This window comes from Vibrio sp. J502 (assembly GCF_025397955.1).
Taxonomy (GTDB): Bacteria; Pseudomonadota; Gammaproteobacteria; order Enterobacterales; family Vibrionaceae; genus Vibrio; species Vibrio anguillarum.
On sequence record NZ_CP104555.1, the window covers coordinates 980,418 to 1,095,760 of the forward strand.

General features: G+C 44.6%; 76 protein-coding genes and 9 pseudogenes (2 of these 85 cut by a window edge). 31 read left to right on the forward strand and 54 right to left on the reverse strand.

Translation table 11 applies throughout. The features are described from left to right. From N5E84_RS20420 to N5E84_RS20435, 4 genes are all read right to left on the reverse strand, one after another. A protein-coding gene (locus tag N5E84_RS20420) for a S1 family peptidase (RefSeq protein WP_176212337.1) crosses the window boundary here: on the reverse strand, positions 1-530 show its 5' portion. Its footprint begins 565 nt before the window's first position; only the first 530 of its 1,095 coding nucleotides appear in the window; its start codon is at positions 528-530; the stop codon falls past the left edge of the window. Positions 531-658: 128 nt separating this feature from the next. Beyond that, positions 659-1,648 (reverse strand): trypsin-like serine protease, encoded by a 990-nt coding sequence (locus N5E84_RS20425; RefSeq protein WP_019282410.1) that lies wholly within the window; start codon positions 1,646-1,648, stop codon positions 659-661. Between the two features lie 77 nt (positions 1,649-1,725). Further along, the gene (gene gcvT, locus N5E84_RS20430; protein ID WP_029388266.1) at positions 1,726-2,859 is read right to left on the reverse strand and encodes a glycine cleavage system aminomethyltransferase GcvT; all 1,134 of its coding nucleotides are present in this window, start codon (positions 2,857-2,859) and stop codon (positions 1,726-1,728) included. A 291-nt stretch (positions 2,860-3,150) separates the two neighbouring features. Continuing rightward, positions 3,151-3,774 carry a helix-turn-helix domain-containing protein gene (locus tag N5E84_RS20435; RefSeq protein WP_019282412.1) on the reverse strand — a complete coding sequence of 208 codons (624 nt, stop codon included), beginning with the start codon at positions 3,772-3,774 and terminating at the stop codon, positions 3,151-3,153. A 395-nt stretch (positions 3,775-4,169) separates the two neighbouring features. Between N5E84_RS20435 and N5E84_RS20440 the strand changes: the two genes are divergently transcribed. From N5E84_RS20440 to gcvP, 3 genes are all read left to right on the forward strand, one after another. Next, positions 4,170-5,477 carry a serine hydroxymethyltransferase gene (locus N5E84_RS20440; protein WP_017043957.1) on the forward strand — a complete coding sequence of 436 codons (1,308 nt, stop codon included), beginning with the start codon at positions 4,170-4,172 and terminating at the stop codon, positions 5,475-5,477. Between the two features lie 57 nt (positions 5,478-5,534). Then, positions 5,535-5,915: a glycine cleavage system protein GcvH gene (gene gcvH / locus N5E84_RS20445; protein ID WP_013868476.1), complete on the forward strand. Its 381-nt coding sequence runs from the start codon at positions 5,535-5,537 to the stop codon at positions 5,913-5,915. Positions 5,916-5,996: 81 nt separating this feature from the next. Beyond that, positions 5,997-8,876 carry an aminomethyl-transferring glycine dehydrogenase gene (gene gcvP / locus N5E84_RS20450; protein ID WP_029388267.1) on the forward strand — a complete coding sequence of 960 codons (2,880 nt, stop codon included), beginning with the start codon at positions 5,997-5,999 and terminating at the stop codon, positions 8,874-8,876. Between the two features lie 186 nt (positions 8,877-9,062). Here gcvP and N5E84_RS20455 read toward each other — a convergent pair. From N5E84_RS20455 to N5E84_RS20470, 4 genes and pseudogenes are all read right to left on the reverse strand, one after another. Further along, positions 9,063-9,308 (reverse strand): annotated as a pseudogene (locus N5E84_RS20455) (transposase); the annotation flags it as partial. A 15-nt stretch (positions 9,309-9,323) separates the two neighbouring features. Further along, entirely contained in the window at positions 9,324-10,292 is a 969-nt protein-coding gene (locus tag N5E84_RS20460) for an IS30 family transposase (RefSeq protein ID WP_095661356.1), read from the reverse strand. A gap of 92 nt (positions 10,293-10,384) precedes the next feature. Next, positions 10,385-10,612: pseudogene (tnpA, locus tag N5E84_RS20465) on the reverse strand (IS200/IS605 family transposase); the annotation flags it as partial. A 556-nt stretch (positions 10,613-11,168) separates the two neighbouring features. Next, a complete protein-coding gene (locus N5E84_RS20470) occupies positions 11,169-12,062 on the reverse strand; it encodes a DMT family transporter (protein ID WP_019283169.1) in 894 nt (297 codons plus the stop codon). Positions 12,063-12,175: 113 nt separating this feature from the next. Here N5E84_RS20470 and N5E84_RS20475 point away from each other — a divergent pair, with 113 nt between their 5' ends. The 3 genes from N5E84_RS20475 (at position 12,176) to N5E84_RS20485 (ending at position 14,970) form a co-directional block, all read left to right on the forward strand. Beyond that, positions 12,176-12,667 carry a MarR family winged helix-turn-helix transcriptional regulator gene (locus tag N5E84_RS20475; protein WP_019283170.1) on the forward strand — a complete coding sequence of 164 codons (492 nt, stop codon included), beginning with the start codon at positions 12,176-12,178 and terminating at the stop codon, positions 12,665-12,667. Positions 12,668-13,150: 483 nt separating this feature from the next. Then, complete coding sequence (locus tag N5E84_RS20480; RefSeq protein WP_019283285.1) at positions 13,151-13,873, forward strand: ParB-like protein; 723 nt, start codon at positions 13,151-13,153, stop codon at positions 13,871-13,873. Between the two features lie 266 nt (positions 13,874-14,139). After that, positions 14,140-14,970, forward strand: a complete 831-nt coding sequence (locus N5E84_RS20485) for a TerC family protein (RefSeq protein WP_069212156.1) — start codon at positions 14,140-14,142, stop codon at positions 14,968-14,970. 67 nt (positions 14,971-15,037) lie between these two features. Here the strand turns inward: N5E84_RS20485 and N5E84_RS20490 are convergent, their stop codons facing one another. The 3 genes from N5E84_RS20490 to N5E84_RS20500 form a co-directional block, all read right to left on the reverse strand. Continuing rightward, a complete protein-coding gene (locus N5E84_RS20490; RefSeq protein WP_019283284.1) occupies positions 15,038-16,738 on the reverse strand; it encodes a methyl-accepting chemotaxis protein in 1,701 nt (566 codons plus the stop codon). Positions 16,739-17,040: 302 nt separating this feature from the next. Continuing rightward, positions 17,041-18,210 (reverse strand): ISL3-like element ISVa10 family transposase, encoded by a 1,170-nt coding sequence (locus N5E84_RS20495; protein ID WP_076611988.1) that lies wholly within the window; start codon positions 18,208-18,210, stop codon positions 17,041-17,043. Positions 18,211-18,659: 449 nt separating this feature from the next. Beyond that, a complete protein-coding gene (locus tag N5E84_RS20500; protein WP_019282654.1) occupies positions 18,660-19,529 on the reverse strand; it encodes a LysR family transcriptional regulator in 870 nt (289 codons plus the stop codon). Positions 19,530-19,671: 142 nt separating this feature from the next. Between N5E84_RS20500 and ampC the strand changes: the two genes are divergently transcribed. The 4 genes from ampC to ltrA all read left to right on the forward strand — a co-directional run bounded on the left by ampC (position 19,672) and on the right by ltrA (position 25,420). Continuing rightward, positions 19,672-20,829: a class C beta-lactamase gene (gene ampC / locus N5E84_RS20505; RefSeq protein ID WP_029388315.1), complete on the forward strand. Its 1,158-nt coding sequence runs from the start codon at positions 19,672-19,674 to the stop codon at positions 20,827-20,829. A gap of 277 nt (positions 20,830-21,106) precedes the next feature. Further along, positions 21,107-22,315, forward strand: a complete 1,209-nt coding sequence (locus N5E84_RS20510) for an MFS transporter (RefSeq protein ID WP_019282656.1) — start codon at positions 21,107-21,109, stop codon at positions 22,313-22,315. Then, positions 22,290-23,246 (forward strand): HTH-type transcriptional regulator YidZ, encoded by a 957-nt coding sequence (gene yidZ, locus N5E84_RS20515; protein WP_019282657.1) that lies wholly within the window; start codon positions 22,290-22,292, stop codon positions 23,244-23,246. The genes N5E84_RS20510 and yidZ overlap by 26 nt, the downstream gene beginning before the upstream one ends. A 701-nt stretch (positions 23,247-23,947) precedes the next feature. Beyond that, positions 23,948-25,420, forward strand: a complete 1,473-nt coding sequence (gene ltrA / locus N5E84_RS20520) for a group II intron reverse transcriptase/maturase (protein WP_019282658.1) — start codon at positions 23,948-23,950, stop codon at positions 25,418-25,420. A 287-nt stretch (positions 25,421-25,707) separates the two neighbouring features. On the opposite strand, the gene N5E84_RS20525 is transcribed toward ltrA, so the two are convergent. From N5E84_RS20525 to N5E84_RS20560, 8 genes are all read right to left on the reverse strand, one after another. Beyond that, on the reverse strand, positions 25,708-26,901 hold the full coding sequence (locus N5E84_RS20525; protein ID WP_029388316.1) for an acetate/propionate family kinase: 1,194 nt from the start codon (positions 26,899-26,901) through the stop codon (positions 25,708-25,710). Positions 26,902-27,230: 329 nt separating this feature from the next. Further along, on the reverse strand, positions 27,231-27,992 hold the full coding sequence (gene vctC, locus N5E84_RS20530; protein ID WP_013868453.1) for an iron chelate ABC transporter ATP-binding protein VctC: 762 nt from the start codon (positions 27,990-27,992) through the stop codon (positions 27,231-27,233). A 6-nt stretch (positions 27,993-27,998) separates the two neighbouring features. Further along, entirely contained in the window at positions 27,999-28,949 is a 951-nt protein-coding gene (gene vctG / locus N5E84_RS20535) for an iron chelate uptake ABC transporter permease subunit VctG (protein ID WP_029388317.1), read from the reverse strand. 22 nt (positions 28,950-28,971) lie between these two features. After that, on the reverse strand, positions 28,972-29,907 hold the full coding sequence (gene vctD, locus N5E84_RS20540; protein WP_026027432.1) for an iron chelate uptake ABC transporter permease subunit VctD: 936 nt from the start codon (positions 29,905-29,907) through the stop codon (positions 28,972-28,974). Positions 29,908-29,934: 27 nt separating this feature from the next. Then, positions 29,935-30,846: a siderophore ABC transporter substrate-binding protein gene (locus tag N5E84_RS20545; protein WP_069212134.1), complete on the reverse strand. Its 912-nt coding sequence runs from the start codon at positions 30,844-30,846 to the stop codon at positions 29,935-29,937. Between the two features lie 199 nt (positions 30,847-31,045). Further along, a complete protein-coding gene (locus N5E84_RS20550) occupies positions 31,046-32,227 on the reverse strand; it encodes a DUF3103 domain-containing protein (RefSeq protein WP_017045107.1) in 1,182 nt (393 codons plus the stop codon). 239 nt (positions 32,228-32,466) lie between these two features. After that, positions 32,467-34,911 carry a M9 family metallopeptidase gene (locus N5E84_RS20555; protein ID WP_050934241.1) on the reverse strand — a complete coding sequence of 815 codons (2,445 nt, stop codon included), beginning with the start codon at positions 34,909-34,911 and terminating at the stop codon, positions 32,467-32,469. Between the two features lie 187 nt (positions 34,912-35,098). Further along, complete coding sequence (locus N5E84_RS20560; RefSeq protein WP_019282661.1) at positions 35,099-35,860, reverse strand: class II glutamine amidotransferase; 762 nt, start codon at positions 35,858-35,860, stop codon at positions 35,099-35,101. 506 nt (positions 35,861-36,366) lie between these two features. Between N5E84_RS20560 and N5E84_RS20565 the strand changes: the two genes are divergently transcribed. Together N5E84_RS20565 and N5E84_RS20570 are read left to right on the forward strand one after the other, a co-directional pair. Further along, on the forward strand, positions 36,367-36,612 hold the full coding sequence (locus tag N5E84_RS20565; protein ID WP_017043657.1) for a hypothetical protein: 246 nt from the start codon (positions 36,367-36,369) through the stop codon (positions 36,610-36,612). 195 nt (positions 36,613-36,807) lie between these two features. Next, a complete protein-coding gene (locus tag N5E84_RS20570; protein ID WP_019282662.1) occupies positions 36,808-39,564 on the forward strand; it encodes an immune inhibitor A domain-containing protein in 2,757 nt (918 codons plus the stop codon). A gap of 73 nt (positions 39,565-39,637) precedes the next feature. On the opposite strand, the gene N5E84_RS20575 is transcribed toward N5E84_RS20570, so the two are convergent. From N5E84_RS20575 to N5E84_RS20585, 3 genes are all read right to left on the reverse strand, one after another. Then, positions 39,638-40,498, reverse strand: a complete 861-nt coding sequence (locus tag N5E84_RS20575; protein WP_069212133.1) for a lipase secretion chaperone — start codon at positions 40,496-40,498, stop codon at positions 39,638-39,640. Between the two features lie 84 nt (positions 40,499-40,582). Further along, entirely contained in the window at positions 40,583-41,524 is a 942-nt protein-coding gene (locus N5E84_RS20580) for a lipase family alpha/beta hydrolase (RefSeq protein ID WP_019282663.1), read from the reverse strand. A gap of 265 nt (positions 41,525-41,789) precedes the next feature. Further along, positions 41,790-44,012, reverse strand: coding sequence for a leukocidin family pore-forming toxin (locus tag N5E84_RS20585; protein WP_019282664.1), 2,223 nt, complete (start codon positions 44,010-44,012; stop codon positions 41,790-41,792). 506 nt (positions 44,013-44,518) lie between these two features. On the opposite strand from N5E84_RS20585, the gene N5E84_RS20590 reads away from it, so the two are divergent. Further along, a complete protein-coding gene (locus N5E84_RS20590) occupies positions 44,519-45,769 on the forward strand; it encodes an SGNH/GDSL hydrolase family protein (protein WP_019282665.1) in 1,251 nt (416 codons plus the stop codon). A gap of 39 nt (positions 45,770-45,808) precedes the next feature. Here the strand turns inward: N5E84_RS20590 and N5E84_RS20595 are convergent, their stop codons facing one another. Continuing rightward, positions 45,809-46,264: an Lrp/AsnC family transcriptional regulator gene (locus N5E84_RS20595; protein ID WP_029388319.1), complete on the reverse strand. Its 456-nt coding sequence runs from the start codon at positions 46,262-46,264 to the stop codon at positions 45,809-45,811. A 149-nt stretch (positions 46,265-46,413) separates the two neighbouring features. Here N5E84_RS20595 and N5E84_RS20600 point away from each other — a divergent pair. Continuing rightward, positions 46,414-47,362, forward strand: a pseudogene (locus tag N5E84_RS20600) (DMT family transporter). Here N5E84_RS20600 and yegD read toward each other — a convergent pair. After that, positions 47,353-48,705, reverse strand: a pseudogene (gene yegD / locus N5E84_RS20605) (molecular chaperone). The pseudogenes N5E84_RS20600 and yegD sit on opposite strands and share 10 nt — an antisense overlap. 107 nt (positions 48,706-48,812) lie before the next feature. Beyond that, entirely contained in the window at positions 48,813-49,070 is a 258-nt protein-coding gene (locus N5E84_RS20610; protein WP_019282667.1) for a hypothetical protein, read from the reverse strand. 345 nt (positions 49,071-49,415) lie between these two features. Here N5E84_RS20610 and N5E84_RS20615 point away from each other — a divergent pair. Beyond that, positions 49,416-49,919, forward strand: a pseudogene (locus N5E84_RS20615) (MFS transporter); the annotation flags it as partial. A gap of 13 nt (positions 49,920-49,932) precedes the next feature. Here N5E84_RS20615 and N5E84_RS20620 read toward each other — a convergent pair. Next, positions 49,933-51,102 (reverse strand): ISL3-like element ISVa10 family transposase, encoded by a 1,170-nt coding sequence (locus N5E84_RS20620; protein WP_076611988.1) that lies wholly within the window; start codon positions 51,100-51,102, stop codon positions 49,933-49,935. 167 nt (positions 51,103-51,269) lie between these two features. Here N5E84_RS20620 and N5E84_RS20625 point away from each other — a divergent pair. Next, positions 51,270-51,977: pseudogene (locus N5E84_RS20625) on the forward strand (Bcr/CflA family drug resistance efflux transporter); the annotation flags it as partial. A gap of 99 nt (positions 51,978-52,076) precedes the next feature. Here N5E84_RS20625 and N5E84_RS20630 read toward each other — a convergent pair. Further along, a complete protein-coding gene (locus N5E84_RS20630; protein ID WP_019282669.1) occupies positions 52,077-53,045 on the reverse strand; it encodes an ABC transporter substrate-binding protein in 969 nt (322 codons plus the stop codon). Positions 53,046-53,157: 112 nt separating this feature from the next. Between N5E84_RS20630 and N5E84_RS20635 the strand changes: the two genes are divergently transcribed. Next, the gene (locus N5E84_RS20635; RefSeq protein ID WP_214650784.1) at positions 53,158-55,128 is read left to right on the forward strand and encodes an ATP-binding protein; all 1,971 of its coding nucleotides are present in this window, start codon (positions 53,158-53,160) and stop codon (positions 55,126-55,128) included. A gap of 22 nt (positions 55,129-55,150) precedes the next feature. Here N5E84_RS20635 and N5E84_RS20640 read toward each other — a convergent pair whose 3' ends face one another. The 3 genes from N5E84_RS20640 to N5E84_RS20650 all read right to left on the reverse strand — a co-directional run bounded on the left by N5E84_RS20640 (position 55,151) and on the right by N5E84_RS20650 (position 58,601). Continuing rightward, positions 55,151-55,924, reverse strand: a complete 774-nt coding sequence (locus N5E84_RS20640) for a transporter substrate-binding domain-containing protein (RefSeq protein ID WP_017045093.1) — start codon at positions 55,922-55,924, stop codon at positions 55,151-55,153. A gap of 50 nt (positions 55,925-55,974) precedes the next feature. After that, positions 55,975-57,522, reverse strand: a complete 1,548-nt coding sequence (locus N5E84_RS20645; RefSeq protein WP_017048193.1) for a DUF3369 domain-containing protein — start codon at positions 57,520-57,522, stop codon at positions 55,975-55,977. Between the two features lie 236 nt (positions 57,523-57,758). Continuing rightward, a complete protein-coding gene (locus tag N5E84_RS20650; RefSeq protein WP_029388320.1) occupies positions 57,759-58,601 on the reverse strand; it encodes an AraC family transcriptional regulator in 843 nt (280 codons plus the stop codon). Between the two features lie 94 nt (positions 58,602-58,695). On the opposite strand from N5E84_RS20650, the gene N5E84_RS20655 reads away from it, so the two are divergent. Beyond that, positions 58,696-60,090: an MATE family efflux transporter gene (locus N5E84_RS20655; RefSeq protein ID WP_019282672.1), complete on the forward strand. Its 1,395-nt coding sequence runs from the start codon at positions 58,696-58,698 to the stop codon at positions 60,088-60,090. A gap of 76 nt (positions 60,091-60,166) precedes the next feature. Here the strand turns inward: N5E84_RS20655 and N5E84_RS20660 are convergent, their stop codons facing one another. The 3 genes from N5E84_RS20660 to phhA all read right to left on the reverse strand — a co-directional run bounded on the left by N5E84_RS20660 (position 60,167) and on the right by phhA (position 63,920). Continuing rightward, a complete protein-coding gene (locus N5E84_RS20660; RefSeq protein ID WP_019282673.1) occupies positions 60,167-62,491 on the reverse strand; it encodes a methyl-accepting chemotaxis protein in 2,325 nt (774 codons plus the stop codon). A 312-nt stretch (positions 62,492-62,803) separates the two neighbouring features. Beyond that, positions 62,804-63,136 (reverse strand): 4a-hydroxytetrahydrobiopterin dehydratase, encoded by a 333-nt coding sequence (locus tag N5E84_RS20665; RefSeq protein ID WP_019282675.1) that lies wholly within the window; start codon positions 63,134-63,136, stop codon positions 62,804-62,806. Beyond that, positions 63,129-63,920: a phenylalanine 4-monooxygenase gene (gene phhA, locus N5E84_RS20670; RefSeq protein WP_019282676.1), complete on the reverse strand. Its 792-nt coding sequence runs from the start codon at positions 63,918-63,920 to the stop codon at positions 63,129-63,131. Before phhA ends, N5E84_RS20665 begins: the two co-directional genes overlap by 8 nt. 262 nt (positions 63,921-64,182) lie before the next feature. Between phhA and N5E84_RS20675 the strand changes: the two genes are divergently transcribed. Both N5E84_RS20675 and N5E84_RS20680 read left to right on the forward strand, forming a co-directional pair. Further along, on the forward strand, positions 64,183-66,156 hold the full coding sequence (locus tag N5E84_RS20675; RefSeq protein ID WP_069212191.1) for an acetoacetate--CoA ligase: 1,974 nt from the start codon (positions 64,183-64,185) through the stop codon (positions 66,154-66,156). A gap of 153 nt (positions 66,157-66,309) precedes the next feature. Then, positions 66,310-67,224, forward strand: a complete 915-nt coding sequence (locus tag N5E84_RS20680; RefSeq protein ID WP_029388321.1) for a LysR family transcriptional regulator — start codon at positions 66,310-66,312, stop codon at positions 67,222-67,224. Between the two features lie 296 nt (positions 67,225-67,520). On the opposite strand, the gene N5E84_RS20685 is transcribed toward N5E84_RS20680, so the two are convergent. Continuing rightward, positions 67,521-68,102: a class I SAM-dependent DNA methyltransferase gene (locus tag N5E84_RS20685; RefSeq protein WP_049785471.1), complete on the reverse strand. Its 582-nt coding sequence runs from the start codon at positions 68,100-68,102 to the stop codon at positions 67,521-67,523. 213 nt (positions 68,103-68,315) lie between these two features. Between N5E84_RS20685 and N5E84_RS20690 the strand changes: the two genes are divergently transcribed. Together N5E84_RS20690 and N5E84_RS20695 are read left to right on the forward strand one after the other, a co-directional pair. Continuing rightward, positions 68,316-69,194 (forward strand): LysR family transcriptional regulator, encoded by an 879-nt coding sequence (locus tag N5E84_RS20690; RefSeq protein WP_010319645.1) that lies wholly within the window; start codon positions 68,316-68,318, stop codon positions 69,192-69,194. Positions 69,195-69,433: 239 nt separating this feature from the next. Continuing rightward, entirely contained in the window at positions 69,434-70,330 is an 897-nt protein-coding gene (locus tag N5E84_RS20695; protein ID WP_019282678.1) for a cation diffusion facilitator family transporter, read from the forward strand. A gap of 77 nt (positions 70,331-70,407) precedes the next feature. Here the strand turns inward: N5E84_RS20695 and yddG are convergent, their stop codons facing one another. The 4 genes from yddG to N5E84_RS20715 form a co-directional block, all read right to left on the reverse strand. Beyond that, the gene (yddG, locus tag N5E84_RS20700; RefSeq protein WP_019282679.1) at positions 70,408-71,322 is read right to left on the reverse strand and encodes an aromatic amino acid DMT transporter YddG; all 915 of its coding nucleotides are present in this window, start codon (positions 71,320-71,322) and stop codon (positions 70,408-70,410) included. After that, a complete protein-coding gene (locus tag N5E84_RS20705; protein WP_026027405.1) occupies positions 71,319-71,918 on the reverse strand; it encodes a sugar O-acetyltransferase in 600 nt (199 codons plus the stop codon). Before N5E84_RS20705 ends, yddG begins: the two co-directional genes overlap by 4 nt. Positions 71,919-72,089: 171 nt before the next feature. Next, complete coding sequence (locus N5E84_RS20710; RefSeq protein ID WP_029388322.1) at positions 72,090-72,488, reverse strand: OsmC family protein; 399 nt, start codon at positions 72,486-72,488, stop codon at positions 72,090-72,092. Positions 72,489-72,518: 30 nt separating this feature from the next. Further along, positions 72,519-73,499, reverse strand: a complete 981-nt coding sequence (locus N5E84_RS20715) for a Gfo/Idh/MocA family protein (RefSeq protein WP_069212189.1) — start codon at positions 73,497-73,499, stop codon at positions 72,519-72,521. 854 nt (positions 73,500-74,353) lie between these two features. Between N5E84_RS20715 and N5E84_RS20720 the strand changes: the two genes are divergently transcribed. Then, positions 74,354-74,797: a dCMP deaminase family protein gene (locus tag N5E84_RS20720; protein WP_010319355.1), complete on the forward strand. Its 444-nt coding sequence runs from the start codon at positions 74,354-74,356 to the stop codon at positions 74,795-74,797. Between the two features lie 61 nt (positions 74,798-74,858). Here N5E84_RS20720 and N5E84_RS20725 read toward each other — a convergent pair whose 3' ends face one another. Genes N5E84_RS20725 through N5E84_RS20735 form a run of 3 tightly spaced genes read right to left on the reverse strand, consistent with a single transcriptional unit; the run spans position 74,859 to position 76,910 of the window. Continuing rightward, the gene (locus tag N5E84_RS20725; RefSeq protein ID WP_019282681.1) at positions 74,859-76,115 is read right to left on the reverse strand and encodes a PTS ascorbate transporter subunit IIC; all 1,257 of its coding nucleotides are present in this window, start codon (positions 76,113-76,115) and stop codon (positions 74,859-74,861) included. An 8-nt stretch (positions 76,116-76,123) separates the two neighbouring features. Beyond that, positions 76,124-76,411 carry a PTS sugar transporter subunit IIB gene (locus N5E84_RS20730; RefSeq protein WP_069212190.1) on the reverse strand — a complete coding sequence of 96 codons (288 nt, stop codon included), beginning with the start codon at positions 76,409-76,411 and terminating at the stop codon, positions 76,124-76,126. 55 nt (positions 76,412-76,466) lie between these two features. After that, positions 76,467-76,910 carry a PTS sugar transporter subunit IIA gene (locus N5E84_RS20735; RefSeq protein WP_017048182.1) on the reverse strand — a complete coding sequence of 148 codons (444 nt, stop codon included), beginning with the start codon at positions 76,908-76,910 and terminating at the stop codon, positions 76,467-76,469. A gap of 244 nt (positions 76,911-77,154) precedes the next feature. On the opposite strand from N5E84_RS20735, the gene N5E84_RS20740 reads away from it, so the two are divergent. After that, entirely contained in the window at positions 77,155-78,186 is a 1,032-nt protein-coding gene (locus N5E84_RS20740; protein WP_019282684.1) for a LacI family DNA-binding transcriptional regulator, read from the forward strand. A gap of 35 nt (positions 78,187-78,221) precedes the next feature. On the opposite strand, the gene N5E84_RS20745 is transcribed toward N5E84_RS20740, so the two are convergent. The 6 genes and pseudogenes from N5E84_RS20745 to N5E84_RS21290 all read right to left on the reverse strand — a co-directional run bounded on the left by N5E84_RS20745 (position 78,222) and on the right by N5E84_RS21290 (position 88,161). Beyond that, a complete protein-coding gene (locus N5E84_RS20745; protein ID WP_175418699.1) occupies positions 78,222-78,731 on the reverse strand; it encodes a cupredoxin family protein in 510 nt (169 codons plus the stop codon). Between the two features lie 76 nt (positions 78,732-78,807). Then, positions 78,808-81,936, reverse strand: a complete 3,129-nt coding sequence (locus N5E84_RS20750) for an efflux RND transporter permease subunit (protein WP_095661355.1) — start codon at positions 81,934-81,936, stop codon at positions 78,808-78,810. Continuing rightward, positions 81,933-83,435: an efflux RND transporter periplasmic adaptor subunit gene (locus tag N5E84_RS20755; protein WP_019282624.1), complete on the reverse strand. Its 1,503-nt coding sequence runs from the start codon at positions 83,433-83,435 to the stop codon at positions 81,933-81,935. The genes N5E84_RS20750 and N5E84_RS20755 overlap by 4 nt, the downstream gene beginning before the upstream one ends. Positions 83,436-83,444: 9 nt before the next feature. Then, complete coding sequence (locus N5E84_RS20760; protein WP_019282625.1) at positions 83,445-84,884, reverse strand: TolC family protein; 1,440 nt, start codon at positions 84,882-84,884, stop codon at positions 83,445-83,447. A gap of 81 nt (positions 84,885-84,965) precedes the next feature. Next, entirely contained in the window at positions 84,966-85,382 is a 417-nt protein-coding gene (locus tag N5E84_RS20765; protein ID WP_019282626.1) for a hypothetical protein, read from the reverse strand. A gap of 112 nt (positions 85,383-85,494) precedes the next feature. Then, positions 85,495-88,161: pseudogene (locus N5E84_RS21290) on the reverse strand (ATP-binding protein). A 515-nt stretch (positions 88,162-88,676) separates the two neighbouring features. Here N5E84_RS21290 and N5E84_RS20780 point away from each other — a divergent pair. Continuing rightward, positions 88,677-90,119, forward strand: coding sequence for a glyceraldehyde-3-phosphate dehydrogenase (locus N5E84_RS20780; protein WP_019282627.1), 1,443 nt, complete (start codon positions 88,677-88,679; stop codon positions 90,117-90,119). A 225-nt stretch (positions 90,120-90,344) separates the two neighbouring features. On the opposite strand, the pseudogene N5E84_RS21525 reads toward N5E84_RS20780, so the two are convergent. Then, positions 90,345-90,488 (reverse strand): annotated as a pseudogene (locus N5E84_RS21525) (hydroxylamine reductase); the annotation flags it as partial. Positions 90,489-90,650: 162 nt separating this feature from the next. Here N5E84_RS21525 and N5E84_RS20790 point away from each other — a divergent pair. Beyond that, the gene (locus N5E84_RS20790; RefSeq protein WP_019282630.1) at positions 90,651-90,857 is read left to right on the forward strand and encodes a hypothetical protein; all 207 of its coding nucleotides are present in this window, start codon (positions 90,651-90,653) and stop codon (positions 90,855-90,857) included. A gap of 85 nt (positions 90,858-90,942) precedes the next feature. On the opposite strand, the gene N5E84_RS20795 is transcribed toward N5E84_RS20790, so the two are convergent. Next, complete coding sequence (locus tag N5E84_RS20795; RefSeq protein WP_013868407.1) at positions 90,943-91,557, reverse strand: LysE family translocator; 615 nt, start codon at positions 91,555-91,557, stop codon at positions 90,943-90,945. 191 nt (positions 91,558-91,748) lie between these two features. Here N5E84_RS20795 and yjeH point away from each other — a divergent pair, with 191 nt between their 5' ends. Further along, entirely contained in the window at positions 91,749-93,026 is a 1,278-nt protein-coding gene (gene yjeH, locus N5E84_RS20800; RefSeq protein WP_019282631.1) for an L-methionine/branched-chain amino acid transporter, read from the forward strand. A 128-nt stretch (positions 93,027-93,154) separates the two neighbouring features. Here the strand turns inward: yjeH and N5E84_RS20805 are convergent. Next, positions 93,155-94,891: pseudogene (locus N5E84_RS20805) on the reverse strand (methyl-accepting chemotaxis protein). Between the two features lie 144 nt (positions 94,892-95,035). After that, positions 95,036-98,998, reverse strand: coding sequence for a response regulator (locus N5E84_RS20810; RefSeq protein ID WP_019282632.1), 3,963 nt, complete (start codon positions 98,996-98,998; stop codon positions 95,036-95,038). A 123-nt stretch (positions 98,999-99,121) separates the two neighbouring features. On the opposite strand from N5E84_RS20810, the gene N5E84_RS20815 reads away from it, so the two are divergent. The 3 genes from N5E84_RS20815 (at position 99,122) to N5E84_RS20825 (ending at position 102,317) form a co-directional block, all read left to right on the forward strand. After that, positions 99,122-100,216, forward strand: a complete 1,095-nt coding sequence (locus N5E84_RS20815) for a two-component system response regulator (RefSeq protein ID WP_019282633.1) — start codon at positions 99,122-99,124, stop codon at positions 100,214-100,216. Positions 100,217-100,258: 42 nt separating this feature from the next. Then, positions 100,259-100,708 (forward strand): GNAT family N-acetyltransferase, encoded by a 450-nt coding sequence (locus N5E84_RS20820; RefSeq protein WP_017042187.1) that lies wholly within the window; start codon positions 100,259-100,261, stop codon positions 100,706-100,708. A gap of 280 nt (positions 100,709-100,988) precedes the next feature. Continuing rightward, entirely contained in the window at positions 100,989-102,317 is a 1,329-nt protein-coding gene (locus N5E84_RS20825) for an anaerobic C4-dicarboxylate transporter (protein WP_019282634.1), read from the forward strand. A gap of 126 nt (positions 102,318-102,443) precedes the next feature. On the opposite strand, the gene N5E84_RS20830 is transcribed toward N5E84_RS20825, so the two are convergent. Further along, positions 102,444-111,878, reverse strand: coding sequence for a retention module-containing protein (locus N5E84_RS20830; protein ID WP_019282635.1), 9,435 nt, complete (start codon positions 111,876-111,878; stop codon positions 102,444-102,446). Between the two features lie 477 nt (positions 111,879-112,355). Between N5E84_RS20830 and N5E84_RS20835 the strand changes: the two genes are divergently transcribed. Further along, the gene (locus N5E84_RS20835) at positions 112,356-113,837 is read left to right on the forward strand and encodes an EAL domain-containing protein (RefSeq protein WP_232513708.1); all 1,482 of its coding nucleotides are present in this window, start codon (positions 112,356-112,358) and stop codon (positions 113,835-113,837) included. Positions 113,838-113,871: 34 nt separating this feature from the next. Here N5E84_RS20835 and N5E84_RS20840 read toward each other — a convergent pair whose 3' ends face one another. Beyond that, positions 113,872-114,660, reverse strand: coding sequence for a LytR/AlgR family response regulator transcription factor (locus N5E84_RS20840; RefSeq protein ID WP_019282637.1), 789 nt, complete (start codon positions 114,658-114,660; stop codon positions 113,872-113,874). Then, on the reverse strand, positions 114,657-115,343 hold the 3' portion of the coding sequence (locus N5E84_RS20845) for a sensor histidine kinase (protein WP_017042182.1). It continues 366 nt past the right edge of the window; the window shows 687 of its 1,053 coding nt (coding positions 367-1,053); its start codon lies off the right edge, out of view — the gene reads right to left on this strand; its stop codon occupies positions 114,657-114,659. The genes N5E84_RS20840 and N5E84_RS20845 overlap by 4 nt, the downstream gene beginning before the upstream one ends.

The following is a 115,343-nucleotide window of genomic DNA, read 5'->3' on the forward strand; positions in this document are numbered from 1 at the left end:
TGCAACTGCTTATTAGCATTCGGGACATTACCCGCCACGTAGCCATGCCCAATCGCTTTGTAATTATTGCCAGCAGGGTAATCATTATTTAACTGAGTATTGAGTAGCGCAGAATAGTCCGCCACATTGAGCGGTGTTTCGAGCTTGATAATCGCAATGTCATCACGCCAGAGTGCGCTGGACGAATTGATGTAAGTACTGGGGTAATAAAAAGCCGCCGCGCGCGATATCTGAATATTCCCGTAGGGGAAATCGACCACATTATCCAACTGAGGCACTACCACTGTGTAAAGCATGGTATCTTTTTTACCGTAGATACAATGAGCTGCCGTCAAAATAAACTGTGAATTGATAATACTCGCCCCACAAAAACTGTTGGTACTATACTGAGCGCTGCTTTGATATAAAAGGCTAGCAAAAGAAGGGTAAGTGGCACTGCTGGTATCCGAACCATTCACAATGTAAGGCTGGAAATCAACCGCATAAGCATTTGCTGATAGCATCGCACTGAACAGTATCCATTTGTACATCCATCACCTCGTCACTCATCTAGAAAGATACGCGTGTATCACTTTCAAGTTTAGCGCCCTAAGTGGAACCTGCTCAAAAAAGGCAATAAAAAAGCGACCTAAACAGGTCGCTCGAGATCAATAAGGGTTCAACGTCTACGAATGAAGGGGATAAACATCAGCAGTAAAGACCACCAGCCGAATGAACCGCCACTGTCAGAAGGTGGGTTTAAATAAGCTTGGCGTTTCGCTTCTGTTGCGACAAATTTTGGTGGTTCAGAGCCAAGCAGAACACTCTCTATCCAAGTAGAATAGTCAAGGATTTCCGTAAATACCGATGGAGCAGTAACCAGCGGGTCTCCACACTTGGTATTTGGCCCGAAGCTGGTTATACCAACTTGGATATAGTTACCGCCATTATGCCAAAATAACGGGCCCCCAGAATCTCCTTGGCACGTTGCATTTTTTAGCGATGTAAGTGCATTTATCGAACCGCTCATACATAAATTAGTATCGGGCACAGCAGTAGAACCATAAATACAAGAACTATTAGCCACATAGGTTAAATCGGTTTGTTGTAGAGACGTTTTAGTATCGAGGTTAGAAGAGGTATTACCATGCCCAACCGCAATAAAATTTGCTATTGATGAGCGATAAGTGCTATCCGAATTGGCGGTAGGCCGCGTTAAGTAGTCAGCAGACGACACCATTGTCAAAGGCGTTTCAAGCTTGAGCATCGCAATATCATCCAAAAAGGTAGTGCTGTTATAGGTCGATGGATAATAAATTTCTGCCACTCGCGCTTTTTCTAATATGTTATATGGGAAATCTGTTTCAATTTGCAGCTTAGGTACAACAGAGGTAAAAAGCTGATTTGCACTATTACCATAAACGCAGTGCGCAGCCGTCAATACATATTGGTTATTGAGCAACGAAGCACCACAATAACTTCCTTTTCCATATGAACCGTTATAAGCAATTTGATCAAAAAACAAGCTCGCTATAGAAGGAAACTCCGTCACGCTTGCATCCGTACCGTTTACTATGTAGGGCTGAGCATCAACGGCGAACACATTACCAGAGACGGCGAGCGAAGATAAAAGTACTACCCATTTGTTCATCATGTCATTCCTTATCACTTTGAACCCAGATAGTACTTAATCCATTATCGATATGAAACATCTTTAAATGCGCTTTTATTACATTTTATGATGCTTTAGCCGCGATAATAACGCTGAGCCACAAACGGCATTTTCTCAACCACCATTGGCAGCATTTTTCCGCGCACATCAGCAAAAAATTCTGTGCCTATCGCTGATAAATCAGCTCGGATATAGGCCATAGACACGGGCTTGCCAGCCGTCGGTCCCGCTGTACCACTGGTCACTACACCTATATGCTGGCCATCGGCATCAAATAGCTCAGTGCCTTCACGTACTGGCGCTTTAGTTACCCCCACTAAACCTACACGTTTACGTGCAACATCTTTGCTTTCGATCTGCCCAAGAATGATGTCTGCACCCGGGAAACCACCCGCACGCTCACCTTCAGCACGACGCACTTTGCTTATCGCCCATAACAAGCTCGCTTCAACTGGCGTTGTGGTGGTATCAAGATCATGCCCGTAAAGGCACAAACCGCACTCTAAACGCAGTGAATCGCGCGCGCCCAGACCAATCCATTCCACTTCTTCATAAGCGGTCAGTTTACGCGCCAATGCTTCGGCCTGCTCTGCCGGTACAGAAATTTCATAACCATCTTCACCGGTATAACCACTTCGGCTGACAATGCACTGGGCTCCATCGATGTCCATTAGCTGAATATCCATAAAGTGCATCGTCATCACTTGTGGTTGCAGGCGAGCTAACACTTCAGCGGCTTTTGGCCCTTGCAGCGCTAACAGCGCGCGATCGTCAATGACTTCGAGCTCAACACCTTGTGGCAAATGTGCTTGTAGATGAGCAATATCTTGTGCTTTACAAGCCGCATTAACCACAACAAACAGATGATCATCAAGGTTAGCAACCATCAAGTCATCCATGATGCCACCTTGTGCATTGGTGAAAAAGGCGTAACGCTGCTTGCCTGCTGGTAAGTCAATAATGTCGACCGGAACCAATGACTCCAATGCTTGCGCAGCATTGGCTCCATGCAAACGAAGTTGGCCCATATGCGAAACATCAAACAAACCAGCCGCCTCGCGAGTATGCAAATGCTCTTTCTTTACCCCTAATGGGTACTGAACGGGCATGTCATAGCCAGCAAATGGCACCATTTTCGCTCCAACTTCGATGTGCAGCGCATGTAAAGGAGTAGTGAGTAATGTTTGATTTGCATGTTCTTGAGTCATTTTTATCTCCATTTCAGCCGACCCAGCAGGGAATTCACCACCAAATTTTGGCTATTATGTCCAAAGAAGAGGAAACCATGTTTCCAATAGTGAACAAGAATGCGCCCGTTCGGGCGGATTAACAAGTTCAAAACAAGATGAATTGTCAAAATTAACAACCCAATCACAATTAAAAGTCGCGAGATGCTTACCATCGCCTGAGCTAAAAGTGATTAAAAGCACACTACAGAGGGCAAAGCCAACAAATGGCAAACGATTGCTGTCACTATAAGAAACTTCGCGTTTTCACACTCATTTTGCCGTAACCCACAAAATCAATGCATCCTCTTCGCTGACAGAGACCAGCATGTGCCCCATGTTAGCGTCGTAATAAACGCTATCACCTTCCGCCAATCGAACCGGTTCATAAAATTCGCTATAGAACAAAACTTCACCCGTGAGGATCAACAAAAACTCCTCACCATCGTGACGAATCCAGTCACTGTACTCTTCAAATGCACGAGCTCGCACTCGGCTTTTAAACGGCATCATTTTCTTATTAGAGAGCTGCGTGGCGAGTAATTCATGCTCGTAAGTTGGGGTGGGATGCGGCTTTCCCTGACCAATACGAGAAATATCCCTACGACCTGTTGCCACAATTTTCTTTGGTGGCTCAAATAGTTGAGGCATATCTATCTGCAATCCATGAGCGAGTTTTTGCATCGCTTGGTAGGTTGGAGAAATCTGTTCGTTTTCGATTTTACTCAATGTAGATCGAGCTAATCCTGTCCGCTGGCTCGCCTCTTCTAGCGTAATCCCAAGCTTAGAGCGGATCTCTTTAATACGTTGCCCAAGCTTAAGCGGTTCGATCGTTTGTTCACCAGTTTCCTTGGCCAAAGTCAACGATGGGTACTCATCATAAATGTCTTCAGACATGCTTTCCCTCGATTGTTATCTTCCTGATTTCGGCCATCATTGTGGCATAAAGCCAACGCAAGGTTAAAGAGGCTGCACGTAAATAAAGCGTGCTCTTGCTTACAAAAAAAGAAACCATGTTTCCTATAGGAAATTTTTGATTGATTGTTTATAAGCCAAAGAGTATGTTACTGACTTGTTAGATAAAGAGATGCAGTTTACCACTTATTGCGGTTAGGGATTTAACAAGGTTTAAGTGGCTTTTCACCCCGTGTTGTTGGGGTTGCAATCCAGTTTAAGGATAACTGACACTCTGCTTTTTTGTTGTCGCCTAACGGCTTAACGATAAGGCAGCCACTAAAAAGGAATGACGGAATGTTTAGCCAATCCGTCGGATTATTGGAAGGTCATCTACCATGAATGCCAACGTGAACAAAAGTTACCCCAACCACTGCCTTGAGAGCTTTTTCTCAACCAACCTTGCTGCCACTGATGATGCTGTCTTTGCGGGTATTCAAGCCGAATACGTGCGCCAAAATGAACAAATTGAGCTGATCGCCTCAGAAAACATCGTTTCAAAAGCCGTTATGCAAGCGCAAGGTACTTGTCTCACCAATAAATATGCAGAAGGCTACCCCGGCCGTCGCTATTACGGTGGTTGCGAACACGTTGATACCGTCGAAACCATTGCGATTGAACGTGCAAAATCCCTATTCCATTGTCAATACGCCAACGTGCAGCCGCATTCAGGCGCACAAGCTAATGGCGCGGTGATGCTGGCTTTACTGCAACCGGGTGACACGATTTTAGGTATGTCTCTGGATGCCGGAGGCCACCTCACTCATGGCGCTCGGCCTGCCCTCTCTGGTAAGTGGTTTAATGCTATCCAATATGGTGTCGATAGCACGACCTTAGAAATCAATTATGATGATGTACGCAGCCTCGCGTTAGAGCATCAACCAAAAATGATCATTGCGGGCGGCTCTGCCATTCCTCGCGTGATTGATTTTGCCAAATTCCGAGCCATTGCTGATGAAGTGGGCGCGCTCTTAATGGTCGATATGGCGCATATTGCCGGATTAGTCGCCACTGGTGCTCACCCAAGCCCATTGCCGCATGCCCACGTTGTCACGACCACCACACATAAAACCTTGCGCGGCCCACGAGGCGGTATGGTTTTGACCAACAGCGAAGAGATCAGCAAAAAAATTAACTCGGCAGTTTTTCCCGGCCTACAAGGTGGCCCGTTAATGCACGTAATTGCAGCCAAAGCGGTAGCACTAGGCGAAGCGCTGGGCCCTGAGTTTCATCGTTATATTGATTCGGTGATCGATAACGCAAAAGTTCTCGCCGAAGTATTGCAAACTCGCGGTTGTGACATTGTGACTGGCGGGACTGACACTCATCTCATGCTTGTTGATCTTCGCCCTAAAGGGCTGAAGGGGAATATCGCCGAACAAGCATTAGAGCGTGCAGGAATCACATGTAACAAAAATGGCATCCCATTTGATACCGAGAAGCCTATGATTACTTCGGGTATTCGTTTAGGTACGCCAGCTGGAACCAGCCGTGGTTTTGGTCGTGAAGAATTCAAACTCATCGGTGAGTGGATTGGCGATGTTCTCGATGGCCTTGTTGTGAGCCCAGAAGGAAACAGTGATGTTGAGCAACGTGTGCGCAAACAAGTTAAAGCGCTGTGCCAACGCTTCCCACTCTACCAATAGCCTTTTTAAATTAAACACAAGTTCAAATCAATACGATACTTTTTTGGAGATAAAGCAATGGACAATACACTGAAGTTTGCAGATAGCCACGAGTGGGTGCGCGACAACGGTGACGGCACAGTGACCATCGGTATTTCTGAGCATGCGCAAGAGATGCTTGGTGACGTCGTGTTTGTTGACCTACCTGAAGTAGATACAGAAATTGATGCTGGAGACAGTTTTTCTCTAGTTGAATCTGTCAAAGCCGCTTCAGATATTTACGCACCGATTACAGGTGTCATCGTTGAAATCAACGAAGAGTTAGAAGATAGCCCAGAACTCATCAACGAAGAACCGTATGAAGGTGGCTGGATTGTGAAAGTGAAGATGTCTGATGCTTCTGAACTCGACAATCTAAAAAATGCAGAAGAGTACCAAAACTCTATCGAAGAAGATTAATTAGCCCATCACGGATCAAAGCTGCCCAGCATGGGCGGCTTTTTTTTAAGGTCGCACACGATCTTTGAAAAGGTAAAGGAAATGACTGAATTACTTCACAGCCCACTGCTTAGCCAGTTAAGTACTGAAAATGAGTTTGTTGCACGCCACAACGGACCCAACCCAGCCGATCAACAAAAAATGCTCAACGCGATTAACGCCGAAAGCTTAGCCGCGTTAATCGAACAAACCGTTCCTGCGCAAATTCGTTTAGAAAGCCCAATGTCCCTTGCTGCGCCTAAAAGCGAAGCCGATATGCTCAGCGCGATGAAAGTATTTGCCAATCAAAACCAGATTAAACGCACGTTCATTGGTCAAGGTTACTACAACACCTTCACGCCGAACGTCATTTTGCGTAACGTACTGGAAAATCCCGGTTGGTATACGGCTTACACGCCCTACCAGCCAGAAATCTCTCAAGGTCGTTTGGAGTCGCTGCTTAACTACCAACAAATGGTGATGGATTTAACAGCGATGGATATTGCCAACGCGTCGCTGCTCGATGAAGCAACCGCCGCTGGCGAAGCAATGACACTGTGTAAACGCGCAGGGAAAAGCAAAAGTAACGTCTTTTTTGTGGCGGACGATGTTCATCCACAAACCATTGAAGTGGTAAAAACTCGCGCTGAATTTATCGGTTTTGAGGTACAAATCGGCGCACTCGACTCATTGCCTGAACAAGATGTGTTTGGCGCGCTGCTGCAATACCCAAGCACCACAGGTGAAGTGCGTGATTTAAGCGATATAATTGCTAAAGCGCAAGCCAATAAAATCTTGGTTACTGTTGCCACGGATTTACTGGCCAGCACCTTGCTGAAACCAGCAGGTGAAATGGGCGCGGATGTCGTGATTGGCTCAGCTCAACGTTTCGGTGTCCCTATGGGTTACGGCGGCCCACACGCCGCCTTTATGGCCACGCGTGAAGCGCACAAACGCACTATGCCCGGCCGCGTGATCGGAGTGTCGATTGACGCCAAAGGTAACCCAGCACTGCGCATGGCAATGCAAACTCGCGAGCAGCACATTCGCCGCGAAAAAGCGACCTCGAACATCTGTACCGCGCAAGCCTTGCTGGCTAATATGGCCTCGTTTTATGCTGTCTATCATGGCGCAGAAGGGTTGCGCACCATTGCGCGCCGTACTCATCATATGACAGCAATTCTAGCGGCAGGCTTAACTCAAGCGGGTTACGAATTGGTGCATAACAGCTTCTTTGACACGATTACCTTAAAGAGTGCCGCTCAAACTCAAGCTCTGTACGCAAAAGCGCAGCAAGCCGACATCAACTTACGCCGATTTGATGACCAATTAGGCATCAGTTTGGATGAAACCACCACCACCGCTGATCTTGAAACCCTGTTTGCGGTTTTCGATATTAAGCAATCGGTAAGCGCGCTGTCGGCAGAAATTGCCGCCAACGAATTTGCAGCGATTCCAGAACACTGCCGTCGTCAATCTCGCTTCCTAACGCATCCTGTGTTCAACACCTATCACAGTGAAACGCAAATGATGCGTTATTTGAAAAAACTTGAGAATAAAGATTTTTCATTAACTCACGGCATGATCCCGCTTGGCAGTTGCACCATGAAACTGAACGCCGCAGCCGAGATGATCCCTGTCACTTGGCCAGAATTTGGTTCAATCCACCCATTTGCACCGAAAGAGCAAGCCGCAGGTTACGCCGCTCTCGCTAAAAATTTAAAAGAAAAGCTCTGTGAAATCACAGGCTATGATGCCTTCTCGCTACAACCAAATTCCGGTGCTTCTGGCGAATATGCAGGGCTTGTGGCGATTCAGCGCTACCACAAAAGCCGTGGTGAAGGGCACCGTAACGTCTGCTTAATTCCGAGCTCAGCACACGGCACCAACCCTGCAACCGCTTCAATGGTTTCGATGAAGGTGGTGGTCGTGAAATGTGATAATAACGGTAACGTTGATATCGCAGACCTCGCAGACAAAATTGAGAAGCATAAAGAGCACCTCTCTAGCATCATGATCACTTATCCTTCAACGCACGGCGTTTACGAAGAACAAGTTAAAGAAGTGTGTAACATGGTTCACGCCGCGGGCGGCCAAGTTTACCTTGATGGCGCCAACATGAACGCGCAAGTTGGTTTAACCAATCCGGGCTTTATTGGCTCTGATGTTTCTCACCTCAATCTGCACAAAACATTCTGTATTCCTCATGGCGGTGGCGGCCCAGGTATGGGGCCGATTGGTGTAAAATCTCACCTAGCGCCTTTCCTACCGGGACATATTGAAGGAGGAGTTGAAGGCAGCGATCACGCCGTATCTGCGGCCGATTTAGGCAGCGCTTCTATTTTACCTATCTCATGGGCTTATATTGCCATGATGGGTGCAGAAGGCTTAACCACGGCTACTCAAGTCGCTATTCTAAATGCCAACTACGTGATGGAAAGACTGCGCCCACACTACCCTATTCTTTACCGTGGTAGTAACGGCCGCGTAGCGCACGAATGCATTATTGACATTCGTCCGCTTAAAGAAGCGACAGGTATCAGCGAAGAAGACATTGCTAAACGTTTGATGGATTACGGTTTCCACGCACCGACGATGTCATTCCCTGTTGCTGGCACCTTGATGATTGAACCAACCGAATCGGAAGACTTAGCCGAATTGGATCGCTTCTGCGAGGCGATGATTGCGATTCGCGCCGAAATGGAGAAAGTTCAATCAGGCGAATGGCCATTAGCCGACAACCCGTTAGTGAATGCGCCGCATACACAATCGGATCTCGCGAGTGAAGCATGGGCTCACCCATATTCTCGTGAAACGGCTTGCTTCCCATCCGCTCATACTAAGGCATCAAAATACTGGCCAACCGTGAGCCGCGTCGATAACGTTTACGGCGACCGTAACCTTGTCTGCTCATGCCCAAGTATCGATAACTACCAAGAGTAGGTGCTAACGTTGATAGCTCGTCGTCACAACTTATGATCATCTTTTTGGTTGTGACTGACTTTGTTATCAATATTCAAAAAAGTATCCACCGGCATAGCCGGTGGTTTTTCATATGCGCCTATAAGGCTTTCCTACTGGCAGCGCCCTAGCTGGCGCGTAGTGATCTGACATTTGCATATGACTATTCCTGCGGCCCGTAAACGGGCTACCTGAGTACGGGATCGATAATTGCTCTCCCATTTTACCCTGCTCTAGTTGATGCTTTATGTAACTTTGTATTTTGCCGGTATTTTTTCCTACCGTATCGACATAATACCCTCGACACCAAAATTCCCGATTCCTGTACTTAAACTTCAAATCACCAAATCGCTCATAGAGCATCAGGCTACTTTTTCCTTTCAAATACCCCATAAAGGACTTAGTATCAAGTTTGAAGTGCGACACTTTCTACAGATGCGCATGAATATACTCCGTTGGTGTTCTATACCCAAGCCTTTTGCGTGGGCGTGTATTTAATTTATATGCAATTTCATTACACAGCTTCTGTGTCACGTGTGACATGGAGGTTCGTTTTGGTAAGTATTGTCGTATCAAACCATTGGTGTTTTCATTAGTGCCTCGTTCCCATGAATGGTATGGATTTGCAAAGTAAAACAGGCAGTTATGATGTTTTTCTAGTTGTGCATAACCATGAAATTCAGTGCCGTTATCTGATGTTATCGTTTTAAAAGGTAAGTCAGAGCGGGTCATGATTTTGCTCATTCTTACGTTGAGTGACTCGCTTGTTCTATCGTCCATTTGACCGATAAAAGTGTAGCCAGTCATTCTGTCGACTAAAGTGACGATACAGTGCTTGGTTCCGCGACCCACGACGGTATCAATTTCCCAGTGGCCAGGCTCTTTTCGATGCTCAGCGTCTGCAGGTCTTTCGGCAATATGACGCTTATTTGCCAGCCGTCCTCGACTGTCTTTTGAGTTGTACCTTTTACGCCTTTTCTTGGTGGATTGGCGTAGGTGTTTCCATAACGTTCCACCGAGAGTTTTATCGTTCCAAACGTGCTGATAAATGAGCTCGTGGCTCATTGTTGGATAGCCTCTCATTCTTAGGTATCCGACGATTTGGTCAGGGCTCCAATCCAGTCGTAGCAATGCTTCAGGTAGTCTGAAGTCAAGTTCGGTATAGCGTTTATTTCGCCGTGAACGACTAAGCCGGTTGCGCGCCATTTGCTGTGCTCGCTCTGGTTGATAAGAGTATCTATCGAAGAACTTGTTGTAACGACAATTACGTTCAATTTCTCGATAGATAGTGGCTTTGTGACGCCCCAGTTGTTTAGCTATTTTTGCGGTACTGATCCCTTGCTTTCTGAGCGCAGAAATCATATACCTTTCAATCTCAGTGAGGTGTGTGTATTTCATGTTTTTTACTTCTTGGCGGGAGCAAACTTCATGATTATCGCACCTTACTGTTTTTATGTTCAGAGGTGTCGCACTTCGTACTTGAATCCAAGGGATGAAACACTCATCTTAGGTGGTATCTCTAAAAGCATATGAATATGATCTGCGCAGCATTCCGCTTCAATAATATTCACGTTTTTCCATTCACATAGCTTTCTAAGTATCTCGCCTACTGCCCTTCGTTTCTCACCATAGAACACCTGTCTTCGATACTTAGGTGCAAAAACCACATGATATTTACAGTTCCATCGCGTATGCGCTAAGCTCTTTTCGTCCCCCATTGGGACCCCCTTTCAATTCTTAATTAACTCTTGCAGTTGCCAGACCACAAGACGTTTTTATCAAATTGAAAGGGGTTATATAACTGACTTATAGCTGTAAGCTTTACGGAACCCCCAGCCTAGCTGGGGGTTTTCTCGATACAATAAAGGCGAACTGAGAAGTTCGCCTTTTTGTTAGGCTGTAAAACGATTTTTGGACAATTGTGAGTTACGAAGTGCCCACAGTGAAGGTTCTGGACAAAACTGTTTTAGCAAACTTCATCCATTATCATAAATGACATACACCCAACGCTCACGAAACTAATTCCCTCTTATCGTGGAGAACCACACTTAATACGACTTCAGGTCGTACGGACATAAATGGGGTTACCGACACGAACTATTTCCACTAAATTCGCATAATTTAAACTATAAAGAATATAGGAAATAGCTTCGACCTCGAGAGGTTCACCTAATGATCTTCTTGAAGTTGGCTATTGAAAACAAATTATTCAGAAAATATTTAGTCCAAAGCGAGTTTGCACGCTGGCTGCCAGATACAATTGTAATCTTCATATTAGTTCCTTTTTAAAAGTAAATTATTAGATGACGAATTTGTACGAGGGGCTGCCAAAGCGATAGCAACTAGGACAAACATTGCCCCTAATAATTGAAGCCAAGTTAAGGTTTGATCGAGAATGAGATAACCCAACACACATGCAGATACGCTACTGAGAAAACCGAGAAAAGAAACGGTAACCGGTGGCAGCTTTTCTATTCCTCGAAACCATAAGGAGTAGCCTAAAATTGCGCCTATTACACTCAGATACAGATATCCAATATAATTTGACAAACTTAAATGTTCAGGAAGCCCTTCAACCCATAAGGCCACTGGCAGCAGCATGAACCCACCAAAAAGCAGTTGCCAACCGGTGAAACTCAGTAAAGTTATCTCTCTAGGTCTTTCCCATTTTTTTGTTAATACAACCCCAGAAGCCATACTTAATGTACCAATAGAAGCAACAACAACTCCTAATAAATTGATCTGTACAGCACTGTTGATGACCAGCAAGACAATACCTGAGATTCCAACCACACTAGCCCAAATTTGACGCGATGATAGCTCTGATTTTAGCCACTTCCAGCTTAGTAGGAGTACGAACATAGGCTGGATAGACATCACTATCGACGCCATCCCCCCAGGTAGATAAGTTGCAGCAAAGAATAGACAGTAGAAAAACAAGCCAATATTTAAAAAGCCAAGTAACGCAAGACGGCTCAGCCACTTGCTATCAGGTAACGTCTTGCTAATTAAGACTAGAAACAAACCTGCCGGCAAAGCTCGAATTGTTGATGCAAGCAACGGTGACTCAGCTGGCAACAACTCAGTGGTAACAATATAAGTACTTCCCCAGACAATCGGCGCTATAGCGGTCAAACCGATTGTCCTTATCTGATGTAATCCTTTCATAATGATTCCTTCAAATTAAAAATATCTCTTGTAAAAGATACTTTCTTTAAAGTAATGGATATTTAACTTATGATCAAGTATCTTTTTAGTAAGATATTTATAGGAGAGATAAAATGTCATTGGATAATGTCGATTCCATTTTGATTCAGTGGAAAAGTGTCAGACCCGATCTGGATTGTTCTTCTATGGGAGTCATTGGACGTTTACGTCGAACCAGTAATGTCTGGAAGAGTAAAATGGATAAGGTGTTTAAAGAACATGGGTTAAGCAGCATCGAATTCGATATTTTAGCAACGATGCGTCGAAGCGATCCTTCCGGTATTACACCAACAGAGTTATATAAGACACTCATGCTTTCTTCAGGCGCTGTAAGTACGCGTTTAGATCAGTTAGTAAAAAAAGGATTGGTAGGGCGTATTTATAGCGAACACGACCGGCGAAGCTGCAAAGTCACTTTGACCTCAAAAGGTGTTAAGTGTGTTGATACTGCGTTAAACGATCATGTTGAAAACATGGATAAAATGCTGAATGTATTGACTAAAAAAGAACAAGATCAACTTGCTGATTTACTACGCAAGGTATTGATTTATGATGAAAACGAATAAAGAGAATTTTGAGGGTTGTAGTGGATATAACATGTTTCAGCAAACTATATCGCTCATCATAAATAGCATACTCTCAACGCTCACGAAACTAATTCCCTCCCCTTCAAAGGGAGTGGTGTTTCTTGGTTGCTAGCAGCACCCCCTCCTAACCTCCCCCTGAAAGGGGGAGGAACATAACGGGGCAAAAGTGTGTTGGCGGCTCGCTAATCACTCTACTCTGAAACACACTCAAAATGATAAACTTTAATGAATTCATTCAAAGTTACAACTTCACACCATAACTGTAACTCTATGATTTTTATTAAAATATATACCGATTGATAAATTCTCCAATACCTTATCGATGTTTTCTGTACCGTTAGGCTTCAAACTCCTACAATGCAAGGCAGAGGGTCGGTGAAGGCTAAACTTTCACTTTTACATATTGAATACTCAACAACGCATTTGATTGCATTGGTACCGTCATCATTCAAAAGGAATAGTATGTTGAGCAAAGGATGGATATTGCTTGCCGCCGCAATCATCAATCAGGAAGCATGGGCACTCGCTCCTTGCGGGACAGACAGTGGCATCGGGGACTGGTGCAACCTAGATATTAATCAGCTACACCCCACTCAGGCCGGGGTTGGTCAACAACAAGTTGATAAAACACAAGCCAAACTGGCGACAAAAAGCCCAGCACAACTTAAGAAGTACATGAAAAAGAAAAAGATCCCGGTAATCGTAGATGCTGATGGCCAATATTGGTTGGTTGACCGACATCATCTAACCAAGGCGCTTTGGCAGCAAGGTGTGAAAGAGGTGACCGTCCACATCCTTGCTCACCTCGACAACAAGGAGAGCTTTTGGCAAGACATGCAAGGCAACCACTGGACATGGCTGCGCGATGAAAAAGGAGCCCCGCTAACTCCCGATCAATTACCTGTACACATAAGTAAGCTACCCGACTACCCCTACCGCTCTTTGGCAGGTGAACTACAAGATGCCGGTTATTACAGCAAGCATGAACAGGTTTATTTTGTTGAGTTTGCTTGGGCTAGCTGGCTTGGGGAGCAAATGAATTGGGTGCCGGTCAATGCGAGTACGCTCCCAGAACGACTCGAACAAGCTGCACAACTGGCATGTAGCTCAGCCGCTAAGGCTCTGCCTGGTTACCCCGGAGAGCAGTGTTCAACTATGCACCACCTCATCAACACGGCAAACTAAGGTTCTATCGCAAAGCGTGATTTAAATAAGACTCATCATTTTGAAGATACAATTAGCCTGCGAGCAAACAAATAGCTCGTAGGGCGTTGTTCGATAAGATGAATATGTATTTTGTTACAAATCGCCCTCTTGTCTTGTGGTTCAGTCAATGATTTACTGTCGCTTCCCTAGCAACAGAGGCTTTTATTGACAATGGACGACCCCTTCAGGCGACCAATATTTACTGATTCCCCCCTTTACCGTGCCCCCTTACTTAAGGAGGCCACATGTTAGAACTCTTCCTACTACCCGAAACTTGGGCAATATTTGCCACACTGCTTGCTTTAGAAGTGGTTCTTGGCGTTGATAATGTAGTGTTCATTTCCGTCTTATGTGAACGGCTCCCCGTTCAGCAGCGGCCGCTTGCGCGTAACTTAGGCATTTTGTTAGCGGTTACCGCTCGGATTGGTTTGGTTTTTTCTATCAGTTGGCTGATGTCGTTAACTGCACCGATAGTCGTTTGGTTTAGCAACGAATTATCTGGACGAGATTTTATCCTCATCTTCGGCGGTGCTTTTCTGTTATTCAAAGCAGCAAAAGAGTTGTGGAACTGGATAATGCCTGATGAGCATTCACATACGACGACAGTAAGTGCTGGCCTTGCGGTCGTATTACTGCAAATTGTCGCGGTTGACGCGGTATTTTCCATGGATTCGGTAATCACTGCGGTGGGTCTAACTAACGATATTCCTATCATGGTCGCGGCCATTTTAGCGTCTGCGGTGATCATGATATTAACCGCAGCGCGCATTAACGCCTTAGTCACCCGTTATCCGGGTTTTAAAACGCTGGCATTACTGTTTTTAATGATGCTGGGCGGTTTGTTAATCGCGGAAGGTGTTGAGCTGCACATCAATAAAGGCTACGTCTATTTTGCGATGGCGTTTGGTTTGGCAATGGAGATTTGTCATATTCAATGGGCGAAGAAACAAGCAATCCAGATTAAGCAGCTACGTCCGTTAAAGCTATATACGTCTACATCAAAGCTACATACGTCAAAACCATATTCGTTAAAAAGACCCATGCCTTTACTAAGGTCAAAGTCCTCAGCACATTGAAGAGATAATTAATATCAGAAGGGCGAACAGCAACGTCGCCCTTTCTTCTATCCGAATACTATTGACGTTAAGCTAATTTACGCACACTAAATTGGCTCATTAACGCTTTTAAATCATTGGCTTGCTGTGATAAATCATTACTAGCGTTAGCGGTTTCTTCCGTGCTCACTAATACTTTGTCGCCTGAATCACGAATACCTAACAAATTTTGGCTGACTTCTTCAGCACTCACGGCTTGTTGCTCGCTGGCGGAGGCGACTTGCAAGTTAGATTGCATCAGTTCGTCTAACGCTCCCGCTATCGAATAGAGCTGAGCTTTTGCACTATCGACGAGTGTTGATGATTCGCTGATCTGCTGGTCATTATCTTCTATCGATTTTGCAGCAATTTGAGCTTTATTCACCAACACTTGGATCAAACTGCTGATTTCATGAGTCGCTTCTTGGCTGCGAGAAGCCAAAGCGCGCACTTCATCAGCCACAACCGCAAATCCTCTTCCTTGCTCACCCGCCCTTGCCGCTTCAATTGCAGCGTTGAGTGCCAACAAGTTGGTTTGCTCTGAAATCGAATCAACCACTGAAACGAAATTCTGAATTTTATGTGTGCTGTCTTGTAACTCTAAGATCATTTTCTGTGAGTTAGCCGCGTTAATCACCAATTGATGGGAGATTTTTTGTGTCACATCTGTCGTTTCACAAGCCGCTTTAACGCTGTTATCTGCACGAGTAGTCGACTCCGCGGCACCTTCAGCATTACTCGCCACTTCTGTAATCGTTGATGCCATTTGCTCCATTGCAGCCGCAACTTGCTGAGTGCTCTCTTGCTGTACAAGCATCGCTTTACGGTTATTCTCTGCCAACACATTTAATTCCGTCACCAGCCCTGCAATGCTGTTTGCTCTTTGAATCACCTCACCAACGGTTTTACTCAACGAGTCCGCCATGGTGTTCATACTTTGCGTCAACTGGCCGATCTCATCTTTTGACTCTGGCACAATGTGCTGATCAAAATGACCATTTGCCATTTTAGCCGCTATATTTCTCACTTTTAGCACAGAGCGAACAATTTGACGGCTGAGTAACGTCCCCATAACAAGGCCAAGAATTATCGAAACGACAGCTAATGTTATTGTGCCCTGCAATGCTCTGTGTTCTTCATCCTCAGTAATGAGAATAGAGGTTGCTGTTTTTTGCTCTAAATCGCGTAGAAAATGTTCAATTTCGGTATTAAATGACTTTTGCATATTTTCTAGTGCGAGTGCTTGCGGCGCAAGTTGTTCTACTGGCTCATTACTATTTAAGCGCTTGAGTAATTGAAATAAAGCCACCTCATACTGGTGATAAGAACGTTCTAACGCTTCAAATGTTTGGTATCGGTTTTGGCTCTCTTGATCAACACCCTTCGCTTGACGATGCTTCTTTGCATCACTAAGTATTTGCTTCGCTTGTGTCAATTCAGACTCCAACACTTTTGCGATGTTTTCTGTCTTCTGAGTAAGGTCTTTCAGCGCTTGTGAGTTGCCTTCGACAGGGATTTTAGTCAGTCGAAAAGCCTTTTCTAACACGATCGAGCTTTCCAACTGTTTGATGGTGATATCCGACGTCAACCGGATTAAAGGAATACTTTCATCCGCGATTTCTTCAATTTCGAGCGCAATACGATTCATTTTTAAAGCGCTAAAGCTTGCAACACCAACAATTAGGCACAGCATTAGCGTAATTAGCGAAATCATTTTTTGGGTAATCGATAAGTCTTTAATCCACTGCATAAATGCGCTCTCCAAACACAATCATTAAAGCCATTCGTTTATATGAATATTGTTATGCTGTTAAAGATAGTTGAGTAAAACCTAAAGCACACTATTTCTAATACTAAGTAACTAGAGGTCATATCTGTTCAAGCGAGTAGAAAACTCTGCTTTTACTTATCAGTCAGTGTGTTAAAGAAAAAGCCCGAACGCTTGGGTTCGGGCTTTAAGATAGGGAACAAGGCTTACTGCGTTAGATGCGCTCTACACATTCACGAGAAATTACCAGCTCTCAATAAATTAGTAGATGGGCTCTTCTCCGCTTAGGTGAGCTTGATATTTGGGTAAAAAGTTGAGTGTGTATCGGGAACCGATGTTTGTCTGATCTTCAATTTGAAATAGTCTGTATCTCTCACCCCTCTTGCCCTTCGTCTGAGTAAGCCAATCGAGACATTACCTGCTTCTACCCGAGCGTTAGTCAGTTTGTATTTTCCGTAGTTACAAATACCCACTTTTCTTTCCAATAAAGCATCGGCAAAATTAATTAAGGAAAGTATTCTGGTCGATTTGGCAAGACGACACCAAGCTTCTAGAGCTGCCACCATTGTTTCGTAATCGGGTTCATCCCATATGGCTTGTAGCTGCTCTTTGAGCATGTAAACAACGCACAAAGTCTTGTTGCTCTCAAGTAAGTCATCAAGTCTGTCAGACTGTCTATCATCCAATTTGTGAGCGTTTTTCAGTAGGAGGAAGAGCGTTCCTTTCAACATTTTTTTTTCGTCGTGAGAGCCATTTCTAAAAGCTTTTGCTCTCTCTTTTTTGATTAAGATGCAGTAGTTCTGCATGACATGAAATCGGTCAAAAACAATATCAGCATTGGGAAGCATTTTCCTGACCGCCGACTGGTAAGACTGGCCCATATCCATTGATACTGCTTTGATTCCTGATTTGGTTTCTTCTGATAGTTGCTCAAAGAAGGAGATCAGAACTTCTGCTTTTCGGCCATGTTCAACCCAAATTAAATGCCCAGAGACGAGGTCATAAACAACCGTCATATAATCGTGTCTCTTGGCTCTGGCAACTTCATCGACGCCAATATGAACCAAGTTATTCAGTTTCTCGGGGTCTAATGCTGGTAAGCTTGAACGCAAGTATTCCCTATCGATATTTTTTACTGTTTCCCAACGGATTCCTAAATGTTGAGAGACGGCATGTATGCTCATATGGCGACATAACCCACTGATGAACTTGCAAAAGCGAGCGGTATAACGACCACCTTTAGCCACATATTCAGTCTCTTCGATCAACCGTCGTCCTTCTTTGTCTCTAGTTTTAGCCAGCTCAACCTCAATCGTACAAGGTCGCCCACTCACAGGTAAATCTTGAAGACGTCTTTTAACGTAGTGATCGACGGTGCAGGAAGTCCCTGATATTGGCTCTTTGACTTTATACCTACGATCTCGACGACAGCGAACGAGTACGCCTTGGGACATTTCTTCTATTGAACAAGATTCAACACACTGGCCTTTAAAGCTAAATAACGAGGAAGACAAAGACGACAAAATAGACTACTGACTTATTTTTAAAATAAGCATTATAAATCATGTGATTATGATGAATGAGCCTGTGCATACAGACTCATGAAAGCGGAGAAGAGCCGTAGATGTATGGCAAACAACCTCTATTTGAGATAGCCAACTATTCTCATTCACTAAAGTCAAGCAGTTTGGTCTAGGGAGTTACGAACATGGAGGCAAGTGCATTAGCTTTAAGCACTGTAATCCATGCGGTTGCGTCACGCGCTATACCACAACTGAAGCGTGGGATAGTGATCTTCGGGCAGTGAACTCTCGGATGTTTGATCCCATAGGTGGCTAACATCGATGTCCGCTATTTTGATGGCCTGACAGCTGGACGTTTCAGAATTAATACCCGTTCACCATCAGCAACACTCCAGGATCCACTGCTTGAATAGAGTCTGCGCTTTGGTCTCAGTTTGACTTTGGAGTCTTGTTAGCCAGTAGGATCCGCTGTCGAGAAAGATATCGAAGGGTTGAATGAGCTTCTCTTCAATGAGTGCCTTTTCAAACATAACGGGAGGCGCTAATGCAATCCCTAGTCCCTGAATTGCTGCTTCAATCATCGAAATGGATGAGTCAAAGGTAATGCTATTGAGCCTGGACTTAGGTAGCGATATACGGGCTTGTTGAAACCACAACGACCACTCCTCAGGATTATATGAACGGAGCAAAGTGTAGCCCAGAATGTCCTGCGGTTTCTCTAAGTGATGGCCGATCGTTTTATTGCAAAGCACGGTTAAAGGGGCAGGAAACAAATGCTCTGCTTCGGTCGCATGCCATCTGCCTTTGCCATAACGAATAAAGAAGTCCAGCCCTTCGGACACGGGATCAGCCACGTTGTTGTTGGTCGAGATTCTGACATCGATATAAGGAAAACGTTCATTAAAGTCTTTAATTCTTGGGAGCAACCAGTTCAGAGCGAAGGTGCCCACAACACCAACACTGACCACTTCTCGGTGAATTCCTTGTTCAAGCATCTCTAGCGTATCGGTCATACTGTCAAACGCATTTTTAACCACCGGCAATAACATCATTCCTTCATCGGTCAGCGCTAATCCCCGCGGAAGACGGTAAAACAGCGCTCCCCCCAATTGCTGCTCCAACATCTTAACCTGCTGACTGATCGCCGCCTGCGTGACACAGAGCTCGATAGCTGCTTTTGTGAAGTTTAAATGCTTAGCAGAGATAAGAAATGCCCTCAGTGCATTCAGCGGTAAATGTGTGATGTTCATGATTAGATCTTAGTTAAACTTATGGCTGGATTTAGTTTTAACACATTGTTCTCTTATAAATCTATTTTTATGATTAGCGTGTCCTATGGTGATATATATTAAAAACAATAAGTAAAACTTATAAATGGAGAGATTAACTTCAATGTGTGTAAGAAGACTAACCATCAATACAATAGCTCTGGCTATGTTGTTTGCGCCTAACGTTCGCGCGGCTGGGGTGGGAGAAAAATTAAAAAACGAGGTCGATAAACAGGCTCAAGCATTGATGCAGAACTATCATATTCCGGGTATGGCGTTTGGTGTTGTCGTTGAGGGGAAGACGTATTTTTACAATTACGGTGTGGCTGATACAGCGCAAAACCAGCCTGTGTCTGAAGCGACGATTTTTGAGTTGGGTTCTGTCAGTAAAACATTCGCAGCCACATTGGCGAGCTACGCGCAGGTGAAGGGGCAACTGTCGTTAACGGATACTGCGGAGCAACACATGCCAGAACTAAAAGGCAGCACCATCGGTGCACGAACCTTGCAAGAGTTAGGAACGTACATCGCAGGCGGGTTGCCGTTGCAGTTTCCAGATACGGTGAAAAACAATCAGGATATGGTTCAGTACTATCGAAATTGGGACGAAGTGTACCCAAGCAACACTAAAAGAGTCTATTCGAACCCCAGTATCGGTTTGTTTGGCTATATAGCCGCATTAAGCCTGAAAGAGGACTACGTGTCTGCTATGGAAAAAAATGTGTTCCCAGCACTGAGTATGTCCAATACCTACATCCATGTGCCGGATAACAAAATGAAAGAGTATGCGTTTGGCTATAACGCGAACGGCGAAGCCGTGAGAGTGAATCCGGGCGTACTGGATGCAGAGGCGTATGGAGTCAAGTCCACCAGTTCGGACATGGTACAGTACATCAAAGCTAATCTGGGGTTGGCCGTAGTCGCAACCGATATGCAACAAGCACTGGTCAATAACAGGACTGGCTTCTATCAGTCCAGTACTTTTATGCAAGGTTTGGCGTGGGAGATGTACCCGTATCCCAGTCAGCTCAGTGCCCTTTTAGAAGGCAATTCGACGGACGTAATCATTAAGCCTCAAACAATCCAGATAAACACGCCGCCGACACCACCAACGAACGGAGTATGGGTCAACAAAACAGGCTCGACCAGTGGGTTTGGTGCTTACGTGGTCTACATTCCAAGCAAAGAATCGGGTATCGTGATTCTTGCCAATAAAAACTACCCAAATCAGGAACGAGTGAAAGCGGCATTCCGTATTCTGCAGGCAGGACTAGAACAGTAAGCGCAACTAGGTTATATAAAGTCTGAACATTCATGTTCGCGGTTGGTGAGCATGAATGTTTGTTTATTGAACCAATATATAGAAAAGGCGTAGTAGCTCAAGGAAAAATCAAGCATGTATGAAAAACAGGGGGCCTTACTAACGTAAATCCCTGACATACCGATACATTTAATTTACTAATGTAGTAAATGGAAATACCTGTTGTCATAAAGGTAACGCGCCAAGTTCAGAGATGTCTCATATTATCCTCGTAAACCCAACCACTTACGAGACCACCATGAAACCAGCGGCTAATGTATCCCGATATCTGCTATGCAGCTTTGCCTTTGTGCTGCTCTATCCCACTGCCATCGATCTCTATTTGGTTGCCTTGCCACAAATTGCCAACGATCTTTCTGCAAGTGAATCCCAACTTCATATCGCCTTTTCTGTTTATCTTGCGGGTATGGCTTCTACTATGGTGTTTGTAGGACGAGCTGCTGACCGTTTTGGCCGTAAACCTGTCGCCATGTGTGGGGCAGTGATCTTCTCGCTTGCTTCGACGTTGGCGGGTTCAGCGGAAACCAGTGATAGCTTCCTAGTTATGCGTTTCTTCCAAGGCGTTGGAGCGGCATGTTGCTACGTTGTAGCCTTCGCTATTTTGCGTGATACCTTAGATGACCAAATGCGGGCTAAAGTGCTTTCAATGCTTAATGGCATCACTTGTTCGATTCCCGTGCTAGCACCTGTTATCGGTAATCTGATCATGATTAAGTTTCCATGGACTGTGCTGTTCACTGCCATGGCACTGATGGGGGTAGCCATAGGTTTGATAGCTTGCTTTGTATTGAAGGAAACCTTACCTAAAAATGAGCGTCACTGTATCACTGCGAATGACGGCTCAAATGAGTCACTGTTTAACCGTTTCTTTATCTCGCGCGTTGTTTACACATCCTTGGGTGTGACTGCGATTCTTTCTTATGTGAATACCTCACCGATGATTGTTATGGATATTCTTGGCCTTACAAGAGGTGAGTATTCTACTGCTATGGCACTGCTTGCCATGGTGGGTATGGTAACGTCATTTTCAGCGCCTGTGGCCCTCTCTTACTTCAAACAAACGACATTAATGTTTTCAGCTCAGGTAACCATTTTGCTGTCGGTTATCGTCATTCTTGCGGCTCACTTGAATGGCGATAACTCGACACTCTATATGGCTGGATTCGCCTTAATCAGCATGGGCTTTTCAATGGGGTTTGGTGTGGCAATGAGTCAAGCACTCAGTTTGTTCTCTCGCAAAGCTGGGTTAGCAAGCTCCATGCTTGGTATTGCTCAGGTATCGTGTTCGGCAATATTTATCTGGTTGATGGCGCTTTTAGGCCTCTCGGTAGTGATGATATTAATCATTGCCTTGGTCGCGAGTGGCGTAATTGGCCTCTCTCTAATAGTATTGTTTCCATATCATAATGTTAGTGAAAGCCATGAAGAAATCTCTTGCCCGACTTGATCTCAATTTATTGCTCACTCTGCAGTTGCTCTTGCAAGAGCAGAGTGTCACGAAAACGGCGAAAAAGCTGAATGTAACACCCTCATCGGTGAGTAAGTCACTGGCTAAATTACGTGATTGGTTTGACGACCCTTTATTTGTGAACACGCCGCTGGGACTTAAACCAACAACACTTGCGACGAGCATGCAAGAAAGCTTGTCAGACTGGATGCAAATCGGTAATCAGATTGCATCACGACGAGGTGATGATGCGCCGAGTGGTGTGAAGTTTCACCTTGGCGTCGAGTCGCCATTGTCACTCATTATGGTGGATGAGCTGACTAAACGAATTCATGACACGTATCCCGATTCTAAAGTGAAGTACCACAATTGGGATTACGATTCATTAGAAGCGATTACGCGCGGTGAAGTGGATATCGGTTTTACGGGGCGAGAGAGCCACCCTCGCTCTAAGGAGTCGCTAGAACTGCTGCCATATTTCATCAATTTTGAAGTTCTATTTTCCGACCTGCCTATGGTGTATATCCGAAAAGACCACCCAGCGATTGAGCAGGAATGGAACTTGGAGACCTTCTTAAGCTACGCCCATATCAATGTTACATGGGAGAAGAACGACAGCTGGGCGTTGGATGAGATTTTGGCTGAGCAGGGACATACGCGCAATGTTAGCCTAACAATGGCAAGCTTCGAACAAGCGCTGTTTGTAGCAGAGAAGCCCAGCCATCTAATGTTAACCACGGCACCCAAGTATTGTCAGCGATATTGTGAACAACTGCACCCTAACTTGGTATCGCTACCCATTCCAATTTCGCAAGAATATCAGCATAAGCTACTGATTCCATTTACGATGATCTGGCATAAGCGCAATAATCAGAATCCTAAAATCGTATGGTTAAGGGAGACAATAAAAAGCTTGTATAGCATAAATTGAATGTTCAGGTGACATATGAACAGCTCCCGCTAAATCATTGAGGTTAGGTAGGGACTCCCATTAGTTTTGGTACCACCAATTTAGAACGCTTCCCTCTACTCTGATAGCGCTTTCAACTCATTATGGGGCGTGCGACGTGAGGTCGTATGAAGCGCTGTTCACCGCTTAATGTGTGAACCATCTGTATCACCAGATGAACCTAGGACTCTGAATAAAGTAGCGAGTCTGACAATGTAACGAAGGCTGGTCATGCACCAGTCGGGATCTAAATCGCGAGAGAACGATCCTCCTGATAACCACAATCGGGTGAGTGCTAGGTAGTCAGCATGATGAACATAAGTGAATCCGCATAAGGTGCGTTATATGATGAATCAGCGGAAGTGGTTAATACGCTGTGGCCAAAAGGCATGAGAGTCGGAAAGAGATTGCCCCGTGCTCTTTCGTGATCGTTGAACTCTCCGCACTATAGCGGGCATCTACACTGACTTTGCGCGACATACGGAACACGGTAAGCCTGTATCACTCCCTCTGGGAAAGCCTTCGTGGCCGATAGTGATGCAGGTATAGGAGGTTGGAAAAAGCGAAGGCTGCATTGTAACGATGCAGATACAGATTCATATCTGATCACGAAAGTGGGCTGACTTCCGACTGGTCTTCCGTTGCAAGAGAATTTGAAGAACTTTATTCAAGGAGAAACGCAAATGATGATTTCAAAAGAGATTAGTGCCTCTCCTGACAGTGCTCAATGGCAATCCACCAATTGGAAAGACGTTGAATCTCATGTTTTAAAGCTTCAGATGCGTATTGCAAAGGCAACACGAGAAGGTAAACACAGCAAAGCGAAAGCGTTGCAGTGGATACTGACTCACTCGCGATCAGCAAAACTTCTTGCTGTTAAGCGGGTATCTCAAAATAAAGGCAGTAAAACGCCTGGAATTGATGGCGTTATCTGGAATACAGATACGCGCCGCATGAAAGCAGTCAATCAATTGAGCAGAAAAGCTTATCAAGCCAAACCGCTCAAGCGTATCTACATCCCCAAGAAAAATGGCAAGCTCAGACCACTGGGTATCCCCTGCATGGCCGATAGAGCGCAGCAAGCGCTTCATCTTCTTGCTCTGGAGCCTGTATCAGAAACACTTGCCGACCCTAACAGCTATGGATTTAGACCAAACCGCAGCACTGCCGATGCAGTCGCACAGTGCTTCAAGTGTCTGGCATTAAAGAAATCAGCTCAATGGGTTCTTGAGGGAGACATCAAAGCCTGTTTCGACAAGATCGGACATCAATGGCTTATGGACAACATTGCCGTAGATAAACGTATGTTGGAACAATGGCTAAAGTCTGGTTTTATAGACAAAGGGTTGTTCTATCGCACTGACGAGGGAACACCACAAGGTGGGGTCATATCTCCGACCTTGATGCTTATGACTCTTGCAGGGCTTGAGCAACGCATAAAGTCTACTGCACTAAAAAAGGGTGCTAGAGCCAACTTTATTGGATACGCCGACGATTTCGTCGTCACCTGTGCTTCAAAGGAAGTGCTGGAGAACGATATTAAACCGTTGATTGCTGATTTCTTAGCAGAAAGAGGCTTAACACTCTCCGAAGAGAAAACGCACATTACCCATATCAGCCGTGGTTTTGACTTCCTAGGTTTTAATCATAGGAAGTACAAAGGAAAACTGCTCATTAAACCGAGTAAATCCAACACTTTGATGCTCTTGAGTAACTTGCGCGAACTCATCAAAAAGCACGCAACCATCCCCGTTAACGATTTAATCAAGTTGATAAATCCGAAACTCAGGGGTTGGTCGAATTACTATCGACACTGCGTTGCAAAACAGGTATTCGGATTTGTAGGTCACAAGCTATTCCATACGTTATGGCACTGGGCTAAAAGGCGTCATCCAACAAAATCTAGAACTTGGATCGCCCTTAAATACTTCATCAACCGTCAAGGTCAATGGCAATTTCACGGTTGGCAGAAGATCATGAATATGGATTGTCAGTTCAATCTGTTCCAAATAGCTAAGGTGCCAATAGAGAGACATGTGAAAATCAGGAGTGCCGCTACGCCTTTTGATCCTCAATACCAAGAATACTTGGCTAAGAGAAAATCAAAGAAGCCATGCCGTAACTCTTGGCATGAGCCTGCTCTCGCTGCTTTATAAGTTGCTGGGTGCCATCAGGTGCCTTTGTGAAGGCTTGAGCCTAGTGCGGTGAAAGTTGCACGCTGGGTTCTTAGAGGGACGACACTTGGTAACAGGTGTCGTCTACTCGACATCAACAACCCAGTACTAACCTCGCTAACTTAGATGCAAAAAAATGAATTGTAGAAGTCAATAGAGCTAGTAATGGGGGGGTCGCCATGCACATCCTTAGCGATGGTCTATCCAACATATGAGTACAAAAAAAGCGAGCACTAAGCTCGCTTTTATCTATTTGATTTTAAATGTAATTATAGCAACTCAACCGACTGTTGAGCGATCACGAATTCTTCGTTAGTTGGTACCACAAGCGCTACTGCATTTAGCATGTCTGATTTTGCGATAATGCCAGCATTACCGAATCGAGCTTGCTCGTTACCTTGCTCATCTTCCACAAAACCAAGAATTTTCAGGTTGCGTAGAATTTCACGACGAATAGGTAATGCGTTTTCGCCAATACCACCGGTAAAAATAATACCGTCGAGCGAATCAAGCGCTGCAAGGTATGATGCGATGTATTTCGCCACACGGTAGGTGAAGACTTGGAAGGCCAATGTAGCGCCTTCATGACCTTGCTCCATGGCTTCTAGAATGCCACGTGCATCGCTGGTTAAACCAGAAACACCCAAGAAACCAGAGGCTTTGTTCAATGAATTAAACACTTGTTCTTGCGTCCAACCCTTCTTCAATAGAAATTCAATGATACCGGGGTCAAGGTCACCACAGCGAGTGCCCATCATCAAACCGGAAAGCGGTGTAAAACCCATACTGGTATCGACACTCTGGCCATCTTTAATTGCGCACACTGACGCACCATTACCAAGGTGAACAGAAATAAAGCTGCTTTCTTCAACTGGCTTGTTGATCATTTTTGCCGCTTCACGGCTCACAAAATAATGGCTGGTTCCGTGGAAACCATAGCGGCGAATACCAAACTCAGTGTATAGCTCTTTTGCAATCGCACCTGTGTAGGCTTTTGCTGGCATGGTTTGGTGGAAAGCGGTATCAAAAACAGCAAACTGCGGTAACTCAGGAAACGCTAGCATTGCCGCGCGCATACCAATCGCGTGTGCTTTATTGTGTAGCGGTGCTAAATCACTAAGCGCTTCAACTTCGTTGACGATTTTTTCGTCTAACTTAACGGTCTTAGTAAACTTCTCGCCACCATGTACTACGCGGTGCCCAACCGCAACGACGTCATCAATCAAGCCGTAGCTTTTCACAAGCTCAACCAGTTTTGCAACCGCCAACAGGTGGTGATTCGCTTCACCTTGAATCGCACAATTGGCTTTTTCTCCGTTAAACTTCCAGCTCATACGGGCATCATCAAGCCCAAAGCATTCACCTAGACCACTCAGTACGGCATCCCCCGTATTTGAATCAATCACCGCAAACTTCAGTGATGAGCTGCCAGAGTTAATAACCAAAACAAACGAGTTCGACATGGGGTAAGTTTCCTGTTTTAGACTAAGTGTTGAAGTATACAACTTCTTGGTTTACGTGACCCTCATTATTCAATAATTTTTTAATCTTTCAACTTTGTTTTAGTTTCAGCATCATGCCAAACGATTTTTTCTTGATCTGAGGCAAGTTATTATTTCTTTTGAAGTGAGAAATATATCAATATTTAAGTCCATCCTGTAGCGCGCAGTAAATGTCTGCGCTTCCACCATTTTGCGTTGGCAACATTAGGCAGTAAAAAGGGGGCTTACGGTGAATCGAAAGCGTTCTGTTCAGTACTCGTAACGTTACGCACACCGGCAGTTAAACCGCATCAATGGGTGTAATACATACAAATACGCTTGCTTTCTATTTCTAATACGTTGAACGGCGTTTCATAGATATCGCTCAAAACCGACGATTGAATCACCTCTTGTACTGTGCCAGTTGCTACTACTTGGCCTCGTTTCAGCGCAATGATGGAATCGGAGTAACAGGATGCAAAATTGATGTCGTGAATCACCACGACCACCGCTTTATTCAACTCATGTGCTAAACGCTGAATAGTGGCCATGATCTGCAATGAGTGTTTGATATCGAGGTTGTTCAATGGCTCATCGAGAAAGATGTAATCGGTATCTTGGGCGATCACCATGGCAATAAAGGCCAGCTGGCGTTGGCCGCCACTCAGTTCGTCTAGGTATTTATCTTCTATCGCTTTAAGATCAAGATATTCGATCGATTGCTCAATCATCGCATGATCATTGGCCGTTAATTTACCTTGCGAATAAGGAAAACGGCCAAAAGCCACCAGCTCTTTCACGGTAAAACGCATGGTCAGAGTATTGGCTTGACGCAGAACCGACAGCTTTTTAGCCAACGCTTTAGTATCCCACTCAACCAGCTCTTTGCTTTCAATCCAAACTTTACCGCTATCACGGCTAACCAAACGGCTGGCCATCGACAGTAAGGTACTTTTCCCTGCACCATTAGGGCCAATAATTGAAGTGACCTTGCCTTTTTCAAACTGCGCACAGGCCTTATCCACAACGGCTTGTTGGCCAAACACTTTAGTCAGTTTATCTAGCTGAATCATATGAAATTAAACCATTTTATTACGTAAAAGGAGGGAGAGAAAATAGAGGCCTCCGATGAAATTGATCACCACACTCAGCGTTGTTTCAAACTGGAATACTTTTTCAACCACCCATTGACCAGAAAGCAATGCACACACCGCCATCGCGGAACAACCAATCAATAAGGTTCGGTGTTGGTATGAACGAAACCACTCGCGCGTTAAGTTGGTGACCAATAAGCCAAAGAACATCACGGGCCCAACTAAAGCTGTAGAAATAGCAATTAATACCGCACTAAGCATCAAAACATGGTGCGTCACTCGGCGTACATCCACCCCTAAACTGACCGCGTTATCGTTATCCAACCATAAAACATCCAACACGCGATGCAGGCGAAACAGGCCAAAGCAAACCAACAGCAGTAACGGTGTTACCCAATACACAAGTTCCACTTTCACGTTGTTGAAGCTCGCAAACATATTGGACTGTACCGATGAAAAATCATTCGGATCCATCAGCATGATCACAAAGGAGGAAATGCTGGAAAACAGTTGCCCCAGAATGACTCCTAATAGCAACAACACCATTAAGTTACTCTGCTGCTTACGAAAATAAAAAGCGAACAACAAACTAGAAAACAGCAACATGGCAGCAACGGACAACGAAAAATTGAGGTAAGCATTGAGCGCGTAGCTACTTAGGCCACCAAAAAGAGTCACCACTAACACCTGCACAAACAGGTAGAGTGAATCAAACCCCATGATGCTGGGCGTTAAAATTCGGTTGTGGGTAATGGTTTGAAATGCTAAAGAAGACTGCGCAATGGCAATGCCCGCCAACACCATCGCCAATACTTTGGGTACACGACGAGAAAGAAAATAGTGATAGTTGCCGGCGTTCAATCCAACACCAATAAATAACCCAGCAAAAAGCAGAGAAGCCAAAACCAGTAACCACAGTTTGGTATGATCACGCAAAGTGATGCTCGCACATACAGACTTACCCATGGCGTTGGCCTCGCAACAGCAACACAATAAATACACTGCCACCGAGAATACTGATGATCATCGAAATCGGCACTTCATAGGGGAAAATAATCAAACGGCCGCCCAAATCACATAGCAGCACCAATAACGCACCGAAAATGGCCGTACGAGGGATATTTTTGCGCAAGTTGTCACCGTAATAGTGGCTGACTAAATTAGGCACAATCAACCCTAAAAAAGGCAGTTGACCGACAATCATCACAACCGTCGCAGACATCACCGACACCAAACAAACGCCAATCACCAGCACTTGCTGATAGTTAAGCCCTAAGTTCACAGCAAAATCTTTACCCATGCCGACGGCCGAAATTCGCGCCGCATACAAATAGCTAAAGAGGGCAACCGGAATCGCAATATAGAGCAGTTCGAAATCCCCTTTCAGCAAATTGGCAAAATTGGCTACCGTCCAGCTAGAAAGGTTTTGTATCGCATCGTATTTGTAAGCGATGAAGGAGGCGGCGGATTCCACCACATTGCCAAAAATAATGCCGATCAAAGGGACAAAAATGGCATTTTTAAACTGCACGCGCTGAATCAGTTGCACAAACAGCAAAGTGCCCGCAATCGAAACCGAGAAAATAAGCCACAAGCTTTCACCGTGGCCAAAAAAGACTAAGCTCAACACGTAGCCCAGCATGGCGCATTCAATGGTACCGGAGGTAGAAGGCGCGGCAAATCGGTTTTGGCTGATTTGCTGCATAATAAGACCCGCGATACTGAGCCCTGCCCCGGCTAAAACAATCGCCAACAAACGTGGCAAACGACTGGTAAAGAGCAGTTGCCAAGCATGGGCATCCCCTTGCAGTAATGCCATTAGTGATAGATTGCCTACCCCCACAAACAGTGAAGATAGGCTGACTACCAACAAAGCAAGCAATAACTTTTTCAAAGCTAACCTCAGCTTGTTTGTGGCAAATTAGTGAATGTGTACAGCATTTCTAACGTCGCTGATCATCTGCTCGGTAGCAGTCACACCAGAAATGGATAGGTACCAAGCATTAAGGTCTAAAAACGCCATGCTTTTATTTTTGTAAGCCGCAGTCGCTTTAATCAGGTCATTTTCAAACTCTTGGCGAGTGTGACTTTGCCCTTTGTTGACCAACGTATCACGATCAATGATCAATAAGGTTTTAGGATCATGTTCGCGAATAAATTCATAAGAGATTAGATCGCCATGACGTGTCGCTTTGATGCTATCGACGGTCGTTTTGAATCCAAAATCTTTATACACCGCCGAGAAACGTGATTCAGGCCCAAAAGCGGTAATGTTACCGCCAGAGCTCATCACTGTGAGCGCATCGATTTGGTTGTTCTGATTAAAGCTACGAAGTGCTTGAAACTGCTTATCTAAATCTTCAATTTTGGCTTCCACTTGATCTTCAATAGCAAAGACTTTGCCTAGATTACGCCACTGCTGTTGTGTACTCTGCCAGTAGCCTTGGCTTGCATCGGCTGCAAAAACGATAGTTGGTGCAATTTTAGATAGCTCGTCATAACTGGTTGCGGCGCGCGGCCCAATCACAATCACATCTGGTTTTTGCATATAAATGGTTTCGAAATCAGGCTCAAATAAAGAACCAGCAGGTGCGTATTTATCGCTGTTGTACTTCGCTAAATAATTCGGCAGTTCAGTCACTTTCGATACCGCAACAGGTTCAATACCAAAGCGATCTAACGTATCTAACGCACCTAAACCAATGACAACCACACGTTGCGGATTTTGCTCGATCGTCGTGGTACCGAGTTGATGATCCACAGAAACGGTTTTAGCACTGAGAGTAAAAGAGGTAAGCAAGCCAAGTGCTGCCAAACTAAACAACGATTTCATATAGGTTCCCATTCAAAATAACTGCGACAGATTTTGATAAGCATTCGCATTAAGTTCGGGTAATATAATCGTTGACCGTCGTTCAAGCAACCCTATTCACATCAAAATCAGCCATGATGATCAGAAGCAGCAAGAATGATGAAAAAGCGAGCGCTAATAAGAGATTCGCGCTCGCTTTCTAGCTAGGGGGAGAGAAATGTTATGGACGTGTCGGGTTAATCGTCAAAGGCTCAAAAGTGGCCACTGCGTTACCACTCGCTCCAGGATGATCAACATAGCTGGTGTCTTGCATCAAGGTGTAAAAGACATCGACATAATCGTCGTCGTTGACCAGTAAACCATCGGGAATCGCATCAATGATCTTGCCCGTGATTTGCGGAATAATCGCATACGCCTGCACTTCTGGATCAGGGATAAGCTTCAGCACTTCTTCCGCTACTTTGACGAGTAATTTAGCCAGCTCTTTATAATCGGTACCATCATCTTGCTCCATCAAGATAAGATCGGCTGCGCCCCAACGGTAACGAGACCATTGGATCATCACTTGATTTGGGAAGTAATCTTGCTTGTCGTAATCCAAATAAGGCATTTCAACTAAGTCAATGGTCGGCTCATCTCGGCTTGGATTGATGCCTGTAACAATCGCATAAATTTCAGCCGCTCCAGAGATCCACGGTTCTTTGTCATCCGCTAAACGAATTTTTTTCAGCACTGTGGTGGAAATAGGCTCAGCGCTATTATCGCTGCTGCGGGCCATCGCTTGCGCGGCGACGCTACCACTTTCTACTGTGGTCAATGTGGTCGATTGACCCAATGCGTTCATCTGTGCACGCATTGCTTGTAAGCCTGCGCGCAATTCCACTTCGCTATTACTATCAACCACGAAAACGGGTACATCTGGCATTTGATATACATCCAGTTGATGCACCTGTCCGTACACATCAAACGCTTCAATATATTGCCAAGACGCATCATTACCTTTGGGCTCAAAAGCAAACAACGGGCTTTGCCCTTCTTGCCACTCTTTAATCATCGACGCATCGGCAATACGCAGTTGCAGCAATTGCTCAGTAAAATCCTCAATGCCTTTCATTGAACGAATTTGCGCGTCTGCTACAACCATCTGTTGACTAAAATCAGAATCAGGCTGCTCTTCAAACAAAGTGGAAACAGAAATGGATAGGTTTTGCGCGCTGATTTCAGTTTTAAGTGTGGTTTCAAGCTCGGCGTAACTTTCACTCAGTTGCAGTGCTAACGCTCTTTTTTGCTGTGCAATCGCATCAGCATTAGATTGGCTGGTGCTACTGGTTGTCGCTTCTTCTGAGTTGCACCCCATAATAGTGGCCACAAGCAGTAATGAAACGGGTGTTATATATCTCATAATGAACCCTTAATATTTTTAATTACAACATAGAGTAATAACTCTACATAAAAACACAATATCACCGAATGCTATTCTTTCAAGAAATAAATAGAGTGTTAATTTATATTCTTCCCACAAGATCAAATTATTATTAAGTAAAGATTAAATTACATAATGTTAATATAGCTATTACTTTTCTGGCTAATTATATGATTTTAATAAAAAGAAGTGCTTTTACACTTCTTTTTATTCATTAATTATTCATAAGTTGCATAGAGCTCGACTTGGCTATTGGCTTGCTGTGCATTAAGCATGAAATGGACATAGCCCGCTTGTGTTACTGGCAATTCAATATACTCATAGCTATCAGCGCGTTTAGACGCTTGGTCAAAATGAGTCAATGTAGGCCAGTGCTCGCTTTCTGCATAAAGATCAACATTGTGGGCTGCCATCTTATCAATAGGCTGGAGCCAAACTTTGACAGTGCTCATTCCCTCTGGTACATAAATCGCTGCATAGCGAGTTTGATGAATACCCAACGTCATTGGCTGACGATTTTCGAGAACAACAGGTGCTAAATCATCACTAGGCTTTTGCGTATTATCGGTAATGGCGTAACTTACTTTCGTATTTAATTCAACACGCTGGTAAGCTTCTCTACCCGTAATACTAAAATAATAGCGACCCGGTAAAACGGTACCATTGGCTTGTTTTTCTAGTGCAATTGTTTCATTACTATGCAGTTCAAAATTTGTTATTTGATAATCATAATAATGCGCAATTTTTTCATAACTTAAATAAAGATCGGCGTCACCATCACCGCTAATATTAATCGACAATTCACTGATATTATCTGGAACATCAATATAATAGAGTTGTTCACTGTACTGCTCACCCGACAAGGTAACACTCTGCCCTAACGCTAAATGATTCATCGTGTCTTCTGGTTGAATTGGCGGCACAGTCGGATCTTCTGGATTACCACTGTCCGTTGTCAAAGTGTCTAACCAAGTTGAAAATTCGCTGTCTAGGCTTTTGCCGATCCGTTTCACTTGCTCAGCCCATGCTTTGAAATCGCCACTACGTGATAGCGCTAGCAGTTGATCCACTTCATTGGAATGGTTTTCCAGCATAAAACGAACCGCTAAATAGCCCCAGCGATAAATTTGATTGGTGTCATTTTGATAAGTAGTGGCTAGCACTTGCGTGAGGCTCAGTTTTTTCTCAGCAATTAAGTCTACCGCCGCTTGGTAGCCTTTTTTATAGTGCATGTATTCAGCGAAGCCTTCCAACCACCACACGATATGGCCTTCACTTAAATTGAGAGAAAACGAACCGTATTGGTTGTAGCGTCCGTCCAAATAATGCACATATTCATGCTCTAAATTGAGAATAGACAACGCCTCATCCTGCGCATATCGGTAAGCGACAAAGCGCGCTGTGTTGTTGGTATCAGCCGGGTTGCCTTCAAGGTATTGCCCGCCGTTGTTGGTAGTATTGCCAAACAAGAAGTTGGAATAACTGACATAACTTTCGTTGCTATCAAATACCACCACTTCCACTTGTTGATTGAGATCATCGGCCACGGGCGTGAAACCTGTGTTGGCAACGGCATGGAAGTCAGCTTCTTTCTCATTCAAAATTTCACACGCTTGCTCTGCTTGTTGTGGTGTTAAGCCTTGCGAACGGATAATGGCAGGTCCATCACATTGATGACGATTTGGCATGATACGCTGTTCAAGTTGCTGCTTAGCTTGCGTTAAATTAAGCGCTTCCAATGTCTCTGGCGCGTAGTAAGAAAGCATTTCAACCGCAGCAATCCAGAGTTTATCGCTACGTCCACCCAGCGGGTAACGTTCCAATACTTTTTCTAAAATCGCAATGACTCGAGTTTTGGTGTTTGGGTAAGGGCTAACCAGTAAGCGCCCCGTTTCACGCACCGCATTGTACAAAATGAAATCGGCATCGGTTCCTAACGCCCAATCATGCTCAGTGGCAAAACGGTACAGTGTCTCCAAATATTCTGGATGGGCTTCAATATGTTGATAAAAATCATCACGCGAAGCATGGCCACTCATGGATCGAAATAAGTTATTTAAACCATCAACAAACTGCACATCTTGCGCCGTTTGTGGGTTAAAGGCGTCCAATAGCACGATGAAATTCGCCATCGTTGAAGGTAGGCGTTTCACGTTATCGACCATTAACGTTAAGCTCGACATGGCCGCCACTTGTTCACGACCTAAGCTCAAACTATAAGGCGATAACATAAACTGGTTAATCGTATCCGCAATCGCATTACTCAATTGGTCCGAATAATCACCAAAATCTTGTTTTACACCATAGCGCACATAATACGCGGCACGGATAAACTCCCCCAGATTAGCAATAGATTTGGCTTGCGCTTCTGTTCCTTGATATTGCGAAACCTCTAACGCCAGCGCTCGGTTAATGCTGTCTATACTATTTTCACTGTATAGACCCAAGATGGCTTTACTATCGGTATAAAACCACGAGTTATAACAGGCTGGTTGTGCATTTTTAATCGCTAAAATTGGCTCTTGTGCTTGGGTGATATCATTAAACTGGCAGGCATCTAATGCATAAGAAAAAGACGGTAATCCTGCTAACGATAATGCCAATAGCAAAGCATTAGGTTTGGGACGAGGGGAATGAATAGATGGAACCGGAGCAATACGCATAGTAACGACTCTCTATAGATCATAGAAATGAATGAGTCGCGATTTATATCAGAATCACATCAACAAAATGAAACTTGATGCACAGAAATCAGGATCTTACTTCAAAAAAGAATTGCTCTCATGAGAGAGCAATCGATTAACCAATAGATCTTATATATCAATACATTACTAATTTTTCCACCACTAACTAAGTGATCGGATACACAGTACATTGAGTGCCAATCACATGAGTAATGGTTTGCGGCTCAATCATTTGCCAACCACTTTCACTATCAAGGGGTTCTGACGCAACCACCATATTATCGCCTTCGCTTTTACTAAACACGGTCGGCGGATTACCATCAGAGCTATAACGCACTAACCAAAAATCTTGCCCATCAGAGATACAAATCGAAGCTTTAAAAGGTGTGACTATCTGTTTCTCCGCCAAAGCCTGCGCAATTTGACCAATCGTGGTCGTAATGGCTTGTACTGGCTGACTGCGTAACCCATTACTCATCATCAATAAAAAAATCAATTCACTATCCGTTGTCCCAACACGCTTGACGTATAGCGATTCCGGTAGCTGCCGTTCTAAGGCGAATTTCACTTTTTCAAACTCACCAATTTGCCCGTTATGTAAAAACATCCAGTGATCCAAAATAAACGGATGACAGTTAGAACGGGAAACCTGCGTTCCGGTGGACGAACGCACATGTGCCATAAAACGGTGAGAACGAATGTGATGCGTTAAGGATCGCAGGTTTTCATCTCCCCAAGCGGGTAAGACTTCATGAAACTGCCCCGGTGTAGTGCGTTCGGTATACCAACCCAGCCCAAACCCATCAGCGTTGACACGGGTGACCGCTTTACGCGCTTCTAAACTTTGGTGCACGAGAGAGTGTTCCGGTTGATAAACCAGTTGATCGAGGTAGATAGGAGTTCCTTGGTAGGCGAGCCAGCGGCACATAATGCAAACATTCCAAAATAATCAGTCACTGATTTCAATAAAGCACGTTTGCTCAATGGCTGCAAGGTGTCCAGGCAACGATACCTTTGCCACTTGGCTCATCAACGCCACAAGTTAATGACTCTTAAATGCAGGCTTAAATGATGAATTATTTATTGAACTAAGATCATCTTTTAGCAAAGTTCATATTATTAAAAATACTAAACCTATTATTAGTCATTGTTGGTTTTGACCCAACATTTACTTTCGATTGAATTCTAACCTATCACTTTATTTATCTAAAGAATTTCATCTTCATCACTAAGAATAAAATACAAATCCATCAATTATTAATTCTAAATTTAAGAATAAAGAACCGACATATTTATCAATTAAAAACAAACCAAATGTTAACTAGTTATGTTTAAAATATGATATTATTTCAAAACAACAATTATTTACACTTGCTATGCGTATGACTGATATATAGATTGTTACGAATAATTCACACATTATATGGATATACTGTGAAACATTTAATTTATTTTTTATTAATTAGTTACTCATCAATTAGCCTTGCTCAATCTTCAGTTGATGATGAACGGTTGCTCGCCTCATTAATCGAACGAGGTGTGATATGTGAAGGGCTGACATCAGAACAGCAACAACAAGCACTTGCTCTTTATCTACAAAGAAAACACCACAAAGAAAAGTCTCTCAATTCGACAACTCATCAAGAAGAAGCGTGTATTTCTCCACCGAAGAGCGACTAAATCACCCGTTCAATCTTCACTGAATAACACTCAGAAAACTTGCCTAGATAAGAATATACCAGCCACTCATTGCGTCCATGAATTCGATTTTATGGCGATGAAAGCCATCTATTCTCTATAGTTCTCAGTCGTATGGAAATCAGTTCAGTGAAATTGTTAATACCATAAATACAGAAAGACAAATAAGGAAAGCAGATGAAACACATAAGGAAAACCTTGCTTGCGTCAGCAATGGTAACACTATTTAACGTCAGTGCTTATGCGCACACCCCGATTGATTTAGGGGTAGTCAATGAAGATAAACTCATTGAAATGTTAGTTCGTAACGGTGTTGTGGATGCCAATGCTACCGATGCAATCAAGCGCGATGCCTTGGATCGTTATTTAGAGCAGAAAATCAAATCGGGCTTCCACGGCGATGCGCAATTTGGTAAGCAAGCTCTTGAGCAACGTGCACGGGTATTAAAGACCATTGAAAAACAAAAAGGCCAGCAAAAAGCCAGCGTTTTTGCTCTCGATATCAGCACCAAACGCACCGATAAGGTATTAGCTCTTTTAATTGATTTTCCCGATTTACCTTGGAACGATAACCGCCTGACCAAAGAGCATACTGAAATGCTCTATGCCAGCTACAATCCACCTCACTATCAAGATCTGCTTTTTTCCGATGCGGGCTATACAGGCCCTAATGGAGAAAATTTCATCTCGATGCGTCAGTATTATGAAAGCGAGTCTGGGCAAAGCTACAGTGTGGCCGGGCAAGCCGCAGGTTGGTATCGCGCGTCTAAAAACGCCGCGTTTTACGGGGGCAACTCTGCAACAACAGACAAAGATATGAATGCGCAAGAGTTGGTGCGCGAAGCACTGAACCAACTAGCGCAAGACCCTAGTATTAATCTGGCCGATTACGATATTGAAGATCGTTACGATTATAATGGTAATGGCAACTTCCGCGAACCGGACGGCGTAATCGATCACTTGATGGTGTTCCATGCATCCGTTGGTGAAGAAGCCGGCGGCGGTGTGCTTGGACCTGACGCCATATGGTCCCACCGTTATAATCTCGGCCAACCTTATGTCCTTCAAGGCACAAAAAGTACGCTTCCAGATCGCTTTAACGGCCAATATGCCGCCTTTGATTACACCATGCAACCGATTGATGCGGCCGCTGGGGTTTGCGCACACGAGTATGGCCACGATTTAGGTTTGCCTGACGAATACGATACTCAATACACAGGTAAAGGTGAACCAGTTTCCTATTGGTCCATCATGTCTTCTGGCAGTTGGGCCGGAAAAATTGGCGGAACACAACCGACGGCATTCAGCTCTTGGTCTAAACAGTTCTTACAAAAAGCGGTCGGTGGTCGTTGGATCAATGACGATCAAATTTCGATTGCAGAGTTAGAGAAAAACCCTCGCGTATTTACCCTATTCCAAACCACTGACAATGCTCGACCAAATATGGTGAAGATTGATTTACCACTGAAGCGTGTTGATGGGGTGAAGCCTTATCAAGGTTCGTCCGCTTTTTATTCAAACCGAGGCGATGATCTGAAAAATAGCATGTCTCGTAAGCTTTCTATCCCTGCTGGTGAACAAGCTACGCTGAATTTTAAAGCATGGTATCAGATTGAAAAAGACTACGACTTTGCACGCGTACTGATCAATGGTAAAGCGATTGCTGGTAACATCACCACCATGGATGACCCGTACAATACAGGGCTTGTACCTGCTATTGCTGGTCAGTCGGATGGCTGGGTCGATGCGATATTTGACGTCTCCCAGTGGGCAGGCCAAGAAGTGACACTCAGCTTTGACTATGTCACTGATGGCGGCTTAGCCATGGAAGGTCTTTACCTTGATAACCTACAGTTAGAGGTCGACGGGCAGCAAACCCTTATTGATGATGCCGAAGGAACATCCACCTTCGCCTTTAAAGGTTACACCACCAACAATGGCTTTCATGAAGCGCCACACTATTATTTACTGCAATGGCGTAGCCACAATGACGTCGACCAAGGCTTAGCCAATATCAAACGCATGGGCCAGTTGATGACTTTCGAACCCGGCCTACTGGTTTGGTATGTGGATGAATCTTACACGGATAACTGGGTAGGTAACCACCCAGGTGAAGGTTGGTTAGGTGTCGTCGATGCGGATCAAAACGCATTGGTTTGGTCAAAAACCGGTGAGGCCGCACAAACGCGCTTCCAAGTGCGAGATGCAACCTTCTCATTGCAAGATCAAACACCTCTACGTTTAGTCGCTGCCGATGGTGATGTGCTCGAAGACACAAGCTTAATCGGTAATGGTAATTTCTCTGATGGCGCGGATTACAGCTCACCATTAGTACCAGATGCTGGGCGTAAGTTAACGGAATTTGGCTTGATGATCGACATCCTCAACCAAGGCCAAGACAATGAGTACGGCGTAATTCGCTTATCAAAAGTCAGCGAACAAAACCAAGCTCCTGTCGCTAACTTTGAGCTTAAAACCGACGGTTTATCTGTCAGTGCTCTCAACTACAGCCATGATGAAGATGGCGAGCTAGTTAGTTACGCATGGGATTTTGGTAACGGCCAAATGAGCAGCGAAATGGCGCCAAGCTGGAGCTACACCCAAGCAGGGCAATACACCGTAAGCCTAACCGTAACGGATGATAAAGGCGCAACCAACACCACTACGCGCACAACACAGGTTGAAGTGCCTAACGCATTACCGCAAGCCAGTGCTAAGTACATCCACCTTGGACGCTGGGTAACAATGTGGTCGACCAGCAGCGATAGCGATGGGCGTATTGTCGATACGGAATGGACCCTGCCGAATGGAAAAATAAAACGTGGCAAACTCTTCACCGCCATTTTCCCAAGCTCTGGAAAACATGAAGTGAAAATTAAAGTGATGGATGACAAAGGTGCAACAGTGACTAACACCATTGTGGTGAATTTGTAACCACCTATTCTATTTTCTCTTAGAGAACTTGAGCGCGGCTTCGGTCGCGCTCTTCTTTATTGGATAAACAGAATTAAAGCGATTGATCACTTAACCTTTCCAAAGCCTCGACGCGTTTGAGTTGTTTGGCCTCAAACGTTTGGGTACGCAGTTGCGTAATTTGCTGATTTTTTTCATCTTGGCTCAAACGCGTATTTTCAAGCACCGCCGAACGCTGTTGTAAATAGTTTTCGAGATGCTGAGAAAACTGCTCTCGTTGTTCACTAAGCTGCGTTAACCGCTGTGCTCCTTGTTCGCCAACCAACTCGTTCCAAGCTAAGTATTGATCTTGCGTGGACAAATGGCGACTCGCGTTGAGTGCTGGCAGTAGTTGTACATTGCGTTCACTGCGCTGAATGTATTCTGGCTGCTGCGCTAATAACGTTTGCCACTGCAACTGCTCATCATATGAATCGACTGCTTGAGCTTTAATGCGCAGCTTTTCTAATGCTAAATTTCGCAACGCATTCTCTTCACCAAACAGCATACTTTGCTGATCAACGTTAAAAAATTGACTTTGTATTTTCAGTAACTGCTGATTGATCTCAGCTAAGGTAGCAAGATCGAGATTGGCGATGGAAGAATTAGCCTCTAACTCAGCTAATGCTTGTTTGTATTGGATAAACTGTTCAAAAAGTATTGGATCGATCACCACGCCATCATCCTGCTCAGCATGCTGGGCAATGCGCAGCTCAACCTCAGGCAATGAGCTCTCTCCTAATGTAGAGATAAAATAGTGAATTAAATCAAGACTCGATGCACTGTCTATCTGCGTATCTTGTTGAGATGGCGTTTGTAACGCGCTCTGTGATGATACTGGCTTTTGCAGAAAAAGCACCGCACCGATGCTCCCCAAGATGATCACGATAAAACCAAATAGTGCGGGCTTTTTCATAGCCAATCCTTATAAAGTTTGATGTTACAAAACTTGAAGTTATAAACCTCGAAACTATCAACCTCGAGACTATCAACCTCGAAGTTATAAACCTTGAAGCTTCAATCGATTAGCGTGCTGGCGATACAAGGTAACGGGGTCAGTTTCAAAAAGGTGGTGTATCCCAAGCAAGCCGTTGATTTCATCTAAGTGGTTCATTTGGTAATCATCGCGGATCACCTTACCCAAGTGAGTACTGCATACGCCGACTAAACCATCATTAGGGCCATTAAAGACAAGCCCAGTCAACATCATCACAGCATCAGTTGGGTCAAGGAGGTTGGTAAAGGTCGAAGATCCTGTCCACGAATAGTAATAAACACCATTGTCAGCCAGTAATTCACCATCACCACATTCACTGCTTGGAACGCCTTCTGGGTAGTGTTGATTAAACGCTAGCGAACCTTGGGTAGTTAAGGCTTCTAAGGAGGCTAAAGGATCTTGCTCTAGGTTACTTCCCCCAGAAAGCAGGCCAACCAAACCCGCCAATCCTTGCGCCATTTTGACGGTAATCGCTTCAGAAATGGAGCCCTCTTTAATGTGCCCACGCACTAAATCTGCCACGATTGAGCCTTTATTCACACCACCAATGCTAGTCACAGACGCCACAAGATCGGGCCGAACTGATGCAACATAGCGAGCCGTTGGTCCGCCATGGCTATGGCCAATCAGGTTAACTTTTTGAGCGCCAGTGGCGGCTAAAAGTGACTCCACTTGTTGCAATAGTTGTTCACCTCTCAGCTCAGAGCTGTTGATTGCTGAGACTTGAGCCACGTAGGCCTTTGCGCCATCTTTCGTCAGTGATTGCGGAATGCCGTAGAAATAATCGACTCCGGCCAGCGTATCAAAACCAAATAAGCCATGAACTAACACAATAGGGTACTGGGTTTGGGTATAGCCTGTCTTACTTAACGCCACCGTGCTGGTTGCCGCCAGCGCCGTGGTACTCAGCAGACAAAAAGCAGCAATAATAATCGTTTTTTTCAAAGTAAATTCCTTCTTATTGTAGTGCCTGGTTTAGGCGCGGCATACATCTAGCCTACCGTTACCACACCAGAGATTAGACCTCTGAGGAGCACCCTAACTTTAGAAGAAAAGCACTTTATTTCATGTCGGCTTACCAGCTTCGTGAATGAACTAAAAAAAACAACAGATAAAATTAACATCGAATTAACAAAAAGAGCACTCACGTTTTAGCTAATTAAGCCAAAAGCATGAGCGCTCTTTACTACTCAATCATGAACTGATTGCGCTATTTTATAATAAATTGAATACCATCGGCTAACCAACCTTCAGACCAAACCTTGACTTGCCGAATGGCCGATCCGGCTGGCAACTCAAACACTTCATCGTGGGTACTGATTGCGTAGTCTTTTGACCCCACTACTTTGGTTGAACCATCATCAAGCTTAAAAGTCATACGGAGTAAATGGTTGCCACCGTACTTGAACTCACCGGAAGTAACGGTTATTTGCGTAACGCGTTTCAGATCAATTTCAGTCAAACTACCACTTTCACCGCCTTGCATCGCATTGGCTTGCGTACCAATTGCATCAATCGCAGCACCATGGCGAATATACAGTGTCCCCGATTGACCAACATCTTGTAAGGCCAATGAACCCGATGTAAACCCAAATACGGCCGATTCACTATCTGAATGAAATACGTTGGTGTAAGCGGTAATGGTGCGCACACTTACCTGATCATTGCCATCAGCATACAAACCTAACTCACCGCTGGTTTTATCATGACCAAGTAACTCATGAGAGAAAACATTACTCAGCTTATCGCTGTTTTCTATCCATTCCCAACGCTGACTTAAACTCGAACTACAGGTTTGTAATTGACCCAGTGATTGTCCATCCAAACATTGATGGATGTCGTTTGCACTCACATAGCGACCTAACTGATCATAAATAAAAGATTGTGAGTTTTTGGTTTCATCACAGCTTGAGGCAGAGAGTACGCCATTATCGGCCACATCAACGCAACGATTATTAAAGCTGCCCAATTGCAAATTCACTGGACGACCGCCCGTGAATACTGGGTGCTCCCAATCCACTGTAAAACTGGCACTTTTGCTCACTCTGCGACGCGTCGTATTTTCAAAACCATGGTAGGACTGATGCCCACCTACAACATAATAATGCTTATAAGCACCGTTATAAATAGGACGGATATTGACCGAAGAGTCAATGGTGAACTCCGTTGTCCCCGTCACATTGGGAGCGGCTTTATAGATCACATCCATTTTTGGTACAAAGCTTGCGTAACCAATCGGGTTAATGCGGTTGGTATCCACAGGGTAAGTATTGACCCATATTGCATCCGTAGAGCGATTCATCATCGATTCGGCGGTCGCATATTGGCTACGATTCCATTTGAAGCTGACGTTTTGCGCGTTATTAGTGCTACGTTCAACACGGTAATCATGCGTTTTAAAGGTTAACCAACGGCTTTGGTTGTAGCTAGCATTAGCTTCTAACTTTCCTTTAGGCCCATCAGCACTAACCTCGACACCACCACTCACCCCTAGCTGGAAGCCGGATACCTCTTTTACCTCATATTCGGCATTGAGATTTTCTCTCGGGAACGTTTTTAAGATCTGCGCTTTGTTGTTCGAAGAGTTAAATACAAATTGATAGTCTTGAGCGATGGCATCGGTCGACCAGTCTCGGAAATAAGCATCTAATGTCACGTAATCAGCACCTGATTGACGATAATCAAGACGGTCATTGAGATGGATCCCCGCACCCGTTGTATCATCATCTAAGCTGATGCGAACAATTTTCGCGTCCGGTGTCGCAGAGCCAATGGTGCCATATTGTAATGAACGCTCTAAATTAACTCTATAGATCAAAGAGATATTCGGGTTATCGCAAAACACTCGCGTACCTCGATCCCAAAGATGTGAGTTATTAAACGTACATTCATTATCAGTAATAGGCCGATTGACATTCAAATAAAACGCGACGTGTGGCAAAGAGTTCGTTTCCGAACCACTATTTGACACCATACTGGCCGTACTACGGCGCTGACGAGAATGGGCAATTGGGGCGGCTTCCAGTAGACGAATGTTGGCATCATTCTCGTCATCTAACGGTGTGAACAACAATTCTCCTTTGTGTTCAGTGATGATCAAAAAGTCACTGGCAAACGCTAAGCCCAGTTTTTTCCTGAGCAATGCTTTCGCCTCTGTCTTTTGCGACTCACCTTCAATCGTACTGAAATCGACAAAATAGCGCATATGTTGGTTCAGTACATCGTCACGCATCTGCATTAGTGTCGGGGGCTCAACCTCTCCTTGTAACCAATAGCTCGCATTGAAGTAATTGATTTGGCTGTCATCCTGAAGCTCACTGAACATTTCAATGGCCAAACCTTGCGGCTGATTCACGTCAGCTTGAGCGGTGTTCCATACCAAACCTGACATAATGGCAATAGCGCCAAGTGCTTTTCTTCTGTTTATTGACATATAAACCTCGTAAGCATTTTTATTGTTATCACAGTATTTAAAAGAAAATGAATACCCATTTTTTATTTTTTCAGACCACAAAATAAAAGGACATTGGTTTTTTGGCACCTTTGTGGCGAATTATTAATAGATCTTAAAATAACAAACACAAAGAGAAATGATTTTTAATGTGGCTTAAAATCACAATAAAACTGTTTGATTTTTACACATATTGACTGATTATAATTTTATTGATATTTTTATTAAGCTACTAAGATTTAACATTAGAACAAAATTAATAAAGCAAAACCTTATTGTTATTTATCTAAATTAGGATTTATAAAAACCCTTCGTATTTTCTCCACTGACAGTTCATTGTTTGATCTTAATACCAAATAATGTTCAACATAGTCGTTTATTGATTGACGCTTAACACCATAAATCCAAAATAGGTCTGACCAGTTTTTTAATTTCACTTTCGCACTTATTCTTTAGTAGATACGTGCCTAAACCAATAAGAAAAAAATATGAAACTAATGACGTTATTGATGACCGCAATATTGCCACTCTCCATGGCGATTGCAGAAAATACGGATACCACCTCAGAACCAGTTACCGCTTATGGCGTAATGAATACGCAAAATAAGCAAACCTACACTTATGTACGCTGTTGGTATCGGCCCGCTGGCAATCATGATGACCCAGCAACAGATTGGGAGTGGGCATTAGATGAACAAGGAAATGACTACACCATTAGTGGTTACTGGTGGTCGTCTGTGCGCTTTAAAAATATGTTTTATACCGACACCTCACAATATGAAATAAAACAGCGTTGTGAAGAGACACTCGGCGTCAGTCACGATTCTGCAGATATTACTTATTTCGCAGCAGACAATAGGTTCTCATACAATCATTCGATCTGGACTAACGATAAACAAAATGCCAAACCCGTCATTAATAAAATGGTGACCATAGGTGACAGCCTTTCGGATACAGGAAATATATTCAATGCGTCACAATGGAAATTTCCCAATCCTAACTCTTGGTTTTTAGGACACTTTTCCAATGGTTTGGTGTGGACAGAGTATTTAGCAAAAATGCACAATTTACCTGTATATAACTGGGCGATTGGCGGTGCCGCAGGGCGTAATCAATATATCGCGCTGACGGGTGTGAACGATCAAGTCCGCTCTTATCTAAATTACATGACAATGGCCAAAAACTACCAGCCAGAAAATACGCTCTTTACCCTTGAATTTGGCTTAAATGACTTTATGAATTACAACCGTGAAGTATATGAAGTCAAAGCAGATTTTAGCAGCGCGATGATTCGTCTTGTGGATTCAGGGGCCAAAAATATTATTCTACTCACCCTGCCCGATGCAACCAAAGCCCCGCAGTTCAAATATTCAACAGCAGAAGAGATAGCGAAAGTCAGCGCTAAGATCACCACCTTCAATGCGTTTATTCAGCAACAAGCACTGTATTATCAGATGCAAGGGGTAAATATCATCCTGTTTGATGCTCATAGCTTGTTTGAAAACCTCACAGCCAATCCACAGCAATACGGCTTTGAAAATGCGACCGATGCATGCCTCAACATCAATCGCAATTCAGCTTTAGATTACTTGTACCGTCATAGCTTAACCAATGATTGCGCTTACCATAGCTCTGACAAATACGTATTTTGGGGCGTAACGCACCCTACCACGGCCATCCATCAATTGATTGCCAACGAAATCAGTAAAAACTCTCTCGCGTCATTTCAATTTGAATAAGCACGCCTAACCTTGAAGACAGCACGCAAAGTGCTGTCTCTAGACCCAAATAGGCATCGCGGTAGCGGCTTTCACTTGACGCATGGCGAGGTGGGTATGCATATCTTTTACATTGTTGAGCCGCTGTAACTGACGCGTAAATGCTTCGTACCCTGATAAATTGGCACTAACGACTTCCAACAAGTAATCATACGCACCTGAAACCACATGGCAGCTGATCACCTCCTCCATCTCTTTGATTGCCTCTTCAAAACTATCAATGGAAGCGGCTTGATGATTATTCAGGCTAACTTCAACAAAAACCGTCATACCGACCCCGACAGCTTGCCGGCTTAAGCGAGCTTGATAGCCATCAATGATCCCGCTCTCCTCTAATCGTTTCAAGCGTCTTGCGCAGGGAGAAGGGGATAATCCAACCTTTTCTGCAAGCTCTGCGGTGCTTAAGCGTGCCTCTGTTTGTAATAAGGTCAACATGCGGCGGTCTATTCTATCCATTACTCGATCCTTGATGAAATCCACTAATATTTTGCTAATTTATAGCGGATAAGTGCTAAACCATCTAGCAATAAGGGTGAACTTGCCGGATAAAAGTAAGCCGAACCATAGATAATGGTGAGAAACCATCCATTGATGTGAATGAAATTATGATTTATGGCTACCTCGCGATAGGCACCACACTGTTATTATGGTCCGGCTTTTTCCTCTCTTTAAAGGCAGGAGCCAGCGGCCTATTAACCCCTGCGGATATTGCATTAACGCGCTTTTTACTGCCCGCTTTGTTGCTCTCTCCATTGGTTTGGAGAACTCGATATCAATTGCAAAATGTACCTATACGTTACTTGATTGGTCTATTTATTGGCTGCGGATTGCCCTATTTACTAGTGACAAGCGATGCAATACGTTCCGGTTTCTGATGGTAGCGCGCTTGTTCCGGGCGTGCTGCCGCTGTTTGTCTCGGGTATCGCGGTGTTGCTGTTTAAACAGCCGTTAAGTCGCCATCGAATAGCTGGGCTGACTTTAGTGGTGGCAGGGGTTGGTATTTTCCTCTATTCAAGTGCCACTGATTTTGAGTCAAACCGTTTGACCGGGCATTTGATGTTTTTAACCGGCAGCCTGATGTGGGCGATGTTTACAATTTGTGCGCGGGTAGCAAATTTACATGCGCTCGTCAGCGCGGGATGGGTTGCTTTACTTTCTACTATTTTATTGGCCGTTCTAATCGCTTTAGGCATCGTCGATAGCTACTTAGCCACACACTCTTTTGCACACTGGCCGTGGAAAGAACTGGCGGGACACACACTGCTGCAAGGTGTCGGGGCGGGGCTCATTGCAGCATTTACCTATTTATATGCAGTTTCAACACTCGGCGCAGAACGCTCCGCTGCCTTTGGCTCTGCAACACCAGTCGTGGCAACCTTGTTGGCGATTCCCGTTTTTGGTGAGATGCCAACGCCTTTGACTTGGATCGGATTAGGATTGATAAGCTTAGGTAGCTTGGTTGCCAGTAATATTTTAATGAAACACGATCATTCGCAATATTACCGGCCCCCAACGCATCAAAAACGAAGCGCTAAGCGCTCATATCAGCGATAGCAAATCTCTGCCCAACGAGCCAAACCAGCAGTCACTGAACCAAAGTAGTTACCGCTGACAACGGGTACGTGGGGCAGTTGCTGCTCTACCGCTTGGCGTAATATTGGAGAACGAGCAGATCCGCCTGTCATAAAGATAACATCCGGCTTTACGCCACCTTGTTCAACCGCTTCTTTGACCAATTCCACCATTTTCGCTTTAGGGGATTCAATGGCGTCGATCATTTGCTCACGCTCAATTTGCACTTCGATCTGCTCAGAAAGAAGATCGAGCACCACCTGACATTGTGTAAGATCAGATAGAGCAATTTTTGCCTCTTCTGCACGGCGTACAATTTGATAGCCGAGCGTTTCAAAATAGACTTTCAGCAAACGCGCCAACTTTTCTGGTTGCTGCGCCTCTTTGTGTAGCAATTTCAATGCTGCCAAGTTTTGCTGAGCATAGAAGTCACGTTGCGCTTCCACGTTATTAATTGCAATCGGGTTCCAAAACTGCGTGATCGGCATATCAATGCCAGAAATGGCTTTACTTCCTAATCCAAAAGAAGACATCAACTGTTTGAAAGCAATATAGATATCAAGATCATTGCCTCCGACCCGTTGGCCACTATGCGCAAGCAAACTCGCGGTGCGGTCGTCACGCCCTCGCCAACTCGGCCCCATTTTTAGCAATGAACAGTCGGTGGTTCCACCACCGATATCAACCACCAGTACGGTTTGATCTTGCACCAGAGTCGCTTCATATTCTAAACCCGCCGCAACGGGTTCAAACTAAAAACTGATGTGCTGAAAACCTGCGCGTTTCGCCGCACGTTGTAAAATAGATTCCGCTTGTCGATTGGCCTCTTCACCACCTCGGCCATGAAAGTTAATAGGACGACCAATCACAGTATCTTGGATGGTGCGCTGAAGGTGCTGCTCTGCATTATGCTTAATATTGACCATCATGGCGCACACCAAGTCTTCGAAAAAACTGACCTGCACATCACGTAAACCTGCCGCGCCTAGAAATGATTTAGGGGATTTAACGTAATAAATATCGCGCGGATCCTGCAGATAAAGATCGAGCGCCGCTTGGCCAAAGGCAATGTCTTGCGCGGCAAGTTCAATACTCTCTTCTCTATTCACATTGATCGCGCGACGAAGTACTTGCTCACCAATTTTATCGCTTGGCGTAATATTATGATGACGGAACAGATGCTCAGAAATGGACTCTCGCGTCGGGGCGCATATTGTCGAAGGAATGTAGTGGCTTTTACCTTCTATGGGTAACAATGCTGGTTGCCCATCTTGCATCATTGCGACAGAACAGTTCGCCGTTCCATAGTCAAAACCAATAAACATCGCTACCTCCTAGCATCAGAAAAAGGCCGGCGATCCTACCTTATGATTTTCACAAATACTATCCCCAAACTACTTGGAATGTCTGGCGAGAAAAGACATGGATTGGTTTACACAAGCCAAGAGACGAAAAAAGACAGCAGCAGACAGCCCACATAAGCTATTTTAATCGCCTTGATATGTCGATAGTGGATAAGACAAGGTGACAAGATAAACAACGGGATCAGGATAAAAATGGGGTTCATACTGAATAGCCAGCTTAACAATACAACAGAAAGTGCATAGTAGAAGAGCCACGAATTTGGAACCGACAACTTTTTGCCAAGTCCCACTATAAATAATAATGCAGCAAGTAAAGGTAACATCATTAATCACACCTTTATGATATTAATTCTCATTTACATCAAATATTAGTCACTGTTCAGCGTAAAAGCAATAGAAAAACTAGGTACATTATCAGACACCAAGAACCATACTCAACACAGGCATTGGAACCGTCTTTCATTTCTCTTTACCCACCCAAATAATGATTAGTTTTTCTAATTCAAATCATAGATTTTTATCTTGCTCAACTTCACACTTTTAGATTGATAAAAGCGCCTATCCTCACTAATATCTCGCGCCGAAAGAGCGATACTTTTAACGCTGGCCATTAGTTTCATTATTCATATTAATTATATTTCGTAGTTGCACCATTGTGCAGGAGATAGACCATGTCCGCATCGTTTCCGTTAGTGAAACTCACATTTTTAATTGCGATTTTGACCGCTGTCGGTCAAATGACACAAACGATGTACGTCCCGTCGATTGGCCATATGGCGGGAGAATTTTTAGTTTCTCCTGCATCACTGCAGGCGGTCATGGCATGTTATTTAATCCCTTATGGACTATCACAATTTGTCTATGGTCCATTGTCAGACCGTCTAGGACGCAAACCGATTATTATCGCTGGGTTGCTGATTTATATTGTAGGATCGCTACTCGCATTATTTGCTCATCAATACGATTGGTTTTTGGTCGGTAGTTTTATTCAAGGGCTTGGCATTGGGTGTGGTGGCGCAATGTCTCGAACCCTTACTCGAGACTGTTTTTCAGGAGCAGAATTACATAAGGCCAATAGCCTTATCAGCATGTGCGTTATTTTTTCGCCACTCATTGCTCCTGTTCTTGGTGGCTACTTAACAGAAAGTTTTGGCTGGCGCTCTAGTTACTTATTTGGCTCTTCTCCGCTTAGGTGAGCTTGATATTTGGGTAAAAAGTTGAGTGTGTATCGGGAACCGATGTTTGTCTGATCTTCAATTTGAAATAGTCTGTATCTCTCACCCCTCTTGCCCTTCGTCTGAGTAAGCCAATCGAGACATTACCTGCTTCTACCCGAGCGTTAGTCAGTTTGTATTTTCCGTAGTTACAAATACCCACTTTTCTTTCCAATAAAGCATCGGCAAAATTAATTAAGGAAAGTATTCTGGTCGATTTGGCAAGACGACACCAAGCTTCTAGAGCTGCCACCATTGTTTCGTAATCGGGTTCATCCCATATGGCTTGTAGCTGCTCTTTGAGCATGTAAACAACGCACAAAGTCTTGTTGCTCTCAAGTAAGTCATCAAGTCTGTCAGACTGCCTATCATCCAATTTGTGAGCGTTTTTCAGTAGGAGGAAGAGCGTTCCTTTCAACATTTTTTTTTCGTCGTGAGAGCCATTTCTAAAAGCTTTTGCTCTCTCTTTTTTGATTAAGATGCAGTAGTTCTGCATGACATGAAATCGGTCAAAAACAATATCAGCATTGGGAAGCATTTTCCTGACCGCCGACTGGTAAGACTGGCCCATATCCATTGATACTGCTTTGATTCCTGATTTGGTTTCTTCTGATAGTTGCTCAAAGAAGGAGATCAGAACTTCTGCTTTTCGGCCATGTTCAACCCAAATTAAATGCCCAGAGACGAGGTCATAAACAACCGTCATATAATCGTGTCTCTTGGCTCTGGCAACTTCATCGACGCCAATATGAACCAAGTTATTCAGTTTCTCGGGGTCTAATGCTGGTAGGCTTGAACGCAAGTATTCCCTATCGATATTTTTTACTGTTTCCCAGCGGATTCCTAAATGTTGAGAGACGGCATGTATGCTCATATGGCGACATAACCCACTGATGAACTTGCAAAAGCGAGCGGTATAACGACCACCTTTAGCCACATATTCAGTCTCTTCGATCAACCGTCGTCCTTCTTTGTCTCTAGTTTTAGCCAGCTCAACCTCAATCGTACAAGGTCGCCCACTCACAGGTAAATCTTGAAGACGTCTTTTAACGTAGTGATCGACGGTGCAGGAAGTCCCTGATATTGGCTCTTTGACTTTATACCTACGATCTCGACGACAGCGAACGAGTACGCCTTGGGACATTTCTTCTATTGAACAAGATTCAACACACTGGCCTTTAAAGCTAAATAACGAGGAAGACAAAGACGACAAAATAGACTACTGACTTATTTTTAAAATAAGCATTATAAATCATGTGATTATGATGAATGAGCCTGTGCATACAGACTCATGAAAGCGGAGAAGAGCCCTTATTTTTATCCCTATTCGCGATTGCCGTGGTGATCACTATGATGACGAGTATGGTAGAAACATTGCCTAAAGCGGCTCGCAGACACGAATCGGTTACAAACAGCTATCGCTATGTGCTGAGTGACAAACGTTTCCAAGGGTATTTAATTTGTCTCGTGGCGACTTTCTCTGGCGTCGCGGTGTTTGAAGCCGCTGCAGGTGTATTACTTGGTGGCGTTTTGCAACTGCCTGCCACCACCGTCAGCTTATTGTTTGTCTTACCGATCCCTGGTTATTTAGTTGGTGCGGCGCTATCGAGTGTTATTGCGTTGAACTTCAACGAAAAAAGCGCCTTGTATGTGGGCTTGGTAGCGATAGCATTAGGTTCATTGGTGGTGTTTGTTCCTGGAGTGTTGGGGCAAACCAGCGCATTGACCCTAATTGGTGGTGCCACTGTCTATTTTCTCGGTGCAGGCATTCTCTTTCCCGCAGCGACCACTGGAGCGTTAACACCACTGCCTTACCATGCAGGAACAGGAGGTGCTGTGTTAGGCGGTATGCAAAACCTTGGGGCTGGTTTAGCTACCCTTTTAGCGTCGGCTATTCCAGCTCATGACCAGATGCCACTTGGCGCATTGATGCTGTTGATGTCTGTGTTTGCTGTGGTTGGTTTGATTCGTGTTTACAGTAAACATGATCCATCAAATGAAATGCCATTGGCTGTTTAATAAACTGTAATGAAGAAAAAGCAGACAGGTCACCGCCTCTCTGCTTTTTTATTTTAGACGTAATGCTGAATTCGACAATTCAATACAGTCCCATCAAAGTCAGTCAATCTTCATCCATCCTTCCGGCACGCTTAACCCCCAACGGGACATTTCTCCCTGATGGTAAATAGCACGCCCTTGTTGGCCGATTTGGATAGGAATGCGGCTTGCGTCTTCATTATTATTTAAAATGCGTAACACCGTTTTGCCCGCCATTTCGCCTTGATCACGACCCGCTAACACAACACCCCCAGCCGCTTTGCCCGCACCGATCGAAAAATCCCAAAAACCAAATAAAGGAACCTCTGTATGTTGGTTTGTCCACGTTAATACAGTATCCGCTGGCACATTATTTTCGCTCTCATCGACCAAGGTTTGGTAAAGCCCCACGACTATGGCGCCAAATCCTTGCTCTTTAGCTGTGCTTATTCTTGTCTGCCATTCTTTCTCTGTCGCCACTGAAGCTATCTCTGTCGCAATGCCTAAATTCTTTTCAATCATACTCGCTTGGGTTTGCATAAATTCCAACGCAATACTCGCCGTACTACCCGAATCAAATAACACCAATACTTTACGTTTATCTTTATCGAGCATCCGGCCAATTTCTCCCATGGTTTTCACATAGAGGGGGCGCTCTAAAACACCGGTCACTTTGGCTTGCCCTTGGTATTGAGCCATGAATTTTCGTGGGTTTGAATTAATACCCAGAAACACGATTGAGATTGGCTCGTTGTAGAGTTTCGGCAACATATGAACCAATGCATTGTCGTCTCCTAAAACCACTACCTGTGGTTTCAGTTGCTGATATCGGCTAAAGGCTTGTTCGGCGATTTGTGAATAACGGCTCGCTGGTACACGTTTGGTGTCCATCTCAAAGGTATGCAGTTCATGCGCAGGCGTTAACGACTGCTTAAGGGCGGATACATAGCTAGCGTCCCATTCATAACCTTGCTCGTAGCTCTCTATTAAGAGTACTTTTCCCGCCATCACGGGCGCACTTATCACACACAATATCCATATCCAACGCATGAACTGCCTCCAATGATTCGGCTATTTTTTATAGTGTAGTCAATAAGATGTTATTCACACTTCCCATGTGACATCTATACTCAAATTATCACTCAAAAAAATGAGAAGCAGGATGAACAAAAGCCGAACATTTAATGAAAGCATAGATAACCCACTATCGAGTCGCATTGGTCGCAGGATCATTTTTTTCCTTGTCATTTTGAGTGGTGCTGTCACCTTGATGACAACGTTAGCACAAACGTATTTCGACTATGACAGAGAGTTCGATGATGTGGCTCAGCGTCATCACGAAATAGAATTCGTTCATGCCGAACTGCTTGCCACTTCTTTATGGAATTATGATCTCGTTGCACTTCAACAGCGCTTAGATGGCTTAGTAAACTTGCCTAAAATTGATTATTTGGAAATCACGTCTGGCGGTTATCAATTCAGTGCCGGAGAAAAAGTGACGGAGCAATTAGTCGCACACCGTTATCCCATGCTTTATATCAACCCAAAAACGGAAGCCAAAGAGCAGATTGGCGAGATCTACGTTGAGTCTAATGCCCAAGAAATCTACAACTACTTAATCAAGCAGTTTCTACTGATATTGGTCGTGAACGCGGTTAAGACTGCCTTTATTTGTTACGCTATTTTGATGATTTTCCATGAGAGTGTAAATCGACGTGTCTTTGCTATTGCTCAATACTTACGCAAATACAACCCTCGCCATCCACCAAAACCACTAAAACTTCCTCATAAGAAATGGATTATGGGGCATAACGATGAACTCACTTGGCTGGCCGATGAGACCAATAAAATTACCGGAAATGTAACTACGTTGTACAGTAATATAAAACTTGAACAAGAACGATTAGCCGATTTTACGGACGTCTCATCCGACTGGTTATGGGAGACAGATAGTACTGACAGGTTGATTTACACTTCCGAACCCATGCGTCAAGCTTTAGAGATCAGTGAAAATAGCAAGCCACTGCTTTCAGAGATTGACTCACTGCGAGATATGAAAAAATTACTCCAATCCATTACTAAACACTGCTCGTTTTCAATGTGTGAAGAGACAATTATCATCAATGATTGTAAGCACTATTTGATGTTTCAAGCAGTAGCACGATATGAGAAGGATATGTTTCTCGGGTTACGGGGCACAGCCATTAATATTACCGAGCTAAAACTGGCGCAGCTTGAACTACAAAAACTCAACCAAAACTTAGAGCGCCAAGTCGCCAAGCGAACCTGCGATCTGGAAAACAGTATTGAGCAACTAAAAGCCACGCAAACACAGTTGATTGAATCTGAGAAATTAGCGGCTTTAGGTGGTTTAGTTGCAGGGGTGGCGCATGAAGTCAACACGCCATTGGGTATCGCGGTGACCGCAAGTTCGGTGATCATTGAGGTCACACAAGAGCTAAATACCGCCTTCGCCAACCAAACGCTCACAAGTCAGCAGTTTTCTGAATTGATGCAGAGAATGAATGAAACCAATACGATGCTTGAAAGCAACTTAAATCGTGCTGCCAAACTGATCCGAGACTTTAAACAAACAGCGGTCGATCAGGTATCTGAGAGTCGTAGTCAATTCTCAATCCACCAAGTATTAAGCGCGCTTATCGCCAGTCTTCATCCCGAGACTAGGAAAATCCCTGTTACCCCCGTACTTGAGGGCGATGGAGGACTAACCATGAACAGCTTACCTGGAGTATTGACTCAAATAGTCTCTAATCTAGTGATGAATAGCGTCAACCACGCTTTTAGTGATGAGCAAAACCCCATCATAACCATTGCGTTCAAACAGGAAAGAGAGAATATCCTCTTAGAATATAAAGATAATGGCTGTGGCGTCGAACCAAAACTGCACCATAAAATCTTTGAACCCTTTTTTACCAGCAAAAGAGGCCGTGGCGGATCAGGGCTTGGCTTGAATCTTGTCTTTAATCTAGCAACTCAAAAATTACAAGGAAAACTAGATTTTAGTTCTAATGTTGGCCAAGGTGTTCATTACGTTTTTACTCTCCCTAAGGCTCTTGAACTTGTTAATGATGATGCTGCAATAAATGATGCAGTAATAATAGACAGAAAGTAATAATAGATAGAAAGTAAGAGGGTCAAGGTTGCCAATCATCGTAAGGACGGTGAATAGCATCATAGAGTATTTTCAACTCTCCACTTTCCTCTAGTTGAGAGAGTATTCGCGTTAAGTATTGATCAACCTCATCGCCTTTAGAGCCGTGAGCAATGACAAATACATCCTTGAAATCGGCAAAGTGTTGGCGTGAAACATTCTCTAAACCTAAACTTTTCAGCGCAATATCCGCTTCTTCTTGTGCCCAGACAAATCCATCAATACGTCCAGCGGCTACTTTAAGTAGTGAAGCATTGATGCTATTTGAGCGCGCAACTTCAAAAGGTATATAGCTAGGAACGGCCTCAACGTAGTATTTATCAGGCTGGCTCCAAAGCTGTTCTGACGTGATTCGATTGGCTTTATTTGTATAAAGAACATGTGCCACTAAACCGAACGACTTCGTACTAAAACGAAATGGTAACTTTCCTTCAGGATCATCAACATAAATCGCGGGTAAGGCAAAGTCAGCTTGCTTATTAACGACCCCATGTACAGCTCGATGCAAAGGGAAAACTTCAATATGGATCTCTGTATCAGGGTCGACCTTATCCATGTACCTCACTAATTCGACAAATGGCCCCGAACCATCCGCATTAATCAGTCCAGGGAGTTCACCAAGGTGTGCGACCATTTGTTTAGGTTCATTAAGTTTGGGATTTGAAGGATCAATTTGTGCTTGCACAAAAGGAATCTGAACGATGGCTAAGCTAGACGTACACAAGCCAACAATCGTCTTTAATTGGTTGCTTTTCACTCTGCCCGACTCCCTGAAAACGGATCTATTTTTCGGTTCCAAAAAAGATTCTAGTCTGGAAACTGTTCACGAATAGTAATGAAATCATCCCAATGTGCCAGCATCAGATCGACCAACATCGGATCAAAATGTTTTCCTTTTTGCGCGACAATTTCTTGTTTGATTGTCTCTTCCGGCCAAGCATCTTTATAACTGCGTTTAGAACCAAGAGCATCAAACACATCAGCTAATGCTGTGATTCTGCCACTGATAGGAATGCCTTCACCGGCTAATTGGTTTGGGTAACCGCTTCCATCCCATTTTTCATGGTGAGAACCGGCAATCTCTTTCGCTTTGATAATTAAACTGCGTTTTGAACGACTTAAGATATCAACACCGTATTCCACGTGTTTTTGCATGATCGCCCATTCTTGAGCGTCCAATTTCCCTGGTTTATGAAGAATACTGTCAGGGATCGCCACTTTACCTACATCGTGCAGGGGTGACGCATTTTTAATCATATAAATATCCTGCTCAGGTAGGGTCATTAATGTGGCTAATTTTTCACAGATCAGAGAAACCCGCTGTACGTGAGCTCCTGTTTCTTTGCTTCTGGCTTCGACGGCATTGGCTAAGTTATAAACAAGCTCCCTCGATGTTTCGCGTAAATCAAGCTGTAAATTTAAGTTTTCAAAAGTTAACCCTATGTTATACATATAGATTTCAAGCAAACGTTCGTCATTTTCAGATAAGCGCTCAAGTAAATTGATATAGAGTAGATTCTCTACGCCACGGCTGTCTGTCATATAAAGTACAGAGGCATCATCGTAGCTATGAGACATTTTGCTTTGCAGTGCAAGCTGGCAGCGCTTAGCCACTTCCGAAGGTAAGCGCGAAAAATCACAGTCAGAATAAAAATCGACAAATCCTCCAATAGCCGCCAACGTTAAAGCACACGAACCTTCGCCTTCAGATTTAGGCTGAACGATACAATAAAATGCCGATGCATGGAGTTTAAGTAAAGAAGTGAGCTGGCTCAGTACCGATTCAGCATAGGTTTGTAAGGTTGTGGTATTTTGTACCTTCGCTGAGGCTTCAATCACGCGTTTAAGCCCCTCTTTTTGCTCTTCTATCAAACAAAGATCCCGATAAGATCGCAACATCGAATAGAGCAGGGTTCTGAGTTTTTGTGTGGTAAGTTCTGTTTTCTCTTTATAGTCATCAATTTCATACTCTTGGATGACCGTATCTTCGGGGGCTTGCCCTGCTTGCCCGGTACGTAATACCAAACGAATGATTCTATTCTTACACTCTTCACGGATATGCCTAACTAAATCTAACCCCGCGTGTTCCGTCTCCATAACTACATCAACGAGCGCTAAAGCTATATCGGGCTGAGTATTCAGCACTTCTCTGGCTTCAAGACCAGACATAGCAGACAGTAGCTCTAGTGGCCGTCCTTGAAATGAAAACCCTCTTAGCGCTAAACGAGTGATCTGGTGCATCTGCTCATCATCATCGACTAGCAGTACTCGCCATGGTTTATTTTCAACACTAAGTTCATGACTCTCCTGGCTCTTTGGTTGAGCCTCTTGTCGAAAATCCGCAAACAGATCCATCGCTTATCTCTCTATATTGACAATATTCCTACTCTTATAGGTTTAGCACATAACCGTTTTGTTGGTGGTTAGAATCTAATTAATGTGATGAATAAATTGATTTTTACAAGCCATATACTCAATGATATTGATATTTCAATCACCTTCATAAGCCGTGCTCGAGGTGCAATAATTTCATCGCGTTTAGTAGATAAAAAGTTTATGAATGAAGAGTGCCATTTACCAATGCCGTGGAATTAATCATTTCGTTTTTTACGAAATTCTCGTGGTGTGCAATGGCTCCATACCTTAAAACGAGTACTAAAGTTTGCTGGGTTAGGATAGCCGACAATGTCACCGACATGTTGGATTGACCAGTCGGTAGAAACAAGCAAACGAGCGGCGTACTCCATACGCATTCGCGTTAAGTGGGCTTTAGGACTGTGGCCAAAGTGCTGCTGACATAAACGATGTAAATGAGCTTGCGAGCAAGGAAATAATGCGGCGAGATTTTCTATTGTCCAATCTTTATGCAGCTGGCTCTGGACTCGCTGAAAGACGCGATTTAAACGCAACGAAGTACGCGAGAGCGGTAGTTCAATCGGTGCTCGGAGCATGATTTCTATCTGTTCAACAATGCGTTGCCCGACCTGCTCACCAAGCTCAGCAGGCAATATTAAGGTTCGCAGTAGCGCTTGAATACTCGCATACATGACCGCAGCGATAGGCGTTAATGTGTAATGTATTTCTTCTTTTACGGTGTTTTTCCAATGACGCTGTGGTGCAAGAAAGATCCACACCACTTGCCACTCTTCTTCTTCAATTCCAAAACCATTTTCGACACCCGCTGGTACCACAATTAATGAGCTCGGTTCCAGTAAGTAACGGTCAGTTCCACTCGTTAGCCAACCTTTTCCCTTCACCGTGTATAACAGCATATGCACGCTCTGATTTTTCCGATAAACAGAAAACATTTCGCGGCAGGTTGCAATTCCGCATTGCACAATGCCGCTTTGCTCCAATGCTAAGACGCGACTTTGGTCAATAAATTCTTGATGTGTTTTATCTGAGATGGAATACCGTTCTTGCTTGTCTGACATATGAGAGTTTGGCAAAAGTTATAGAGGTATTGAGAGAATACAAAAATTACGATTCGATTTACACTTGCCGCATATCAAAATGAGGTAATGCAGCATGTTTATGACTCCCTTTCATCAGCTAGACCGTCAATTTTGGCGCAAATTGATCGATATTGGCGTACCGGTATCCCTCCAGTCAATGCTGTTTTCACTGTTAGGTGTAGTGGATATTTTTATGGTCAGCCAATTAGGTGAATCCGCTACGGCGGCCGTTGGTGTTGGCAACCGAATATTTTTCTTTAATCTCATCGTTATTGTTGGCGCTAGCGGTGCAGTAAGCGTGTTAGCTTCGCAATATTTTGGTGCAGGTAACATCGAGGGCATAAAACGGACATTGGCTCAGTCTTGGGTAGTGGCTCTGCTGTTTACACTCCCCTTTATGCTGCTCTATTTGTGGATACCTCAGTCTGTTGTTTCTTTAGTGGCCAATGATGCTCAATACGTCACACTAGCCACGGATTATTTATGGATCACAGCACTTAGCTTATTTTGTACCGCATTAGTAGTGCCACTAGAGAGCGCACTACGTTCTGTCGGCGTGGCAAAGTTGCCAACTCAAGTAAGCATTCTCGCCATCATTATTAACGCAGTCTTAAACGCTTTACTCATCTTTGGCCTGTTCGGCTTTCCAGAATTGGGGGTTGTGGGTGCAGCGATTGGCACAAGCATCTCACGCGGCTGCCAAACCATGCTGCTTTTTTGGCAAGTAAAGCGACATTACGCTCATCTATTGCCCAATCGCGAAAACTGGCAGCAAGCAAAAATGAAACACCATAGACAGCGCTATTTTAAAGTCGCAAGGCCAATGATTATTCACGATTCAGCATGGGCGGCTGGCATTTTGATTTACAACGTTATTGTCGGCCAGTTGGGCGTTTCTGAACTTGCGATTATCTCACTGCTTTCCCCCATTGAAAGTGTGCTCATTTCCGCCTTTCTTGGATTTGCCGTGGCCGCCTCTATCTTGCTTGGACATGAAATTGGTGCACAGCGTTACGAACGTGCCGCGCAGACTTCTTGGTGGTATGTACTTACTAGCTGCGGGCTGGCGTTGCTGCTGGCATTGTTCTGCTTTTTGGCTGAACCTTGGATTTACGCTTTGATCGAAAAAAGTCCACTGCATGATACACAAATGGCCGTGAATGTTTGCTTAGTAATGGCGTGGGGGATGGTACTACGGGTATTTAATATGGTCGGTATCGGTGGCGTGTTAAAAAGTGGTGGCGATATTAACTACAGTATCTTCATTGACTTATTTGGCCAATGGGCGATTGGCATTCCGTTGGCTTATTACACAGGGTTGGTTCTTGGCTGGCCTTTGCATTGGGTTATGATGGTTATTATGCTTGAAGAGGCCGTCAAAATTATCCTTACAACACAACGGATCCATTCCAAACGTTGGATCAATAACTTGGTCAACGAGACAGAGCCTTCAACGCTCCAAGCATAGTTAAACTGAGTATAACTCTATGCTTGGAGCGAACGTAACCAACACAGTTGCTGATTAAGTAGGAAATGTCTTAGCGTTACGCCTTATATTTGAACTGAGCAATCTCACTATTTAGTGTCTCTGCTTGCCCAGAAAGGTCGGTAAGCACTCCATCAACATCATTCACTTGTCCAGAAACCGACAGTGAAGCATCGGCAATCGAAGTAATGCTACTGCTGATTTCATCCGTTACTGATTTTTGTTCTTCTGTCGCGGCAGCAATTTGCACATTCATGTCATTCAATTCGGTTAACATCGACATGATTTGAGCAAGCATATCCGTATTCAAATGGCAGGTTTCAACCCCTTTCACCACGGTTTTATTGGCCTTTTCAATTCCTTGCGACACACTGTTTATTTCATGTTGTAGCGAATCGATTTTTTTACGGATCTCTTCAGTAGAAGTCTGCGTGCGCCCTGCTAATGATCGCACTTCATCGGCAACGACCGCAAAACCACGCCCCTGCTCGCCAGCACGCGCTGCTTCAATCGCCGCATTAAGAGCCAGTAAGTTGGTCTGCTCGGCGATACCTTGGATAACATCAAGCACTTCAGCAATAGAATTACTTTCACTATGGAGCCGCTCAATAGCTTCCACCGCCATCCTCATCTCATCGCTCAACAAGCTGATTTCATTTCCCAACGCTTCCCCGACGTCGACACTTTGTGACCCTGTATCATTAGCTGATTTCACATAATCGGCAGCTCGACTAGCAAACTGCGCTACCTCACCAATTGAAGCACTCATTTGATTTACCGCCGCCGCGAGCGATTCTGTTCTCATACTCTGCTCGGCAACAGCGCCTCGCGTGCTCTCCATATTGGAAGACATACGATGAGTGCTGCCGTTGAGTGACTCCGTCGCCCGCGCAAACTGCTCAATGGTTTTCTGTAAGCTGCTAAATAGCTGGTTAAAGGCAACCGCAACTTCCGCCATTTCATCTTTACCCTTTTCACTTAAACGCGCGGTTAAATCATTCTCCTGATTAATCCGATGCAGCTCTAACGACGCACTGCGGATAGGTTTGGATATACCACTTCCCACGATGTAAGAAATAAAGAGTGAGAGCACCACAAGAACAGCAATGCTAATCAACACAGTTTGCAGTACTGAACGCTCTAAAGTCGAGACATCTTGCAACGCCTCAGATTGATCGATTTCAGTTAATATAGCCCATTTTTGTCCTAAAACATCCAGAGGTGCGTAAGCCGAAAGTACTTCAACATTACGATAGTCTTTGATGGTTTCTAGGCCTTGTCCACCCGCCAATGCCTGTCGTACCGCGTCGGTCTTGATGCGTTGACGTCCAATGGCCGAACCCTTGGTTTTGATTTGCTCAATGGTGGCAGGCTCAACACCAATATCAGTTAAAGTTTGAAAGTATTGCTCAGGATCTTCTAATAAAAACCGTGATTGACTGCGCAATAAACCATCTTGCCCCACAAGGTAAGTTTCTCCACTTTTACCGAGCCCCGCATCAGCCCAGCTACCGCCAAATGTCATGATGTTGTTGATCACATCGATCGGCATCTGAAAGATCAGCGTGCCTACCCGCTGCTGTTCTTTGAAAATTGGGGCCGAAATAAACGAAGCCGCTGCCTCATAGGAAGGATAATAAGGTGCAAAATCTTCGAGGTAGGATTGCCCCTCTTGCAAGTTTTTTGCCTTAGCAAATGCATGGCCTAGCCCCGAATTTTGATATGCGCCAGTTGATAAATTGGTCGCAAAATCCAGTTCTTTAAACACGGTATAAACCACGTTGCCTGACAAATCGACAAGGAAAATATCGTAATAGCCAAACGCTTCTAGAAATCGCCTAAATGAGGCGTGATAACGCCGGTGAGCTTCATCATAGCTGCTGCCCAATGAATCAAAATCCAAGTGATGTTTGGATCCAAGCTCGTTAGGGTTTACGCCGATGTAGCGAGCCTGCAGTGCTTTTCCCTGCTCTGAAAGCTGTGCAAACGCACCAAGTTCATTTGGCTGACTGCCACTGTTTTCCTGACGGTAAGTACGACCAAACTGATCACGATAATACCGTTCTAGCGCATCCATATCTTGGGGCGTTATACGGTGGGCAGGATAACGAGAGAACGAACGAGTAAAAGAATCCATTGCTTCTTGAGTCGATACCTCGGAAGACAAGGTCTCAATTTGCAGACGGATCTGTTTGAAATAGTTAGTTATTTCACTCTTTTTGATTTCGCGTACGGAGGTAAGTTGATTTGCGGCTCGGTCATAAAGTGCTTGGCTTGAGAGCTCTGATGCTCGCCACCCAACAAAACCACCACTGATTACCACGCCAACTGAACACAAGATAGTACATGCCGCAATGATTTTCGTTGATATTTTCATAGTCAAACCCTACGCATAGAAATGAACAACTTTTTGTAAAGCCATCGTCGCCCCCAGCCACTGGGTTTATATGAAATTTGTATTATGAGCTTTTCAAAGTGTAGGTCACGGTTTGGCTTTTGCGTAGAAAAACGACCTGATACATCCAAACGACTTGAAGTTGCAGGTAGGCTGCAAGTGAGCTCATCGCCATGAACACAAATAAACTCCATGCTTGGGGTGAGCAAACGTAGCCAGCACTGCTGCAGCTTCAAGTACACAACGAAGGGAAAATAACCATCAGGTCGAGATAAACCTAACATATTGATAGTAATAAGTTTAATCGATTAACCCATCGCATTTTGCGGCGCAGATAAAATCGTTTTTGTGCAGTCCTTTGATGGAATGGCTCCACCAAGTCACGGTCACTTTACCCCACTCCAATAACAAACTGGGGTGGTGGAATTCCGCTTCAGATAATTGAGCAACTTGGTTAGAAAATGCCCATGCCAACTTGAAGTTTTTGAACACATACACTTTTTCCAACTGGGGGATGCCATCACGTACAGCAATAAACCACCCCTCAAGTTCAGTGAGTAGTTGCTGCTGCTCGGGGATCGATAATGCTAGCGCATCAAGGCTACAAGCTTCACAACGTAATTCTTCAAGCATGGGTCTCTTCCTTGGGTTGAAATAAGGGGGCCAACAAGCCTGCCTGCATGGCGCTTTCTACCTGCTGTACAAGATTTTCTTGGCTCAAATGGTACAGTTCTCGTAGATCATCCAACACATAATAAATGGGTTGCATGATATCAATACGATATGGCGTTCTCAGCACTTGTTGGATGTCAAATTTTTTACGTATGGCCGTTTGATTATCAAGGCTATACACGGTTTCAGCGGGGGAGGATAAAATACCTCCGCCATAGATTTTTACACCGTCACTTTCTTGCACTAAACCAAATTCGACAGTAAACCAATAGAGCCGCGCCAAATAAGCTCTCTGTTTTGGGCTCGCGTTAGCCCCAAGCTTGCCGTAAACCTGAGTAAATGATGCAAAATCAGGATGAGTAAGCATCGCGCAATGACCAAAAATCTCATGAAAAAAATCCGGTTCTTGCAAATAGTCAAACTCTTCACGGCTACGCAAAAACGTGGCAACTGGAAATTTTTTCTCTGCCAACAAGGCGAAAAATCGATCAAAATTGATTAAAGCGGGCACTGGCTCAACTTGCCATCCGGTTTCACGTTGCAAAATACGGTTGATATCGGGCAACTGCGGAACCTGATCTTTAGAGAGTTGCAGCATCGCTAACCCATCCAAATAGGCTTGGCATGCTCGCTGCTCAATGACGGTCTCTTGACGCGCGATCAGATCATGCCAAATCCGATCCTCTTCGTTACTCCAGTCAATGAAACCTTTGCTATTTAATGGCTTAGAATGATACTGCGTCATACCACAACCTTTTAACAAATCGATTACATTAAGCCTATCGCCTCGTGAAAAGTCTGCCAATCTTAGGCTCGACATCTGACTACTCTCACGCGTAACAAATATTTTACATTTATGGTTTTTTTACTTAGATATCAGGGATATGATTATGGCCAACCCGTTTGACTTTACGGCATTCGCCGACAACACTAAACAGTGCCAACAGATCAGAAAATAAACGGATATATACCCACTTGTAGGGAACGCGATTATGTTTGAAGAAAATTTGACGCCGCACACACCGCTTTGGGTCCCTAGCCAAGACCGCATCAAAGCGTCCAATTTAAACCAGTTTATTGAGCACATTAATATGCAAGGTGAGGCGATAGAAAGCTACTCACAACTGCATCTCTGGTCCGTTGCCGAGAGAAAACAATTTTGGTTAGAAGTGTGGCAATTTTGCGATGTGATCGGCTTTCGTGGTAACTGCATTTACGGTGAGGGGATTGCGAGATGGGACGACTTCACCGCCGCCAGAGACACAATTTGGTTTCCCCAAGCACAATTGAACTACGCGGAAAATCTGCTCTCTTATGCGTTTCAACAACCAGAAGGCATTGCCGTTTGGTTTAAAAATGAAAATGGGCAAAGCAAGAAGCTAACATGGCAGCAACTCAGTGATCAGGTTTCTATTATCCAGCAGTGGTTAAAACAAAATGGAGTTGAAAAAGGTGATGTTGTCGCCGGTTACTTACCCTATATGACCGAAACTTTAGTGGCTATGTTAGCGACTACTAGCTTAGGAGCCGTTTGGACATCAACCTCTCCTGATTTCGGAGTCGACAGCGTAGTAGAACGTTTCGGCCAAGTACAACCCAAAATTTTATTCTGCTGCAATGGGTATACTTTTAATGGCAAAACCCACCTCATGGAAGAAAAAAACGGTCAGATTGCCGATGCTATTTCGAGCCTACACAACATTTGTCAGATCGAATATTTACAGCAACGCTCACTCACGGCTGATTTTAACGACGCTTTTTCTGATTGGAATGCGATTCTCGCAAGTTACCTTCCACGTGGGCTACGCTATGAACGCGTTAGCTTCAATGACCCACTGTTTATCTTGTACTCATCAGGTACGACAGGTAAACCCAAATGCATCGCCCATTCGGTTGGCGGTACGATTTTAAATCATCTCAAAGAACATCAATTACACTGTGATATTCAACCGGGCGATCGTGTGTTTTATTACACCACTTGTGGGTGGATGATGTGGAACTGGCATGTTTCGGCGCTCGCTAGCGGTGCTACGTTGGTCATTTATGATGGTAGCCCAATGTATCCGCAACCGGGAGTATTGTGGGATTTGGCAGAAGAAGCCAACATCACTTTGTTCGGTACATCGGCCAAATATTTAGAGGCACTGCAAAAAACCGCGTATTCACCGAGCGATTACTACCCTCTCTCCTCACTGAAAACATTGTGTTCAACAGGTTCGGTTTTGTACCCAAAACAGTTTGATTATGTATACGCCAACATAAAAGCGGACTTACACCTCGCCTCTATCTCGGGTGGAACCGATATTTGTGGCTGCTTCGTGCTTGGCAACCCCATATCGCCGGTATATCGAGGAGAATGCCAAGGCGCAGGCTTGGGACTTGATGTTGCCGTATTTAACGACCTTGGTCAACCCGTGATACAACAACGGGGAGAGTTAGTCTGCCGCAACAGTTTCCCTAATCAACCCATCGGGTTTTGGCATGACAATGGCCAACGTTATCACGATGCATATTGGAGCAAGTTCTCTGGTGTATGGCACCACGGTGATGAAGTTGAGTGGACCGACAATGGGGGAATACGTTTTTACGGGCGCAGTGACACCACCTTAAACCCTGGAGGCGTGCGTATCGGCACGTCGGAAATTTATCAGCAAGTGAATAGCTTGCCTGAAATACAAGATTCGGTCGCAGTGGGTCAGAAAATCGATAATGATGAGCAGATCATCCTTTTTGTACAACTGGTCCCACAGTGCGAACTCAACACCCTACTGGTGAACACCATCAAACAGCGCCTAAGAGAAAACTGCTCTCCTCGTCATGTTCCTGCGCAGATCCATTCCATCAGTGATGTGCCACGTACCAAATCCGGAAAACTGGTAGAACTCGCGGTGAAGCAAGTACTGCATGGCGAGACAGTCAAAAACTTAGGTGCAATTGCTAATCCTCATGTATTAGAAGAAATCCACGCGCTGTTTGCATAAACATTATTATTGAAATAAAGGCGATGGAAGTTGATGTAGGCGCATAGCGGTAAATATTTCGGCAGCTTGTCAAATAACCCGCATCTTTTCGTGTAATTTGTCAGTATGTCAGTGATATGCTTTTGAAAAAGTTTGGAGGAACCGCCTTTATTTATGGATTATATTCACCTTTCAAGAATCAGTTTAAAACACTTAACAGCGCTACACGTCATGCTCAGTACCCGCAGCGTCACGCAGACAGCAGCCCAGCTCTGCATTAGCCCTTCAAGCATCAGTAAAAACTTGTCGCAATTGCGCATTCTCTTGGAAGATGAACTATTTTATCGTGACGGTACACATTTGATACCTACCCCTTTCGCGCTACAAATGGGCCCCACTGTCCATTCAATCCTCTCTAGCATGAATGGATTGCTGCATCACTCAAATTTCGAACCTCAACATTATCAGGGGAAATACCGCCTTGCGATGCGAGAAAGTGCCTTTGAGTTGTTTGCTCCTATTTTGACAAACGTAATAAAAAATCATGCACCGCAAGCTTCCTTTACTATCTACTCGAAAGATCACTATGGCTTCGACGCCCTGCAAAGCGGGCTGATTGATTTCGTCATTTTACCACACGATATCAGCCAGCCCCCAACGCGAGATAAAGAGCTCGTGTGGGAAGTGATTGCTCACGATGAAATGGTCTGCTTAATGCGTAGTGATCATACTTTAGCCAATGAAGAACTCACTATCGATCACTACCTTGCTCAATCGCATATCGGCATCATGGACAAAGAGCTGGCTGAACCTTTTTTTGAACAGAATTTAGCTCAATCTCATCGAGCTCGTCATGTTCCGGTTGTTGTTGCTGACTTTGGTGCGGCCGCCATCTTATGCAAACATACCGACTCACTCTTTACTTGCTCCAAACGCTGGGCGGAACAAGCGATGCAAGCTAGGGAGTTGCTCATCAAACCGTTACCTTTCAATTATGGGAAAGTGGCTTACAGCTTAGTGTGGAATAAGGCCAGTATGAACGACCAAGCTTTGAAATGGTTGTGTGATCAGCTCAAAAAACCACACTGATGTTTGTGAATCAACATTGAAAATTTAGCTCAATGCTTAAAATAAAGAAGGCCAGCACTATTTTGCGCTGGCCTTCTTTATTTATCTTCTGATGTGCTTTTATTTTTGCTTAACCCTAGCCATGAGTTATCAGTCAACAAACAGAATTATTCGTGATCAACGCCTTATAGTCTTCTAGGGAGTGACTATCATGACACTTATCAACAAGCTAGAGCTTACGCAAGTTGGTCATTATGGAACAGTGAAATAATGTAAATAAGCCATTCTCAATCTGGAAAACCATCGATTTTATGATGTTATTTCCTACCAATGCCCATCACTACTGGCGCTAGACCTTTTGAATTTTTAATCTCAAACGCAACTGCGGTTTCCACTTGGCTAAAACCTGCGCTTTTCAGTTGTGTCTCAATTTGGTTTTGGCTAAGACCATAGTCAGGATCATCTTCTTCAACCAACCAGTCCCAATGAATAAAAACGCCATGCTCATCTAATAGAGAATGAATGATGGTAAATACTTCATTAAGATTCGGCACAAACGCGCACACAGATGACGCCACAACAAGATCGAATTGTTTGCGAAAGGCCGGATGTTGCGCGACTAGACCACGGGTCAGAAAATCCACCACGGGTTCAACGTTGACCAACTCTTTTTTATCCAACTCTTCAATCATGGCCTCAGAGCCATCGAGCGCGACAATATCTCTGGCATGGCGAGACATCATTTGGCTCAGCAAGCCCGTACCACACCCGAAATCAAGAACATGTTTACCTTCGAGAGTGACCCGTTTCTGTAATTGCTGAAACACATTTTGAGCAAAAAGCGTTGTGGATTCGTCCTGCTCCCACTGAGCCGCACACTCATCCCATTCGTTCGCCATCATGGCCTCCGTGTTACTTCTTGTATTGGGGAAATTTTCCCAAGAATAAACCAAAACTGTTTTACGTTCATAGAGTTACAGCTCAATCTTGACTAAGAAATGATGAACTGGCTTTGATTGGCGAGAAAACCGTCAGTTGGTAGAAGAACATCAGATAGGCAGTGGTACTAAAATTGTTTATGATCATCCCATTATTGTGCCTTAGAGAACGTTATGAACCTTTCTCAAATTGAAGCATTTTTCTCTGTCGCGGACACTGGCTCAGTCTCCGAAGCGGCGCGACAATTAGAATGTAACCGAACCAAACTCAGTATGGCGATTAAAGCGTTGGAGAAAGAGCTCGATACCGCTCTTTTTGTGCGCACTGGCAACAACCTGACTTTATCTGAAGCGGGGAAAGCAATTTATAAAGATTGTGAAAGTGTTTTGGTGACCATTGCGCGAATAAAGCATACCTGTACGCAAATATCACGGGGCTTCAACGCCGAGATGTGGATTGCCCGTGATGATTCTCTTCCTGATGCCTTGTGGCAAGATTTTGCACACCAGCTGAATAACCGTTTTCCCGCGACCTCGTTCAACCTTGTATTGGCTTCAAGCGGCGACTTAGCCAACTTGATTGCCACTCATCAAGTCGATTTTGCTTTTGGCGTCGATTACGAAAGAATCAACGACCCACGGATCACTTATCAACCTTTGGGTAAAATCCGGATGATGTCGGTGTGCAAAAGTGACCACCCGCTAACTAAAATTTCGCGAGTCACCGACGAAGAACTGCGCAGAGCAATGCAAGCCGTGATGGTCTATTTAAACGAAAAAGATAACCCCGAATTACAACCTTTCTCTCGTCGCTACATTGGCTTTTCCAGTTTCGATTACATGCTCAATACCATTTTGACTGAGAATGCATGGGGCGTATTGCCAGAACCTTTAATTCGCCACTTCCTACGTGAACAAAAGCTAACGGTGATTAAGCACACCTACGGTCTCACTCAAGAAGATTACTGCATGTTTACGGCCACTGGCATGGCCGAACACCCTGGCATGAACTGGTTAGCCGATAAGTTGCGTGACTATTTGTTTGATTTTTAATTTTCTTGTTTGATTTTTAATTTTCGTTGTTTGGTTTTTAAGATGCCCACATTTCAAACAATCTAAAGCGAAGACAGTCAGCGTCAATTATCCTGACAGGAAAATAACGGCATAACTAGTTGTTTTAATTAAAAATAAACTTAACCCCCAATATTCAAGCCAACGACCAATGCACTTAGAGATTGTCAAAACCGTGCTTTAAGCCAAAATAACAGCATGTTTTCAACAGGTAGTCTTTTATGTGTGCTCGAACAAGAAATAATGAAAATCGCATTTTGACGATTTCGGCCCTTTTAGCTTCTGGCTTTGCTGGTGGCGGACTTGTGGTTGGTATGCTTGTCGGTTCACTGGTTATCGTGTTTGACGGTGTGTATTCACTGGTTAGTTTGCTGTTAACATTATTGTCGCTGGTGGCGTCACGCTACATTCGTAAACCTTCTGACTCGACTTTTCCCTTTGGACGCGCGGTGCTAGAACCTGCGGTTATTGCTATCAAAGCCAGCGTTATTTTGTTAGTCGTGAGTTATTCGTTGTACTCGGCTGTCATGGCATTGTTTAGCGGTGGTCGAGAAGTGGATGCTTCTATCGCCACTGTTTTTGGCACAGTGAACGTGATTGGTTGTGCGATTGCGTGGTGGTTCATAGTCAACAAGAGTAAACGTTACTCTTCTGGTTTGATTGACGCTGAAGTAAAACAGTGGCAAATGGACACGCTATTAAGCGTCGCGGTAACGGTCGGTTTCATTGCCGCTTGGTTGATGACCTTGTCTCCTTGGGCAAAATATGCCGTCTATGCAGACCCAATCATGATGCTATTAATGTCGTTTTACTTTATCAAAGTGCCTTATGACATGCTTAAATCGGCAACGCGTGAATTGTTGATGATGTCACCAAGCAAAGAGATTTGTAAAACCGTGGATCAAGGTGTCATTGCCGTAGGTGAAGAATCAGAGCAAGATATCGAGTTGACTGCGGTGACTAAAGTCGGTCATGAGCTGTGGGTCAATGTCGATATTCGCCCTGATGAGAATGAAATGATTGCACTCGAAGATATCGAAAGTACTCGTCGCTCGCTACATAAGCGTTTATCAAAGCTGCCATTCGTACTGCAATTAACCATGAACGTGGCTCGCTAATCAGTCTCAATTAAACGGAAAAAGCCCTCTCGTTCCCGAGAGGGCTTTTTTTTATACATAATAAAGCTGTTGCGATGTCAGGCTATTGGCATTTTCTCTTGCACCGTCGATTGACGTTCTCTGGTCGCCCACCAACAAATTAAAGAACCCATCGTCACCATAATCACACCTTGCCAAAAGCTTAGCCCAAGCGCTACACCTAAGATTAGCGATGAAAGCAAGGTTGAAATCACTGGTGTGAAATAAGAAAGAGTCGCCAATAGAACCATGTTGCCACGCAAGATTGCCACATTCCAAAGTGCATAACCGCTGCCCATCACCACACCCGTTAACGCTAAATTCAAGGTTGCTGGAACGGTAAACACTAAAGTGCTTTCGCTGCTAAGAAAATACTTAATCCAGAGGGCGATAGCAGTAGCCATAAAGAACAGGATAATGGCATTTTGTCCATTGGCTAACTGTTTGGTGATATTGCAATAAACAGCCCAAATAATCGCCCCGCCAAACGCCATGCTATAGGTTAAGGGATTAGTCGCAATATTGGCTGATATTTGCATCACCGAAAACCCACTATCACCAGTAATGGTCCAAGCAACCCCGACAAATGCGAGCGCAACGCTTGGATACACAAGAATATGGACGGGTTTACGGCTGAGAAATACCGCAAACAACACCGTCAAGGCTGGCCACAAATAGTTAATCACCGCCATCTCGAGCGCTTGATGGCGATCATTGGCCATACCTAACGCTAATGCTAAGCAGATTTCGTAGCTCACAAAAAGCGCGCCACCGATCAGAACATAACGCAGAGAAAAGTGTTTGAATTTAGGCACGCCCATGACAAGCATCAGAAATACTGAGCTCACAGTGTAAATCAGTGCCGCCCTACCAATTGGGCTAAATTGCTCGGTGACCGTTCTGATTAGCCCCATTAGACAGCTCCACAGCAAGATAGCCGCAACACCAAATAGTGTATGTTTATGCTGCTTCAATGATGCCCTTCCTTAACTGCACTATGCAGGTCAGATGTTCCATTCATTTCTTTTAATGAACGGAGCACTCTCGCTGGTGTGCCCCCGACTAGGCTATCAGCTGGCACATCCTGATTGACCACTGAATTTGCCGCGACAACCGAACGCGCACCAATCGTGACTCCTTGATTAATCACAACGTTGCCACCAATCCATACGTCATCTTCAACCGTAATCGGCTTACAAAATGTTTCCCACAAGCGGCGGCTGCGATAATCCAAAGCATGCGCTGGCGTATAAAACTGGGTGTTAGGGCCAATCAAAACATGATTACCAATCGTGATTTTAGCGCCATCAAGCATAGTGACATTCATGTTGATAAAGGTTTCATCACCAATGGAAATTGTTTCACCGAATTCACAATAGAAAGGAGGCTGCACCACACTTTGTTGACCAATTTGACGATATAGCTGAGTTTGCAATTGATGGCGGGCTGTAGCATCGGCGCATTGGTTGATCTGCAACAGTAAATGTCCTGCTTTGCTACGAATGGCTTCCATTTCTGGGTCTGCACCGTCAAACACCATACCATTCATCATTTTTTCCATTTCGGTCATGAGCCGTTCCTCCTTATGCATCTAGTGTATTTAGACTACTTGGATAAACAAAAGAAAAAAGAGAAAAGCTCACTGTTTCACTTTCCTCTTTAATTTCAACCAACCTGTAACGCACAGGAAAAGGCAAGATCAGAGCATATTGCTTTTTCCTAGTCTTATTGATTGAATGGCTTAAACAATCGCCCAACTGTGAGTCATTGTGCCACCTTTGCCTAACATTAAGCAGACAGAACAGTACTTTTCTAATGAATCGGTCGTCACTTTTTCAACGACATTAGGGTCAAGATCAACGCCTGATACGTCGAAATGGATATTGACTAGCGTAAAAATCCGCGGCGCAGTTTCACGGCGCTCAGCCGTCAATTTGGCGTTACATGCAGTGACCTGTTGATTAGCCGATTTTAAGCCATCAACCACATCCACAGAGCTACAACCTCCCGCAGCCATCAGAACCATCTCCATCGGGCTAGGCGCGGTTGCACCACCATTGCCATCCATCACCACCGAATGACCAGATTGGGATTGGCCCAAGAACTTGAAATTTTCGACCCACTTTACTTCAGCTTGCATTATTTTTGCTCTCTTCTCTGTGCGATGAAACTACAGGTTATCGGTTGGAAAAATCACGCCCGTTTGGCGACGTATTTCTGTCAATAATTTGGAAACGGTGAGTGAGCGTAATTTGCATTGCTCATCTATTGTCTTGTTCTGTATCTGATCTGCAAATTTTTGTGCTTCGTAAAACATGCGGTTGGCGTGTTGCTCAATACTCAGATCTTGGGTTTGACCACTACGGTTAATTCTCGTAATGCGGTTGCAGGTAGAAATCATCTCAACGTGCAGTGCGGCCTCTTCACCTTGAATTTCGCTCGGCAAATAGGAGTCACTGGTTTTTGAATGCATTAATAGCACATCAAAACCGTCATATCCTAAGATCACACTGCCGTTACCATCAACCCCCGTCTCCAGTAAATGCGCTTGGGCTTGTACCGATTTAGGCTCACCAAACAGTTCAATGGCTGAGCCCAAACAGTAATAACCAATATCCATGATCGAACCATTAGAGAACTCGGGCAAAAAGGTATTGGGCATCTCACCTTTGAGATATTTAGGGTAACGAGAGGAATACTGGCAGTAGCTGAGCACCGCTTTACGGATAGCGCCAATCTGCGATAGCTCTTGTTTGAGAACGGAAAAATTGGGCAAATGTGGGGTTATAAAGGCCTCAAATAATACTACGCCATGCTGTTTGGCAACTTGATACATCTGCTGTGCTAATGAGAAATCAGAAGCCAGCGGCTTCTCACAGATAACATGTTTGCCCGCTTGCATCATTTGAATCGACTGTGGACCATGCAGTACATTCGGGCTGGCGATGTACACGGCATCCACATTGTCACTCTCACCTAGGCTCTTAAGGTCAGTAAACAAAGCAGGAGCATCGTATTTTTCGGCAAATTGTTTCGCCCTGTCCAGCGAACGGGAATAAACCGCTACGAGCTGAAATTTCCCAGTATCCAATGCCCCTTCAATAAACTGGTCAGTAATCCAGTTGGTTCCAATAACGGCTAAGCGAATCATCATCACATCCTTTCATTATTTTCACCTATTATCTGGAGTTACTCCGCAGGAAGCAATGTTAACCTCACCACTTATTATTTTCAGGTGGCCATTATTTTCAGGTAACCAAAATAAAGAAAACCCCACTAAGCTCTCGCTTAGTGGGGTTTCAGTTCTTACTCGCAGCAATCCAGCTACTGATAAGTGCTCCCTGCATCAATTCCTTGATAGTCTGCTGATTCCCTCAGCGCATTCCCTTTCATCGCCTTCCTAGCGGTGTCCTTAACTCCGTCGTCCCGACAGATGTGTGCACTTTTCCTTTGCACCGTCCATTAACTTTCCTTGATAACCATCCTAGTTATTCAGCATCCAGCTAATGTCCTTCGCTATCCTTGCCGATCATCCTTCCTGAATTATCGAATCTTCGTCCTGAAGATGACCTATCCTTGGGTCTTTCCTGTTCCGTGTCCGCTTCCTGCTGACAACTTCAGATTACGGATTTCACTTTTTTCAGCAATCCCCCACCTGTTGTTTTTTCTCTGCCAGAAAGACACAAAATGAAAATTATAATTTAAATTCAAATAATTAAAAATTTCAATCTCTTTTTATTGCATAGCAAAACGTTAAAGTCTCACGATACGTGTAAGAGATCTCTCACAAACTTAATCCTATAATTGCCTATCGCCGCAGCTAAGATACCCGCACGAAATGAGATAGAGCTCTCACTCTAATACTGATTGGCACGGCTGAATTCTGTTTAGAAATGAGAATTGCTCTAGACTAAGTGTGAGAAAACTAGGATATTAATGTCGATCTTAATCACACATCTCCCTCGCTACTGAGGAAATGCAAGAAAATCGTCAGAGGAACAACACATGATTTCGAAATGGGCACAGCGCTTTTACCAAATGGCAGAACTTGTTGGCTCTTGGAGTAAAGATCCCTCCACGCAAGTCGGCGCAGTGATCACTAAGCAAAATCGCATCGTTTCGGTTGGATTTAACGGTTACCCGCATGGTATTTCAGACAGTGCAGGCACCGATGATCGTGATATGAAATACCTCAAAACACTGCATGCTGAGGAAAATGCCATCCTATTCGCCAAGCGTGATTTGGATGGTTGCGAAATTTATGTGACACATTTTCCTTGCCCAAACTGTGCAGCAAAAATCATTCAAACTGGGATTTCCGCAGTACACTGCCCAGAACAAACAGAAGACTTCTTATCCCGTTGGGGTGATAAGATCAAAGTCAGCCAAGATATGTTTTTACAAGCGGGTGTTAAAGTAAACTGGCTACCGCTTAGTGATTTGAAATAATTAATCAATGGTCAAAAAAACCGCCCTGCCAAATTGGAAGGGCGGTTTTTGTTTGGGAGTGTTAACGAACAATCAGGCCGAGTAAAATACCAACTGCGCCAAAATCAGCATCACTAAACGTTGTGTTAGCAAAACCTAGGTTTCCAAGCACTGGCATTAAAAATACAGGTAAGAACGTGATCAATAAACCTTGCGCAAATGCGCCCAAAATAGCACCACGACGCCCACCTGTGGCATTACCAAATACCCCTGCGGCAGCACCAACAAAGAAGTGTGGAACAACCCCAGGAATAATCACTGTCAAACCCATAATGTAGAGTAAGAACATACCTAATAAGCCAGCAAGAAAACTAGATAGAAAGCCGACTAAGACAGCATTTGGGGCATAGGGGAATACCACAGGACAATCTAATGCTGGTTTAGCATTAGGAACTAGTTTGTCTGAAATACCTTTAAACGCAGGAACAATTTCAGCAATAACCATACGTACACCTTGTAAGATGACATATACACCCCCCGCAAACGTAATAGATTGCATCAGCGCAAACATAAACCAATGTTTTCCACCACTCACTTCACGCACAAATTCCCCACCAGCAAATAGACAGGTCACCATAAAGATGATGCCCATAGTAAATGAGATCGCAACGGGTGTATCACGTAAAAATAGTAAACTTTTAGGAACATTCATATCTTCCGTAGAATGTTCTTTATTACCAAATTTACTACCAATAAAACCAGCTAATACATAAGAAAGTGTAGAGAAGTGACCAATAGCAACATCGTCAGAACCTGTAACTTGACGCATATATCGATGTGCAATTGCTGGGAAAAACACCATAACACTACCAACGACAATGGAACCTAGGGCAATCAATGGAATACCGGACATACCGCTTGATGACAAAATTGCAGCCACCATCATCGACATAAATAAAGTGTGGTGCCCTGTTAAGAATATAAATTTCCATGGTGTAAGGCGTGCAATCAATATATTTACCAGCATCGCGAAAAACATGATCATCGCCATTTCTTTACCAAATGACTTTTGAGCAATAGACACGATGGCTTCATTATTTGGAACGACACCAGTAATGCCAAAAGCATGCTGAAATATGGTCGCAAAATCTCCTAGCGAACCAACAACTAGCCCCGCACCAGCTCCAAGAATAATGAAGCCCAAAATAGTTTTCACGGTACCTTTAATGCATTCCGTCAATGGTTTTTTCTGTGCGATCAAACCTATTAATGCGATCAAGCCAACTAACACTGCTGGCTCAGAAAGCACGTCATTCATTAAAAAATTAAAGAATTCCATAGTGCCTCCTACAACACACCAAGTTCTTGAAGAGCCGCTGACAAACTTTCTTTCATTGCTTTTTTATCGACCATATTATCCAAACTCACAATCTTAGGCTCAACACCCAATGATTTTAGTTGGTCTGTTATATCATTTGTACCAATAAAGATGTCGCAAACGGTCCCCTTTGCGGAACCTAAATCTATGTGGTCGATTTCAGCGTCAACATTTAGATCTTTCACTATATTTTTTATGCTTATTTCCATCATCAAACTTGTACCTAGGCCGTGGCCGCAAACTACCATAATTTTCATTATATTCACCCTCTGCTTTATTGTATTTTTACTATTATTTATCGTGTTTTTACTATTAATAGTCTTGGATAACACGCAAAATATCTTCAACAGATTTGGCTGAGCAGATATATTCTACGTCTTCTTCATTCATAAATAATTCGGCTAATTTAGATATTGCATCTACGTGACTATTGCTATCTGTCGCGGCCAAAGTAACCAGCATTTTTACAGGATCATTGCCATCCGAATTAAAGTTAACTCCATCTTGAATTACCGTTAGGCCAAATGCTAAACGATTAACCCCATCTTCAGGTCGAGCATGAGGCATCGCCATTCCAGGTCCAACAACATAATAAGGACCGAGCTCCCTATGTGACCGAAATATAGCCTCAACATAACTTGGATTAATGGCCTTATTTTCAATCAATGGTTGACATGCTTTGCGAATTGCATCTTGCCAGTCGTCAGCCGATTTATGCACTCGAATAACGTCTTCGGTTAATAGTTCACGTAACATTTTTTAGGTTCTTGATATGAATAGGTAGCATCAATTTATCTGTCTATCCAAATAGAAAACCAGATCGAAATCACAAATGGTAGCGCTATCTTTATGTGTTGGCTTGATTTGTGATAGCGCTATCATTTATTGAAATCATAGTATTTCATGTATCGGTGCAACAATAGTTATACGGTAATATCAACACGCCCGAGTGTGTGTGTTAAAATCACATCGCTAACTTATTAATAACATGAAGATAAATATGAGCGAATCGCGAAAACGTAGAAGCACGGGAAAGGTTACCATTGCCGATGTCGCAGCTAAGGCGGGTGTTGGCACAATGACGGTATCAAGAGCATTAAGAACACCTGAGCTTGTTTCTAGCAAACTAAGAGAAAAAATAGAATTTGTTGTTGAAGAACTAGGTTATATCCCAAATAAAGCAGCTGGCGCTTTAGCATCTGGCGAAAACTATTCAATAGCATTAATCATCCCATCGCTAATTGAAAAATCTTGCGCTGTGTTTTTACCCAATTTCCAACATTCGCTTAACCGTCAGGGATACCAGTTACTGCTCGGTTATAGTGATTATTCCATTGATAATGAAGAGAAACTATTAGCCACTTTCTTGGAAAGTCAACCAGCAGCTGTTGTGCTATTCGGAAGCGAGCACAGTTCAAAAAGTCACCAACTTCTTCAACGCGCTAACATTCCCGTCATTGAAATTGCTGAGTTGAATGAGTCATCAACGTATCTGAATGTCGGCGTTGATTACTACAAAGTTGGCAAACAATGTACTCAACATCTCATTGAAAATAGATATCAAAATATAGGGTTTATTGGAGCACGTAGCCACCACTCCGTTCTAAGAAATGAACTGCGGGGTTGGCAAAGCGCATTAATTGATAACTACCAAGCACCTGATCACTTTCTAACAACTCATGAAGCTCCCTCTGCACACTTAGGTAAGGAAGGAATTTCTAAATTGTTATTAAGGGACTCAACGCTTGATGCTGTGGTATGTAGCCACGAAGAAATAGCTCTGGGAGTATTATTCGAGTGTCAGCGTAGGCTGATTAAAGTTCCTACGGAAATGGCCATCATCTGTTTGGATGGATCATCTCTTTGTCAGTATGCTTTTCCAGCCATTAGTGCCGCTCATGTCAATTATGAACAGCTTGGTCTTTTGGCCGCTGAGCGCTTATTAAAACAAATCAAAGAACAAACTCTTGAACTGGAATCAACAAACGTTGGCTTCCAGTTACAAAAACGAGCTAGTACCGTTCGTCCGTGATCACCTTGTCGCAATCAACAAGGTGGCTTACAGGCTTACAGCTGAATTTTCTTAATCATCCCAGCTTCAGCATGGCCGGGTATATTGCAGGCGAACTCAACATTATTATCACCATGGAAGTGCCATGACAGTTGTTTCGCTTTACCCGGTGCCACGGTGACGACACTGCCACCATCGTGTTTATGATTGCCCATTTGGCGCATCATTTCTCGGTGTTTTAGCTGCTCGGCGGCTGAACCAATCGAAAATTCGTGCTCAATTTTGCCTGTGTTCATAACGACAAATTGCACCACATCATCGGGTTCAATATTCACCTCCTTTTTGAAGGTGATTTTCATGTCATCCGAGAGTAAAACATGCACCACTTTATCGGGTTTGGCTCCTTTGGCAGGCATGCCGACTTCTGACATGTCATCCATCGCCATGTTCATCGTGTCTGTTTGCTTCATCACCATGCTGCCATGATCCATTTTGCTATGATCCATTTCAGCCATGACAGAAGAAGTGAACAACGCCAGTGAAAGTGTAATTAGTGCTTTTTTCATTTTGATTTTCCTTAAATTCATCCAGTTACTATTTATTTTCCGATTAGTGCTTAGCTTTTACTTTGCCAGCTGCACGCTATTTGAGTGTTGCGATTTCACGGTTTTTCCATAACTTGAATACCGCAGGTAGAACCAATAATGTGAGCAATAGTGCTGAAGCCATGCCTCCAATCATGGGGGCGGCAATGCGCTGCATTACCTCCGAACCGGTTCCCGTGCCATACATAATCGGGATCAGGCCAATAATAACTGTCAGTACCGTCATCATGACTGGGCGCACGCGCTGTCCTGCTCCTTCGCCAATGGCATTGATGAGATCTTGGCTGTCAATGACCGCACCATTTTCTTGCGCATCAATTTTTTTGTAGTGCCAAGCTTGGTTTAAATAAACGAGCATGATCACGCCAATTTCTACCGCAACACCTGAAAGTGCAATAAAGCCCACTCCCACGGCGATTGAAAAGTTGTAGCCAAGGTAGTGCATCAACCACACGCCACCCACCATCGCCAACGGCAATGTCGCCATAATGATCAACACCTCTCCGATTCGACGGAAACTGAAATAGAGTAGCAACATGATGATTGCGATCGTGATCGGTGCGACGACGCTCAAGCGTGCTTTGGCTCGCTCCATGTATTCATATTGACCAGACCATACGAGAGAATATCCCGCTGGCAGCTGTAATTGCTCCGCTACCGCTTGTTGCGCCTCTGCCACATATGAACCGAGATCGCGTCCATCAATATCGACAAAGACCCAGCCGTTTGGCCGTGCGTTTTCGGTTTTGATCATCGGCGGGCCGTCTTCGTAGCGAATATCAGCCACATCGGCCAAGGCCAAACGTGCACCGTTTTGAGTCACCAAAGGTAAGTTTTGCAGCTTCACTACCGAATCACGGTAATCTTGCGGGTAACGTACATTGATCGGGTAACGCTCTAACCCCTCAATGGTTTCCCCTACATTCATGCCCCCTACTGCGGTTGAAACCACTTGTTGCACATCTTTAATGCTTAGCCCATAGCGCGCCGCTTGTAACCGATTGATGTCTATCGTTACATAACGTCCACCAGCCACACGTTCAGCATAAACCGATGCCGTGCCTTGAACGCGGTTAAGGATAGGTTCAAGCTGCGCACCGATGGCTTCAATCTGTTTGAGATCGGGACCCGCTATCTTGATACCAATCGGCGTTTTGATCCCTGTAGCTAACATATCGATGCGTGTTTTGATTGGCATCACCCACGCGTTGGTTAACCCCGGAAATTGCACTAAGCTGTCAAATTCCTTACGTAGCGATTCTGTGGTTACGCCTTCACGCCATTGATCGCGAGGTTTAAGTTGGATCACCGTTTCAATCATGGTTAAGGGCGCGGGATCGGTTGCGGTTTCTGCACGCCCCATTTTGCCCCACACGGTTTTGACCTCTGGTACGGTTTTGATGAGTTTATTGGTTTGCTGCAATAGCTCACGCGCCTTACCAATCGAGATCCCTGGATAGGTTGTCGGCATGTACATGAGATCGCCTTCATCTAATGGCGGAATAAACTCACTGCCTAATTTGCTCATTGGGTAATAAGCGGAAGCCATTAATGCCAAAGCCAATACAATCATGCTTTTGGGATAACGCAAACTCAGGTTGAGTAGTGGACGATAAAGTGCCACAAGCCCTTTATTGATAGGATTTTTGTGCTCGGAAATAATATTGCCACGCACAAAATAGCCCATAAGAACAGGGACGAGCGTGATCGCTAAACCTGCAGCGGCGGCCATGGCATAGGTTTTAGTAAACGCCAATGGCGAGAACATCTTACCTTCTTGGCCTTCGAGTGCGAAGACGGGCACAAAACTTAACGTAATGATAAGTAGTGAGAAAAATAGTGGCGCACCGACTTCTTCAGCGGCTTTGCCAATCACCTGCCAGCGATTTTTGTCGGTCAGTGGGGTGCGTTCAATATGTTTATGCACATTTTCGATCATCACAATCGCCCCATCGACCATAGCACCGATAGCAATGGCGATCCCCCCAAGTGACATGATGTTGGCATTGATACCTTGCCAGTGCATCACAATAAACGCCGATAGAATGCCCACGGGCAAACTCAAAGCAATCACTAGTGATGAGCGGATATGGAATAAAAACAGCGCACACACGACCGCAACGACAATGAACTCTTCTGCTAGCTTATGCCAAAGGTTTTCAACGGCTTGATTGATCAAGGTTGAACGATCATAAGTGGCAACAATTTCGACACCTTCCGGTAAACTGCGTTGGAGATCAGTCAATTTCGCTTTGACGTCATCAATCACTTGGCTAGCATTTTCGCCAAAACGCATCACGATCACACCTCCAACCGCTTCTCCTTCACCGTTAAACTCAGAAATACCACGACGCATTTGTGGGCCGAGGTTAATATCCGCCACATCACCTAACAATAATGGCGTTCCTTTATCGGTCACTTTCAGTGGTAGCGCTTTAATGTCATCAATGCTAGTCAGATAGCCGCTGGTGCGTACCATGTGTTCGGCTTCCGCAACCTCAATCACTGACGCTCCCGACTCTTGGTTACCATTTTGGATCGCCGCATTGATTTGTTGCAAAGTCAGGTTATAAGCGCGTAGCTTTGCCGGATCAATTTGCACTTGATACTGCTTAACCATGCCGCCAACGGTAGCCACTTCGGAGACACCATTCACCGTTTGCAGCTCGTACTTCAAAAACCAATCTTGCAAACTGCGTAGCTGTGCAAGATCGTGTTGGCCGGTTTTATCTTGCAGTACATAACTGTAGATCCAGCCAACCCCCGTCGCATCGGGCCCCAAGGTTGGTTTGGCATTGGGTGGCAGTTTTGGTGTCACTTGGCTTAGATATTCCAATACCCGCGAGCGAGCCCAATACATGTCGGTTTTATCATCAAAGATGATGTAGACGTAGGAATCACCGAAGAATGAATAACCACGGACCGTTTCTGCCCCCGGAACGGCAAGCATCGCCGTTGTGAGCGGGTAAGTGACCTGATCTTCCACTACCTGCGGCGCTTGGCCGGGATAGCTGGTTTTGATGATCACTTGCACATCTGAGAGATCCGGTAAAGCATCAACAGGCGTGTTCTTTACACTGTAAAGTCCGCCCAAAGTGAGAAACAGAGCCGCCACCAATACCAAAAATCGGTTATTGATCGACCAACGAATAATCGCACCGATCATTGTTGACCTCCTAACGTTTCTGCTGCAGTCATGTTCGTCGCACTACTTGCCTGCTCACTCGCTTCCAGTGCTTTTAGTACATATTCGTCACCCTGTTTTGCCACTAAAAATCGAACCGTTTGCCCTTCAGCAAATAAGCTGAGATCCAACGCCTCGTCGACCGTGAAATTGATCTGACCTGCTTGCCAACCCCATTTGCTTACTGGTTTGTAATTGAGAGTGATCATCCCAAAATCTGCCATCAATGTGCTGACATCACCCGTTAACCACGCTTCATTGGCAGCTTCCACTCCGTTAATTCGCGACAAATCAGCGCTTTGGCTCGACTCTGAATCTAATAGGAAATGCGCCGACGTGACGACCGTGTCTTGCTCCGTTAACCCTTGTAAAACTTCAAGGTGTTCGCCTGCTTCGCGGCCAACTTTAATCCTTGCTGAGCGGTATTTGCCATTTCCTTCAGCAAGTACGACTCGCGTCATGCCGCCCGAATGAATAACTGCTGATTTAGGAATGGTGAGCACCGCTTGTTGCGATACGGGCTGCAACGCGATATTGGCGAACATGTTAGGCTTCAACTCTCCATTCGGGTTAAGAAATTTCAAACGCATACGCAGCGTTCGGGTTTTCGGATCCAAAATGGGATAGACGTAATCTATCTTCCCTTGCCACTCCTTGCCGGGAAGAGCATCCAGTGTCATTGACGCTAAACTACCCGACGTAATCCAATGTGCTTGGCGCTCAAATACCTCAGCATCGACCCACACTTCGCTTAAAGGGCCTGCGCTTATCACCGCTTGCGCTGGCGATAAGTAACCCCCTTCGCGAATATTCAAACTCGCAATCACCCCATCAGCAATGGCTTTGACCTCTATCGATTGAGTGGCTTTGCCTCGAGTAATAATCTGTCTGATCTGTTCACGATCAACCCCCAGTGAAACCAAACGCTCGGTTGCGCCTTTCAGTAAACTTTCACGGCTGGCTTGGTGAGCATTTAACAGCTCCTCTTGCGCTTTAACCAGCTCTGGTGAGTAGAGCGTAAATAAGACATCGCCTTTACGTACCCGCTCTCCAACCGCATTAATGTTCAGTTTTTCAACCCAACCGGCAACGCGAACGTTCGTTTGCCACAATAAACTGTCATCAAATGCAATGTAGCCCACTGTCTCAATGCGTGGAGATAACGGCGCAAACACCACGGGTTGCGTTTTCACACCTAGGTTATTTTCGACCGCAGCACTGATGGTCACCGTGCCACTCTTCTCTTGTGCTTGCGTCAGCGATTCGGTGTACACCGGGATGAGGTCCATCCCCATCGGCGACTTACCCGGTTTATCGCGTTTATAGTTTGGGTCCATCGGCGCAACCCAATACAGCGGTTCAGATGTGGCTTTGGCTGAGTTCATCGCCTCCATATCATGACCAGACAGGTATTGATTAATGCCAAACCCCAGTAATCCACCTATCGCTAAGGAAAGTACGGCTATGTTTAATGATTTCATTGAGTTCTCCTACTTTTCTACAGGCGTAAGTTTTTCTACAGACGTAAGTGTTTCTAAAGAGGTAAGTGAAGGGGCGCTAACTTGAAAATCGAACCCATTTAACAGATAAGCAAGGTTACTTTTGGTTAGATTTAGATCGGCCATTAGGCGTACTTGCTCTAGTTGTAACGCCAATTCATCGCTGGCGGCACTGACGACATCATTAAACTGGGAGGTATTGTTTTCATAGCCTCTCTCAACCGCTTGAGTGCGCGCTTTCGCTTGCGTTAATAAGGTGGTTTGATAGCGCGATAAACGCTGTTCGAGGTTCGTTTTATCAACCAGTAAGGCATTCACTTTGGCATTCATCTGCGCCAATAGAACGTCACGCTGTGATTTAGCCGCGCCCACTTGATATTGCGCCGCCGCGTGATTTCTATCTTGACGGTTCCCTGTAAACAGCGGGATATCCATGGTGAGATAAGCACTGACCATATCGGCTGCGGACCCACCTTGCATGCTGCTTGCTTGGCGATAGGCGTACATCACTTCGACACCAAACTGAGGTTGATAGGCCGTTTGTGCTATTTCGACTTGCGTTTGGTTGGTGTGAATTGTCGCTTCTGCCATGCCGACCATCGGGTGAGTGACCAATAAAGCATAGTGAGTGGTGCTGCCATTAATGGCCGCCAATTGCGCATCTAAACGGGACCAGTTCACTGACTCTTCAGCGGCTAACATCGGCTGTTCAACCAACCAAGCGCTACCTAACCATTCGGATAATTGCGACACAATACGTTGCTGTATTTGTTGATTGGCTTGTAATTTTTCGTCCAACTTGGAAACTTGTAACTGCGCTTGCAGCAGATCTTGCGCTTCGCTTTTACCTAATGAATAGTTCGTTTCAATAAAACCAGCCAGCTCACGCATTAAGGTTTGGTTTGCCCGCACGATACGTTCAGCGCGTTGTTGGTAGCCTAACTCTAACCATAATTGAGTCATGCTGTTTGCCACTTCCAACTCACGTAAATTAACCTGAAGCGCAACGCCACTGGCTTGTTGCTTTGCTTTTTTCGCTTGTAATGCCAAGCTTGAACCCCGTTCAAACTGCTGCATTAAACCCACAGAAATGTTAGTCATAGGATCTTCATCAAACTTAAAACTATCAATGGGCAAACCACCAAAGCCAACTTTGATCTTAGGATCCATTAGGGTTGAACTGGCAATTCCCGTTTCTTGTATTGCTTGAGATTGAGCAAAATATTGCTTGCGGACGGCATCATTCGATAATGCAGCGTCAATCAGCTGAGCTAATTGTTTTGCATGCGAATCAGGCTGGGCCATCGCTTCTAGTGGGTCTAGTGGGGCTGCCCTCACCATTAAGGGGAATGACAAAACGCCCACTATACTGATCGACCAAGCGATCACAGAGAGTTTAAGGTTCACAATAAAATTCCATCTTTCATGCATCGCAAAGATTGAGATGCAACAGAGAGTCACGCACCTAGTTAAAGGCCGCACAAACACGCCATAAGCGTAATGAAAGGGAAATTAAGCGATAGGGGGACGGTAAAGTGAGCGAGCGACCATCACAATGCCACGCGTTGCTTCTGCATTGATCAACAATAAAACCGCGTGAGGTGTGAAGGGTTGGTGTTCAGTGATAAAGAAAGCTAACGTGGTCATGCACATGACGCTGCAACAGGAATCAGCACCTTGGTCGCTGTGATCGATACAATCGTTACTCATCGCTGATGAAGTCATGTCACTTGCATCGGAATCATGGTGCGCGGCGTTCATATTTGAGCAGTGTTGCGGCGGGTTTGCATCATCATTCACTGAATGGGATACAGCCGAAATCGGTGACATTGTGATCGCCATTAAAGGTGCGCTAGACACTAAGCTTGAAGCAAGCAGCGTCATCATCACCAACATGGAAACCCAAATTGTATGCAGCGAAAGTTGCATATCCAATATCACTATCTGACTGAAAACTCCCACAGACTAAAGCTTGCCCTAGGGGTAAGGTCAATTAATTTAAATTTCGAAAATCGATAAAAATAGCGATTAGGCTATCTTCTCAAGAGTTCGCCACTTGCAGATCGCTAAAAATATCAAAAAGTTGCTTGGATTTATAAGGTTTGGGCAAATACGCATCCATGCCCGCGTCAAAGCAGCTTTTAATATCCTCCTCCAAAACGCTGGCGGTTAAGGCGATAATGGGTAATTTTTCAACGCCTTGCTCTTTTTCCCATTCGCGGATTTTCTTAGTCGCGGTTAAGCCATCCATCACTGGCATCATGCAGTCCATTAACACCGCAGCAAAATGTCCCCCTTGGGTGATGGCATCTACCGCTTCTTGCCCATTGTTGGCCACCACATAACCAATCCCTGCTTTTTCAAGGAAGAAGCTGGCGATTTTTTGGTTCATCAAATTGTCTTCAACAATCAAAATACGCTTATGATTGCACTCTAAGTAGTCTAACTGACTCTCCTCGACTGGCGTTAAAGCCGTCTCTGTATCGGCTACTAATGCTTTGAGGACACGCTCAAAACGCGCCCCTAAAAAAGGCAACGTGATGCTTGCCTGCGCAAGATGAATTGCGTCTTTGTTGACGAACAAGTGATGCTGCAGAACCACTATTTTTGCACTGGAAAAATGCTCACGCAGCGCAATGAGATCCGATTGCACGCTGTGGCTTAAGCTTTGGCAATATAAAATACATACGGCGCTAAGCCCACTCTTGACTGCTTGTTCAACATCACGTGCTTCATTGAGTTGAATCCCCCATTGAACGCATTCACGCCGAATAGCGGATGAGTAGTTAGACATATTGGTAATTAACAACGCCTGCGTGGCAAGAGGCTCAACTTGCGGCTGATCTTCGGCAACCTTAATGGGAACGACAAATTCAAAGCAGCTACCTAAGCCTTTAGTGGACTGTACATGAATGTCACCCTGCATCAGATCGACTAATTGACGGCAGATAGCCAACCCTAGCCCAGTCCCGCCAAAACGACGGGTAATACTGCTATCTTCTTGAATAAAGGGATCAAAAATCGTATTCAACATCTATTTATCGATGCCACTTCCCGTATCGGATACAGCAAAACGTATCGAGGTTATATCGCCCGTTTCTAAGGTTAAGCCAGTGTTGACATAGCCATCTTTGGTAAATTTCACCGCATTGGACAACAAGTTCATCAGGACCTGCTTCAGACGATATTCATCCGCGATGATAAAACGAGGTAATGTAGGGTCGAGATAAATATTAAGCTCGATATGCTGGCTCAACGCTTTCGCGTTCACCAAGTTCACCGTGTCGTATACCAATTCAGCGAGTTCAAAGCGATGCGGAGCAAGCTCCAAGTTGCCTGATTCAATTTTAGATAAATCGAGAATATCGTTAATCAAGATCAGCAACGCTTGCGAAGAGGTATCAATATCGGCCAGGATTTCACGTTCATTCCCCGTAAACTCGCTGCGTGACAATATTTCAGTCATACCGATAATGCCATTAAGAGGCGTTCGGATCTCATGCGACATATTGGCTAAGAACGCGCTTTTGGCTCGATTAGCGGCAATTGCCGCTTCCTTTGTTTCCACCAAAGCACTCTCGTACTGTTGCTGTTTCTCAATAATATGGTTGAGATTGATTGTAAAGCGGGAAAACTCATCTTTGCCATCAATCGGGATCTGTTCAATGCCGTTCTGCTTTTCACGCAATCGACTCATGGTATTGATGATCCGCTTAAGCTTTGACGAGATGCGGTATGAGGTACTTGCTCCTAGCACAAACAGCAGCGCCAGCACGACCAACAGCGATGCCGATATACTTAACATACCCATTTTTTCTTGCTGGAGGCGCACATTCAGTTGAGCCGATAAGTGTTGGTTGACACTTTGCACCAGTTTATCTATCGCCAAGTAACGCTCTTCCACATTTTTGACATAAGAAGCTAATGCTTGAGGATCCGCTTCATTACTAACGATTTTTTCGCGAATCAAAGCAGCTTGGCGAAATTCAGGTTGCGTAAACAACTGCACCAGTTGTTCGAGTGGAGCGCCGTTATCAATGATACGTTCGAAGTATTGTTGCTGGCGCTCAACAGCTTGAAAGTATTCTGTTTGTCGAGATTGAAACACCTCTTGATCAATGGTTAATTCTTTGATTAACCACGCCTCTTTTTGCACCCAAAATGCAAACCAATGCAGGTCGCTATACACCAGATCCAAGGTATGGATATCAACAGGCGCAAGAAAACTGTTGGTTTTTTGCAGATCGGCCATCACTTCATACAAAAGATTAAATACTTGGTGGCCTAATTCTAGGGTCTCGCTTTGTGAGGCCGACGGCAACTCATCCAACAAATGGTGAAGGTCAAGCACACGGTTTTCTATCAATGTACGGTTGCTTTTACTCCCAAAATGACTATTTGTAGAACCTGTATCCAGCACAATTTTATCCAGCGATTCAGCTAACTCCTGCTTGAGCTGCGGCCGAGAGTCCTCGCTATTTTCGCTGCGCAACTGCACACTGAGCAAGGTATAAAAAAGGGCTGAACTGGTGGTGACCTGATTAATTGCTCCAATCTTTTGGTTCAACACATGGTATGTGTCTAAACGGCTTTCAAATGGGAGGAATAGACGCCATGCCACAGCCAGAATAACCAGTGTTGGTATGAGGCAGAGTAAGAACAACCGTGCCTTAATTGAGAAGTGGGTAAGTATTACCATTGTTATCATCCTTGGAAGTAATACATCCTAGCCAATGGTTAAATAGTAGACGTTATTTTATGCGTCTGCGCTCTTATTAAGATAAAACCAGCGCGGTAACTAAAGCGTTGCGCGTCACGATTCATCCAATAAGCGTAATGGTGAATTAACCGAAAACTCACCATATTTTAAGATAACAATTTGAATCTAATCTCATTTTTATGAAAAAGAAAAAACCTCAGGCATCAAATATTTGAAGCAGACCATTATCATCACAAAATAAGTCGCGACTTTAGAATTTGTCAATATCTCTAACCACCGCCAAAAACCACTCAATACGCTGATTTTTACCTAGTTTTCAGTAAAAAATGTCGCTATTATTTTTGCTAGCAGAATAACCATTCCACATTTACAATCCGGCCACATAAAAACAACAATAAACATCGACTTGTATCTCAGCACAGATGACCGTGCAAGATACGCGTTCACCAGCCCTACACTGTGAACATTACTGCTTAACATAACGTGAAAGGTCCCAAGTCAATATGAGCCCAGAGAAACATCTCTCAGACTGGCAAGCCAGCCAAACGATTGCTGAATCCATGTCCCCCCTCATCGGCCAGCTTTATCGCCAACAAGGTGTTGAAGTGGTTTTGTTTGGAAAAACACTCATCAACGCCACCACCATTGATATCATCAAGGCACATCGTGTTGTTCGTCGCTACACAGGTGAGGTGCTTTCAACCCAGCAAACGATGTCGATTTTACAAAAGTTGACCACGCTTGCTCTGTCGCCATGCCGTATCGACATTGGCCAACTTGCTCATCAATTTTGGCAACAACATGATGATGAACATGGCCTTGAGGATTACCTGCTAACGGCGCTTAATGGTGCGTTGAATGGTGAAACACTCAGTGAACCTAAGGATGTGGTGCTGTACGGTTTTGGTCGTATTGGTCGCTTGCTGACTCGTCTTTTGATAGAAAAAAGTGGCCCGGGCTATCCACTGCGCTTGCGAGCGATTGTCGTTCGTGGGGGTAAAGCAGGAGATTTAGAAAAACGGGCAAGCTTGCTACGCCGTGACTCAGTTCATGGCCAGTTTAACGGCAGCATCATCATCGATGAGGCTCGCAAGGCCATTATTGCCAACGGCAATTATATCCAAATCATCTACGCCAATAAGCCGCAAGAGGTTGATTATTCACACTATGGTATTCATAACGCGTTAGTGGTCGACAATACTGGTGTTTGGCGTGATAGCGAAGGGCTTAGTCAACACTTGAGCTGCCAAGGTGTGAGTAAAGTGCTGCTGACAGCACCCGGCAAAGGTGAGATTAAAAATATCGTGTTCGGCGTAAACCACGCTGATATTCAGCCCGAAGACACCATTATCTCAGCCGCTAGTTGCACCACCAACGCCATCACACCAGTGCTGAAAGCGATTCATGATCAATATGGCGTACTTTCTGGCCATATCGAAACGGTGCACTCTTTTACCAATGACCAAAACCTTATCGACAATTTCCATTCAGGTGAACGACGTGGCCGCAGCGCATCGCTCAACATGGTGTTAACCTCAACGGGTGCCGCCAAAGCGGTTGCAAAAGCGTTACCTGAACTCGCGGGTAAGTTAACCGGTAATGCAATTCGTGTCCCCACGCCAAACGTGTCGATGGCCGTGGCTAACCTCAACTTAGCCAATGCAGTGAATAAGCAAGATCTTAACGCGTATTTACGTGAAATGGCGCTTAGCTCGCCACTTTCAGCGCAAATTGATTACACCGACTCCACAGAAATTGTCTCCAGTGATTTGGTTGGCTCTCGCCATGCTGGCGTGGTTGATGGTGCTGCGACGATCGCTCAAGACAACCGCTGCGTGCTCTACATTTGGTATGACAATGAATTTGGCTACAGCGGCCAAGTTGTACATTGTATGGAGCAGATGATGGGCGTTCGTTACCGAACTTTCCCAGCTATCGCCCAGTAAACGGCTTAATATTGTTTTTATCTCCACAACATAATAATAGTGAGTGTTTATCTCACCTCCCCCTGCTTGCCGCCTTTTGATATAAGGCGGCTTTTTTATGAAGTGATCAGTTCAATGAGATTTCAACGTCCGAAACTAATCTGCTCGAACACGCTAAGACATAGCCTTGTTCACGCAGCACCTTCTGGTCATTTAAAGCCAAAGGTTGCAAAATATTCATCAAGTTTCGATGAGGAATGCTGGTGCAGTTGGTCCGATATAAATTTCTTTCACACCCAATGCGAGTAGCGTCAGATCGATAACGATCGCCTTTTGTTCAAACCAAGAAAGAACTAATGTCAGTGGGAGTTCACTCACACCACAAACAAAGACACCAAAATGACTCAAAATTTGAACTGTCTGTCAGAGTCCCAAGATTATTGGGGGAATGAACATCGTCCATACCACTCCAAAAAATTAGAGACACAACATTCATGTTGGATTCATCTTGGCTGCGTTAACCTAGCTTCAATTCAGAAAGAGGTACAGGTTATGAATAGATTTATTGTGACTACATTTGCGCTGGTTGTAGGGTTTTTTGCGTTGATGCTGAGTTTGCTGCTCGCCATTCCTCTCGCTATTGCAGCGATCATCACTGGCAAACGTATAGAAAAGCAGCTCAAGCGCCACACCTTTACGTCAAAAAGCGGCTACGTTATTGAAGGTGAATATGAAGAAAAAACTCAAACACACTATTGATGAACAGCCCTATTCGCACTCTTTCATTGGCACGGCGAAACTCATTAGAAGCGGGAGGCATTTCCTCCCGCTTTTTTAGTATCAACTAAAGAGTCATGACGACACGGATTGCAAGCGCAATCAGTACTACGCCCGACAAACGGTCAATCAATACGGCACGCGCGCGCAGTTTATCGAGTAATATTGGGCTAGAAAGAATTAAGGTGATGAACGTATACCAAAGCCCGTCCACTAAAAATGGTGTTAACACAATAATCGCTTTGCTACTCAGCTCGTTGCCGATGGCGACAAATTGACTGAATAACGCGATGAAAAATAACGCAATTTTAGGACTAAGCAGAGAAATCAATAATCCCTCTTTAGCCGACTGCCACACACTGACCGTCTCACCCGATTCTAATTTAGCCGCCACGCCCCCTTTTGAACGTAATGCATTGATACCCAAATAGGCTAAATACAACGCACCTGCATAGCCTACGGTCTTAAACAGTAAGGGGGATTGATGCAGTACAACCGCTAAGCCAATTAAGGTAATGAAGGCATAGACACCAATACCAAATGCGTGCGCCCACGCCGTTGCAAACCCATTTTTACGCCCACCAGCGAGGCTGTGTTTGGCCACCATCGCTAGGCTTGGCCCTGGCGACATCGCGCCTAAAATACAAATGGTAAATAGTGATAACCAAACGGTGAATGTCATGGATTTCTCGCTGTTGTTTCGGTGATTTAAGGTAATGACGATAACGAAATGACTCGCATAACGCTACCTGAATGTGGCACTGCCCAAACGGCCTGATATTGCAGGTGAGCCGTTGCAATCAATGGGCGTAAGCAAACTGAGATAGATGCATATTATTTCGCTTCAGCGTATGCTAACCGCCAGAACGATATTTGGGAACGGAAGCCGTGAATAAGTTAAAACAAGAGATCACCTTGCTGTCTGGTATTGGACAACTTTCCACCACTTTAATGGGAACAGGGTTATTTATGATCCCAGCGATTGCCGCTGGTATTGCAGGTGAGCTCTCACTGTGGGCATGGCTACTACTGTTTGTGGCGATTTGCCCGATTGCACTGACGTTTGCCGCTCTGGGTAAGCGTTACCCTAACGCCGGCGGAACCGCCTACTTTGTCCGCCAAGCTTTTAACGCTAAGTTGGAACGCTCGGTTGCTTGGCTTTTTGTCAGCGTGATCCCTGTCGGCGTTCCGGCCGCTGTCGCATTGGCGGCAGGCTTTGCTCAACAACTCCTCCCTGCGCCACTGAACTCGGCGATGATGGCGCAAGTATTAACCGTACTGTTGCTGATTGCGGTCAATTTGGCGGGCACCAAATCTTCCGGGCAGTTACAAACCGTTATTGCGCTGAGCATTTTCGTATTAGTTGGTGCTTTTTTCTGGATAGGCGATGTTGGTGCTGCAGATTTAACCATGCCCGCACTCAGCACGGACAGTATTTGGCCGATTGGCGCCGCACTCGGAGTGATGTTCTGGTGTTTCGTCGGGATTGAAGCGTTCGCTCATATGGGAGAAGAGTTTAAAAACCCACAGCGCGATTTTCCGATCGCGATCATTGTCGGCTGCTTTGTGGCTGGAATCACCTATTGGGCATGCTCGGTGGTCATCCTTAAATTTGGTGCGTATGGCAGCGCAGAATTTGATAGCACCTCTATTCCTTGGCTGAGCGAACAAATTTTTGGTAGCAGTTTGGCAACGGTAATAAGCCTCATCGGTTTTTTTGCGTGCTTTGCGAGCATCAATTTATACACACAAAGCTTATCTCGCATGGTGTGGGCACAAGCAAGGCAATATCGACCAGAAAGCGCAATCGCCCGAATTTCAATCCGCGGCGTTCCAGCCAACGCAACCATTGCTGTTGGAGTTGTATTAATGGCTTCTTGCCTGCTTGGTGAATGGTCTGGTCTTAATCTGGAATTTTTCCTAAAACTTGCGAATGGTATCTTTGTCTTAGTTTATCTGTTAGCGATGTTCGCCGCTTATAAATTGCTCAGTGGCATCAACAAACTGTTGGCGGCGATTTCGTTGATCCTCTGCACTGCGGTATTTATCTGCTTAGGCTGGTCAATGCTGTATGCTCTGACTATCTTCATTTTGCTCTCTTTACCTTGGCAACGTTTAGCAAGAAAAAGTCAGCCGAAGCAAGAGCTTTAACGTATCGCTTACCTTGCGGTATTACCATGACCACTTAAGTGTGCATCATTCTGTAAATAAAAAATTTTGCCAAACAAAAGGCTCTCAATACAGAGAGCCTAAAAAATAGCAAGGGGAGGATATTAAATTTAAGTGCGGATGTGCTTAATCGCGCTGTTTAACTCATCGACATTACGTTGCAAATCAACAACGACAGGCCCGAGTTGATTGATGGCAACGTTCATATCACCCGAAAGGGCTTTAATGTTACTAAGATTGCTGGAAATTTCGTCGCTCACAGCCAATTGCTCTTCTGTCGCAGCCGATATCGACGTATTCAATTTATGGATCTCAATCGCCGATCCTTGGATGGTACCAAGCGCTTCGTTCGCCACCGACATATTAGAGCGCGTTGACTGCATTTTATCAGCACTCACCCGGATCGTTTTGGTCGATTGTTCGGCTTTCTCTTGCAGCATCGAAATCATGCTTTCGATCTCACCCGTCGATTGTTGAGTTCGTTGGGCAAGTGAGCGTACTTCATCCGCTACCACCGCAAAACCTCGACCTTGCTCACCCGCACGAGCAGCCTCTATCGCCGCGTTCAATGCCAGTAGGTTGGTTTGTTCCGCAATCGCTTTAATCACATCAAGCACATTACCAACGTTATTAGACTCATTCGCAAGTTGCTGGATGATCTCGGATGTTTTGGTAAATTCACCCTCTAAATCACCAAATTCATGGGTCGTTTTATCAAAGACCTGTTTACTGGTACTGGCTTCTTTTTCCGCGCTACCCGCATACTCTTCTGCCATGGTGGTGCTTTCCGCCACACTAGAGAGCGCCGATGTCATCTCTTCCATCGCCGTCGCCGCCATTTCAAGCTGTTGATTTTGCTGATTCGCCACTTTGACGTTTTGTTTGGTGACATCGCTTATCGTTTCAGAGATGGCCGAAATGGTGTGGTTTACTTGGTTTATTTTGCTAATGGTGGTGGCATAACTACCAAGCACTTTATTAATTGTGCCGCCGATTATACCCAGTTCGTTGTGGCTGTTATCGTCAACTCGCAAAGTCAAATCAGAATTTTTGTCTACTTGTTGTAGCAATTTAGCCATGGTATCAATCGGCTTCACTACTTTTCGGTTAACAATGGCATACCCAATAATGGCAATAACAAAAACGCTAATTAAGGAGATATTACCAACCAATACCGTACTTTTTACTTTCTGCGCCGCATCCATGAATTGTTTATTGGTTCGATTTTCTAATTCAATAAAGAACTTATCGATCGGAGCCATGATTTTGGCTTTCTCTTGATGGTATTCATTACTGTGTAAGAGAGAAATCGCCATATTACGGTCTGGCTCTTTTCTAACGGTATAGTTGCCATTGCTATCAGGGTAAAGCCCCTTAACAGCATTCATCGCTTTGACTTCCATGTTCACTAAGCCATCTGAATTAGCTTGAGCTTCTTTGAGCAAACTAAACTCTTGCGGAGTAAAGCCAAGATCCGTCATCATTTGGTTGAGAGAGATATTTTTACCGTCTGCTTTAGGTTTTTGTCCATATTGCAACACAAGGTCCCAATATATCGTGTGATAGTTCTGCGGGCGAGGTTTCTTACCATTACGAATATCAAGAATATCCATGTACATTTTTTCGTATTTTTCATCGCCACTGACCACATAAGTCCGGCCTAACCGAGTTAAGTCATCAGAGCTTTGGCGAAGCTCATCGGCCGCTTGGTAAGATTGATAACGAACTTGAGCCATATGATCAACCTGTTGCATTAGCCCATTGAGCTATAATACCGTCACAACACTGATGACAATACCGATACCGATGACAGCAAACACGAGCTTCATGGTGTTGTTGATATTCATAAAAGTATCCTTCTTCATTTATCAACGAAATTATTTCTGTTTATTCATTGTTATTATTGCTTTTAGCATAGGATGAGAATGGCCAAAATGTCGAATTTTACGCCACAATTATTGCATCAATTTTAAGCACTATCATACTTCAACTTATTTTTCAGTCGGTACTGGCAACTGAGCCAATACCTCTTTAGCCGCTTCAAAATCAAAATCCTCAATCGCATGCCTCAAACTTTTCTTTTGCTCGTCAGACCATAAATTGCATTGTTTAATTTGGTGGATCATATGAATCGCATCAGCATCGTAGTTTTCAACACATTGCACTAATTGTTGGTAGAGCAACGCAATATCACGGTGCTCTTGCTGCGGATGTAATTGTGTCTGCTCCCAATCTCTTAGCTCATCCAACAAAGTAGACATCAACTTTGATACCGTGTTGAGATCTTGAATGGCGGGTTTCGTATGTCGCTGCACTACCCCTTCCATCTCGTTGGCTAGCTGTGCAATAGGCTCAATCCCTAGATTAGCCGCTGAACCTTTTAGGGTGTGCATCACTCGCTCTGCCTCTTCCCACAGCCCCTTATCAATCAATTTAGGGAATGCGGCTATTTCTTGCTGCTGGCTGGCAAGGAAGTGATCCAATATTTCAAAGTATCGCTGCGCATTGCCACCAATTCGGAAAATCGCTTGCTCCACATCAATACCCGTCAATTCTGGGTAGCCAGTGCTCGGTTTCACTTGATTCGGTAATACCGTAGAGGGTACTGGCGTGGTTTCATCCGCCTTTAAATATTTGCGTAGTACGTGATACAAGCGCTGTACATCAATTGGTTTCGCCACATGATCATTCATACCTGCATTTAAACAGTGCTCGACATCTGAAGACATCGCATTGGCGGTCATTGCAACAATCGGTAGCGTTTTCCACTCCTCATGTTGGCGGATCTCTTTCGTCGCACTGATACCATCCATAATGGGCATCTGCATATCCATCAGCACTAAATCAAAAGCTTCTTGCTGCAATTTCGTCAAAGCTTCTTGTCCATTATTAGCAAGGACAATGCTCAATTGAGTACTTTCTAACAGGCCGAAAGCCACCTCTTGGTTCACTTCGTTATCTTCTACCAAAAGCACTTTTTGCCCAATAAATGTTGGCCTTGTATCATGATCAAGATACTCATGGCTCTGCCTTAATTGCTCGATGCCGTAGCTGTCCATAATGGCATCAAGGAGATTTGATGGGTTCACAGGTTTCACAATCAAGGCATCGACTAATTTACTGTTTTCTCCCACCAAGGAGATTTCTCGGCCGTAAGCCGTGACGAGGAATCGTTTGGTGTTATCAAAAACACCCAATGGTTTCATTCTCTGCAGCAACTCTATGCCATTCATACCCGGCATATTCCAATCAATAAACAGCATATCAAAATGCGTATTGCGAATTTCATCTAGCGCCTCAAAACCGTTACTGACTGACTTCGCTTCAAAATGCATCGCATTGAGCAACGTCATTAAAATATTGCGTGCCGAGTCATTATCATCGACTACCAACGCACGTTTGCCTGCTAGAGCGCTGAGTGGCTTAGCGATATCGCGCATTTTGGCTTCTTGCAGGCCACACTCAACCGTGAATTCAAAGGTGGATCCTGACCCTTCTTCACTGCGAACTTGAATGTCGCCACCCATCAATCCGACTAACTGTTTACTGATACTAAGCCCCAAGCCCGTGCCTCCATATTGGCGAGTAATGCTATTATCAGCTTGAGAAAATGCAGAGAATAGAGTGGCTACGTTAGATTCAGCAATGCCAATACCTGTATCAGAAACGGTAAACTTCAAGGTCACGTTGGCGTCGTTTTGCCCCACGACTCGTGCCGAAACGATGATCTCCCCTTGTTCAGTAAATTTCACCGCATTGCCACATAAGTTAACGAGAACTTGCCCCAAACGCAGCGGGTCGCCCACCAAGCCCACAGGAATATGTGGGTCGATATCTAATAAAAACTCGATGTTTTTCTCTTGGGCTTTTAGCGAAATCAAGGTGGTGAGGTTATCCAATACCTCATCAAGGCTAAAATCAATGTGCTCAACATTCAGCTTGCCCGCCTCTATTTTGGAAAAATCCAAAATGTCGTTAATGATGCCAAGCAAGTTTTTCGCCGATTCATTAATCCGTGAAATGTATTTTTGTTGCGTAGGATTGAGCTCGGTATTGAGCGCTAGATGGGCCATGCCCAAAATGGCATTCATTGGTGTACGGATCTCGTGGCTCATGTTCGCGAGGAAATCGCCTTTGGCTTGGCTCATGGCATCCGCGGTCTCTTTAGCTTCTCTTAATTGCTCTTCCATCTGCTTGCGATCGGTTAAATCAAGCAAAATTCCGACAATTCCAGAGACTTCACCGCGATTATTTTGGAAAGAAGCTTCATAAACCAACATCTCTCTTTTGTGGTGCGAAGCGTCATAGAGAGACAACTCGTAATCTTGCGAAGATTGCTCCTCTCCGAGCCTTTTATGTACTTTGGCAAAAATGGCCGCCGTTTCATTTTGAAAGATATCTTGCGGCGATTTACCGATAATTTGCTCAGCCGACAGGCCAACTAAGTCCATAAACTTAGCGTTAATAGTGAGATACGTACCCAAGGCCGATAAGCAATACATGGGGTTCGGCGTCGCGTCGAGGATCTCTTGATTCAGTTGAGATTGTTCGAGTACTTTCTGCTCGGATCGGCGTTGAATTTCAACATTTTGGCTTAGTTGAATACTAACCGATAGGTCATCCAACATTTGCGATAACCACTGAAATTGTAAACTCGACAACGACCCGATCGTTCCTAGCTCTAACAAGGCTACCGGGTACTGATTGACATGTAAGGGTAAATAATACACTTCGTTAATGGCTAACTTGCCACCGTTAAATTCAATGTGACAGTTGCCATCGAGTGCTTTCATCGCATAGGGCTGGCCACTGAGCAGCACGCTAAGCTGCGTCGATGATGGATCGGTGTATTGTCTGGCCGAGTTCTCACCATAACCCACACCAGCCACTCGTTTTAATACGCCCTCTTGATAGATGTACATGCCAACCATTTCCAAAGGAAATTGATGCAGTAAGAATTGCGTAACTTCATTACACAAACGGTCCGTAGAATCGTTTTTGCGCAGGATGATATTGAAATCTTTAAGCAAGGTATTTTGGCTAAGCTGCTCAGCGATGTGATGAAACACCACATTCAAACTGTCGATAAAATGTTGTAGCTCTGCATAGGCAGTTTGAGTGATCGTAAAAGCGTAATCTTCCCGTTTGACTTGAGTCACAACCGTTTTGAGTAGCTGACTTAACGGATTGATGTAAAGACGCCACAGCAGAACAAAGGAGGCGATGATCACGCTGAGTAAGGTTAATACTAACGCCAAGTTTATCCATTCATAACGCAGCGCTTCGCTATCGGCACGTTGAATGTTTTGCTCCATGCGTTGCATGATCGATTGATGCGCAGAACCAATCGCCTGCATAATTTTCGCCTTTTCCGCGAAGTATTGCTCACCATAGAGAATAGCCCGAGCCAATTCCAGATCCGGCTCACCTGTGTCGACAAATTCGCCTTGGCTATTCTTTTTCCATCCTTTGATGGCCATGAAGGCTTCTCTTTCGAGTGACACCAGTGAATCAGACAAAGTAAGCGCATTTTTGAGCTCTAAAAACTCCACCGATTCAATGCCCGAAAGACGCATTCTATCGAGTAACGAAGGGTTGTCTGGTGTGCCACCCAGTGAGCGGGCAAGTAGTTTGTTTTGTGCAACGACATCCCAAAATTCGTACTCATTCCCTTTCGGTAAAGGCACAGAACCATTTCTGACGCTCAGCGCATAGTTAAAAAGGTTGAGCCACTTTTCATCGCCCGTCGAAGCGTAGGCCCGAGCAAATTTGGTTAAGTGATCTGAACTCTGCTTCAACTCTTGTGACAGACGATAGAAACGGTAAAGTTCGTCGTTCAGTTGTCGGCTCTCCGTTCTTAGAGCGGCTACTTTGTCTGTGATACTAAACATCGCAATGGAACATAATCCCATAGCAATAAATAAGACGGTGAATAAAGTTCGGATGGATCGCATGTGAAACGCCTTCTTAATAATTTTCTCACTCTACTAACGCTGAGATTAGCTATAGTTATTGATAAGTTTAGACTTAAACCCAACCTTCGCCGCTCAATTGCTATTTTTTATTAGGAAAGACTCATGCCCATCAAAAACTTGGACAATTGTACCGTGTTAATCGTCGATGATTCGCCAGATAACCTTGCGTTTATGTCACAAGGGTTAGCAAGCCTGTATCATATCAAAGCGGCGAAATCGGGAGCGATGGCCCTTAATATTTTAGAAAAATTTCCCATTGATTTGGTGCTACTCGATATTGTGATGCCAGAAATGTCAGGCTTTGAAGTGATACAAAAGATCATGGCAAATCCTAACACCCAAGATATTCCTGTAATTTTTCTGACCGCAAAAGATAACCCTGAAGATCAAAAACTAGGGTTTGAGTTAGGTGCGGTTGACTATGTATACAAACCCGTAAGCGTACCATTGCTAAGAGCCAGAGTAGATACTCACCTGCAAAACAAGATCTCAAAAGACATACTTAAGAACCAAAATGGCTACTTGGAAAAAGAGGTGATCAAACGTTCAAATGAGTTGGATAAAATGCAAGACGCGGTCGTGTATGCACTCGCCAGCCTTGCTGAAACCAGAGACCCGGATACGGGTAACCATATCCTGCGAACACAACATTACGTCAAAGCGTTGGCCGAACAAATGGCTAAACTGCCAAAGTATCAACAAAAACTAACGCCAAATGTTATTGATACCTATTTTAAAGCTGCGCCCTTACACGATATTGGTAAAGTCGGTATTGCCGACAACATACTATTAAAACCTGGAAAACTGGACAGTGATGAATTTGAGATCATGAAAGGCCATGCCAGCTTAGGTCTACGTGCGCTAGAAAAAGCGGAAAAGATGTCAGGCGCGAAAAATGACCTTATCGATATGGCGAAAGAGATCGCCTATGGACACCATGAGAAATGGGATGGTTCTGGCTATCCTCAGGGCTTACGAGGTGATGCTATCCCTCTCAGTGCACGCTTAATGGCTGTTGCTGATGTATATGATGCACTGATTTGCCGTCGTATCTATAAAGAAGCAATGCCTCATGACAATGCAAAAACCATTCTTTTAGAAGGAAAAGGACGCCACTTTGACCCAGAAGTCATTGATGCCTTTCTGGCGATAGAAGAGCGCTTTATTTCGATTGCCCATGAATACGCCGACGATTGATATCTTGGTAAGCAACGTATTATTAAACAAAAAGATAAACGTATGAAGGTAACCTTTCGCCCCGCAAGTGACAGCGATTATCAATTTGCTTTTGATCTAAAAAAAGTCGCAGAAATGGATGGTATTACGGCGATATTTGGTTGGGATGAAGAGTTGCAGCAAGTGCTGCATCGCCAAGAATGGCATTCTGGTCTACCAACGATCATCTGCGCTGATGGCCAACCGATTGGCACTTATTTACTGCAGAGCAAGCATGAAACGCTCTACTTCTCGCGCTTTTTTATTCTGCCAGATTTTCAAAATAGAGGGGTGGGTAGCCAAGTGTTACAACTGGTCGTCAACCAAGCCAATCTGACGCAATACCCATGTAAGCTCTGTTATTTGCGAGGTAGCCCCGTCGGTGCTTTGTATCAGCGATTTGGGTTTACGCACTACCAAATGGACGATGAGTTTTCTCATATGCATTTCATTCCAACGCCCAAAGGCCAATAGCTCAGTACCCTTTGTGCTATCTTAAATTAAGGTTGGCGATAGGCAAACAGCCTACGCGGCGAGAAAATAAGCTTCATCATTAACACCAGCCCACCTGTAGCACAACAAAATGGTTACATTTGTTTATTCATATTCATTACTTATTGAATAAAATGCGTGAGCAATCTCTGATTAATGTCGTTTCATTTATAGGGTAAATGGTTGTGTGAACAAGGTTTCATCTTTTTTTATCGTTACAATAGACAATATTTTCATTAACACCTTTGGATAGGAAACAGATATGTTGTATTTGGAATTTTTATTCCTGCTATTAATGCTCTATATAGGCTCACGCTACGGTGGTATTGGCCTTGGTGTGGTTTCTGGTATTGGCTTGGTCATTGAAGTTTTTGTCTTCAAAATGCCACCCACATCACCACCGATCACCGTCATGTTGATCATTCTTGCCGTTGTCACCTGTGCTTCAATACTCGAAGCGGCTGGCGGATTGAAATACATGCTGCAAGTGGCAGAACGTTTACTGCGTAAGAACCCGAAAAATGTCACTTTGATTGCACCGTTCGTCACTTACGCAATGACGTTTATGCTGGGTACTGGCCATGCGGTGTATTCCATCATGCCGATCATTGGTGATGTGGCATTAAAAAATGGGATCCGTCCTGAACGTCCAATGGCTGCGTCTTCTGTTGCTTCGCAAATCGCGATTACCGCTTCCCCAATCTCAGCGGCCGTTGTCTACTACCTTGCTCAATTGTCGAATATTCAACACGAGATCACCTTGCTCTCTATTTTGCTGGTCACTGTGCCTGCGACCTTATTCGGTACGCTGTTGATGTCTTTGTACAGCTTGCGCCGCGGGAAAGAACTAGATGATGATCCTGAGTATCAAGAACGTCTGCAAGATCCAGTGTGGAAAGAGAAAATCCTAAACACAACCGCGACAACGCTGAATGAAACGTTACCCGCGGCAGCGCGCAATTCTGTGTTGATTTTCATTGGTGCGATATTAACCATAGTCGTGCTAGCGATGGTGCCAGAAACACGCACTATTGTTGAAGGCAGTAAACCGATCAGTATGGCGGTGGTTATCCAGATGATGATGCTCTGCTTTGGCGGTATCATTTTACTGGCAACCAAAACCGACCCACGAGATGTACCAAACGGTGTGGTATTCAAATCAGGTATGGTGGCGGCAATTGCCATCTTCGGTATCGCTTGGATGTCGGATACCTATTTCCAATACGCGATGCCGCAGTTTAAATCAGGCATTGTTGAGATGGTTACCGACCATCACTGGACCTTCGCGCTTGCACTATTCATTGTTTCTGTTGTGGTGAACTCACAAGCCGCAGTAGCGGTAATGATGCTACCTGTAGGCCTCGGGCTAGGTTTAGAACCTGCGCTACTGGTGGGATTAATGCCCGCACTGTACGGATACTTCTTCATTCCAAACTATCCGTCAGATATTGCAACGGTCAACTTTGATACCACAGGCACCACCAAAATCGGTAAGTACTACTTCAACCACTCGTTCATGTCCGTCGGTTTAATTGGAGTCGTGAGTGCGTGCTGTTTAGGTTATGTGCTGAGCCAAATCGTCATTGGTTAACCCACTGTAAATGCCCCAGACTGATACAGCGCTGGGGTGTGTTTACTGCTAAATAAAAAAGTGCACCCAACTGAGCCTGAAGCCGTTGGGTGCACTTTTTCTTTATTTAACTGCTCTTTTCTTTATTTAAACGTCATGCTTGATAATGTTGTTGTCCAATAAAAAGCCAACAATGTCAATCGACGCCATGCCATCAAAATTGAATTGGCTGGCAAGATCTTGCACCACAATGGTTTGGTGTACGTTATTGTCCGTCAGAATTTCCAATTCCACATCCGTCGTGTTGGTCATCACTTTCGCTTCTATCTGATGAGAAGTGTGTAGCGAAACGAGCAGTTGATCCATGGGCAAATGTAAATCGGCCACAACATCAGTGAGATCGATCACATCACCTTCACCAGCGTTGAAATCAGTGATAGTGTCGGTTTGCTCATCAACAGTATCGGGCGTCCATTTAAATATGTCAGCGCCACTTCCCCCGGTTAAGATGTCGGCACCAAGCCCGCCAATCAAGGTATCATTTCCGCCACCACCCACTAAGGAGTCATCACCATCGCCACCTTCAAGGTGATCATGACCACTGCCTCCTAGCAACTGCGCTCCAACATTACCGGCGAGCAATTGCGCATCATCCCCGTTCGTTGATTGATCAATCGTGCTACCGTCAGGCAATACTTCAATCGCAATATCAATTGATGCAGAGGCTGCACGGCTACCATCCGTTTCTGTTGAGATAGCCGCTACCGACAGAGTGTGTTGCCCTAAATCGAGCCCGCTAACCTGTAATCCGTCGATAGCATCAGCGGAAACAATCCACACTCCGTTTTGCTCAGTCACGCTGCCCGAGCTACTGGAAAGCGTTGCGCCACTTGGCAGACTGTCGATCTCCAATGACAACACTTCATGGCTATCCGTTAATGCCGCGATTAACCCCAGCAATGCAATACCTTGAGCGCTGATACTTTGGCTAACATACGTCTGCTTCATATAATTAAAGCTCGGATCAAGGGTTAATATCGGCGTATTGGCTTTGGGCGTCACCGCAATACTGACGGTTTCTGTCTCTTCTAACGCCATACCAGAAACATTGTCGGCATAAACACCACCATCATTGGCCTTAATTGTCAGATCAATATGATCACTACCAATCGCGGTGGCATCAACAAAAACGCCGCTGGCGGGATCGCTGCTATTGAGTAGCGCATTAATATCCGATAACGTGCCTTGTAGGACGAGTTCTCCAGCCAAATTGGTGCTCTGCGTGACAGAACTTAACGCGGGGATCACGGCACTGAGCAAACCTTCGCTCACGCTCAAAATCACCGTCATGGGGTCGTTGGCATGTGAGCCTGCATAATCGACATCACTCACACTCAAGCCAGTAACTTTTTGCCCCGCCTCTTCATCAATCGTTGTGGTGACCGTAGCAGTATCAATGGTGGGCGCATCATTGACCGCCTGAACATCAACTGAAACAGTAAACTCACGCGCAGGCCCCAAATGTTCAGTACCGTCCAGCCCTGTATCGACCGACTGTACTTTAATCGTCAGATCTCCCGCCCAAGTGTCCTTATGCCAATCACCAGAGTTAAAAATCAGTTTATCTAAGCTTTGCGCATCGGCATTCAACAGCCATACTCCACCACCGATGTAAGTCCCCAGCGTGCCATCAGGCAATGCAATACTTGCTCCATCTGGCACCCCGGAAACTTCAATTCGCAACGTTTCTGGCGAGTTTTCACTATGGTTCGCACCGGCTGCAATGGAATCGGCTTTATCGATAATTTGCGCGTTGATATCAATTTCAATGTCAACGCCTTCATCGCCACTCGTTTGCTCAACAGGTTCAACGTCCACCACATCCCCAACGGGCGTAATATCCAATCTAAAGCTGCCGTTATGCTCTACAGGCACACCAAGCAAGGATTCTTGGGTAAAGACCTTGATGCCGATTTCCACTTCGCCACTAAAGTTCTTCGCAGGTTTCATCGCAATATCGGATAAATTGATCGAGGTTTGTGCTGGGTTGTTAATCTGAATGCTCCACTCACCACCACCATTATTTTTCACGGTATAGTCAGAAGAGAGAGAACTCACGACAAAATCCGTCGGCACCCCAGTAAGCTTGATCGACACAAATACCTCAGAGCCATCTGTATCGGTCAGATCAACGGTAAATTCGGAACCCGGTTTAGAAAGGACAATCCACTCATCTTCCAGACCGCTCACTTCAATATTGCTGCTACCACCACTGGAAATAATGACGTCGTCTACCACTGGCGTCACATCAAAACTTACTTGTGTGGTAAATGGTTTATCAGCATCAGTATTAGCCACACCCAACGCATTGGCATTGGTATCATCAAATTGCGTGATATCAGTCACTTTCCCCGCCACGGTAATGTTGACGGTATTATCATCATCGCCAGTCGGATAATTGGGTGCGGGTTTGAAATAAACATTGTCTAATGCCGCAGGTAGCTGAGGCTGACTAAAAGTGATACTGGTACCGAGATCATGGCCTTGCGCATCAACAAAGGTTCCGATATTGGTTCCTTGTAGGGTTAAGGTGACTTCGCTCAGCACCTCTTGTCCTTCCGTGGCGCTATTGCGAATATCAGCAAGGTCAATGTCGAGCGAAAGATGAATAATACCATCTTCATACCCGATGCCGTCATTGGTCGGAACGTCGGACGAGCTTGAAGTCGGCTGATGATTTGCATCTAACCCAAGCGAACCTTCCACAGTCAATGTCGCTTTAGGGTTAATGTTATCATCTTGCGGTTGATGCGTTCCGGGAACATCGGCTACCGGAGAAACTGCCACTGGGATTTGCGTACTGAGGGTTTTTTCATCACCAGAAGCCATGTCTGTCGTCACAAAAGTGATCGGCAAATTAAAGTCGCCAGAGTAATCTTCGGGCAGATGCAGATGCAGATTTTCTAACCCTGAAATCGAGCCATCGGTATTCACGGTACCTTTGTATACATACAAGCCATCAACGAAATCAAAATGACCACCAGATAAACTTGCGCCCGCTGGCAGGACACTTTGCGCGATAACAATACTGAGCTCATCTTCTACACCATCAAAACCTGAAGCGCTCACCATCAATTTATCTTGAATTTGCTGACCTAAATTAATGGCGTTATCTTCGATGCCTAATACAATATCATCCGCATTGCCAGCTAAAGTAATGTCAGCCGCTACCGTGTTGTTGCCCGTAGCCGTGAGCGGAAATTGTAAGGTGAGCTCTGATTGCACTTGTCGAACTACTTTGGCTTCAGAGCTATCTTCCCCTTGGTCATACACTTGGGCAAAAATGGTCACAGTGATGTCGTTATAACCATCACCATCAGGATCGTTACCACTACCTAATGTCAGGCCATTCGGTGCTTTTACACTGAAATTCTGCTCATCAACAATGGTCCATGAACCATCCCCATTATTAATGGCACCAGTAATCAGTAGTTGATCAAGTACCTGTGGCGTAATATTGCTAAAACGCACCACCAGTTGGTCGACCACTTCTAATGATTGGTAACCTTCTGTCGATTGAGTGTCTGCATTATCAAAGCGTATAACGTTCGCATCAGGCTCGCCGCCGGCCGCATCATTAATAGTAAAATAGATCGCACCAGAGGCATCTGCGACAGCTTTGTTTGTGACTACGCCGTTGTCTTCAACACGCAGTTGTCCATCAGCTTCAACTATCGGCCTTACCGTGACATCAACAGAGCCATGAATGACTTTCGAAGCAATACCTTCGCCAGAATTGATTGCATCGACGTATTCGTTGTCTTGCTCTTTAACCACAATCTCAGTGCTCAAGGTAAAATCAGTACTGGAGTGTTCTGGTGGCTGAACTTGAACGTAACCAGTTGTCAGCACTTGCGCTGAGAAATCTTGATCGCTCTGTCCCAGTGCGGGGGTCAAAATGAGCTTGCCGTCACTATCTAAGGTCGTGACAACACCATCGACGTAAATAGTACTACCTGCTGGGAAGCCAGAAAGTGTAACAGAGGCAAAATATTCATCAGCATCAAGATGTTGTTCCTCTTCTGGCTGCCAATGAACATTAATGCGGCTGTCCTCGTTACCAAGCGAGTGTGATTGATAGTTGTCAACAACATCAATCACCGGTGCCACTTTAATGCGAATTTCCGACTCAATTTGACGCGTATGTCCATCATTTTCAGTAACGATGGTGGTCATTTTGATGTTGATGTTTTCGGTCGATGAATGAGATGGCTCAACTCGAATACCTGAATCAACCTGCGCTGAAGTTAGATTCGCCTGATAAATAGGTTGCTGCGCAGTATCGTAACCAACAAATACCAAGTTAATCACGCTACCAACACTGTCATACAGTTTGACACCATCTGGAATGTTCGACAGTAAAACGGTGATCGACTCAGAGCTGTCCGCTGGATTATCCGCAAGCTCACCGGATAACACACTAAAGCCAAAGCCAACGGATTGATTTTCATCAATCGTCGTTTCAATCACTTGCAGACCATTTTCACTAAATTCATTCCAAGTGTTAGTACTGTTTGAGTGAAAATCAATGGTTGGAATGTCTGCTACGCCCTTAACTGAAACATTAACCGTCTTAGCACCTAACGATATTTCATCTGCCACCGCACCCGTAGAAAGATTGACCACATCTTTAATAATCCCTTCAACAGAGAAGGTAAAATCAGCGTTACTATGTAACGGGGGTAGCACTTCAACTTGGTCAAGATATTGTTCAGGAACTTCATAATAAGTATGACCATTGGCATCGGTTATTTGGGATATTTCGCTGGCTCCAGCTCCCAACCAAATCAGTGTGACACCTGTTTCTGAAAAATCAGAGAGACGCACATAGAGTGTTTCTGAACCATCAGAATCAACGGATCCGGCCATCGTAATGACTTCACTTAATAACAAGGGATCGTGATCTGTGGTGGGGTCAACGGTATTTTGCGTAGCGGCATTATCTTCAAAAACATTGATTCGATTGACAGAGAAGCTACCCATATCGGCAACAGGGCTAACATCTATGACGATTTCTTTCGTTTCTGATCGGGCGCTCTCTTTACCAACGTGAGCGTTATTTTGCTCGGTCGTGATCGCTGTGATATCAAGTTTGATCTGACCACTGAAATTATCATTGGGGTCAACTTGTACTTGGTTAATGTTACTCGTACTAACAAGATAATAGTGACCTGAAGCATCCGAGCTCATTACAACCGGCGTACCATCGGCATAAACTAGCTGCGCCTCACCTTCACCTTGAGTAAAGCGGATCTCATACAGGACTGTTTCGGGGGTACTGTTATCTTGTGTCTGCGCTAAAACATCGAGAGTAATATTGTCACTATCTTCTACTGCACCATAATGAAATTGGCTGCTTGAGGTCCAAGTAGCAATATCGGCCACACTTTCCACCTCAATGCGCAATTTCCCGTTCACATTATGATCGTGTAGGCCATTATTCAAAACTTGTACAGCGATATTAAGTTGGAAGCCACCATCAGCGCTTGCATAGTGACGGTCAGGCACAAAATACAAGTTTTCAACCTTCGCCACGCTGCCCGTTAGACTTTGCTCAACCGCATCAGCCGGTAGTACAAAGCGTCCACTGACGACCTCTAGCTTGACATAGACACCAGAGTCGTTGAGATAATAAAAATCACCATGAGCATTACTGGCCGTGATTTTCACTTCGCCAAGCGATTCGTTTCGATCTAAATCGTGCAGGTTGACTCGCAAATCCACTTTAAGCGGTGAAGTATCTAAACCCGACTGGTTATCTTGGCTATTAGTGATTTGATTGGGGTCGCTCAACGGAATAGTGACACCATCGCGTCCAGCGTCTTCAGCGCCAATAACATTAGCAACTGTGATAGTGGCATTTCTATCAAGAATATTGATGTTCAACTGTTCGGTTGAGGCATCGCCATCAAAGTCTTGCGCAGTGACATCGACAGTAAATGAAATGGTCGGATCATCACCATGTTCAAGGCTAGCAACTGGTTTAAATGTCGCGTTACCGTTAGGCGTTATCGTCAGTGTGCCTAAATCGCGCTCAACACCATTTTTTATTTCGACAACCGTGACCGTTTTTGTGACGCCGTTAAGTTCAATTTCATTAGCTAAGCTTGCACCATTGCCATCCCTAAATTGAATATCACGACCCACTTCATCAACGGCCACAAATTTAGTGATCGCACCATGATCTGCACCTTGAGTATCCGGTGAGGTATTGTTGTCTTGGCTAAATAAATTGACTGTTTTTATCGCCGTATTTTCAACACTAGTGATGCTTTTATCATGCAAAGTTGGAATATCATCAACAATCGATATTGGCAAACTCGCTGACGCTGAAACATCGCCATCTCTATCAGTTGCGGTAATCGGAAGATCTAAAATATAACTATTTTCACCATTACCCGTCGGGTGGTCGATGGCTTTAAGCAGTTCAAATTGGTAACTATCGGCCGAGCCATTTAGCGTGAGACGAAAAACCACGTCCGTCGTATTCTTAATCACCGCTTCATAAACAGTGACACCATTACTGCTTGAAATTTGGATGATCTCTATCTCTTGACCACCGGACGTTAAATTTTCGACAGGCGTGGTGAGATCAGACACTTGATAACTGACAATACCATCGGCCCCGTCAATCACATCAAAGTGCCCAGCAATAACGGTGCTGTCTGAACGATCAGAACCGATCGTGGCTAAGTCATCTTCATCTACGCTCTGTTCGCTACCGGTGCGAATGCCGACAATCGTTGGCTTGTCATCCACAATAGTGACAGGCAGTAGAATGTCAGAGGCGTCGCCATCATAGTCCGTCGCCACCACTTTGAAATTCACCAGTCGCTCATCGCTGCCTGCGGCGTGATCAATCGGACCTTGCAAAGTAAAACGGTAACTGCCGTCCGCATTGAGCACTAAGCTAAACACCGCATTGCCACTAGGTGTGGTGCTGGCTTGGTAGTGGTGGTTACCATTGACATCGATTGTCGCCGCGCCCAAGATCACCGCTTCGCCTTGCGAGGTTAAGCCCGCAAGCGGGTTACTGCTGGTATCCAACTGATAGCTCACCACCTTATCGGCGCTTTGAGTGGTAAACATTCCCTCAGCGAACAGCGGCTCTTTGCTACTGTCTGAGCCTGACGTTAAATCGTCTTCGTCAACGCTGAGCGCTTGCACGCCGGTGATGATTGGCTGATCATCATGGATGGTGACGGGCAGCAAAATGTTGGCGCTGTCGCCATCATAATCGGTTGTCACTACCTTGAAATTTACCAGCAGCTCATCGATCCCCTGCGCATGGTCAATCGGACCTTGCAGGGTAAAACGATAGCTACCATCCGCATTGAGCACCAAACTAAACACTGCATTGCCGCTCGGTGCAGCGCTAGCTTGATAGTGGTAGTTGCCGTCGGCATCGATTGTCGCCGCGCCCAAACTCACCGCTTCACCTTGCGAAGTTAGGCCTGCAAGCGGGTTACTGCTGGTATCCAACTGATAGCTCACCACCTTATCCGCGCTTTGAGTAGTAAAAACTCCCTCTGCAAACAACGGCTCTTTGCTGCTGTCTGAGCCTGACGCTAAATCATCTTCGTCAACGCTGAGCGCTTGCACGCCCGCGATGATTGGCTGATCATCATGAATGGTGACAGGCAGCAGAATGTTGGCGCTGTCGCCATCATAGTCAGTTGCAACCACCTTGAAATTCACCAGTAGCTCATCGCTCCCCTGCGTATGGTCAATTGGCCCTTGTAGGGTAAAACGATAACTGCCATCTGCGTTAAGCACCAAGCTAAATACCGTCTGACCGCTTGGGGTAGTACTTGCTTGATAGAGGTAGTTACCGTTGGCGTCAACTGTCGCCGCGCCCAATACCACACTTTCACCTTGCGAGGTTAACCCAGCGATGGGGTTGATGCTGGTATCAAGCTGATAACTCACTACCGTATCGGCCCCTTGGGTGGTGGTGAAATAGCCTTCGGCGAACAACGGCTCTTTGCTGCTGTCTGAGCCTGACGCTAAATCGTCTTCGTCAACGCTGAGCGCATCCACACCAATGATTTCAGGTTTATCGTCAATAATGTTGATTGGTAAACGCACACTTTCAGAGCTATCACCATCATAATCGGTTGCCAATACCGAAAGGTTGAGTAATAACTCATCACTATTGGCTGGATGATCCAGCGCGCCTTGTAACGTAAACTGGTAACGACCGTCTGGGTTTAATATCAACTCAAAAATAGGCTGGCCATTAGCGCTCGCCTGATAGGTATAAACCCCGTTCGATGACGAGGAAGAGGCCAATTGCACCACGACACCAGCCGAGGTTAACCCCGCCAACGGGTTAGCACTTAAATCCAACTGATAGCTTTCAATTTGATCAGAACCCAATTGAGTATCAAACTGTCCTGAAACGGTAATCGTCTGTGAAGCACTGGCATCCGAACCGATATTCGCCAAATTATCCTCATAAACGGACGTCGACGGTTCATCGGACATAACAGGGTTATTACCATCACCAATACTGATTGCGATAGAAATCGGCGAGCGAATAGGATTTCCACCCGCATCAGAACCGGTTACATCAAATTGAATCGCAATTTGATCATTGGCAAAAGAGACTAAGCCGCCACCCACGGAGGGAACATGGTCAATCGGTTGACTAATGGTCGTCACTATCTCTAAGTTGATGTCTTTACCGACAGACGTCGCCACTAAATCAATCCGTAGCACTTCACTGCCGTCAAGTTCACCGACAATATGGTTAGCCGTAGCATCATAACGAAAGCTTACTGATCGCCCAGCCGAAGTAATATCGCTATTCAGCTCTGACAATAGCGCAGCTAATGAAAGGGATTCAGGGACAAAAGAGGCGGCATCCAGCGGCAGATCTCCCGCCGCGATTAAAACATTTGCCGTCACTGATTGTGGATACGAATTTAGTGAGAGCGAACCTTCAACTAATGCTGCTGATAATAATTCACCCCCAGCGGTAAAACGCAACGGACTCAAATTCGTTTCAGTCAATGATTGCTGAGCATCACGCCCTGCAGTTTCGAAAAACGTACTCGCCAATACTTCTGCAAAATTGTAATCAATGGTGATGAAGCCAGCATTTGCAGAGCCTTCACCACCTGCTCCGGCGGCGGTTGCTTCAAGTATTTGGGTCGGGTCTTGGCCATCTAAAATGGCTTGTTGGATGGCAGCAATATTGTCTGCGTCAAAACTCACCTCGTCTAATAAGCTCAGATCAGCGTTGATCTCGCCTTCAATCGGAAATTGAACTAAGTCAACGGAGGTCTCAGAATCTGGTGACGCATTGCTAAAACAAGTAATACAATTCTGATCGACTACGGTAGCTTGGCCATTAAGCAGTATCGTCACCGACGAATGATTCACTGTGATTAAGATTTCATCTTTATTTAATTGATCACCCGCGCTTACTTTACGCGCATTACCTTTGGCATCTGCTGCGATAACATCACCAACCACTTCTTGTACTAACGCAGGTTGAACAACCACATGTAAATCCATAGAGCCCCCAGATACTTCTTTAGCAAATCGATTCAGAAAACGAGCAATAGACAACTGTTATTTTAGTCGCAATTGATTATGCAAATTTATATTTATGTAAATTACATCACTGAGCATAATTGTGCGTTAAAGCATCACTAGCGTCAAAACAGAGTCTGGCTAGCGAAACGCCACATAAGAAAACCTATCGGCTTGTATATTAAGAAAAATATGAAATTAGAGACGTTTAGCAAAGAGATTGGCAAGCAGATTACTGCACATCATCTCATTTTTGAGACAGTTACTTAGGTTACGTTTAGGGATTAATTACTTATAGTAATCAACATCAAAGCAATACTGATTTTTACTGGTAATAACCTATGAGCACTGTCTGTAATGCACAATAATGACAGTTCACCGAGCACATTTAGCATAGCAAAAGGAATACTGTCGACAAAGGTAAGCACATTCGCACCTATTTTGGGTATTTTCTTTTTTGTGTTCGCTTTGGCGATAATTAAAAACTTTTACGACACTAATCGGCTGGCAACCCGTTTCGGTGAACAAGCCATTACACAACTGGAACATCACATCAATCAAACGTCGGATGAACTGAACCAGTTAAGTAAAAACATTTCAAAGCACTACCAAAGAGAAGACATCATTGCTCTGAGGAGCTATGTATTTCGCTCGAAAATGGTCAAAGAAGTGGGCATGTACAACGCTCACGGGACTATTTTTTGCACCAGCAATGAAGGCCATACCACCATTCATTTGTACAAACATATTCTTGACAGGCTTAAACAATCTCCAACGAATACGACCATTTCATTAACCAAATCTCGCAGTAAAGAGCAAACATTTTTTGTCTATGCTTCACAGCCAGATATGAGCGGCCTCAATGCACTGATGCCTCCAGAACAGTTTATGAACCTAGTCGCTCCTAAACTTGCCAAATGGCACTACAGCTATCAGGTCAACGTGTTAAGCCAAAGTATTCGCAGTGATCAGGAAGAGATCGATTCTGCTCATACTAGCTTTCTCTTTAAATCCGATCATTACCCACTCTCAATTCAGATCTACTTAAATAACGGATCTTATGCTTACCATTTTCTCGATAACTTATGGCTTGTCTTGCTTACAGCAAGTATTATCTCTTTGATTTATCTTGCTTATTACAACTATCACCTCAGCCGAAATACCTTAGAAGTCTCTTTGAGAGAGGCAATATCAAACCATCAGTTGGAACTCTATTTACAACCGATCGTCGATATTACCGAAAATAGAATTGTTGGTAGCGAAGCGCTACTGCGCTGGAATGAACCCTCTCAAGGCTATATTTCACCCACCATTTTTATCCCGTTGTCAGAGCGTATTGGCGTGATTCACCAAATCACCTACCGTGTGTTGAAATTGGTGACAGAATGTGTGGAGCAGCACAAACATGCGTTGCACGATCAATACATCAGCATCAACGTCAGCCGGTTATTGATCATTGATAATTACTTTATGGATTACATGAAACGCTACGCGGCAAAACACCCAGCCATTGTTCCACGACTTCTGTTGGAGATCACCGAGGACAACCATTTCAACGTGGACGAGTTGAAGTTAGCCATGGAAAACTTACAGCGACTGAAACAGCTAGGCTTTAAAATCGCCATTGACGATTTTGGCACTGGCTACTCGGGTTTAAATTTTATCCACCAACATGACTTCCATACTCTCAAAATTGATCAAGTGTTTATTAAAAGCTTGCATCAAAATTCAGCCATTACTTCGGTGTTAGTGTCGATGATTAAACTAGCAAAGCAATTGAACATGCGGCTGATTGCTGAGGGCGTTGAGAACCAAGATCAGGTGAGAGAATTAGAGCTGTTGGGTGTACGTTACATCCAAGGTTTTTATTATTCTGAACCTATGTCTGTAGAGGCGTTCTTCCGATTCACCCTGTCCGCCAAGCAGATCGCACACCGCTAATCACGCGATCAATCGAACGACGGTTTAAATTCAGTTACGACTTAAATTGAGCTTGCAGCGCACGGCTGACGGGTAACTTATCATGACCAATCAAGACGTACATTTTACCCGTGAACTCTTTTTTCACTTTATCTATCTTGGCAACATTCACTGCCGTTGAACGGTGAATTTGCCAAAACTGATTCGGGTCAAGCTGCTGCAGCAACTCTTTCAATGAACTGCGCAGTAAGAACTCCTGCACTCCAGAATCACTCTTTATGTATATGGATAAATATTTGTCTTCAGCTTTGGCGTACAACATATCCGCCACCGAAATCAGGTGAATATCTTCACCTTTTTGAACTTTTAACCAGCTTAAAAACGACGGCGATGCCTGTTGGCTTATATGCTGTATCTGCTGTAAAAGGGTTTGCAAATCAGGTAATTGTCGCTCAGAAGAATGCTCGGCTAATCTTAGCTGCAACTTAGTACAGCACTGCACTAAACGCGCTTCAGAAAGCGGTTTCAATAAATAATCCGCCGCATTGGCTTCAAAAGCTTGAATGGCATACTCGTCATAGGCGGTGATAAATACAATCAGTGGTGGCTTTGCCAAACCAGCCAATTGCCTCGCAAGCGACATACCATCCATTTCTGGCATTCGAATATCAATAAAGGCCACCTCAGGCTGATGCTGCTCAATCATGGACAATGCCACGCGTCCATTTTCGGCTTGCGCGACAATATCGAGCTCTGGCCACACTTCTCCTAATGCACGGTTTAAATGATGCCGCAATAACGGTTCATCATCAGCAATAATAGCGGTCGCAGAGACAGTACTCATGTGGCACTTCCTTGTAGTTGGTCCAATAATAGCCGCTTTATTCTAATCGTTGCCGTCACGCCAGCATCATGATTTTGGGCGATAGTGAGACACGCATCATCAGCGAATAGGCCGCTTAAGCGCTGGCGAATATTATCCAACGCAATACCATGCCCTGCTGAAAGAGCACTCGGCTGCAATCCAATGCCACTGTCACAGACACTGACTTCAAACCACTCGTCATAAATTTCACTTTTGATGGTCACTTTCCCCCCCGCGGCTTTAGGCTCAATACCATGGCTAACAGCATTCTCAACCAAAGGTTGTAACAGCATCGGCGGCAAAGGAATGTCATCCGCTGCGCCAGGCATTGCAATCTCATAATCCAGCCGATCACCTAAACGAATTTTTTGAATACCCAAATACGCATCGACTAAATGTAACTCTTCACGTAGCGTTGTGGTGCGATTGCGGTTACTACGCAGCGACCCACGCAATAAGTCGGTTAGTTTTTCGAGCATCATTTGCGCTTTATAAGGCTCAGAGCCAATCAACACGCTGATATTGGCAAGCGTATTAAATAAGAAGTGTGGTTCAATTTGACTTTGTAACTGCTGCAACTGGCTCAAAATCAAGGCTTTCTCTTGTTCAGATTGACGCCGTTTGGAGGCTTCCAGCGCTTTTTCAGCAATCAGCTTTTGTTC

Bases quoted from the DNA above. Each gene is read 5' to 3' on its own strand.
- gcvT (WP_029388266.1), bottom strand. From the start codon at position 2,859: ATGACTCAAGAACATGCAAATCAAACATTACTCACTACTCCTTTACAT.
- N5E84_RS20435 (WP_019282412.1), bottom strand. From the start codon at position 3,774: ATGTCTGAAGACATTTATGATGAGTACCCATCGTTGACTTTGGCCAAG.
- N5E84_RS20440 (WP_017043957.1), top strand. From the start codon at position 4,170: ATGAATGCCAACGTGAACAAAAGTTACCCCAACCACTGCCTTGAGAGC.
- gcvH (WP_013868476.1), top strand. From the start codon at position 5,535: ATGGACAATACACTGAAGTTTGCAGATAGCCACGAGTGGGTGCGCGAC.
- gcvP (WP_029388267.1), top strand. From the start codon at position 5,997: ATGACTGAATTACTTCACAGCCCACTGCTTAGCCAGTTAAGTACTGAA.
- N5E84_RS20460 (WP_095661356.1), bottom strand. From the start codon at position 10,292: ATGAAATACACACACCTCACTGAGATTGAAAGGTATATGATTTCTGCG.
- N5E84_RS20470 (WP_019283169.1), bottom strand. From the start codon at position 12,062: ATGAAAGGATTACATCAGATAAGGACAATCGGTTTGACCGCTATAGCG.
- N5E84_RS20475 (WP_019283170.1), top strand. From the start codon at position 12,176: ATGTCATTGGATAATGTCGATTCCATTTTGATTCAGTGGAAAAGTGTC.
- N5E84_RS20480 (WP_019283285.1), top strand. From the start codon at position 13,151: ATGTTGAGCAAAGGATGGATATTGCTTGCCGCCGCAATCATCAATCAG.
- N5E84_RS20485 (WP_069212156.1), top strand. From the start codon at position 14,140: ATGTTAGAACTCTTCCTACTACCCGAAACTTGGGCAATATTTGCCACA.
- N5E84_RS20490 (WP_019283284.1), bottom strand. From the start codon at position 16,738: ATGCAGTGGATTAAAGACTTATCGATTACCCAAAAAATGATTTCGCTA.
- N5E84_RS20495 (WP_076611988.1), bottom strand. From the start codon at position 18,210: ATGTCCCAAGGCGTACTCGTTCGCTGTCGTCGAGATCGTAGGTATAAA.
- N5E84_RS20500 (WP_019282654.1), bottom strand. From the start codon at position 19,529: ATGAACATCACACATTTACCGCTGAATGCACTGAGGGCATTTCTTATC.
- ampC (WP_029388315.1), top strand. From the start codon at position 19,672: ATGTGTGTAAGAAGACTAACCATCAATACAATAGCTCTGGCTATGTTG.
- N5E84_RS20510 (WP_019282656.1), top strand. From the start codon at position 21,107: ATGAAACCAGCGGCTAATGTATCCCGATATCTGCTATGCAGCTTTGCC.
- yidZ (WP_019282657.1), top strand. From the start codon at position 22,290: ATGAAGAAATCTCTTGCCCGACTTGATCTCAATTTATTGCTCACTCTG.
- ltrA (WP_019282658.1), top strand. From the start codon at position 23,948: ATGATGATTTCAAAAGAGATTAGTGCCTCTCCTGACAGTGCTCAATGG.
- N5E84_RS20525 (WP_029388316.1), bottom strand. From the start codon at position 26,901: ATGTCGAACTCGTTTGTTTTGGTTATTAACTCTGGCAGCTCATCACTG.
- vctC (WP_013868453.1), bottom strand. From the start codon at position 27,992: ATGATTCAGCTAGATAAACTGACTAAAGTGTTTGGCCAACAAGCCGTT.
- N5E84_RS20545 (WP_069212134.1), bottom strand. From the start codon at position 30,846: ATGAAATCGTTGTTTAGTTTGGCAGCACTTGGCTTGCTTACCTCTTTT.
- N5E84_RS20550 (WP_017045107.1), bottom strand. From the start codon at position 32,227: ATGAGATATATAACACCCGTTTCATTACTGCTTGTGGCCACTATTATG.
- N5E84_RS20555 (WP_050934241.1), bottom strand. From the start codon at position 34,911: ATGCGTATTGCTCCGGTTCCATCTATTCATTCCCCTCGTCCCAAACCT.
- N5E84_RS20560 (WP_019282661.1), bottom strand. From the start codon at position 35,860: ATGTGCCGCTGGCTCGCCTACCAAGGAACTCCTATCTACCTCGATCAA.
- N5E84_RS20570 (WP_019282662.1), top strand. From the start codon at position 36,808: ATGAAACACATAAGGAAAACCTTGCTTGCGTCAGCAATGGTAACACTA.
- N5E84_RS20575 (WP_069212133.1), bottom strand. From the start codon at position 40,498: ATGAAAAAGCCCGCACTATTTGGTTTTATCGTGATCATCTTGGGGAGC.
- N5E84_RS20585 (WP_019282664.1), bottom strand. From the start codon at position 44,012: ATGTCAATAAACAGAAGAAAAGCACTTGGCGCTATTGCCATTATGTCA.
- N5E84_RS20590 (WP_019282665.1), top strand. From the start codon at position 44,519: ATGAAACTAATGACGTTATTGATGACCGCAATATTGCCACTCTCCATG.
- N5E84_RS20595 (WP_029388319.1), bottom strand. From the start codon at position 46,264: ATGGATAGAATAGACCGCCGCATGTTGACCTTATTACAAACAGAGGCA.
- N5E84_RS20610 (WP_019282667.1), bottom strand. From the start codon at position 49,070: ATGATGTTACCTTTACTTGCTGCATTATTATTTATAGTGGGACTTGGC.
- N5E84_RS20620 (WP_076611988.1), bottom strand. From the start codon at position 51,102: ATGTCCCAAGGCGTACTCGTTCGCTGTCGTCGAGATCGTAGGTATAAA.
- N5E84_RS20630 (WP_019282669.1), bottom strand. From the start codon at position 53,045: ATGCGTTGGATATGGATATTGTGTGTGATAAGTGCGCCCGTGATGGCG.
- N5E84_RS20635 (WP_214650784.1), top strand. From the start codon at position 53,158: ATGAACAAAAGCCGAACATTTAATGAAAGCATAGATAACCCACTATCG.
- N5E84_RS20645 (WP_017048193.1), bottom strand. From the start codon at position 57,522: ATGGATCTGTTTGCGGATTTTCGACAAGAGGCTCAACCAAAGAGCCAG.
- N5E84_RS20650 (WP_029388320.1), bottom strand. From the start codon at position 58,601: ATGTCAGACAAGCAAGAACGGTATTCCATCTCAGATAAAACACATCAA.
- N5E84_RS20655 (WP_019282672.1), top strand. From the start codon at position 58,696: ATGTTTATGACTCCCTTTCATCAGCTAGACCGTCAATTTTGGCGCAAA.
- N5E84_RS20665 (WP_019282675.1), bottom strand. From the start codon at position 63,136: ATGCTTGAAGAATTACGTTGTGAAGCTTGTAGCCTTGATGCGCTAGCA.
- phhA (WP_019282676.1), bottom strand. From the start codon at position 63,920: ATGACGCAGTATCATTCTAAGCCATTAAATAGCAAAGGTTTCATTGAC.
- N5E84_RS20680 (WP_029388321.1), top strand. From the start codon at position 66,310: ATGGATTATATTCACCTTTCAAGAATCAGTTTAAAACACTTAACAGCG.
- N5E84_RS20685 (WP_049785471.1), bottom strand. From the start codon at position 68,102: ATGGCGAACGAATGGGATGAGTGTGCGGCTCAGTGGGAGCAGGACGAA.
- N5E84_RS20690 (WP_010319645.1), top strand. From the start codon at position 68,316: ATGAACCTTTCTCAAATTGAAGCATTTTTCTCTGTCGCGGACACTGGC.
- N5E84_RS20695 (WP_019282678.1), top strand. From the start codon at position 69,434: ATGTGTGCTCGAACAAGAAATAATGAAAATCGCATTTTGACGATTTCG.
- N5E84_RS20705 (WP_026027405.1), bottom strand. From the start codon at position 71,918: ATGACCGAAATGGAAAAAATGATGAATGGTATGGTGTTTGACGGTGCA.
- N5E84_RS20710 (WP_029388322.1), bottom strand. From the start codon at position 72,488: ATGCAAGCTGAAGTAAAGTGGGTCGAAAATTTCAAGTTCTTGGGCCAA.
- N5E84_RS20715 (WP_069212189.1), bottom strand. From the start codon at position 73,499: ATGATTCGCTTAGCCGTTATTGGAACCAACTGGATTACTGACCAGTTT.
- N5E84_RS20720 (WP_010319355.1), top strand. From the start codon at position 74,354: ATGATTTCGAAATGGGCACAGCGCTTTTACCAAATGGCAGAACTTGTT.
- N5E84_RS20725 (WP_019282681.1), bottom strand. From the start codon at position 76,115: ATGGAATTCTTTAATTTTTTAATGAATGACGTGCTTTCTGAGCCAGCA.
- N5E84_RS20730 (WP_069212190.1), bottom strand. From the start codon at position 76,411: ATGAAAATTATGGTAGTTTGCGGCCACGGCCTAGGTACAAGTTTGATG.
- N5E84_RS20735 (WP_017048182.1), bottom strand. From the start codon at position 76,910: ATGTTACGTGAACTATTAACCGAAGACGTTATTCGAGTGCATAAATCG.
- N5E84_RS20740 (WP_019282684.1), top strand. From the start codon at position 77,155: ATGAGCGAATCGCGAAAACGTAGAAGCACGGGAAAGGTTACCATTGCC.
- N5E84_RS20745 (WP_175418699.1), bottom strand. From the start codon at position 78,731: ATGAAAAAAGCACTAATTACACTTTCACTGGCGTTGTTCACTTCTTCT.
- N5E84_RS20750 (WP_095661355.1), bottom strand. From the start codon at position 81,936: ATGATCGGTGCGATTATTCGTTGGTCGATCAATAACCGATTTTTGGTA.
- N5E84_RS20755 (WP_019282624.1), bottom strand. From the start codon at position 83,435: ATGAAATCATTAAACATAGCCGTACTTTCCTTAGCGATAGGTGGATTA.
- N5E84_RS20760 (WP_019282625.1), bottom strand. From the start codon at position 84,884: ATGCATGAAAGATGGAATTTTATTGTGAACCTTAAACTCTCTGTGATC.
- N5E84_RS20765 (WP_019282626.1), bottom strand. From the start codon at position 85,382: ATGCAACTTTCGCTGCATACAATTTGGGTTTCCATGTTGGTGATGATG.
- N5E84_RS20780 (WP_019282627.1), top strand. From the start codon at position 88,677: ATGAGCCCAGAGAAACATCTCTCAGACTGGCAAGCCAGCCAAACGATT.
- N5E84_RS20790 (WP_019282630.1), top strand. From the start codon at position 90,651: ATGAATAGATTTATTGTGACTACATTTGCGCTGGTTGTAGGGTTTTTT.
- N5E84_RS20795 (WP_013868407.1), bottom strand. From the start codon at position 91,557: ATGACATTCACCGTTTGGTTATCACTATTTACCATTTGTATTTTAGGC.
- N5E84_RS20810 (WP_019282632.1), bottom strand. From the start codon at position 98,998: ATGCGATCCATCCGAACTTTATTCACCGTCTTATTTATTGCTATGGGA.
- N5E84_RS20815 (WP_019282633.1), top strand. From the start codon at position 99,122: ATGCCCATCAAAAACTTGGACAATTGTACCGTGTTAATCGTCGATGAT.
- N5E84_RS20820 (WP_017042187.1), top strand. From the start codon at position 100,259: ATGAAGGTAACCTTTCGCCCCGCAAGTGACAGCGATTATCAATTTGCT.
- N5E84_RS20825 (WP_019282634.1), top strand. From the start codon at position 100,989: ATGTTGTATTTGGAATTTTTATTCCTGCTATTAATGCTCTATATAGGC.
- N5E84_RS20830 (WP_019282635.1), bottom strand. From the start codon at position 111,878: ATGGATTTACATGTGGTTGTTCAACCTGCGTTAGTACAAGAAGTGGTT.
- N5E84_RS20840 (WP_019282637.1), bottom strand. From the start codon at position 114,660: ATGAGTACTGTCTCTGCGACCGCTATTATTGCTGATGATGAACCGTTA.